This is a genomic window from Actinacidiphila polyblastidii (genome assembly GCF_036353415.1).
GTDB lineage: Bacteria > Actinomycetota > Actinomycetes > Streptomycetales > Streptomycetaceae > Actinacidiphila > Actinacidiphila polyblastidii.
The window spans coordinates 1-115,343 of the sequence record NZ_JAZEWV010000015.1 but is presented as its reverse complement, the minus strand read 5'-3'; the positions used below and the strand labels follow the sequence as shown (position 1 = coordinate 115,343).

Annotated in this window: 92 protein-coding genes and 1 pseudogene (1 of these 93 running past the window's edge); 36 read left to right on the top strand and 57 right to left on the bottom strand. The window is 73.3% G+C overall.

The window, feature by feature from the left end:
* Positions 1-606: the final stretch of a galactose-binding domain-containing protein gene (locus V2S66_RS19795; RefSeq protein ID WP_330797200.1), read on the top strand. The gene continues 1,677 nt to the left of window position 1, outside the view; only the last 606 of its 2,283 coding nucleotides appear in the window; the start codon falls outside the window, past its left edge; its stop codon occupies positions 604-606.
* 38 nt (positions 607-644) lie between these two features.
* Here V2S66_RS19795 and V2S66_RS19790 read toward each other — a convergent pair whose 3' ends face one another.
* Positions 645-1,880: a helix-turn-helix domain-containing protein gene (locus V2S66_RS19790; protein ID WP_330797199.1), complete on the bottom strand. Its 1,236-nt coding sequence runs from the start codon at positions 1,878-1,880 to the stop codon at positions 645-647.
* A gap of 536 nt (positions 1,881-2,416) precedes the next feature.
* On the opposite strand from V2S66_RS19790, the gene V2S66_RS19785 reads away from it, so the two are divergent.
* The 16 genes from V2S66_RS19785 to V2S66_RS19710 all read left to right on the top strand — a co-directional run bounded on the left by V2S66_RS19785 (position 2,417) and on the right by V2S66_RS19710 (position 19,228).
* A complete protein-coding gene (locus tag V2S66_RS19785; protein WP_330797197.1) occupies positions 2,417-3,049 on the top strand; it encodes a hypothetical protein in 633 nt (210 codons plus the stop codon).
* Positions 3,050-3,345: 296 nt separating this feature from the next.
* The gene (locus V2S66_RS19780; RefSeq protein ID WP_330797196.1) at positions 3,346-5,112 is read left to right on the top strand and encodes a DUF6801 domain-containing protein; all 1,767 of its coding nucleotides are present in this window, start codon (positions 3,346-3,348) and stop codon (positions 5,110-5,112) included.
* 55 nt (positions 5,113-5,167) lie between these two features.
* Positions 5,168-6,151 (top strand): ABC transporter ATP-binding protein, encoded by a 984-nt coding sequence (locus V2S66_RS19775; RefSeq protein WP_330797195.1) that lies wholly within the window; start codon positions 5,168-5,170, stop codon positions 6,149-6,151.
* On the top strand, positions 6,148-6,966 hold the full coding sequence (locus V2S66_RS19770; RefSeq protein WP_413966429.1) for an MlaE family ABC transporter permease: 819 nt from the start codon (positions 6,148-6,150) through the stop codon (positions 6,964-6,966). Before V2S66_RS19775 ends, V2S66_RS19770 begins: the two co-directional genes overlap by 4 nt.
* Before the next feature lie 3 nt (positions 6,967-6,969).
* Positions 6,970-7,851 (top strand): MlaE family ABC transporter permease, encoded by an 882-nt coding sequence (locus V2S66_RS19765; RefSeq protein WP_330797194.1) that lies wholly within the window; start codon positions 6,970-6,972, stop codon positions 7,849-7,851.
* Positions 7,848-9,125: an MCE family protein gene (locus tag V2S66_RS19760; RefSeq protein ID WP_330797193.1), complete on the top strand. Its 1,278-nt coding sequence runs from the start codon at positions 7,848-7,850 to the stop codon at positions 9,123-9,125. Before V2S66_RS19765 ends, V2S66_RS19760 begins: the two co-directional genes overlap by 4 nt.
* Complete coding sequence (locus V2S66_RS19755) at positions 9,122-10,153, top strand: MCE family protein (RefSeq protein ID WP_330797192.1); 1,032 nt, start codon at positions 9,122-9,124, stop codon at positions 10,151-10,153. The genes V2S66_RS19760 and V2S66_RS19755 overlap by 4 nt, the downstream gene beginning before the upstream one ends.
* Positions 10,150-11,337, top strand: coding sequence for an MCE family protein (locus V2S66_RS19750; protein WP_330797191.1), 1,188 nt, complete (start codon positions 10,150-10,152; stop codon positions 11,335-11,337). Before V2S66_RS19755 ends, V2S66_RS19750 begins: the two co-directional genes overlap by 4 nt.
* Positions 11,334-12,518, top strand: a complete 1,185-nt coding sequence (locus tag V2S66_RS19745) for an MCE family protein (protein ID WP_330797190.1) — start codon at positions 11,334-11,336, stop codon at positions 12,516-12,518. Before V2S66_RS19750 ends, V2S66_RS19745 begins: the two co-directional genes overlap by 4 nt.
* A complete protein-coding gene (locus V2S66_RS19740; RefSeq protein ID WP_330797189.1) occupies positions 12,515-13,753 on the top strand; it encodes an MCE family protein in 1,239 nt (412 codons plus the stop codon). Before V2S66_RS19745 ends, V2S66_RS19740 begins: the two co-directional genes overlap by 4 nt.
* On the top strand, positions 13,753-15,072 hold the full coding sequence (locus V2S66_RS19735; protein ID WP_330797188.1) for an MlaD family protein: 1,320 nt from the start codon (positions 13,753-13,755) through the stop codon (positions 15,070-15,072). Before V2S66_RS19740 ends, V2S66_RS19735 begins: the two co-directional genes overlap by 1 nt.
* On the top strand, positions 15,069-15,581 hold the full coding sequence (locus tag V2S66_RS19730) for a hypothetical protein (RefSeq protein ID WP_330797187.1): 513 nt from the start codon (positions 15,069-15,071) through the stop codon (positions 15,579-15,581). The genes V2S66_RS19735 and V2S66_RS19730 overlap by 4 nt, the downstream gene beginning before the upstream one ends.
* A gap of 25 nt (positions 15,582-15,606) precedes the next feature.
* Positions 15,607-16,239 (top strand): hypothetical protein, encoded by a 633-nt coding sequence (locus tag V2S66_RS19725; RefSeq protein WP_330797186.1) that lies wholly within the window; start codon positions 15,607-15,609, stop codon positions 16,237-16,239.
* 11 nt (positions 16,240-16,250) lie between these two features.
* Positions 16,251-16,934 carry a hypothetical protein gene (locus V2S66_RS19720; RefSeq protein ID WP_330797185.1) on the top strand — a complete coding sequence of 228 codons (684 nt, stop codon included), beginning with the start codon at positions 16,251-16,253 and terminating at the stop codon, positions 16,932-16,934.
* A 27-nt stretch (positions 16,935-16,961) separates the two neighbouring features.
* Positions 16,962-17,726, top strand: coding sequence for a hypothetical protein (locus V2S66_RS19715; protein ID WP_330797184.1), 765 nt, complete (start codon positions 16,962-16,964; stop codon positions 17,724-17,726).
* Between the two features lie 140 nt (positions 17,727-17,866).
* Complete coding sequence (locus tag V2S66_RS19710; RefSeq protein WP_330797183.1) at positions 17,867-19,228, top strand: glutamine synthetase family protein; 1,362 nt, start codon at positions 17,867-17,869, stop codon at positions 19,226-19,228.
* Between the two features lie 75 nt (positions 19,229-19,303).
* Here the strand turns inward: V2S66_RS19710 and V2S66_RS19705 are convergent, their stop codons facing one another.
* On the bottom strand, positions 19,304-20,575 hold the full coding sequence (locus V2S66_RS19705; RefSeq protein ID WP_330797182.1) for a tyrosine-type recombinase/integrase: 1,272 nt from the start codon (positions 20,573-20,575) through the stop codon (positions 19,304-19,306).
* A 159-nt stretch (positions 20,576-20,734) separates the two neighbouring features.
* Between V2S66_RS19705 and V2S66_RS19700 the strand changes: the two genes are divergently transcribed.
* On the top strand, positions 20,735-21,064 hold the full coding sequence (locus tag V2S66_RS19700; RefSeq protein ID WP_330797181.1) for a hypothetical protein: 330 nt from the start codon (positions 20,735-20,737) through the stop codon (positions 21,062-21,064).
* A 53-nt stretch (positions 21,065-21,117) separates the two neighbouring features.
* Here V2S66_RS19700 and V2S66_RS19695 read toward each other — a convergent pair whose 3' ends face one another.
* The 11 genes from V2S66_RS19695 to V2S66_RS19645 form a co-directional block, all read right to left on the bottom strand.
* A complete protein-coding gene (locus tag V2S66_RS19695; RefSeq protein ID WP_330797180.1) occupies positions 21,118-21,312 on the bottom strand; it encodes a helix-turn-helix transcriptional regulator in 195 nt (64 codons plus the stop codon).
* Positions 21,313-21,474: 162 nt separating this feature from the next.
* Positions 21,475-22,704, bottom strand: coding sequence for a DUF3631 domain-containing protein (locus V2S66_RS19690; protein ID WP_330797179.1), 1,230 nt, complete (start codon positions 22,702-22,704; stop codon positions 21,475-21,477).
* A gap of 206 nt (positions 22,705-22,910) precedes the next feature.
* On the bottom strand, positions 22,911-23,819 hold the full coding sequence (locus V2S66_RS19685; protein WP_330797228.1) for a bifunctional DNA primase/polymerase: 909 nt from the start codon (positions 23,817-23,819) through the stop codon (positions 22,911-22,913).
* 97 nt (positions 23,820-23,916) lie between these two features.
* Positions 23,917-24,225, bottom strand: a complete 309-nt coding sequence (locus V2S66_RS19680) for an RRQRL motif-containing zinc-binding protein (RefSeq protein ID WP_330797178.1) — start codon at positions 24,223-24,225, stop codon at positions 23,917-23,919.
* Positions 24,226-24,434: 209 nt separating this feature from the next.
* A complete protein-coding gene (locus tag V2S66_RS19675; RefSeq protein ID WP_330797176.1) occupies positions 24,435-26,627 on the bottom strand; it encodes an ATP-binding protein in 2,193 nt (730 codons plus the stop codon).
* Positions 26,628-26,713: 86 nt separating this feature from the next.
* Positions 26,714-26,911: a DUF6257 family protein gene (locus V2S66_RS19670; protein WP_330797175.1), complete on the bottom strand. Its 198-nt coding sequence runs from the start codon at positions 26,909-26,911 to the stop codon at positions 26,714-26,716.
* Positions 26,908-27,231, bottom strand: a complete 324-nt coding sequence (locus V2S66_RS19665; RefSeq protein WP_330797174.1) for a hypothetical protein — start codon at positions 27,229-27,231, stop codon at positions 26,908-26,910. Before V2S66_RS19665 ends, V2S66_RS19670 begins: the two co-directional genes overlap by 4 nt.
* Positions 27,232-27,247: 16 nt before the next feature.
* Positions 27,248-28,069, bottom strand: coding sequence for a DUF2637 domain-containing protein (locus V2S66_RS19660; protein WP_330797173.1), 822 nt, complete (start codon positions 28,067-28,069; stop codon positions 27,248-27,250).
* Positions 28,066-28,362, bottom strand: a complete 297-nt coding sequence (locus tag V2S66_RS19655; protein ID WP_330797172.1) for a hypothetical protein — start codon at positions 28,360-28,362, stop codon at positions 28,066-28,068. Before V2S66_RS19655 ends, V2S66_RS19660 begins: the two co-directional genes overlap by 4 nt.
* An 86-nt stretch (positions 28,363-28,448) precedes the next feature.
* Complete coding sequence (locus V2S66_RS19650; protein WP_330797171.1) at positions 28,449-28,925, bottom strand: transcriptional regulator; 477 nt, start codon at positions 28,923-28,925, stop codon at positions 28,449-28,451.
* A gap of 556 nt (positions 28,926-29,481) precedes the next feature.
* Positions 29,482-30,198 (bottom strand): GntR family transcriptional regulator, encoded by a 717-nt coding sequence (locus V2S66_RS19645; protein WP_330797170.1) that lies wholly within the window; start codon positions 30,196-30,198, stop codon positions 29,482-29,484.
* Between the two features lie 59 nt (positions 30,199-30,257).
* Here V2S66_RS19645 and V2S66_RS19640 point away from each other — a divergent pair, with 59 nt between their 5' ends.
* On the top strand, positions 30,258-31,067 hold the full coding sequence (locus tag V2S66_RS19640) for a class I SAM-dependent methyltransferase (protein ID WP_330797169.1): 810 nt from the start codon (positions 30,258-30,260) through the stop codon (positions 31,065-31,067).
* 42 nt (positions 31,068-31,109) lie between these two features.
* Here V2S66_RS19640 and V2S66_RS19635 read toward each other — a convergent pair whose 3' ends face one another.
* Positions 31,110-31,643, bottom strand: a complete 534-nt coding sequence (locus V2S66_RS19635; protein WP_330797168.1) for a hypothetical protein — start codon at positions 31,641-31,643, stop codon at positions 31,110-31,112.
* A 30-nt stretch (positions 31,644-31,673) separates the two neighbouring features.
* The gene (locus V2S66_RS19630) at positions 31,674-32,588 is read right to left on the bottom strand and encodes a hypothetical protein (RefSeq protein WP_330797167.1); all 915 of its coding nucleotides are present in this window, start codon (positions 32,586-32,588) and stop codon (positions 31,674-31,676) included.
* Positions 32,589-32,900: 312 nt separating this feature from the next.
* On the opposite strand from V2S66_RS19630, the pseudogene V2S66_RS34565 reads away from it, so the two are divergent.
* Positions 32,901-32,987 (top strand): annotated as a pseudogene (locus V2S66_RS34565) (glutamine synthetase); the annotation flags it as partial.
* Between the two features lie 55 nt (positions 32,988-33,042).
* Here the strand turns inward: V2S66_RS34565 and V2S66_RS19620 are convergent.
* The gene (locus V2S66_RS19620; protein ID WP_330797165.1) at positions 33,043-33,681 is read right to left on the bottom strand and encodes a hypothetical protein; all 639 of its coding nucleotides are present in this window, start codon (positions 33,679-33,681) and stop codon (positions 33,043-33,045) included.
* A 289-nt stretch (positions 33,682-33,970) separates the two neighbouring features.
* On the opposite strand from V2S66_RS19620, the gene V2S66_RS19615 reads away from it, so the two are divergent.
* Positions 33,971-34,720 carry a GntR family transcriptional regulator gene (locus tag V2S66_RS19615; protein WP_330797164.1) on the top strand — a complete coding sequence of 250 codons (750 nt, stop codon included), beginning with the start codon at positions 33,971-33,973 and terminating at the stop codon, positions 34,718-34,720.
* Between the two features lie 219 nt (positions 34,721-34,939).
* On the opposite strand, the gene V2S66_RS19610 is transcribed toward V2S66_RS19615, so the two are convergent.
* The 6 genes from V2S66_RS19610 to V2S66_RS19585 all read right to left on the bottom strand — a co-directional run bounded on the left by V2S66_RS19610 (position 34,940) and on the right by V2S66_RS19585 (position 42,921).
* The gene (locus V2S66_RS19610) at positions 34,940-37,258 is read right to left on the bottom strand and encodes a hypothetical protein (protein WP_330797162.1); all 2,319 of its coding nucleotides are present in this window, start codon (positions 37,256-37,258) and stop codon (positions 34,940-34,942) included.
* Complete coding sequence (locus V2S66_RS19605) at positions 37,255-38,439, bottom strand: hypothetical protein (RefSeq protein ID WP_330797161.1); 1,185 nt, start codon at positions 38,437-38,439, stop codon at positions 37,255-37,257. The genes V2S66_RS19610 and V2S66_RS19605 overlap by 4 nt, the downstream gene beginning before the upstream one ends.
* 316 nt (positions 38,440-38,755) lie before the next feature.
* The gene (locus V2S66_RS19600) at positions 38,756-39,412 is read right to left on the bottom strand and encodes a Crp/Fnr family transcriptional regulator (RefSeq protein WP_330797159.1); all 657 of its coding nucleotides are present in this window, start codon (positions 39,410-39,412) and stop codon (positions 38,756-38,758) included.
* Between the two features lie 168 nt (positions 39,413-39,580).
* Entirely contained in the window at positions 39,581-40,633 is a 1,053-nt protein-coding gene (locus V2S66_RS19595; protein ID WP_330797227.1) for a TolB family protein, read from the bottom strand.
* A 122-nt stretch (positions 40,634-40,755) separates the two neighbouring features.
* Positions 40,756-42,072: an MFS transporter gene (locus tag V2S66_RS19590; RefSeq protein WP_330797158.1), complete on the bottom strand. Its 1,317-nt coding sequence runs from the start codon at positions 42,070-42,072 to the stop codon at positions 40,756-40,758.
* Between the two features lie 3 nt (positions 42,073-42,075).
* Positions 42,076-42,921, bottom strand: a complete 846-nt coding sequence (locus V2S66_RS19585; protein WP_330797226.1) for an alkaline phosphatase family protein — start codon at positions 42,919-42,921, stop codon at positions 42,076-42,078.
* A gap of 340 nt (positions 42,922-43,261) precedes the next feature.
* Here V2S66_RS19585 and V2S66_RS19580 point away from each other — a divergent pair, with 340 nt between their 5' ends.
* Complete coding sequence (locus V2S66_RS19580) at positions 43,262-46,312, top strand: bifunctional [glutamine synthetase] adenylyltransferase/[glutamine synthetase]-adenylyl-L-tyrosine phosphorylase (RefSeq protein WP_330797157.1); 3,051 nt, start codon at positions 43,262-43,264, stop codon at positions 46,310-46,312.
* Here the strand turns inward: V2S66_RS19580 and V2S66_RS19575 are convergent.
* From V2S66_RS19575 to V2S66_RS19550, 6 genes are all read right to left on the bottom strand, one after another.
* The gene (locus V2S66_RS19575) at positions 46,300-47,211 is read right to left on the bottom strand and encodes a phosphatase PAP2 family protein (protein ID WP_330797156.1); all 912 of its coding nucleotides are present in this window, start codon (positions 47,209-47,211) and stop codon (positions 46,300-46,302) included. The two genes, V2S66_RS19580 and V2S66_RS19575, sit on opposite strands and share 13 nt — an antisense overlap.
* A 37-nt stretch (positions 47,212-47,248) precedes the next feature.
* Positions 47,249-48,361, bottom strand: a complete 1,113-nt coding sequence (locus tag V2S66_RS19570; protein ID WP_330797155.1) for a LacI family DNA-binding transcriptional regulator — start codon at positions 48,359-48,361, stop codon at positions 47,249-47,251.
* Positions 48,362-48,395: 34 nt separating this feature from the next.
* Positions 48,396-50,195: a glycoside hydrolase family 13 protein gene (locus V2S66_RS19565; RefSeq protein WP_330797154.1), complete on the bottom strand. Its 1,800-nt coding sequence runs from the start codon at positions 50,193-50,195 to the stop codon at positions 48,396-48,398.
* Positions 50,196-50,296: 101 nt separating this feature from the next.
* Positions 50,297-51,214 (bottom strand): sugar ABC transporter permease, encoded by a 918-nt coding sequence (locus V2S66_RS19560; RefSeq protein WP_330797153.1) that lies wholly within the window; start codon positions 51,212-51,214, stop codon positions 50,297-50,299.
* Between the two features lie 12 nt (positions 51,215-51,226).
* The gene (locus V2S66_RS19555; protein WP_330797152.1) at positions 51,227-52,234 is read right to left on the bottom strand and encodes a carbohydrate ABC transporter permease; all 1,008 of its coding nucleotides are present in this window, start codon (positions 52,232-52,234) and stop codon (positions 51,227-51,229) included.
* Between the two features lie 144 nt (positions 52,235-52,378).
* A complete protein-coding gene (locus V2S66_RS19550) occupies positions 52,379-53,680 on the bottom strand; it encodes an extracellular solute-binding protein (RefSeq protein WP_330797151.1) in 1,302 nt (433 codons plus the stop codon).
* A 318-nt stretch (positions 53,681-53,998) separates the two neighbouring features.
* Between V2S66_RS19550 and V2S66_RS19545 the strand changes: the two genes are divergently transcribed.
* From V2S66_RS19545 to V2S66_RS19535, 3 genes are all read left to right on the top strand, one after another.
* Positions 53,999-54,454 carry an RpnC/YadD family protein gene (locus V2S66_RS19545; RefSeq protein WP_330797149.1) on the top strand — a complete coding sequence of 152 codons (456 nt, stop codon included), beginning with the start codon at positions 53,999-54,001 and terminating at the stop codon, positions 54,452-54,454.
* 257 nt (positions 54,455-54,711) lie between these two features.
* A complete protein-coding gene (gene pulA, locus V2S66_RS19540) occupies positions 54,712-60,180 on the top strand; it encodes a pullulanase-type alpha-1,6-glucosidase (RefSeq protein WP_413966434.1) in 5,469 nt (1,822 codons plus the stop codon).
* Positions 60,181-60,344: 164 nt separating this feature from the next.
* A complete protein-coding gene (locus V2S66_RS19535; protein ID WP_330797148.1) occupies positions 60,345-60,863 on the top strand; it encodes a GNAT family N-acetyltransferase in 519 nt (172 codons plus the stop codon).
* Positions 60,864-60,910: 47 nt separating this feature from the next.
* Here the strand turns inward: V2S66_RS19535 and V2S66_RS19530 are convergent, their stop codons facing one another.
* Together V2S66_RS19530 and glnII are read right to left on the bottom strand one after the other, a co-directional pair.
* Positions 60,911-62,917 (bottom strand): hypothetical protein, encoded by a 2,007-nt coding sequence (locus tag V2S66_RS19530; RefSeq protein ID WP_330797147.1) that lies wholly within the window; start codon positions 62,915-62,917, stop codon positions 60,911-60,913.
* A gap of 176 nt (positions 62,918-63,093) precedes the next feature.
* Positions 63,094-64,113 (bottom strand): glutamine synthetase, encoded by a 1,020-nt coding sequence (gene glnII, locus V2S66_RS19525; RefSeq protein ID WP_330797145.1) that lies wholly within the window; start codon positions 64,111-64,113, stop codon positions 63,094-63,096.
* A gap of 220 nt (positions 64,114-64,333) precedes the next feature.
* Here glnII and V2S66_RS19520 point away from each other — a divergent pair, with 220 nt between their 5' ends.
* The 3 genes from V2S66_RS19520 to V2S66_RS19510 all read left to right on the top strand — a co-directional run bounded on the left by V2S66_RS19520 (position 64,334) and on the right by V2S66_RS19510 (position 66,066).
* Positions 64,334-64,708, top strand: a complete 375-nt coding sequence (locus tag V2S66_RS19520) for a 5-carboxymethyl-2-hydroxymuconate Delta-isomerase (RefSeq protein WP_330797144.1) — start codon at positions 64,334-64,336, stop codon at positions 64,706-64,708.
* Positions 64,709-64,734: 26 nt separating this feature from the next.
* A complete protein-coding gene (locus V2S66_RS19515; RefSeq protein ID WP_330797224.1) occupies positions 64,735-65,613 on the top strand; it encodes a Gfo/Idh/MocA family protein in 879 nt (292 codons plus the stop codon).
* A gap of 87 nt (positions 65,614-65,700) precedes the next feature.
* Positions 65,701-66,066 (top strand): hypothetical protein, encoded by a 366-nt coding sequence (locus tag V2S66_RS19510; protein ID WP_330797143.1) that lies wholly within the window; start codon positions 65,701-65,703, stop codon positions 66,064-66,066.
* A 74-nt stretch (positions 66,067-66,140) separates the two neighbouring features.
* Here the strand turns inward: V2S66_RS19510 and V2S66_RS19505 are convergent, their stop codons facing one another.
* Together V2S66_RS19505 and V2S66_RS19500 are read right to left on the bottom strand one after the other, a co-directional pair.
* Positions 66,141-66,605 (bottom strand): group II truncated hemoglobin, encoded by a 465-nt coding sequence (locus V2S66_RS19505; RefSeq protein ID WP_330797142.1) that lies wholly within the window; start codon positions 66,603-66,605, stop codon positions 66,141-66,143.
* 212 nt (positions 66,606-66,817) lie between these two features.
* A complete protein-coding gene (locus tag V2S66_RS19500) occupies positions 66,818-69,994 on the bottom strand; it encodes a lectin (RefSeq protein WP_330797141.1) in 3,177 nt (1,058 codons plus the stop codon).
* A gap of 388 nt (positions 69,995-70,382) precedes the next feature.
* Between V2S66_RS19500 and V2S66_RS19495 the strand changes: the two genes are divergently transcribed.
* From V2S66_RS19495 to V2S66_RS19485, 3 genes are all read left to right on the top strand, one after another.
* Positions 70,383-72,269, top strand: a complete 1,887-nt coding sequence (locus V2S66_RS19495) for a glycoside hydrolase family 76 protein (protein ID WP_330797140.1) — start codon at positions 70,383-70,385, stop codon at positions 72,267-72,269.
* 126 nt (positions 72,270-72,395) lie between these two features.
* Positions 72,396-73,406 carry an NADPH:quinone reductase gene (locus V2S66_RS19490; RefSeq protein ID WP_330797138.1) on the top strand — a complete coding sequence of 337 codons (1,011 nt, stop codon included), beginning with the start codon at positions 72,396-72,398 and terminating at the stop codon, positions 73,404-73,406.
* Positions 73,407-73,435: 29 nt separating this feature from the next.
* Entirely contained in the window at positions 73,436-73,933 is a 498-nt protein-coding gene (locus V2S66_RS19485; protein WP_330797137.1) for a DUF5990 family protein, read from the top strand.
* A gap of 39 nt (positions 73,934-73,972) precedes the next feature.
* Here the strand turns inward: V2S66_RS19485 and V2S66_RS19480 are convergent, their stop codons facing one another.
* On the bottom strand, positions 73,973-75,004 hold the full coding sequence (locus V2S66_RS19480; protein WP_330797136.1) for a serine hydrolase: 1,032 nt from the start codon (positions 75,002-75,004) through the stop codon (positions 73,973-73,975).
* Between the two features lie 1,026 nt (positions 75,005-76,030).
* On the opposite strand from V2S66_RS19480, the gene V2S66_RS19475 reads away from it, so the two are divergent.
* On the top strand, positions 76,031-78,010 hold the full coding sequence (locus V2S66_RS19475) for a discoidin domain-containing protein (protein WP_330797135.1): 1,980 nt from the start codon (positions 76,031-76,033) through the stop codon (positions 78,008-78,010).
* A 70-nt stretch (positions 78,011-78,080) separates the two neighbouring features.
* Here V2S66_RS19475 and V2S66_RS19470 read toward each other — a convergent pair whose 3' ends face one another.
* From V2S66_RS19470 to V2S66_RS19455, 4 genes are all read right to left on the bottom strand, one after another.
* Positions 78,081-79,301 (bottom strand): serine hydrolase domain-containing protein, encoded by a 1,221-nt coding sequence (locus V2S66_RS19470; RefSeq protein ID WP_330797134.1) that lies wholly within the window; start codon positions 79,299-79,301, stop codon positions 78,081-78,083.
* 213 nt (positions 79,302-79,514) lie between these two features.
* The gene (locus V2S66_RS19465) at positions 79,515-81,692 is read right to left on the bottom strand and encodes a DEAD/DEAH box helicase (protein ID WP_330797133.1); all 2,178 of its coding nucleotides are present in this window, start codon (positions 81,690-81,692) and stop codon (positions 79,515-79,517) included.
* A 314-nt stretch (positions 81,693-82,006) separates the two neighbouring features.
* Positions 82,007-83,170 (bottom strand): Gfo/Idh/MocA family protein, encoded by a 1,164-nt coding sequence (locus V2S66_RS19460; RefSeq protein WP_330797132.1) that lies wholly within the window; start codon positions 83,168-83,170, stop codon positions 82,007-82,009.
* Between the two features lie 95 nt (positions 83,171-83,265).
* A complete protein-coding gene (locus tag V2S66_RS19455; RefSeq protein WP_330797131.1) occupies positions 83,266-84,135 on the bottom strand; it encodes an Fpg/Nei family DNA glycosylase in 870 nt (289 codons plus the stop codon).
* Between the two features lie 294 nt (positions 84,136-84,429).
* Here V2S66_RS19455 and V2S66_RS19450 point away from each other — a divergent pair, with 294 nt between their 5' ends.
* Positions 84,430-85,890 (top strand): helix-turn-helix transcriptional regulator, encoded by a 1,461-nt coding sequence (locus tag V2S66_RS19450; RefSeq protein ID WP_330797130.1) that lies wholly within the window; start codon positions 84,430-84,432, stop codon positions 85,888-85,890.
* 17 nt (positions 85,891-85,907) lie between these two features.
* On the opposite strand, the gene V2S66_RS19445 is transcribed toward V2S66_RS19450, so the two are convergent.
* The 3 genes from V2S66_RS19445 to glnA form a co-directional block, all read right to left on the bottom strand.
* The gene (locus V2S66_RS19445; protein WP_330797129.1) at positions 85,908-86,957 is read right to left on the bottom strand and encodes a transporter substrate-binding domain-containing protein; all 1,050 of its coding nucleotides are present in this window, start codon (positions 86,955-86,957) and stop codon (positions 85,908-85,910) included.
* A 61-nt stretch (positions 86,958-87,018) separates the two neighbouring features.
* On the bottom strand, positions 87,019-87,987 hold the full coding sequence (locus V2S66_RS19440) for an amino acid ABC transporter permease (RefSeq protein WP_330797128.1): 969 nt from the start codon (positions 87,985-87,987) through the stop codon (positions 87,019-87,021).
* A gap of 199 nt (positions 87,988-88,186) precedes the next feature.
* Positions 88,187-89,596 carry a type I glutamate--ammonia ligase gene (gene glnA, locus V2S66_RS19435; protein ID WP_330797127.1) on the bottom strand — a complete coding sequence of 470 codons (1,410 nt, stop codon included), beginning with the start codon at positions 89,594-89,596 and terminating at the stop codon, positions 88,187-88,189.
* A 196-nt stretch (positions 89,597-89,792) separates the two neighbouring features.
* Here glnA and V2S66_RS19430 point away from each other — a divergent pair, with 196 nt between their 5' ends.
* The gene (locus tag V2S66_RS19430; protein ID WP_330797126.1) at positions 89,793-90,260 is read left to right on the top strand and encodes an RDD family protein; all 468 of its coding nucleotides are present in this window, start codon (positions 89,793-89,795) and stop codon (positions 90,258-90,260) included.
* 144 nt (positions 90,261-90,404) lie between these two features.
* Here V2S66_RS19430 and V2S66_RS19425 read toward each other — a convergent pair whose 3' ends face one another.
* The 4 genes from V2S66_RS19425 to lipB all read right to left on the bottom strand — a co-directional run bounded on the left by V2S66_RS19425 (position 90,405) and on the right by lipB (position 93,432).
* Positions 90,405-91,085, bottom strand: a complete 681-nt coding sequence (locus V2S66_RS19425) for a DUF4191 domain-containing protein (protein WP_330797125.1) — start codon at positions 91,083-91,085, stop codon at positions 90,405-90,407.
* Between the two features lie 33 nt (positions 91,086-91,118).
* Positions 91,119-91,367: a hypothetical protein gene (locus V2S66_RS19420; protein ID WP_330797124.1), complete on the bottom strand. Its 249-nt coding sequence runs from the start codon at positions 91,365-91,367 to the stop codon at positions 91,119-91,121.
* Between the two features lie 235 nt (positions 91,368-91,602).
* Positions 91,603-92,568 carry a lipoyl synthase gene (gene lipA, locus V2S66_RS19415; protein ID WP_330797123.1) on the bottom strand — a complete coding sequence of 322 codons (966 nt, stop codon included), beginning with the start codon at positions 92,566-92,568 and terminating at the stop codon, positions 91,603-91,605.
* Between the two features lie 75 nt (positions 92,569-92,643).
* Entirely contained in the window at positions 92,644-93,432 is a 789-nt protein-coding gene (lipB, locus tag V2S66_RS19410) for a lipoyl(octanoyl) transferase LipB (protein ID WP_330797121.1), read from the bottom strand.
* 300 nt (positions 93,433-93,732) lie between these two features.
* Here lipB and V2S66_RS19405 point away from each other — a divergent pair, with 300 nt between their 5' ends.
* The gene (locus tag V2S66_RS19405) at positions 93,733-95,403 is read left to right on the top strand and encodes a regulator (RefSeq protein ID WP_330797120.1); all 1,671 of its coding nucleotides are present in this window, start codon (positions 93,733-93,735) and stop codon (positions 95,401-95,403) included.
* A gap of 262 nt (positions 95,404-95,665) precedes the next feature.
* Entirely contained in the window at positions 95,666-97,051 is a 1,386-nt protein-coding gene (locus V2S66_RS19400; RefSeq protein WP_330797119.1) for a pyridoxal phosphate-dependent decarboxylase family protein, read from the top strand.
* A 60-nt stretch (positions 97,052-97,111) separates the two neighbouring features.
* On the opposite strand, the gene V2S66_RS19395 is transcribed toward V2S66_RS19400, so the two are convergent.
* The 13 genes from V2S66_RS19395 to cobT all read right to left on the bottom strand — a co-directional run bounded on the left by V2S66_RS19395 (position 97,112) and on the right by cobT (position 115,265).
* Positions 97,112-98,413, bottom strand: a complete 1,302-nt coding sequence (locus V2S66_RS19395) for an NAD(P)/FAD-dependent oxidoreductase (protein WP_330797118.1) — start codon at positions 98,411-98,413, stop codon at positions 97,112-97,114.
* Between the two features lie 326 nt (positions 98,414-98,739).
* Positions 98,740-99,633, bottom strand: a complete 894-nt coding sequence (locus V2S66_RS19390; RefSeq protein WP_330797117.1) for a TIGR01777 family oxidoreductase — start codon at positions 99,631-99,633, stop codon at positions 98,740-98,742.
* 108 nt (positions 99,634-99,741) lie between these two features.
* Positions 99,742-100,254 (bottom strand): DUF4240 domain-containing protein, encoded by a 513-nt coding sequence (locus V2S66_RS19385; protein ID WP_330797223.1) that lies wholly within the window; start codon positions 100,252-100,254, stop codon positions 99,742-99,744.
* A 139-nt stretch (positions 100,255-100,393) separates the two neighbouring features.
* Positions 100,394-101,389: a GNAT family N-acetyltransferase gene (locus tag V2S66_RS19380; protein WP_330797116.1), complete on the bottom strand. Its 996-nt coding sequence runs from the start codon at positions 101,387-101,389 to the stop codon at positions 100,394-100,396.
* A gap of 328 nt (positions 101,390-101,717) precedes the next feature.
* The gene (gene aceE, locus V2S66_RS19375; protein ID WP_330797114.1) at positions 101,718-104,402 is read right to left on the bottom strand and encodes a pyruvate dehydrogenase (acetyl-transferring), homodimeric type; all 2,685 of its coding nucleotides are present in this window, start codon (positions 104,400-104,402) and stop codon (positions 101,718-101,720) included.
* 238 nt (positions 104,403-104,640) lie between these two features.
* On the bottom strand, positions 104,641-105,279 hold the full coding sequence (locus V2S66_RS19370; protein WP_330797113.1) for a GntR family transcriptional regulator: 639 nt from the start codon (positions 105,277-105,279) through the stop codon (positions 104,641-104,643).
* Positions 105,280-105,427: 148 nt separating this feature from the next.
* Positions 105,428-107,245 (bottom strand): 2-oxoglutarate dehydrogenase, E2 component, dihydrolipoamide succinyltransferase, encoded by a 1,818-nt coding sequence (gene sucB, locus V2S66_RS19365; RefSeq protein WP_330797112.1) that lies wholly within the window; start codon positions 107,243-107,245, stop codon positions 105,428-105,430.
* A 51-nt stretch (positions 107,246-107,296) separates the two neighbouring features.
* On the bottom strand, positions 107,297-108,685 hold the full coding sequence (gene lpdA, locus V2S66_RS19360) for a dihydrolipoyl dehydrogenase (protein WP_330797110.1): 1,389 nt from the start codon (positions 108,683-108,685) through the stop codon (positions 107,297-107,299).
* A 231-nt stretch (positions 108,686-108,916) separates the two neighbouring features.
* Positions 108,917-110,434: a leucyl aminopeptidase gene (locus tag V2S66_RS19355; RefSeq protein ID WP_330797109.1), complete on the bottom strand. Its 1,518-nt coding sequence runs from the start codon at positions 110,432-110,434 to the stop codon at positions 108,917-108,919.
* A 502-nt stretch (positions 110,435-110,936) separates the two neighbouring features.
* On the bottom strand, positions 110,937-111,722 hold the full coding sequence (locus tag V2S66_RS19350; protein WP_330797108.1) for an adenosylcobinamide-GDP ribazoletransferase: 786 nt from the start codon (positions 111,720-111,722) through the stop codon (positions 110,937-110,939).
* Positions 111,723-111,731: 9 nt separating this feature from the next.
* Positions 111,732-112,439: a hypothetical protein gene (locus tag V2S66_RS19345; RefSeq protein ID WP_330797107.1), complete on the bottom strand. Its 708-nt coding sequence runs from the start codon at positions 112,437-112,439 to the stop codon at positions 111,732-111,734.
* Positions 112,440-112,467: 28 nt separating this feature from the next.
* Positions 112,468-114,174: a phosphatidylglycerol lysyltransferase domain-containing protein gene (locus V2S66_RS19340; protein ID WP_330797106.1), complete on the bottom strand. Its 1,707-nt coding sequence runs from the start codon at positions 114,172-114,174 to the stop codon at positions 112,468-112,470.
* A 68-nt stretch (positions 114,175-114,242) separates the two neighbouring features.
* Positions 114,243-115,265 carry a nicotinate-nucleotide--dimethylbenzimidazole phosphoribosyltransferase gene (gene cobT / locus V2S66_RS19335; protein ID WP_413966433.1) on the bottom strand — a complete coding sequence of 341 codons (1,023 nt, stop codon included), beginning with the start codon at positions 115,263-115,265 and terminating at the stop codon, positions 114,243-114,245.
* Positions 115,266-115,343: the final 78 nt, after the last annotated feature.

Sequence of the window (115,343 nt, the reverse complement as noted above, 5' to 3'; positions counted from 1 at the left end):
TACAACTGCTCGTACCCGGCGACCCTGCCCGCCTTCACGATCACCAGGGGATCGGGCGACAGCGGGTGGGACGGCCTGTGGGGCAACTGCTCGACCTGGCCGCAGCCCGGCGCCGGCAACCCCAGCGGCGGCACCAGCACCGGCACCACCAACGGCGGCACGAGCGGCGGCACCACCCCGCCGGCCGGCGGCAACCTCGCGCAGGGCCGGCCCGCCTCCGACACCGGGCACGCCGACGTCTACGTCGCCTCCAACGCCGTCGACGGCAACGCCACCACCTACTGGGAGAGCACCAACAACGCCTTCCCGCAGTCGCTGACCGTCGATCTCGGCTCGGCGCAGACCGTCGGACGGCTGGTGCTGAAGCTGCCGCCCGCCGCCGCCTGGTCGACCCGCACCGAGACCCTGTCGGTGCTCGGCTCGACCGACAACGGCACGTACAGCACGCTCAAGGCGTCCGCCGGCTACACCTTCAACCCGTCGTCGGGCAACGCCGTCACGGTCACCCTCACCCCGAAGAGCACCCGCTACCTGCGGCTGACCTTCACCGGCAACACCGGCTGGGCCGCCGCGCAGCTGTCGGAACTGGAGGCGTACGCCTCGTAGTCACCACGCCCGGTCCGGACTTCCGCGGACCGGACGGATCACGGGCGGCGGCTCCCCCCGAGGGGGCCACCGCCCTCGCCGTGCTCGCGCAGGTGCAGCGCGCGCAGGGCGATCTCGGTGGCGAACCGGTCGTCGGGATCGGTGAGCTGGTCGCCGAACGCCCGGTCGAGGATGCGCAGCCGGTAGCGCACCGTCTGCGGGTGCACGCCCAGCAGGTCGGCGACCTGGGCCGCGGTGCCGCGGGTGGTGAGCCGGATGCGCAGGGTGTCGATCAGCCGGCCGCGCTGGGTGGCGGTCAGCCCCACCAGCGGTCCGAGGTACTTCTTGGCGATCTGGTCGGCGAGCGCCGAGTCGCCGAGCAGCCACAGCGGCAGCAGGTGGTCCTCGCTGAGCACCACCGCGCCGTCGTCGACGATCCCCGACTCGGTGAGCGCCAGGGTGTGCCGGGCCCAGCGCAGCGAGTCCGCGGCCTCGCCGAGCGGCGTGGTCAGGCCGACCGCCGCGCGGCAGCCGCCGAGCGCGGCGTCCAGCGCCGCGCGCCGCTGCGGCGTGAAGGGGCCGGGCACCAGCAGGTGCGGCTCGGGGTCGGCGAAGTCCAGCAGGACGTCGCGGTCCAGCGCGGCCCGCGCGGGGTGCGCGTCGGGGGCCAGCGCGACGAGCGTGACCTCCTCGGGCAGCGGCCAGCCGGAGTGCTCGGCCAGTTCGGCGAGCGCGCTGCGGGCGACCGAGGTGCCGCCGAGGATGCGCCGCAGCAGCCGCCGGCGCCGGTTGTCCGGCTCCTCGCCCAGCTCCTCCAGCGCCTGCACGTAGCCCTCGCGGGACAGCTCGGCGAGGTCGCCCATGTAGGCGAAGAGGGCGTCGGCGAAGGTGAGCATGAAGGACGCGGAGAGGCTGTAGCGGCGCCCGACGGTGCGCACCCGGCGCAGCGCGACCTGGCAGCCGATGCGGTACGCGGCCTGCAGGTTGTCCAGACTGCGGCCCTCGTACGCCTCGAAGCGGCCGAACTGCCGGCACAGGTCGTCGCGCAGTGCGGTGGTGGCGGTGGGGGCGGCCACCCGGTCCACGAATGTGGCGATGCTCTGCTCGATCCCGATTTTGATCACCCGGGCGTTGGGGCCTTCGAGCAGCGGCCCGTATTCGGGTATCGCGGTGACGATTTCAGCAGCCATCTCTTTTAATAAACTGGGCAGTTCCGGGCGCATCACCGCGGCGAACTCCCGCGGGATCGGACCCGGAAGTTCCGTCTGATCCGGGGTCTGCCGCATGACGGTCATCCCTCCCCCTCCCCGGCGCCGCGCCGCGCTGGTGTGACCTCGCTGCAAGATAGACCAATCGTGCACGGAGCGCAGCACTCCGAACACGGAAACGTTGCCGGAGGCCCGCTGACTGGCCTGTTCCATCCCCGGGTGACCGGCCGGCGGTGCGCGGACGGCCGGCCCGGGGGGTGCCCCGCGGGCCGTTCGCGCCGCCCGGCGCGGCCCGCCGGGCCGAGCCCGGAGGGTCGTGGCGGGACCGTACCGCGCGCCGGGCGGCGCTGCCGGCGCCCGGCGCGCGATGCTCACTTGTTCACAAAAACGCCGGCCCCGGTGTTGTCCCGGTGACAGAAAAATACCCGGCGGTAAGGTCCGGCCGAGAATCTTGGCCTGGATTATTGCGCCCTCCGGTTACCCGTGCGTAACGTCCAGCTCCGCAAGGGCAACCGACCGGAATCGGTACCCAGCGTTCCAGGCAGTGAGTCGCAACCGAATTCCCGCCCGACGGCGAGAACCGCGGTTATTCAGGCACGCAAAGTCAAGGGAAGGAACAGCCCGTGCGCAAGCTCTCGACCCTCACCAAGAGCAGTCTCGTCACCGGTGCCGCGATCGCCGCGGCGGTGGGCATGGCGGCCTCGCCGGCCACCGCGGCCGGCACGTGGACCGTGGCCGGAGGCGGCACCTTCACCGGCACCTCGACCAACTCGGTGCTGACCGACAGCAAGACCGGCACCCAGCTGAAGTGCACCTCCTCGAAGGCCACCGGCTCCGCCGCCAACGGCACCGGCAAGTCCGGCACCGGCATCGCCTCCATCTCCGCCGTCACGTGGACCACGTGCTCGGGTCCGCTCGGCATCACCTTCAACGTCACCGCCCAGGGCCTGCCGTGGGCGCTCAACGCGGTGAGCTACGCCAGCCCGGTCACCACCGGCACGCTCTCCGGCGTCAAGGCCCACATCAGCGGCGCCGGCTGCACCGCCGACTTCGGCGGCGCGACCAGCGGCAGCGCCGCGACGATCGACGTCAAGTACAACAACTCCACCCACACGCTGTCGGTGCTGGGCACCGGCAACCTGCACGCGTGGAACGTCTCCGGCATCTGCCTGGGCCTGCTCAACTCCGGCGACTCGGTCGGCTACAAGGGCGACTACGCGCTGAGCCCGGCGACCCTGGTGCTCACCTCGCCGTGACCCGGCGATGAGCGCGGCGCACCCCGCCGCGCCCGCACCACAGCACACCGGCAGGGACTCCGGCTCCGTGCACCGCAGCCGGGGTCCCTGCCCGCGTCCGTCACCGAGTGAGTGCTCCCGGTCGCGGCCCGCCGCCCGGCACTCATCGGACGACAAAATTCCGCTTTTCCCTTGTCACCGGATGACAAGAAAACAGGGCTTCGCGAATCCGTCGCAGCTTCGGTTGTTCGCTCACTTGTCTGGGTTATTACCCGCACGTAATGTCCTGCCGCCGAGCCTGCCTTGAGGAGTTGTCGATGAGGGGTGGCGTGGGACCGCGCCGATCGGTGCGGCTCGTGGCCGTAGCCGCGGCCGCGCTGGTGGCGGGGGCGCTGCCCGGCACGAACTCCGCGGCCACCGGGTCGCAGGGCGAGCTGTCGCTCGGCTACACCTGCCGGTTCGTCTCCGGGGCGCAGGACGTGACGATCGCCTTCTCGCAGACCTTCCCGTCCACCGGCGCGGTCGGACAGCCCATCCGGCCGGGCGTGCTGAAGATGACGGTGGCCCTGCCGCGGGCCGGCGTCACCGCGCTGCTGCCGGCGGACACCGGCTCGGTCACCGCGGCCGGCGACCTCACCACACGGGTCGCGCAGGGCAGTTCGACGGCCGAGGCGGACTGGCCGGGGCTGGCCGCCGGCGACACCCCCGTGGCGGGCGCCGACGCCCTGCTGCTGACGTTCGTCGGCCAGGCGCCGGGCGTGAAGGTCACGGCGCCGGGCGACGTCGTCTTCTCCCCGCAGCAGCTGACCCTCGTCCTGCACCCGCTCGCGGCGCGGCCGCCCGCGTCCGGCACGCCCACCGCACCGCCGCCGAGCCCGACCGCCACATCGCCCGCGGGTCCGGCCGGGACGTCCGGCGCGCAGGCCGCCACGCGGGCCGCCGCGAAGACCGGCACCTCCACCGGCACGAAGACCGCGGGCGGCGCCGTGACCAGCACCGGCGCCAGCACCGCGACGACCACCTCGCCCACCGAGCCCGCCGGCGGCCTCACCGGCGACTGCACGCCCAAGGCCGGCCAGGACGCGGTGCTGGCCACCGTGCACGTACCGGCAGAAGCCTCCGGCGCCCCCGGCTCCGGCAGCCCGTCCGCGCCCGGCCCCTCCGCCTCCACCGGCGCGGGCGCCGCCGGCGACGCCACCGGTTCCGGCCCGTCCGCCGCCGCTCCGGGCCGGCGCACCGCGGGCAGCACCGTCGTACCGCTGGAGGCACCCGTCCACTCCGGGCTCACCACCTGCGGCAAGACGCCGCACGGCGACCCCGACCCCAAACGGCTGCCGCCGGTCAGCCCGCAGGCGATCGTGCTCCCCTTCCCCGGCGACCCGCCGTACCCCGACGGCCCGATGTGCGGGTTCGCGGTCGGCTTCGCCAACCAGTACAAGCTGAACGGCGCGATGATCGTCAACGACCCGCACGCCCACCCGGTGATGGCGGAGGTCAACGCCGGCCGCCGCAAGGTGCTGGACTTCACCAACGACTACGTCGAGGTCGACTCCGTGCTGGCGCTGAACCTCCCGCCGTCCTCCGCGACCTTCCTCACCTACGGCTTCATGCCCACCAGCGCGACCGTGCAGTTCGTGCCGCGCGGCCTGATGACCATCGTGCAGAGCGGCGACAGCTTCTTCGACCAGCCGATCCTCACCACCATCGGCGGCTACCAGGACATCCGGGTCCGCGACGTGAGGATCAACGGCACGCCCCTCGACGTCGGCCCGAACTGCCACACCGCCACCCCGATCGACGTGGAGCTCAAGGGCCGTGAGGACGACTACATCCCCGGCGGCGACGGCAAGCCCGACTACGACATCGTCAACGGCGGCCCGCTCGTCGACGACGACCTCGTCATCCCGCCGTTCACCGGCTGCGCGGCGCACGGCGAGAACCTGGACGCGCTCTTCACCTCCGCGCTCTCCGGTCCCGGCAACACCCTCAACCTCTCCCAGGGCAGGCTCTGCGACCCGATCAACATCCCGGAGCAGACCTGCCTGCCGGAGATCCAGATCCCCCCGCTGCCGCACCGGCGATGAGCACCCCGTCCGTACCGCCGCCCCGTCCCACCCACGTCGCCCCCCGGGAGGTGCAATGGGAATCGAAGTGATCGTCGAAGGTCTGACGAAGTCCTTTGGCAAACAGACCGTCTGGCAGGATGTGACGCTCACTCTGCCGCCCGGCGAGGTCAGCGTGATGCTGGGCCCCTCCGGGACCGGCAAGACGGTGTTCCTGAAGTCCGTGATCGGCCTGCTCAAACCCGAGCGCGGCCGGGTGCTGGTCGACGGCGTCGACATGGTCAACAGCCCCGAGCGGGACATCTACGAGGCCCGCAAGCTGTTCGGCCTGATGTTCCAGGACGGCGCGCTCTTCGGCTCGATGAACCTCTTCGACAACATCGCCTTCCCACTGCGCGAGCACACCCGCAAGAAGGAGTCGCAGATCCGCCGCGTCGTCATGGAGCGGATCGAGATGGTCGGCCTGGTCGGCGCGGAGGGCAAGCTGCCCGGCGAGATCTCCGGCGGCATGCGCAAACGCGCCGGGCTGGCCCGCGCCCTGGTCCTCGACCCGCAGATCATCCTGTGCGACGAACCGGACTCCGGCCTGGACCCGGTGCGCACCTCGTACATCTCGCAGCTGCTGATCGACCTCAACGCGCAGATCGACGCGACGATGCTGATCGTCACCCACAACCTCGACATCGCCTCCACCGTGCCCGACAACATGGGCATGCTCTTCCGCCGCGAGCTGGTCGCCTTCGGCCCCCGCGAGCTGCTGCTGACCAGCCAGGAACCGGTCGTACGGCAGTTCCTCAGCGGGCGCAGGGCCGGGCCGATCGGGATGTCGGAGGAGAAGGACGAGGCCACCATCGCCCGCGAGCAGCTCGACGGCGAGGGCATCGGCCCGGCGCTGCCGCCGCGGATCATGCCGCAGCTCGAACCCAGCCCGGGGCTGCCCGCCCGCCGCGCCGTGCAGCGGCACCGGGCCCGCGTCATGTCCATGTGGGACACGCTCCCCGCGGGCGCCCGCGAGGCGATCAGGACCGGGCTGACCCCGGTCCAGGGGGAGCCGGCATGACGGCGCCGCTGCGGGCGCCCGCGCCCCGCCCCGGCGCACGCCGGACCGTGCCCGGCACCGGGGCGCTGCGGCAGACCGGCCAGCTGATGACGCTGGCCGCCACGACCGTGCGCGACACCTTCCGCCGGCCGTTCCAGATGCGCGAGCTGATCGAGCAGTTCTGGTTCGTGGCGAGCGTGACGATCCTGCCCGCCGCGCTGGTGTCGATCCCGTTCGGCGCGGTCATCGCCCTGCAGGTCGGCTCGCTGACCCAGCAGCTCGGCGCGCAGTCCTTCACCGGCGGCGCCAGCGTGCTGGCCGTCATCCAGCAGGCCAGCCCGCTGATCGTGGCGCTGCTCATCGCGGGCGCGGGCGGCAGCGCGATCTGCGCCGACCTCGGGTCGCGCAAGATCCGCGAGGAGCTCGACGCCATGGAGGTCATGGGCGTCTCCCCGGTGCAGCGCCTGATCGTGCCGCGGGTGCTCGCCACCATGCTCGTCGCGGTCTTCCTCAACGGCCTGGTCTCGGTGGTCGGCACCCTCGGCGGCTACTTCTTCAACGTGGTCATGCAGCACGGCACCCCCGGCGCCTACCTGTCCAGCTTCTCCGCGCTGGCCCAGCTGCCGGACCTCTACATCAGCGAGATCAAGGCGCTGATCTTCGGCTTCATCGCCGGGATCGTCGCCGCCTACCGCGGACTGCACCCCAAGGGCGGCCCGAAGGGCGTCGGCGACGCCGTCAACCAGTCCGTCGTCATCACCTTCCTGCTGCTGTTCTTCGTGAACGTCGTGCTCACCGCGATCTACCTGCAACTCGTCCCGCAGAAGGGGGCCTGAGCGATGACCCTGATCGACGAGGACGCCCCCCGGGCCGAGCCGCCGCCCCCGCCGCGGCGCGCCCGGCGGCTCCCCTCCGGCAACCGCTGGCTGCGCTGGCTCGACGAGACCGGCGACCACCTCCTCTTCCACGTCGCCGCCGTGCTGTGGATTCCGCGCACCCTGCGCCGCTACCTCAAGGAGGTGCAGCGCCTGCTCGCCGAGGTCGCGTTCGGCAGCGGCGGCCTCAGCGTGATCGGCGGCACCGTCGGCGTGATGATCGGCATGACGCTGGCCACCGGCACCGTCGTCGGCCTCCAGGGCTACGCGGCGATGAACGAACTGGGCACCACCGCCTTCACCGGTTTCATCTCCGCCTACTTCAACACCCGCGAGATCGCGCCGCTGGTCGCCGGGCTCGCGCTGTCCGCGACGGTCGGCGCGGGATTCACCGCCCAGCTCGGCGCGATGCGGATCAACGAGGAGGTCGACGCCCTGGAGGGCATGGGCATCCGCTCCATGCCCTACCTGGTCACCACCCGGATCATCGCCGGGGTGGTGGCGATCGTCCCGCTCTACGGCATCGGGCTGCTCAGCAGCTACGCCGCCTCCCGGCTCGTCACCGTCTGGGTCAACGGCCAGTCGCAGGGCACCTACGACCACTACTTCAACCTCTTCCTCGCCCCCGAGGACGTCCTGCTGTCCACCCTGAAGGTGCTCGTCTTCAGCGTGATCGTGATCCTCGCGCACTGCTACTACGGCTACACCGCCAAGGGCGGGCCGGCCGGCGTGGGCATCGCGGTGGGCCGCTCGGTGCGCAACGCCATCGTGATCATCTCGATCACCGACTTCTTCCTCAGCCTCGCCATCTGGGGCGCCACCACCACCGTGCGAGTCGCCGGATGACCGCCACCGACACCCTTCCGCAGCCGGCCGCCGCGCCACCGCCACCGGCCGGGCCGCGCGGCGAACGCGCCGCCACCACCCGCCGCAGGACCGCCGGCATCGTCTTCCTGCTGGTCCCCGCGCTGCTCGCCTGGCTGGCCGTCGCCGTCTACGACAAGAGCTTCAGCGACGCCGCCACCGTCACCGTCCGCACCGGCAGCGTCGGCAACGAGATGCACCTGGGCGCCGACGTGAAGGTCCGCGGCGTCGTCGTCGGCCGGGTGGAGTCCATCCACGCCGACGGCGCGGGCGCCCGCCTCACCCTGGCCCTCGACCCCGGCCAGCTGCACCGCATCCCGGCCGGCGTCACCGCCCAGATGCTGCCCACCACGCTCTTCGGCGCCCGGTTCGTCGCGCTCGTGCCACCGGCCGGCGCCACCCCCGGCGGGCCCACGCTCGCCGCGCACGCCGTCATCCCGCAGGACCGCTCCGGCGACGCCGTCGAACTGCAGCAGGTCCTCGACCACGTGATGCCGCTGCTGACCGCCGTACAGCCGCAGAAACTCGCCGCCACCCTCGACGCGGTCGCCACCGCCCTCGACGGCCGCGGCACCCAGCTGGGCACCACCCTCGTCCAGCTCGACGGCTACCTGCGCCGGCTCAACCCCGAACTGCCCGCGCTCAACGACGACATCAAGCAGCTCGTCACCGTCAGCCACGTCTACGCCGCCGCCGCGCCCGACATCGTGCAGGCCCTCACCGACTTCACCAGGACCAGCGGCACCCTCGCCCAGGAACAGGCGAACCTCAGCACCCTGTACGGCTCGGCGACCGCCACCGCCCAGGACCTGACGACGTACCTGCGGCAGAACAAGGACACGATCATCCGGCTGTCCGCCGACAGCCGCGGCACCCTCGGCCTGCTCGCCGAGTACGCGCCCGCCTTCCCCTGCACGCTGCGCACCCTCGCCGACTTCGTGCCGGTGATGGACAAGGCGCTGGGCAAGGGCACCGCGCACCCCGGCCTGCACGTCGACGTCACCACCGCGCCCTCGCGCGGCCGGTACGTCGCGGGCCGGGACACCCCGGTGTACGACGCGAGCGGCGGCCCGCGGTGCTACCCCGTCCCGTACACCGGCCGCGGCACCACCCCGCTGGCCAACTCGCCGCAGGAGAACGAACTGGTCGACGAACTGCTGGCGCCGGGCCTCGCCGCCGACCCGCGGTCCCTGCCGGACTGGAGCAGCCTGCTCACCGGACCGGTCTTCCGCGGCACGGAGGTGACCGTCAGGTGAAGCGCCGCAGCCTGACCGGGCCGATCGTCAAGTCGCTGATCTTCGTGCTGGTCACCGCGCTCGCCACCATGGCGCTCGCGATCAGCATCGCCGGCGCCGGAGTCGGCGACACCGCCGGCTACAACGCCCGGTTCACCGACACCACCGGGCTGATCTCCGGCGACAGCGTGCGCATCGCCGGGGTCAGGGTCGGCCAGGTCGACTCCATCAAGGTCGTCGACCGCCGCTACGCCCAGGTGCACTTCTCGGTGCAGAAGGGCCGCACGCTGCCCGCGTCGACCACCGCGACCATCAAGTACCTCAACATGGTCGGCCAGCGGTACGTCGACCTCGCCCAGGGCGCCGGCCCGGTCGGCGGCGTGCTGCACCCCGGCGGCACCATCCCGCTGGACCGCACCACGCCGGCCCTGGACCTGACCCGGCTCTTCGACGGCTTCCAGCCGCTCTTCCAGGGCCTGTCGCCCAAGGACGTCAACCAGCTGGCCGGCGAGATCGTCCAGGTCCTGCAGGGCGAGGGCGGCACCGTCGACAGCCTGATCGGCGACGTCGGCTCGGTCACCACCACCCTGGCCGCCAAGGACCAGGTGATCGGCCAGGTCATCGACAACCTCAACTCGGTGCTCACCACCGTCAACACCCGCGAGAGCGGCTTCAACGACCTGATCACCACCCTCCAGCAGCTCGTCACCGGCTTCTCCCAGGACCGCGAGCCGATCGGCCAGTCGATCTCCGCGATCTCCCGGCTGACCACCAGCACCGCGGGACTGCTCGACGACGGACGGCAGCCGCTGAAGGACTCCATCGCCCAGCTCGGCCGGCTGTCGACCAACCTCGCCGACGGCAGCCCGCAGCTGGAGGACTTCCTGAAGAAGACCCCGCAGAAGTTCCAGGCCGTCGGCCGGCTCGCCTCGTACGGCTCCTGGCTCAACCTCTACCTGTGCCAGGCCACCGTCTCCGGAGTCGCCACCTCCGACGGCAGCAGGCCGCCCACCGGCATAGCCATCACCGAAGCGAGGTGCCGGTCATGACCGCCGAGACCCCGGGCCCGCGCCGCCGGCCGGCCCGCCTGCCGGGGCGGCTGCGCGACCGGCTGCCGGGCCGCCACGGCGCCGGCCCGCGCCGCGGGCGCGCCCCCGGCGCCGGGCCCGCCTCCTGGTTCCGGCTGCGGGACCGCGCGCGGCGCGGCCGCCCGCTCTTCCGCCCGCTGCGCGAACGCAGCCCGGTCGCCGTCGGGACCGTCGGGCTGCTGCTGCTCGCCCTGGTCAGCCTCGCCGTCTACGACGCCGACGCGCTGCCGCTGGTCGGCGGCGGCACCACGTACTCCGCCGACTTCACCGAGGCCGCCGGGCTGCGGCCGGGCAACGAGGTGCGGGTCGCGGGCGTCAAGGTCGGCAAGGTCACCGGCGTCTCCCTGGACGACGACCGCGTCAAGGTCACCTTCCGCGTCGGGCACACCTGGATCGGCGACGCCAGCACCGCCGCCATCGGCATCAAGACGCTGCTCGGCGAGAAGTACCTGGCCGTCGACCCGCTCGGCAGCCGCCCGCAGAACCCCGGCACGCGCATCCCGAAGAGCCGCACCACCTCGCCGTACGACGTCACGCAGGCGTTCGACGGCCTGGGGCAGACGCTCGGTTCGCTCGACACGCAGGCGCTCGCGGCGAGCTTCCGCACCCTGTCCGACACCTTCAAGGACACCCCGTCCTCGGTGCGCAGCGCGGCGACCGGACTGGCGTCGCTGTCGAAGACGATCTCCAGCCGGGACGCGGAACTCGCCGACCTGCTCTCCGGCAGCAAGCAGCTCACCCGGACCCTCGCCGACCAGAACGGCCGCTTCCAGGCGCTGATCTCCGACGGCGACCTGCTGCTCGGCGAGGTCCAGAAGCGGCGGGACGCCATCCACGCGCTGCTCGTCGGCACCCAGGACCTCGGCGTCCAGCTCAACGGGCTGGTCGCCGACAACAACCGGCAGCTCGCGCCCACCCTGGACGCCCTGGACCGGGTCACCACCGTGCTCGACGCCAACCAGTCCAGCCTCGACAAGGCCCTGGCGCTCGCCGGCCCGTACTACCGGCTGGTCGGCAACACCCTCGGCAACGGGCGCTGGTTCGACAGCTACCTGTGCGGCCTGGTGCCGAAGGACTACCTGCCGAAGGGCACCCCGCCGGCCACCGGCTGCATGCCCCCCAAGGCGACGGGAGGCGCGTCATGAGAGCGGCGCTCGGCCGGCTCAGGTCCGGCACGCGGTGGCCGCGCGGCTCGGCCGGCTCCGCGGGCTCCGGCGACCGGCCGCTGCGGCGGGCCCTGGCGCTCGGCACGGTCCTCGCGGTGGTCGCCGCGGCCGCCGTCACCGCCGGCTTCGTGGCCTTCGGCGGCCCCGGCGGCCACCGCGTCACCGCCTACTTCGACCACACCGTCGGCGTCTACCCGGGCTCCGACCTGCGCGTCCTCGGCGTGAAGGTGGGCACCGTGGACAAGATCACCCCGCAGGGGAGACAGGTGAAGGTCACCCTCACGCTCGACCACGGCGTCAAGGTCCCGGCCGGTGCGGGCGCGGTCGTCGTCGCCCCCAGCGTCGTCGCCGACCGCTACATCCAGCTGACCCCCGCCTACACCGGAGGCCCGCAGCTGAAGGACCACGCGGTCATCCCCGCCACCCGCACCGCCACACCGGTCGAGGTCGACCAGCTCTACGACAGCATCACCCAGCTCAGCAAGGCGCTCGGCCCCGACGGCGCCAACGCCACCGGCGCGCTCTCCGACCTGCTCGACACCGGCGCGCGGAACCTCGACGGCAACGGCAAGGCCATCGGGGACAGCATCGCCCAGCTCGGCAGCGCCTCGCGCACCCTCAACGGCCGCAGCAGCGACCTCTTCGCGACGCTCTCCTCCCTCCAGTCCTTCACCGCGATGCTCAAGGCCAACGACGGCAAGGTGAAGGCCGCCACCGACCAGCTGTCCACCGTCACCGGCTTCCTCGCCGACGACAAGGAGAACCTCGGCGGCGCGCTGCGGCAACTGTCCACCGCCCTCGGCCAGGTGAAGACCTTCATCCAGGACAACCGCGGCCGGCTCAAAACGAGCATCGACAAGCTCGAACCGATCACCCAGACCCTCGTCGACCAGCGCGCCTCCCTCGCCGAACTCCTCGACACCGCGCCGCTGGCCGCCGACAACCTGCTCAACGCGTACGACCCGAAGACCGGCACCCTCGAAGGCCGCGCCGACATCAACGAGCTGAGCATGGGCGGCAGCCTCACCCCGACCGCCGCCGCCCCGACGGGCGCCGCCGCCACCGCGAAGCGCGCCGCGCCGCCCGGCCCGCCGCTCCCGCTGCCCGCGGTCGGACCGGTCTACGGCTCGGTGCGCGGCTCGAAGGGAGCGGCCCGATGACCCGCCCGCACGCCGGAACCCGCGGCGCCGCGCTCGGCGCGACCGCGGTCGTCCTCTCCCTCGGCCTCGCCGGATGCGGCTTCGGCGGCGTCCAGGACCTGCCGCTGCCCGGCGGCGCGAACCTCGGCGGCCACCCCTACACCGTCAAGGCCACCTTCGCCGACGTCCTCGACCTGGTGCCGCAGGCGTCGGTGCGGGTCAACGACGTCGCGGTCGGCCGGGTGAGCGGCATCAGCCTCGCCGCCGACGGCTGGCACGCCGTCGTCACCATGAAGGTCAACGGCGAGGTCACCCTCCCCGCCAACGCCTACGCGCACCTGGAGCAGTCGAGCCTGCTCGGCGAGAAGTACGTCGAGCTGTCCGGGCCGCCCGGCAGCGAGCCCGCCACCGGGCGGCTGCGCGGCGGCGCCGTGATCCCGCTCGCCCGCACCAACCGCAACCCCGAGGTCGAGGAGGTCTTCGGCGCACTGTCCATGCTGCTCAACGGCGGCGGCATCCAGCAGCTGAAGACCATCAGCACCGAGCTGAACAAGGCGCTGACCGGGAACGAACCGCAGGTCCGCGACATGCTCACGCAGGTCGGCACGCTCGTCGGCGACCTCGACGCGCACAAGCAGGACATCACCGACGCCCTCGACGGCGTCAACCAGCTGTCCGCCACGCTGGCCGCCCGCGACCAGCAGATCGGCGCCGTGATCACCGGGCTCAGTCCCGGCCTGAAGGTGCTGGAGCAGCAGCGCGGTTCGCTCGTCACCATGCTGCGCTCGCTCGACACCCTGTCCGGAGTCGCGGTGGACACCGTCGACAGGAGCAAGGACGACATGGTCGCCGACCTCAGGGCGCTCGCGCCCACCCTCCAGCGCCTCGCCGACTCCGGCCGGGACCTGCCCGACTCCCTCCAGGTGCTGCTCACCTACCCGTTCACCGACCAGGTGCTCAACGGCGTCAAGGGCGACTACCTCAACGTCTACCTCGACCTGACCGCCGCGCCCGGCACCCGGATCGTCCCGGCGCTGCAACCCGGCGACAGCACGTACCCGGATGTCGGCCCGACCCCGACGCCGACCGACGAGCCCGCGCAGACGCCGGCGCACAGGACGCGGGCGACGCCGTCCGGTGCGGCCGCCAGCGCCGCCGGCAAGGCGGCGGGCGCCTCCGGCGTCACGCGCAGGACCTCCGGCGGGTCGGCGCTGCCGCTGCCGCTGCCCCCGGTGCTCACCGCGGGAGGCCGCTGATGCTGACCAGGGCCACCGTCGCGAAGAACATCGCCTTCCTGCTCGTCGCCGTCCTCGTGCTCGGCTACATCGGCGTGCGGTACGCCGACCTCGGCCGCTACGTCGGACTGCGCGGATACTACGACGTCACCGTCGAACTCCCCGAGGCCGGCGGCCTGTTCGAGCACGCCGACGTCACCTACCGTGGCGTGTCCGTCGGCCGTGTCGGCCACGTCGGCCTCACCGACACCGGCGTCGAGGCCACCTTGCGGATCGACGACTCGGCGCCGCGCATCCCCGACCGCCTCAAAGCCGTCGTCGCGGACCTGTCCGCGGTCGGCGAGGAGTACGTCGACCTGCGGCCCAGCGCCGACGACGGCCCCTACCTGCACGACGGTTCACGGATCGCCGAGGCCGACGCGAGCGTGCCCGCGCCGGTCACCAACCTGCTCACCAGCGTCGACGCGCTCACCGCCTCCGTACCCCTCGACTCCCTGCGGACCGTGGTCGACGAGTTGGGGCAGAGCTTCGGCGGGCAGGCCGACAACCTCCAGTCGCTGCTGGACAACAGCAGCCAGTTCATCTCGGCGGCCGACGCCAACCTGCCCGGCGACACGCAGCTGATGACCGACGCGCGGACCGTGCTGCGCACCCAGGCCGACGAGGGCGACGCCATCAAGTCCTTCGCGTCCAGCGCCGACCAGCTGGCCGCCCGGCTCGACTCCTCCGACACCGACCTGCGCCGGCTGATCACCGCCGCACCCGGCGCGGCCGGACAGGTCACCGCGCTGCTGCGGGACGTCGGACCCGACCTCAGCGTGGTGCTGGCCAACCTGCTGACCACCTCGGACGTGGCCGTCACCCGGCAGAACGGCATCCAGGAGTTCCTGGTCAAGGTGCCCGCCGTGGTCGCGGCCGGCTCCACCGCGGTCACCGCGCACGGCGTGCACCTCGGCATGGCCGTCACCTTCTTCGCCCCGCTGCCCTGCACCTCCGGCTACGGCGGCACCGCCTACCGCAACGGCCTGGACACCAGCGCGCCCGCGACCGCCTTCGACACCGCGGCCCGCTGCACCTCGCCGGCCTCCTCCGGCCGGGACGTCCGCGGCTCGGCGAACGCGCCGGGCGGCGGGGCGGTGCCCGCACCGGTGCAGCCCGGTTCCGTGCTGCCGACGGCCGCCGGCGACTCCGGGGGCTCCGGGGACTCCGCCGCGTACGGTCCCAGCGGCGCGCGCACGTACGCCGCGCCCACCCTGCCCGGCGCGCTGGGCCTCCCCGCACTGCCCGCCACCGGCCCCACCACACTGGCCGGTCTGCTCGGACTGGGGGACCCGCGGTGAAGCGCCCCGACCGCGGACCGCTCGCCTGGGCCGCCGCGTGGACGGCCGCCGCCGTGCTGCTCGCGGTCTCCGGCTGGATCTACGCCGGCACCCGCGGCGACGGCGCGCTGCGGTACGGCAAGGCGCGCGACGCGGTACTCGCCGCGGGGCAGCGGGAGATCGCCCGGCTGAACACGGTGGACGGCGGCCACGTCGACCGCGACCTCGACGGGTGGCTCGACGCGACGACCGGTCCGCTGCACGAGCAGCTGTCCCGCAGCCACACCGCCGACGCCGGCTCGCTGCTGGCGTCCGGCACCTCGACCAGCGGCTCGGTCACCGACGCGGCGGTCACCGAACTCGACACCCGGGCCGGAACCGCGCGGGTCATCGCCACCGTGCAGGTGCGCGTGACCCCGGCGGCAGGGACCGCCACCACCGACCGCAAACGCTTCGAGGCGACCCTGTCCCGTACCGGCGGCGCCTGGAAACTGACCGCGCTCACGGCCGTCCCGGTCGGCACCAGTTGACGCGGGCCAGGGGAGGAGACGGCGCATGAGCACGGCGGAGGAGACCGAGCGCGCGGAGACCGAGCGCGCGGAGCTGGAAGGTGTCGCGGAGCCCGAGGGTGTCGCGGAGCCCGAGGCCGTGGCGGGGGGTGCGGCCGGGCGGCTGCGGCGCGTCGCGGCGTGGCCGCGGCGGCGGCTCGCCGCGGTGGCCGCCCTGGCGGCGGCGGCCCTGCTGTCCGGCGGACTGCTCTACGGGGCCGCCGAGTTGCGGGACCCCGCGGTGAGCGGCAACCACGCGTTGACCGACTCCGCGGCGACCGACCAGGTGGCGGGCGAGGTCAGCAACGCGCTCAGCCGGATCTTCGCCTACACCCCCGACGACACCCAGTCGACCGCCCAGGCCGCCGGCGACGTGCTCGACGGCGCCGCCGCCACGCAGTACCAGGCGCTGTTCGGGCAGATCAGACAGCAGGTCGCGAGCCAGCGACTGACCCTCACCACAAGGGTGGTGCGGGCCGGCGTGGTCTCGCTCACCGCGTCCCGCGCCCGGCTGCTGGTCTTCCTCGACCAGACCGCCCAGCGCGCGGGCGGCGCCCCGACCAGTGCGGCGGCGCAGCTCGCGGTGACCGCCGAGTTCAAGGGCGGGCACTGGCGCATCACCGAACTCACGGCCCGGTAGGGGAGAGGCACATGACACTGCACGAGCGGGTCGCGCCGGAGTCCGGGGCACCTGACGAAGCACCTGACGCGGCGCTCGGGGACGCGCCCGAGGAGACCGCCGGGGCGCCGGCCGCTCCGGCCGCTCCGGGCACGAGGACGGCCGGGCGGCGGCCGGCGCCGCTGCTGCTCGCGGCGCTGGCCCTGGTGCTCGCCGCGGCGGTCGCCGCCGGGCTGACCGGCTGGTCCTGGTACGGCGCCGCGCACGACGGCGACGCGTCCTTCGCCCGCACCCGCGACGCGGCGCTGGCCGCGGGCGAGCAGGCGGTGCAGAACATGAACACCCTCGACCACGACGACCTCGACCACGGCCTGGACGTCTGGGAGTCCAGCACCTCCGGCGACCTGCACACCCAACTCGTCCAGGGCCGGGCCGACTTCGAGAAGCAGGTCCGGCAGGCGCAGACCGTGAGCACCGCGAAGGTGCTGTCCGGCGCGGTCACCGAGCTGGACGCCAGGACGGGCCGGGCGAGCGTGATGATCGCGCTGCGGATCACCGTGGCGGCGCCGAAGAGCGCGCCGTCGGTGAAGGAGAGCCGGCTGCTCGGCGAGCTGACCCGCACCGCGGCCGGCTGGAAGCTCAGCGCCCTCGGCCAGGCGCCGCTCGGCGACAGTGCGACCGCGACCGCCACCCCGCAGCCGTCCGCCGGCCAGTAGCCGCTCCGCGAGAGGACCGTCCGCGCCATGTCGACCACCCGCCACCTGATCAACCGGCAGCGCCGGCTCGCCGCCGTGTCCGCCTCCCCGCGGACCCGCACGGTGCGGACGGCCGCCGGCTCCCGTACCGCCCCCGCGGCGGACCAGGCGACCGCCCCCGCCCCCGTACCCGTGCCCGTGCTCGTGTCGGAGTCCGAGGCCGAGTCGGAGCCCGACCTCGTGACCGCGGCCGGTGAGGCGCCCGCCGCCGTCCGCGCCCGGGTGCGTCCGCGCCGGCCGTCCCGTACGGCGGTCGTGGCCGCGGCGCTCGCGCTGCTGACCGTGCTGCTCGGCGGCTTCGCCGCCTGGGCGGCGGCCAGGGCCTCGGACCTGCGCGACACGGCGGCCACCGGCAACACCGCGCTGACCGACACCGCGCGTACCAGCGAGGTCAAGGGCGCGATCGCCCAGGACGTCGACGCGGTCTTCTCGTACGACTACGCCGACACCGCCCGTACGGACGCCGCCGCCCGGAAGATGCTGACCGGGAAGGCCGTGCAGCAGTACGCCGCGATGCTCGCGCAGGTGCGCGCGCAGGCCCCGGCGCAGAAGCTGGTGCTGACCACGACCGTCACCGACTCCGGGGTGGAGGCCATCGACGGCGACCGCGCCCGGGTGCTGGTCTTCGCCGACCAGCGGAACACCAGCACCGCGGCGGGCGGCGGCAGCACGTACGCGGCGGCGATGTTCGCGGTGGACGCGGTGCGGCAGGGCGGGACCTGGAAGATCGCCTCCCTCGACACCTTCGGCTGAGGCGCGCGAGCAGGCACTATGGGGGCGGAGCGGCACCGCATCCGGCGGCAACACCTGCGAAACGGTGTGGTGCAATGCTCCTGATCCCCCGTCGCGGTCGTCCGCGGGGGAGGTGGCCTGACCGGCAAGGATGGATGGATATGGACAAGCAGCAGGAGTTCGTTCTCCGCACCCTGGAGGAACGGGACATCCGCTTCGTTCGGCTGTGGTTCACCGATGTGCTCGGCTACCTGAAGTCGGTCGCGGTCGCCCCGGCCGAACTAGAACAGGCGTTCGACGAGGGCATCGGTTTCGACGGCTCCGCCATCGAGGGCTTCGCCCGGGTGTACGAGTCCGACATGATCGCCAAGCCGGACCCCGGGACCTTCCAGGTGCTGCCGTGGCGCGCCGAGGCCCCCGGCACCGCCCGGATGTTCTGCGACATCCTGATGCCCGACGGCTCCCCGTCCTACGCCGACCCGCGCTACGTCCTCAAGCGCGCCCTGGCCAAGACCTCCGACCTGGGCTTCACCTTCTACACGCACCCCGAGATCGAGTTCTACCTGCTCAAGGACAAGCCGCTGGACGGCGGCCGGCCGACCCCGGCCGACAACTCCGGCTACTTCGACCACACCCCGCAGAACGTCGGCATGGACTTCCGCCGCCAGGCCATCACCATGCTGGAGTCGATGGGCATCTCGGTGGAGTTCTCCCACCACGAGGGCGCGCCCGGCCAGCAGGAGATCGACCTGCGCTACGCCGACGCGCTGTCCACCGCGGACAACATCATGACCTTCCGCCTGGTGATGAAGCAGGTCGCGCTGGAGCAGGGCGTGCACGCGACCTTCATGCCCAAGCCGTTCTCCGAGTACCCCGGCTCCGGCATGCACTCCCACCTGTCGCTCTTCGAGGGCGACAGGAACGCCTTCTACGAGTCCGGGTCGGAGTTCCAGCTCTCCAAGGTCGGCCGGTCCTTCATCGCCGGCCTGCTCCGGCACGCCGGCGAGATCTCCGCGGTCACCAACCAGTGGGTGAACTCCTACAAGCGGATCTGGGGCGGCTCCCAGCGCACCGCCGGCGCCGGCGGCGAGGCCCCCTCGTACATCTGCTGGGGCCACAACAACCGCTCCGCGCTCATCCGGGTGCCGATGTACAAGCCCGGCAAGACCGGCTCCACCCGCATCGAGGTCCGCTCCCTGGACTCCGGCGCCAACCCCTACCTCTCCTACGCCGTCCTGCTGGCCGCCGGCATGAAGGGCATCCAGGAGGGCTACGAACTCCCGGCCGGCGCCGACGACGACGTCTGGGCCCTCACCGACGCCGAACGCCGCGCCCTCGGCATCGAGCCCCTCCCGCAGAACCTCGGCGAGGCCATCACCCTGATGGAGCGCTCCGAACTCGTCGCCGAGACCCTCGGCGAGCACGTCTTCGACTTCTTCCTGCGCAACAAGAAGCAGGAGTGGGAGGAGTACCGCTCGCAGGTCACGCCCTTCGAGCTGATGAAGAACCTGCCGGTGCTGTAAGCGCAGGTCAGCGGGGTTTTCGCCGCTTCGCGCGCTGCGGGGCGACGGCTGCCGGCCGTCGCCCCGCAGTCGTGTCTAAGCGGCCTGGGCCGTCTGTGGGCCGTGAGGCGTGACGGCGGGGCCCGCCTGGGCCGCGTACATCGCGTCGACGGCCCGCCGCGCCCGCCCGTCGCTGCTCGGCATCAGGTGCGTGTACACACGGAGCGTAAAGCCCGGGTCATCGTGTCCGAGGTAGTGACTCAGGGCCTTGACGTTCTCCCCGGCGGCCAGGAGGACCGACGCGTAGAAGTGGCGCAGCGCGTGCATTCCGTCTTCGCGGGACGCCTCGTGCCGCTTTCCCTTCTCCGGGGCCGGGAGCACGCCGGCCGCGGTGAGCGCGGGCTTCCACACCCGCGTGTTGAAGTCGGTCCGCCGCACGGCGCCGCCCCCGTCCAGCCGAGTGAAGAGCAGCCGTTTCCTCACCAATGGCCCGTCCGGCAGCAGCCACGGGAGTGTGACTTCCACGGGCGGGTACTTCTCGGTGTGCTCTTTGAGGACCTGCGCGACGTGGTCCGACAGGGGCACGTCCCGTTCTTTGCTGCGCTTCGGCAGACCGAAGACCAGGTGGCCATTGGCGACCTTGACTTGGCAACCCACATGCAGCCAGCCCGTGTCGTGGTTCACGGTGTCAACGGCCAGGCCGAAGATTTCGCCCTGCCGCAGACCGCATCCGCCTCCCAGGTCCACCATCGCCCGGTACTGCTCCGGCAGAGCTTGCCGGACGGCGAACACCCGGCCAGCCGTCCACGGTTGTACGCGCGGCGGCACCGACCGCGGAGCCCGCACCGACCGGGCACGGCAGGGATTGGCGGACAGGTGCTTGTCATCCACGGCAGCACTGAACACCGCGGAGACGCTGGAGAAGATGACGCGACGATACGAGGACACAGGCAGCACCTTTTCCAGCGCGCTGGCCCACTCCCGGATGTGCGACGGCTGGAAGGATCCCAGAGGGCGCGAACCGATGTACGGGAAGGCGTGCAACCGGAGTTGAGTGGACACCGACGTCCGCGTCGTGACGTCGGTGGTCTGGCTCGCCAGCCACTTCTCCCCGTACTGCTGGAACGTGGTGCGGCCGGCGGCGGGGTCGATGTACTGCCCGCGCGACATGTCGGCCTCGATCTGCGCGAGCCACTGTTCGGCCAGACGCTTTTGCCGGTCGGGGAAGCTCTTGCTCTTCTCGGTGCCGTCCGGGCCGATATACCGGGCCCGATAGCGCAGGCCGGTGCCGTATCGCTCGCTCTTCACGGGGCGCCCGATGCCGTCCGGGCTGCTCTTGTACCAACGGTCTTGGATGTGGCCTGCCATGTGGGGCGACTCCTTGCAGACGCACCGCGGCCGGTGGCGAGCCTCAACGCTCGCCACCGGCCGCGGTGCGTCGGTGGTGGGTATTGGGTTCTACGGAACTTGTCAGCGGGGAGTCGGTGGACGCGGGTCCAAGTGGTTGGATGCCGCGATAATCCGTCCATGCTGATGATGAGCTACGGGTCGGGGAATGTCTTCAGACGGACGACGAAGCCGAAGGTGGGGCTGGCGATAGCCAACATGCAGCCCGGATGGGCCGTCGTTGTGGAGCGTGCTGAAGACGAGCGACCTGGCGACTGGTACGTGCAGGTGCTCTTGCGCAAGGACAACACGTTCCAGTTGGAGTACCGGGACGGGGAGCCCAGCCAGCACTTCCAGACGCGCACCGTCTCGCGCGAGAAGGTGATCGACGCCGTGGTCGGCTGGGCCAAGAACGACCCAGCCTGGAAGGAAGCCTTCATGTGGAACAACATCGGGGCTGAGTTCGAGTAGCACGTGGCGCCGTGAGCGAAACGCGAGAGGTCGTGCGCTTAGCGCGGTCCGATCTAGGCGGCTTGGATGGTCTGTTCGATGATCCAGGCGCGGACGGCGTCGGGGTCGTAGCGCAGGTGCTTGCCGACGCGGAATCCGGGCGGGCCGGTGCGCTTCTTGCGCCAGGCGTAGAGGGTTTCGACGCTCGGCAGGCGCAGGAGGGTGGCGAGTTCTTCGGGGGTCAGGAAGTGATCGGGGAGTGCGGGCACGCGGGGCTCCTCAGGTCTCCGGTCCTCTTGCCTTCCAGGTCCGCCACATCCGCCACGCCGCCACGCCCCAGGTCAGAGCCTCGGATGTGTGGCGGATAGCGGATGTGTGGCGGATAGGTGCCGCCACACCGGGGGTGTGGCGGCACCGTTGCGGCCGTGCGTTCAAGCAGGGGTGCCGGGGGAGTGCGTGGCGGTTTCCCGCGTCACCGTGGCGGATCCGGGAAGGGTTTCCGCCACGGATTCATGCCCCCTGACCTGCGGCGTGGCGGACGTGGCGGATGTGGCGGATTCCTGGGGGTGGGGGGTGCAGTAGCGCGTCCAGGCGTCGGCGAGGTCTTCGGCGTAGTAGCCCTTGGGAAAGCCTGCCGAGGTGCGGATGCCACGGGGCTTGATGGGCTTGTTGGCTCCGGTGACGTAGAGGCTGAGCATTCTCGACAGCCCCCTGGGGGTGAGGGGCTTGCCCTGGTAGTCGCCCCAGGGGGCGTCGTCCATGGCGTTGAGGATTTCGAGGATGACGGCGGTGGGCATACGTTCGGCTCCGCAGAACACTGCCTCGCGCAGGTCGGTGAGCAGTCGGATTCCGAGCGAGGCTTCGTCGTCTTCCTGGGCGGCGTTGACGAGTTCCAGGCAAGCGGCGCGGGCCCGGACGGGCCAGGTACCGCCGGCCGCGTCAGCGATGGCGAGCAGAGGTTCCCACACGTCCGCGGGCCTGTCGGTGACGCCTTCGGGCAGCTCCGGCCACGTGTTCTCGATCGAGGGCCGGGCGCTCTCCGCCCATCGGGCGAGACGATCGCGAAGCGCGTGACCCTCCGTCTCGTGGATCCGCTGCCGGAACGGCTGCACCCGCTCGTTGGGCGCCCGCCGGCGCATGCGGATGATGACCGAGCGCGTGAGGATGGTGTCCGGGAGCGAGCCGAGTCCGGCCATGGCGACCGCGCAGTACGAAGGGAAGGGCTGAACGGTCTGGTTCGAGCCGTCGCCCACACACCGATAGGTCACCCCGGAGCGTCGGTGACCGGCGTTGAGGAATCCGCGCAGTTCCTCGTTGTCGCCCGCCTTGGGTCCGAAGACGGTGTCGATTTCGTCGAACAGGATGGTGGGGCGGCCTTCGAGCCCGGAGACCGCTCGGAAGAGGGCGGCCGGGGACGCGTTGACGGCGACCATGGGTTGGGGGACGAGGGTCTCCACGATCTCCAGCGCACGGGACTTTCCCGATCCGGGTTCCGGGGACAGGAACGCGAGTCGGGGCGTGGAGTCGAAGCAGTCCAGCAGGTGCGCGTGCGCGTCCCACAGCGTGACGGCGACGTAGGCGGCTTGGCTGGGAAAGATGTTGAACCGGCGGTGGAATGCCTCGACCTCGTTGAGCAGGTCGAAACCGTGGTCGTCGGTCATGCGGCCTGCCTCCTTTCGGCTTCGGGGTGGCGCAACGGGCGTTCGGGACCGACGCGAGGGGTCGGGGCAGAGAGCAGAGGGGACGCCTTCGGCGACGACCTTCGGCGCACCACCCGCCACGGGAGCTTCGGTCGGTTCGGCGTGGCGGGGGCCGTCGGGGGTATCGGTGAGGCTTTTCAGGCGGGGGGATCGACCCCGGGCGCTGGTCATGACGCTGCCTGCCGGGGGCGGGCGGTGCGGATGGCGTAGTCCAGGGCGCTGCGGATCGTGGTGCGGCACTCGGACGCCGGCAGTCCGGCCGACTCGCCCCCCGCCTGAAAAGCCTCCTCGACTGCCGTGCGGTCCAGGTCGCCCCACGCCACGAACCGGCCCACCGCACGCACCGCGCGCAGCAGTTCGGCATTCCGCCCACCCTCGCCGGTCGCGGCGACGGCGGACACCTCTCGCTCGAACACCACAGCGGCAAGACGGGGCGCGTCGCGGGGCGCCGTCGGGCGGATTGGGGTCGTGGCGGGACGCTGAGGGGCCGTCAGGGCGCTTTGGAGCCATTTGGGCAGCTTTGCAACCGGCGCGTCGCACAGGACCGTGTACGGGCCCTGAGGGACGCGACTGCCCGGGGCGACGACCTGTCCGCCCCACGCGCGGGTGTCCACCCGTGGGGCGAGGGTCCCGGCGGTGTTGCCCAGCCGGACCCCAGCCGGGACGGCGAAGTACAGGTGTCGTCCGCCGCGCGCGGTCCGGATCGTACGGGTGGCGGGGACGGGCTTGCCGGCGCGCTCGCAGAGCGCAGAGAAGTTCGTCGCGCCGTCAGGCGTGCCCTTCTCGTCTGTCGCCTTGACCGTGTCCAAGTCGACCACCAGCAGCCCAGCCGGGCCCGTGGCGATACCGACATTGAACGGGCCCGCGGCCCAGCAGCGTTCGATCCGGGCAGGGTCGGTGGTGGCCCGCCGCTCGAACGTCCGGTGCCCGTGCGCGCAGTCCCCGGTACGGGAGCAGGTGCGCTCTCCGTGCAGCGCGGGGACCTTGCTCCCCGGGTGCAGCGGGATCACAGGCCAGCCGCGCCCGGCGGCGCTTAAGGCCGCCGCGAGCAGCGCAGATTGGTCGGGATGGGCCATGCTGGACATCTCCAGTTCCTTTGGTCGGGTGCTGGCGTGGGGCGGTCTGCGGACTTTGGCGAGGCAGCAGACCGCCCCGTTCGTCGGTGAGCGGGGGTCAGGCCGAATGGCAGGGCACGCACGTGCCGAGGGATCGGGGGATGACGTAGCCGCGATCGAGGCGGCATGCCGGGCAGGTGCGGCGGGCCCGCATCGCGGCGTCCAGGGCCCGCCAACGCGCGGCGGTCATCGGGCGGACGGGGCGGGCCCGGGCACGGTCGTAGAGGAGAGCGAAGCGGCGCCCGCGTCGCCACCGGATCTCCGCGACGGGGTCGTTGCCGCCGGGCCGAAGCCCTGCGGCGCGGAGTTGCCGGCGCGTCATGAGTCCGTCGGGGGCGAGGCGGTAGGGGTAGACGGGCAGGGTCACAGCGTCTCCGTTTCTGGACGCCGGGCGGTTACTGTGCGTGCAGGGAGGGAGGCATAGGGATGCCCGGGGGCCCGTGTTTTCGGGGGTTTCCGCAGGTCCGAGAGGCGCGCCTCCCTGACTCCCTGTGTGGGTATCAGTACTGATCAGGTCGGGGAGGAAGGGTCAGGGAGGCGGGTAGGGAGTTCTCCCTGCCTCCCTGACGACCTCCCTTACTCTCCGTCACTCTCGGCGGCATCCTCGGTGCCGCTGTCGCGGCGGTCGATCGCCTCGCGGACGAGGTTCGCGGACACGACCATGACGCCGGACTTGTAGGGCGCGGCGCCCGCGGCGGTGAGTACCGCGGTGAGGTCCTGCGCGGTCCAGCGGGCGTAGACGGCGGGGTTCAGGGTCGCCAGTCCGTGCCGGACCTCGTCGGTCCGCATCCGTGTGGCGTCTCCCATCACGGCGAGGATGTCCGCGAGGTGGTCCACGGTCTCCGTTTCGTCGTCCTGCGCGGTGGTGCGGGTGTCGACGCCGGCGCGCCGGGCCTTGATGCGCTCGGCGAGTTCCTTGGCCTGGTCCTCGTCGATGTAGTGCGTCCGGACCGTGATCGAGGGCTGTCCGGGGGCGAGCTTGATGCCGTCACCGGCGACCACGACGACACCCTTGTCGAGTCCCTGCCGGAGCTTGTGCGGTGCCGCTCCGGCGTCGACGGCGTTGTCTCCCAGCGCCATCCGCGCCTGCGACTCGGTGCCGAGTACCAGCGAGGAACGGATGTGGTTGCCCTCGCGGGAGCGCTTGGGCAGGTTCTCGTTCGTCGGGTCCTGAGTGCCCTCCCAGATGGTGACGTTGACCGCGCGGCCCTGGTCGTGGATCTTCTTCACGGCCTGGAAGTAGCGGCTGGTGGCCTTGCTCCCGCCGTAGGGCGCGCCGTACCGGACGGTGCCGTTGTCCGTGGTGTACGACTCCCGGGCCGCAGACCCGTACGCGACCTGCGCTTCGTCCACGATGATGACCAGCGGCGGGAACGTGTTGCCGGAAGGGGCGAGCAGGCGACGGTTCATCTCCTGCACGCCTGCTTTGACCATCTCGGTCACGTCGATGACGTGGTCATCGGTCGGTCCCTCGATCAGCACTTCCGCGATCCCGGTGAACATCCGCCAGTCCCCGATGCCCTTGAGATCGCCGATCCAGAACCGCACCGCGACATCGTGCGCCAGCCACAGGGCCAGCGCCCGGAGCGAGGCGGTCTTGCCCTGGTTGGACAGGCCCGTGATGAGCATCATCCGCTGATACAGGCTGATCAGCGCGGTGTCTCCGCGCAGGTCGACACCCCAGGGGGCGCGGCCCTTGATGTAGTCGGCGGTGATGTCAGGGTCCATGACCAGCGGCGACGGGCCGATCGGCTCATCCAACGCCCCCGAGTCGGCGATCCACGCGCGGACCGTGCGGGCGGCCGGCGCGATCGACAGATGCACCTCATGCTCATGGCGGCCCAGGTTCTCCGCGAGCTTGCGGCGCCGGTTCAACACTTCCTCCGTGGACGATCCGGAAGGAAGCGTGATGTCCACTTCCACGCCGCATCCGGCGAGCACGATCGGGGAGAGCATGCCCGCGCCGTTGTCCTCCATCGACTTGATGGCGTTCCGCAACGGGGCGATCCCCAGGTCGCGCAGGGCCTTGACGACGATCGAGGGGGTGACCGGTTCGCCGTCGCCCCGCTCCCGGGCGGGAAGCGCCCACTGCGGCGCCGCGCCGCGCAGGCGACCGACGTTCCACAGACCGAGGAAGGCGGCCCAGGGGGCGAGGAACAGGGCCGGACCCCACACGATCGTCACGATCAGCACGGCCCACCGGATCGCGTCGATCGTGACCATGATCGGGGCGAGCACAAGGCCCGGGTCCTTCTCCGCCACCGCCAGCAGCATCCCCAAGCCCAGCAGTCCGCCCGCGGTGGTGGCGGTGCCGACCACCAGGGCTTTCGCCGCGCGGCCCGGCATGGTCAGCATGTCCATCCGCCGCTGGTGACGCGCGGCCCGGAACTGCCGTCCGCGCTCCTCCCATTCCTTCGCCTCTTCACTGTTGCCGGCGGCTTCGGCGATCCGCATCATCCGCTCATACCGCGCGGCGCTGCGGCCATCCCAGGCGCGCTTAGCCAACAGCCCCGCACCACCCGCGACATACGAACCGTGCCGGGCCACCAGTCGGGCACCGGTCTTGGTCCGCTCATGCGTGATGACGTGCCGCGTCACACCCACGGCACGCCGCACCCGCACCCCGTAGTCCGGCCGAACCGGGGTCGGAGTGGGAGTGTCGTTGGGGATGACGACGCCTTCCAGCACCGGGCGCGGCTGGTCGTCGCGCTTGGTGAAGTCGGTTATGGGTCGGGGGCGGTGTGTGTTGATGTCGATGATCTCAGTCATGCTGGGGTCTCCTGCTTCCTGCATGGGGAGCGAAGGGCCCGGGGTGGCCGGTGTCTTGGCGGATGTGCGGCCACCCCGGGGCAGGGTCACGTGCGGGCCGCAGCAGCGGCCTTGTCTGCGCGCTCACGCGCGGCCTTGAGAATGCGGTCCAACTTGCGCTGCAAGTCGGCGAAGTAGACGTCTTCACCGGCGAGGCTGCGCTTGGCCATACGGGCGACCAGCCATGCGACCTTCGCGGCTTCCGCACCGGTCAGGGGCGGGTCGTCGGGGTGGGTGCGGATCATCGGCGGCCACCACCGGAGCGGACGTCGCGCCAGATGCCGTAGACGACCAGGACCACGATCGCGGTGCAGCCCGCGGCGATGGCGAGCGCGACCGCGGCGAACGCGACCGTGATCATGAGCATGGAGCCGCCCGCGCAGATCGCCAGCCACTTGCCGGCCGTGGCGGCCGTCGAGGGCTGGACGATGACGGGCGGGGGCGGGGTGGGCTGCTGGGCCTGAATGATCTGCTGGGCTTGCAGCGCGGCGAGGATCGCGGCGAACTGCTCACCCTGCTTCGCGGCTTCGACGGCTTCGGCCGAAGCTGCGGGGAGGTCGGTCATGGCGGGTCTCCGGTTCTCACAGGGCCGCCGCGCTGGACTGCTGCTGGTCGGTGTCGACCAGGTGCAGCGGCGCGGGGGCGGGAAGCGGATTGAGGGTCAGGCCGTGCGCGTCGAGCAGCGCGCGCAGGCGCGGGACGCCGATACCGAGCGCGGCCAGGACCGCGCGCTGCGACAGCGGCGCGTCCGCGCCGGTGCGCAGCTCTCGCAGGTGCGCCAGCAACTCGTCATCGGTGCGCACCGGGCGGGCGGTCTTGCCCGCGCCCGGGGCTTGCCGGGGGCGTCGCGGTCGCGGTGCGGGCGACGGGTCGACCGGTGCGGCCTGCGGGGTCGCGGGGGTGGGAGCGGTCGCGGGCTGACCAGCCGGAACGGACTCGACCGGCGGGACTGTCCCGCCCGCTTCCGGGGCGGTGACGGGTACGGGGTCGGCGAGCGTGGCGGGTGAGGCGAGCGCGTCGTGTACCTGTCGCATCAGCGCGCCGAACGCCAGCAGCGCAGCGGTGGGCGGTACTGCGGCCACGACGTAGGCCAGGGTGTGCGCGTGCGCACCGACACCGGAGATGTTCAGCGCGATGGAGCCGCCGCTGCCGGTGACGGTCAGGCCGATGGCCCACCAGTCGGTGCGCGCGGTGAGCGAGGCGCGCAGCAGCAGTAACTCACCGGCGACGATGAACAGGTCGAGCGTCGCGGGCCAGGCCCACGCCCGGGCGGGCGAGGTGGCCAGGCCGTGCGTGGCGGCGACCGACTGTAGGTGCGCGTAGGACAGCCAGAACGCGGCGGCGGTCAGGGCGATGATGACCCCGGCGGCGGCCATCGTGAGGATGCGCGGTGCGGTCTTCATGCCGCCACCCCCCGGCGGCGCGGCCGGCGGACCGGCACGGCCGGACGCGGGGTCGGGGCGAGCCGCAGCAGCTCCGGCATGGTCTGGCCGATGGTCTCGACCGCGAGCGCGGTGGTGCGGTCGTACAGGCCCGGGTCGTCCGCGATGATGTCGCGGGCCGCGGCGAGCCGGGCGGCGCGCTCCTGGTTGCTCTCGCCCTCCTGCCCCAGCCACAGGTCCAGCGGGGTGCCGAGGGCCAGTTCGAGGAAGTCGGTGGTGCTGGTGGCCCGGTGGGGGCCGATGAAGTCAGGCATGGGAAGCGTCTCCGAACGGATGCGAAGGGGCCCGGGGTGGCCGGTGTCTTGGCGGATGTGCGGCCGCCCCGGGTGAGGAGGTTGGGTCAGAGCAGGGTGATCAGCAGCGCGGCGACCAGCAGCCACAGGTGGTGGAAGGACCGGTCGAGCGCGTAGGCGCCGGTCCCCAGGTGCGCGGCCGTCGAGCCGTCCCCGGTGACCGGGTGCGCGGGATGCGCCGGCGTGCCGAGGTCGTAGAACTCAGCCTTACCGGTCACCCGGGCCAGGGCAGCCAGGGTGCTGCGGCGGTCGGCCCACCAGTGCGAGAGCGCGTCCACGCCCATCCCGGCCAGCAGACCGAGCAGCGACAGGCGCAGGCCCAGCAGCGCGGCCACGGGCAGCAGCACGATCAGCTTGGTGGCGGTCAGGGTGGCCACGTGCCGGGCGTCGGCGAGGCGGCCCGGCCAGCCAGGGCGGCCCTTGGCAAGCGCCTGAGCGTGCGTCTGCACCCAGTGATCACCCACGGAGTGAGCGACGTACAGCGCGGCGAACACCGCGGCGAACGTGCCTGCGGCGGCGCTCACCTGCCACTCCCGTTCTCGGAGCGCTTGTTGGCGTCGGCGACCTTCCGGGACAGATCGTCCCGTTCGGCCTCTGTCAGACTGACGAACACAGGTCCTCCTAGTCAGGTACCTGTAAGCGGCGTCTGGGGTGCCACCCGGACGCCGCACTCATGAGGGACGCTCCTGCGGCCCCACGCCGACCACCGCCACAACCGGCGCGATGGACGACGTGCAGCACAGGCTGCAAACGCGCAGCTCAACAGCCGCGCAGACCGCCTTTTCGACTCGGGGAGGCGGGGCCCACGTATGGAGTTCTCAAGCAACGAGCGCTTCCTTCGGACCCGTCTCACGGGGCCCTCCGGACGCACCTGCGCATGGCGGTGTGGTTCACCCGGAGAGATCCGGGCGACCCTGCGGCCACAACCAAGAGACTGGACCGGTGGACCGGTCCAGTCAAGTCCCGCGCATCCAACGCCACTCCGCCGAACGGGTGTTAGTGCAGGTGAGAGCGCGTCAGATGGGCAGAAAAAAACCTGGACCGGTGGACTGGTCCAGGTTCACGTGCCGGGCATTGGCTCTACATGGGGTAGGTCTCGACCTGCTCGAAGTACTCGGCAGGAGTCGCGCCTTCCTCGCAGACGAGTGCGCGGTGCTCCGCGTCGTAGGCGATGTGGAGCACGACGGCGACAGCTGTCGGACCGTCAAGTCCCAGGTGTTCCGCCTCGACCTCGGTAGCCAGGCGCACCGTGGTCACATCCTCGCCCTCGACCGGGAAGCGTCCCGTGGAGCGACGGACGTAGCGGGTCGTTCCTTCGGTCAGCGGGGCGGCCTGGCCTAGCCGCGGGGCCTGCTCCGCGATGTCCGGCGGGAACCACGCCTCCGTGTAGCTGTGCGGGGTGCCGTCGGGGAGCTGCTGCACGCGCACCCGGCGGAGCGCCTGCACGCCTTCGTCCAGACCGAGCGCGCCAGCGACGCGTTCCGACGGTGTGGCCCAGTCGGGCGTTCCCACCCGCAGGAAGGGCATGCCGCCGGTGACCCGGGCCGATCCCGCGCGGCGCCCGCCGGCCGGGCGCGCGACGGGAACCTCGGTGACGACGAACCCCGTGCCCTGGCGTGCCTCGACCACCCCATCGGCGCGCAGAACGTCCATGGCTTTGACCGCCGTCGCCCGCGACACCGACCACTGCTCGGACAGCTCACGCGTGGACGGCACCGTGGCGCCAGGGGCAAAGTCGCCCTCAGCGATGCGGGCCCGCAGAGATTCCGCGATCTCTTCGTACTTGAGCGTCGCCATACGCCCTCCCAGGGCTTGCCGTACTGGACTGGTCCACCGGTACACACGATACTGCCACCATGTCGAACCTAGAGCTGGCACCCGAGGTCGAACGCTTCTACTCCGAGACCGTCGACGAGAGCGAGCGTCTGAGCATCGCTGCAGATGGACGACTGGAACTGATCCGCACGCAGGAGCTCCTGCGCCGGTACCTCCCGCCGGCGCCCGCCAAGATCCTGGACGTCGGCGGCGGCCCGGGAGCCCACGCGCGGTGGCTCGTCGAAGACGGCTACGAGGTCGACTTGGTCGACCCGATCGCGCGGCATGTCGAGCAGGCGTCGAGCATCTGCCGCGCCTCGATCGGAGACGCCCGCCACCTGGACGCGGCGGACGACAGCTACGACGTGGTCCTGCTGCTGGGCCCGCTCTACCACCTGCCCGACCCTGCGGACCGCCGGCAGGCACTGGCCGAAGCCCGCCGCGTCGTCCGCCCCGGCGGCCTGGTCGCCGCAGCAGCAATCAACCGCTACGCATCACTCTTCGAGCACGCGGCCCTGGCCCACCTGCACACCGAGCGGATGCAAGCCTCCATCTCCGAAATCCTCCGCACCGCCACCTACGACGGCAACCGCGGCTTCACATTGGCTTACTTCCACCGTGCCGAAGAACTCGCGGACGAGCTTTGTCAATCGGGCCTGAGCGAAGTAGACGTGCTCGGAATCGAGGGGCCAGCGTGGTCGCTGCTCAAGGCTGTCGAGAATTACTCCGAGGGGCTTTCAACTGAATCGCTATTCAATTCAGTACTCGCGGCGGCTCGAATCGCCGAGTCGCATTCGGAACTACTCGCCGCGAGCTCGCATTTGCTCGCAATGGGACGATGTGGAATGTGATAGAGCCGGTTCGCGCGTAGTGCTGGAGGGATCCCCAGGGGCTTATTTCTTCGGGGGAAGTCTTGCAATCTTGCTATGCGCGAACCACAGTCTTTTTAGTGCCATGAAGACGGTCATCACCAAGTGAAGAAAAAGAAACGTGAGAACGCCTGTCCAGGCTGCTCCGACGGGCTGTGTGGACTTATGGGTCACGCTCGCAGCGACCATCGCAACGACTAGAGTAAGTCCCACGATGACGGACCAACTCACATTCGCAAACAGCTCTTTAACCTGTACTACCAACTCGTGATCGCGAGTCAGTCCCTCGTCTCTTTGCACTCTTAGACTCAAGGTGAAAACGTTGGTCAATAGGCCGAACAGTAGGCCCGTAAAGATGCCAATCCCACCTACCAGGCGAGACACATCCAGTAGCTTGAAGTGCTTAAAATGGGCCATAAAGGAACACGTCAAAGCGATGGCCAGTGGCGCAATAACAAAGGCGATATAGTCGGAGACCATCACCTTGTCCGTGGTGTTATTCCGATACGTCCTGAAGTTGGCGCGAATGATGTCACGGACATCCCATTTGGCGCTCATTGTGGCCCTCCCCCACGCGGTGGGTCCGAGTCACCGCTGCCAGGTGTCCCGGGTCACCCCCATGAGGTCTAGTGAAGCACCTGCCTCTGACAGTACCGCCTCACGGAACACGGTGTCGCTGGGTCGTACGCCCCCTGCATCTTCAAGCTGATACATGAAGCGAGGGAAATCTCGACCCACGACGATCCGCCTCGACCGTCCGTCACGTTCAATCTCCAGGTGCACCTCATCGGCTTCGGGTATGCCGGAGATTGAAAATACGGTTGATGCCGGAAGCTCCTTCTTGAGGGCTCCGCCCAGCCACCATTTCGGGAGTCGTGTTCCGCGTCCTGATTTGGAGATGAATTCCTGTGCGCGAACGCCTACGCTGCCATCGGAATCCGAAACGTGTGCCACGAACTTGATTTCTTGTAGTTCGGATTCATCGATGAACGCCTTCCAAGCATCCGTATCCTGCAGTGGGGACCGCTCTAGGGTCAGCCTCTCAGAGTCGTACTTCTCGCGGAACCAGTCATAGAAAGAGTTCCAGAGTGATGTAATGGCCGAGTTGTGCCCTACGACTTCCGTCGCCCATAGGGCCCGATCCCCGGCTGTCGGTACAATAAATGCCTGCCGCATCGGATATGTCGGGGCGTCCGAATCCTTTATGCTATAGGTGTCGTCGCCTGTGTCCTTATCTACCACCTTGCCGGTTGATCCGAATCGGCCTGACTCGACAGTTGGCCAGATGATCCGGTTTTTGGTAGAGGAGCGGCTTAGGCGAATGTAATGCTCGCCCTTGTCGAGGGAAACGCCTTTGGTTCCCATTTGATTTTCAAGGAAATTTTCCAGATCTGCGAGAAGGTCGGCTCGGGACGGCGTAAAGCTCGCAACGTCTCGGAATGCGTCCTTCTTGTTGAGCTGTCGAATCCTGAGCTCGTATATGCAGAACTGGTGGCTGGGCATCGGCGCTTCTCTCCGTGTCAAGTGAGTGCACGGAGTCTACCCACTTGGACGGCTATAGGTGCGAAAACCGCTACATCTGGTGCAGGAAGGGAGTGCGAGCTCTCTGTGCAACCCGGATCACGGGAGCGCGCCAGCGAGGGCGTAAACCTGGAGGGTGGAGCGGCGGTGGCTCTAGCACGCAGGTTGTGGGGCCGTCTGTGGGCCGTGCGAAGGTGGCCAACGTTGACCGATGTCGACCGGTGACGAGTGTTCACTTGCAGGTCAGAGGGGGTCATCGGGCCGAAGGCGCAGGCCGCTTGGCGGGGGTGCAACTTCCTGCGCAACAAGAAGCAGGAGTGGGAGGAGTACCGCTCCGAGGTCACCGCCTTCGAGCTGAGGAAGAACCTGCCGGTGCTGTAGCCGCACCCGCAAACCCCGGGCCGGCGGCCGGCGATGGTGGACCGCCGGCCCGGGGTCAGTTCGGCAGGGCGTCGTACTGCTTCTCGGCCAGGCCGCTGACCTCGGCCCGTTCCGGGGACGTGCGGGCGTAGACGCGGGCATAGAGGAAGACGTCGCCCAGGGACGCGGCGGCCTTCGCCGAGGTGTGGCCGAGATCGTCGACGGCGGGGACGAGTTCCCCGAGGCCGTGGATCGCCGGCAGGGCGAACGTCGTCGTCGGCTTCGCGGCGTCCCGCCAGTTCCCGGTCACGCTGAGGTACTCGCTGCCGGCGCCTTCCGCGGAGGAGAACCTCACCAGCCAGATGTCCTTCTGGGTGCCGTCGGCGTCGAACCAGCCGTGCCGGACCGCGGTGGTGAAGCCGCGGGAGACCAGAAGATCCCGCGTCGACGCGCGGTTCTTGCTGGTGTAGAAGGCGTCGAGGAACTCGTCGAGGTTCATGACCCCGGTCCTGGTCTGGGTCCAGGGCCGTGCGCCCGCCGGATACGGTACGAGCAGCGCCATCAGGTCGGCCCCCGGACCGGACGCGCCTGCCACCCGCGCGTCGGCCGAAGCACCGGCCGCCCGCCCGATCCGCGCGTTGCCGGTGACGGAACACGCCGCGAGAAGTCCGAACAGAGCCGCGAGGGACGCGACGCGGGCAAGCGGGATGCGCATGGGGTGACTCCGAGAGGACGAGACCGGCACACTCGCCCCGAACTCCCGCGCCGGACCACCCCGGGCTCCCGGGGTCTCGGTCGAACACGTGTGGGACGCCGCGATGATCGTAGCGGCCACCGCCCCCGGCGGACCTGGGGGTGGCCCGTCCCCTGTACCCGGAGTCATCCCCTGGCGAGATCGGCGACGAGCGCGAAGCCGCGACCTGACTCGTCGTCTGCGACGTCGGCACGAGCCCGTCCGTCGGCGCCCGCCTAGGATGTCTAGAGATCACCAGGAAGGACGTTCGATGACGACCGCGGGCAGCAACCGGGAGCCGAAGTACCGGCGCATCGCCGGTGCGCTCAAGCAGGGCATCGAGGCGGGGCGGTACGCGCCCGGTGACCGTCTGCCGGGGGAGAACGACCTGATGGCCGAACATGGGGTCGCGCGGATGACCGCGCGTCAGGCGCTCGCCGTGCTGCAGGCCGAGGGCCTGGCCGAGGCGCGCAAGGGCGCCGGGGTGTTCGTGCGCGAGTTCCGTCCGATCAGGCGGCGCGGGATCCAGCGGCTCGCGCGCGAGCGGTGGGGGTCCGGCCGTTCCGTCTGGGGCACGGACGTGGGCGACCGGGACCTCGCCGTCGAGGTCGTCGAGGTCGCGGAGAAGGACGCTCCCGAGGCCGTTGCCGGAGTGCTCGGCGGAGCCAGGACGTGGGTGCGCGACCGCCGGTTCGTGCTCGACGGCAAGCCGGTGCTGCTGTCGGTGTCGTACTACCCGGCCGCGCTCGTCGCGGATTCGGCGATCACCCGGCATGACACCGGCGCCGGCGGCGCCTACGCCCGCCTCGCCGAACTCGGCCACGAACCCGTCCGGTTCCGCGAGGAGATCCGCTCGCGGATGCCCACCGCCGACGAGGCGGACCGGCTGCGCCTGGCGGCGGGCACGCCGGTCGTCCTCGTCTGCCGGACGGCCTTCACCGCGGACGGGCGGGCCGTCGAGGTCAACGAGATGGTTCTTGACGCCGGCTCGTACGTGCTGGAGTACGAGTTCGAGGGTTGACCCGCAGCCGCCGGCGCGGTGTCAGCAGCGGCGCAGGTGGTGGACGACGAGGCGGCCGTCCGTGAGGGCGTCCGCCCGCGCCGGGCCGGCCGCCGCCCGGGTCGTCGGCAGGCACTCCGTCAGCCCGGACCTGCTCATGCCAGGCTCCCGGCGTCCGCCCCGACCGGCCAGGGGACCGGGGCCGGCGGCCCCCCTCGTGCCGCCGGCCCCCGGCGGGGGTTACGCCCCCGCCGCCGGGCCCTCCTGCGCGGTCCCGCCCCCGGACCCGGCCGCGGACCCGCCCGCCGGGGCGCCCGGCTGGCGCGGGACCAGCTGCTTGACCTGCGCGTCCCCGGCCGGCCGCTCCTTGGACTCGGCGAACCGGCGGCTGTTGCGCTGCCGCTGCTCGTCGAACCACTCGCGGCCCTCCGCCGCCACCGCGACGAGGATCCGGGACGCGGTGGAGATGCCGGACGCCTCCTGCGACAGCTGCAGCAGGTGGCGCAGGTCCTCGTACGCGTGGTGCCGGATCGTGGTGAAGTTCTCCACCTTCAGCCGGGTCTCGTGGCTGCTGTCCCGCTCGATGACCAGCTCCTCGCTGAGCATCAGCTCACCCTGCTCCGGGTTGCCGCGGATCGACCCGTCCGGCAGGACCGTGACGGTCTCCCGGTGGCCGGAGCGGCGGTCGGTCAGCTGGATGCTGGCCCGGTCCACCTTCACCGACGAGATCGACTCGTAGCGCTGGGACGTGTCGGACCTGCCGTGGTGGGTGCCCTCGGCGAAGTCCAGCGTCCACGTGGCCAGCCGGATGCCGCGCTCGGTCATCACGTAGAGCCGGACCCGGTAGACGGAGTACCGCATCGGGCCGTTGAACACCCGCGCCCGGCGGGCGTCGTCGCCGGCCTCCAGGACGAAGAAGTCGTAGACGACCTGCTGCGGGCGCAGGTCGTACTGGGCGAGGGCCTCGCCGCGCAGCCACCGCGTGTCGTAGTTGAGCCAGCGGCCCATCTCCCAGTCCTTCGGCTGCTCGGCGTCCAGGAAGGCCCGCCACTCGTCGTACGCGCCGCGCTCGCCCGCCGCGTGGGCGTCGATCTCCTCGCGGTCCACCGTGCGCCGCAGGTGTTCGTGGCGGAACGGCACCGCGCCCTTGGCGCCCAGCCAGCCGCCGCCGGCGCAGAGCACCGCGGCGAGGGCGGTGGCCCCCGCGTCCTGACCACCCGCCGCCGAGCCGACCGCCAGCACGCCGATCGCCAGCAGCAGGAGCCCGCCGAACCACCCGGCATGCATCGCGAGCGACACCCTGCTCCGGGGCCCGTTGCCGAGCCCTCCCTCCCGCCACAGCCGCGCGGCCTCCCGCGCGTAGCCGCGGACCAGCCAGTCGAGACCGTACGGGTCGGCGTCCGGCCCGTACGTGTCGGTGAGCGTCAGCGTCAGGTCGTCACGCGTCACCGCCGACGCGGCCCACCACGCGTTCCGGTCCTCGTTCTGCCGCGGCTGCGCCGCGAAGTGGTCGGTGACGATCTGCCCGACGGCGGCGGCGAACTCCGCCTGCGGCCCGGCCGGGACGCCCGGGTCCCATTCCGGCAGGAACGGCACGTGCCGGCGGCTGATCGGGCCGCCGTGCTCCCGCCAGAAGTCCTCGACCTTCGCGCGCTGCCGCAGCCACGCGCGGTCCGGTCCGAAGCGCAGCGCGCCGGCGCCGCCGGCCGCGCACAGCAGCAGGCCGACGAGCGCGGTGCCGACCGAGCCGCGGAAGGCGGCGGGGACGCCCTCCACCAGGCCCGCCAGCAGCAGCAGTCCGCCGGCCACCGCCATGGCCTTGAACCGCCGCTTCAGCACCACGCCGACCTGCTGGACCCGCACCGGCGGCAGCGGCTCCGGCTCGAAGAACAGGGGCACCCGCTCGCGGCGCCGCCCGTCGAGCCGGTGCTCCTCGATGTCCTGCCGTTCGGCCGCCGCACCGCGCTCCCGGGCGATCTCCGTACCGAAGTGCCGCAGGTGGTCGCGGAGTTCGCGCTGCCGGTCCTCGGTCAGCGCGGCCGCGGCCGTCTCCGCGGTGCCGCCGCGGCGGGAGGACAGCTCGTCTGCCGGGTCCGCGTCGGAGGGGCGCCCGAACGCCTCGTCCAGCATCGTCATGACGACCCGCAGCGCCTGCCCGAACGGGTCCCGGCCGAGGTCGCCGGCGAGGCGCTCGACGGCCCGCAGGCGCTCCATGTCCTCAGGGGAGGCCACGTCCTGCACGGCGCGGCGGCTGACGATCGACAGCGCCCAGTAGTAGAGGACCTCCGGCGTGTCCAGTCCGTGCGCGACCGCCTCGCTGATCAGCTCCTCGGCCCTCACGCGCAGTCCGGCCTCCAGCAGCCGCAGACCCATCGCGTAGCGCTCCTCGGGGGTGGCGTCGGGGTGCACGACGTACTGGTCGCCGCCGATCTGGGTGACCTGGCCGTGGTTGGCGCCGACAGCCTGCTGCACCCCGACGTCGCCGCCGGGTCCGCTGCTCTGGTGGACGCCGGGGCCCTGCTGGGGCGGGCGGCTGTCGCCGCCGTTCATCGTGTTCATGATCCGTTCCCCCTGACTGACGCGATGACGGCGGCCGCGGCCGCCGCGAGGGCGGTCACCGGCTCGACCAGGCCCCGGAAACTGCGCAGGGCCAGCACGAACCTGCTGCGGCCCGCGGGACCCGCGGCCGCCTCCCGGGCGGCCTCGTCGAGCGCGCGCGAGGCGCCCTCGAAGGTGTCCGCGTCCACCTCGCTGTGCTGCCGGGCGTCGCGCAGCGCCCGGCGCAGCGTGGTGATGTGCGCGAGGAGGACGGGGTCGGGCGCGGGACCGGCGGAGCCGGCGCCGCTCTGGCTGACATAGCCGTGGTTGATGCCGACGGCCTGCTGGGTGCCCCCGCCGGTCTGCGACACGGACACGGAGTACGGCTCGTCGGGTGAGTCGGGTGAGGCTGTGGGCATCTCCGGCCTCCAGGACGGGTGCTGTGCTGCGGTGGTGGGTGCTGCGGTGGTGGGCGGTGCGGTGGTGGGCGGTGCGGTGGTGGGTGGCGCGGCGGCAGGCGGCGCCGCACCGTTCGCGGAGCGTGCGGCGGCCGCGTGCCGTACGGGGTGGCCGGCGGCCGCCGGCTCCGCGGTCCCGGCGTGCTCCAGGCCCGGCGGCGCGGGGTAGCCCGGCACCAGGACCCAGACGGTCTCGTCCTGGATCTCCTTGGCGTCGAACCGCACCGGCCGGAACGCGGCCGTGTCCAGCTGCGGGTAGTCGTGCCGGAGCACGCTGCGGTGCCAGCCGTCGGAGATCCCCAGCACCAGCTGCGCGTCGCCGGCCGCGGCCAGCGTGTCGCGCAGCGGCTGGTGGTCGACCATCCGGCAGGCGGTGTTGAGGTCCTCGCCGACCCAGCCGCGGCCGTCCCAGGCGACCTCGCCCGAGTGCAGGACGACGCGCAGCCGCAGGGCCGCGGCGTCGCTGCTGGTCTGGGCGTGCGCCCGCAGCCCGGTCCGCAGCCGGGCGACGAACAGACCGACCAGGTCGGTCTTGGGGACGGACCCCGGCAGCAGCAGGAACAGGCCGTCCCCGCGGTCGACCGGCCGGGCGCCGCCGCGGTGGTCGATCCCGGCCTCCTCGAGCGCCGATTCGAGCAGCTCGTACAGGCTGCGGCGCAGGAAGGTCTGGACGGGATTCGGCCGGGCGCCGAACCGCTCGATGTCGACGACCAGAATGACGAAATACTGTGGTGTGACTGCCACGTGTTGTCAGCCTCTTCTCCCCGGTACCCGGCGCGTTCTCGCGGAGCCGGTGCGCGCGGTGCGCCCCCTGCCGGTCCCGCGACCGCCGGTGGTGTGACCTGCATATCGAGTGCGCGGCGCCGTCCGCAGCGTCAGATGACGCACTGCGCGGGACCGTTCTCCGGTCGTTGCCGTCGGTTCCGCGGTGCCGCCGTACCGCCGTTGCGCCCCGACGCCGTACCGCCGTTCTTCGGCCACCGCCGCGGCCGGCCGACGTCCGCCGCCGACGGCCGTGCGGTGTCGTCGAACGGCAGGCGCGCTGCCGGCCCGTGCGGGGTCAGCCGGCGCCCCAGCGCGCCAGCCGTTCGGGGTCGGTGACCAGCAGCCGGCCGCGGGCGACCAGGACGAGTTCGTCCTGCTGGAGCACCCGCAGGGTGCGCACCACCGACTCCCGCGAGGTGCCGGCCGCGCCCGCCAGCTCGTGCTGGTTGACGACGACGGCGAGCGCGCCGGGGCGGTCCGCGACGGGCACGCCGTGCGCGAGGGCCATGTCGAGCAGCACCCGGGCGACGCGGATGCCGGAGCCGTACGCGCCCTGGTCCGCCCGCAGCCGGTCGGAGTCGCGCAGCCGCGCCGCGACGCTGCGCAGCACCGCGAGCGCGAGCGCGCCGTGCTCCTCCAGCAGCCGCAGGAACCGCCCCGCGGGCACCGACACCCCGGTCACCGGACGCATGGCGACGGCGGTGGCCGAGCGCGGCCTGCCGTCCAGGCAGGACAGCTCGCCGAGCAGGTCGCCCGGCCCGCGGACGGCGAGCACGCTGGTGTAGCCGTTCGGCGCCTGCCGGGCGACCTTGACCAGTCCGGTCTCGACGAGGATGACCTCGTCGGGCAGTGAGCCCTCGGGCAGCAGCGTCTCGCCGCGGTCCCAGGTCCGCTCCCGGCCGGCGTGGTGGACGAGCATCAACTCGACGTTTGTGAACGGATGTTGTGGCATCCCGGGCCCCCACCCCTGTGCCCGGTGCGCGGGCACGCCTGACTGACTATCAGACCCGAGGGGCGGTATTCGGCCGGATGTCGGAAGATGCACTCATTCCGATGAACTTCGACTGTTGTGTTCCCGGGTCGGTGCGAAGTGTGGGTGGGCCCCGGAGGGGTGGAGCCGTCAGCGGATCCAGGCGGGGGAGAGCGCGGAGGCGGTCAGCAGGCGGGGCGCGCCGCTGCCGTCGGCGGGCACGGTGTAGAGGTCGGAGCCGTAGTCGCCGGGCAGCGCGTACGCCAGCGTGTGGCCGTCCGACCAGACCGCCTGGTCGTCGACGTCGCGGGTCTCGGCGGTGGGGTGGTCGCGCAGGGTCGCCAGGTCCAGCACGTACAGCCGCCAGGGGGCGTCGGAGGACAGTCCCGGCACCCGCTTCTTGAAGGCGATGCGGGTGCCGTCGGGGGAGAGCGACGGGCACTCCACGTTGGTGCGCAGCGTCACGGCGGTCCTGGTGGTGGTGTCGCCGTGGATCAGGTAGGTGTGACCGCCGGTGGCCAGCGTCGCGTAGAAGTGCGTGTCGTCGGCGAAGGTGACGCCCCAGAAGTTGACGTCGGCGGCCCGCACCCGGTGGCCGTCGCGGGTCACGTCGTAGTCCTCCAGGGTGGACTGCAGGACGCCGGTCCTGGTGTCGAGGATCGAGGTGCGCGTGGAGAAGGCGCCGACCGCGTACGAGTCGCCGCCCACGAAGACCGTCCAGGCGACCATCCGCCCGCTGGGCGAGACCCGGGCCCGGGTGGGGATGCCGGCCAGCGCGACGGTGCGGACCGTGCGCAGCCGCGCGTCCAGGACGACCGCGCGGTACGAGTCGTCGACCGCGCCGCGCACCGCCTGCAGGCAGATGCCGGTGCCGCCGGCGGCGTAGAAGCGCAGGCACTTGACGCCGGAGGCGGTGCGCGGCCCGTTCGGCGCGCCGGCCGGGACGCCGGTCAGCTCGTCGCGGTGCGGCCCCCAGGCCATCGAACGGAACACCAGCGTGCCGGCCGCCGGGGCAGCCGCGCCCGCCGCCGGGGCGGCCGCGGGCGCGAGCGAGACCGGCCCGGCGTGCACCACCGGGCCTCCCGCCTGCACCTGATTCCTGCGGTCCGCCCTGGCCGAGGCGTGCCAGACGGCCGCGCCCGCCACGCACGCCAGCACCGCCACGCACGCCACGAGCACGAGCAGCCTGCCGCGTACGCCCATCGGCGCCTCGCCGGCCGCCGTCGCGCCGCCGTCCCCAGCGCCGGCCGCGGAACCGGCGGCGGAACCGTCCGTGCCCGGCGTGCCGTCCGGCCCCCCGACGCCCTGGCCGTCCTCGGTCACCGTCATCGCGTCTCCTGTCCGCGCGGCCGCAGCGCCAGCGCCATCGCCATGCTCACCGTCAGGGCCACCGCCGCGCCGCCGAGCGCCGAGCGGTCGCCCCAGGCGGTCCAGGCGGCGCCGAAGGCGATCGAGCAGACGAAGCGGGCCGCGGCCTGCCCGGTCTGCACGAGGGCCAGGCCGCTGGAGCGCAGCCCGGCCGGTACGGAGCCGGCCGCCGCGGCCATCAGCACCCCGTCGGTGGCGGCGTAGAACGCGCCGTGCAGCCCCAGCACGGCGTACGGCAGCGCGCCCGCGCGCGAGCCGCCGAGCAGCAGCCCGTAGGCCAGCAGCAGCGCCAGGTGGCCGCCGACGAAGACCCGCCAGCGGCCCACCCGGTCGGCCCAGCGGCCGAGCGGCACCGCGAGCAGCAGGAAGGCCGCGGCGGTGCCCAGCGGGAGCAGCGCGAACCACCGGTCCGGCACGCCGAGCCGGCGCTGCAGCAGCAGGTAGACGAAGGAGTCGCTCACCGTGGCGAGGCCCAGCGCGACCGCGCACAGCGTGAGTCCGCGCAGCTCGCGCCGGTTGAGCAGCGCCAACGCGGCGCGCAGCGTGGGGCGTTCGGCTTGTGGTTCGCCCGCGCCGCCGGCGGCCGGCGCCGACCGCCCGGCGGGCAGGCCGAGTCCGGGCGCCCGCGACGGCACGAAGAGCAGCAGCACCACCACGCCGAAGGCCGCCACGCAGAAGCTCACCGTGAACACCGCGTCGTAGCCGTCCGCGGCCTGACGCAGAATCAGGAAGGCGGCCAGCGGCCCGAGCAGCGCGCCGGTGGTGTCCATCGCGCGGTGCACGCCGAAGGCACGGCCGCGCACCTCCGGCGCGGCGGACAGCGAGATCATCGCGTCGCGCGGCGCGGTCCGCAGGCCCTTGCCGGTGCGGTCGGCGGCGAGCACCGCGCCGATCAGCGGCAGGGTGTGCGCGGCGAGCAGCAGCGGCTTGCACAGCGCGGACAGACCGTAGCCGACGACGGCCACCGCCTTGTGGCGGCCGCCGCGGTCGGCGAGATGGCCGCCGACCAGCCGGACCAGCGCGCTGAAACCGTTGTAGACGCCGTCCAGCAGCCCGAAGCCGAGCGGGGACAGGCCGAGTCCGGTGACCAGGTAGAGCGGCAGCACCGCGGTGACCATCTCCGACGAGACGTCGGTGATCAGGCTGACCGTGCCGAGCGCGAGCACCGTGGCGCTCACGGCGGACCGCCCGGGGAACAGGCCCCGGGCGGTCGGGCGCGCGGTCGGCGAGGCGGTCGCCGCGGGAGTGCTGCCGCGGCTCTCGCTGACGTACATCCGTCAGCCGGCCCAGATCCCGGTGATGTCGGACGCGGAGGCGGCCTGCCCGGCGTGCGAGGAGGTGCCCGCCAGGTCCTCCAGCGTGCGCAGCAGGTTGTAGTGGTTGTACGTGGTGGCGGACGAGCTGCCCGCGGTGACCGGCTGGCCGTAGAACACGGTCGGGATGCGGTTGCCGCTCAGCGAGTTGTCCTCGTCGAAGGTGACGACGAGCACGCTGTTGTGGGTCTTGGCCCATGTGGCGTACGCACCCAGGTTGTTCTTGATCCAGGTGTCGCCGGTGGAGACCGAGCAGTCGTGCATGTCGCTGCACAGGTTCGGCGTGACGAAGGACATCTTCGGCAGCGTCGAGTAGTCCGTGGGGAACTGCGCGAAGGTCTTCGCGGTGGAGGTCGGCACGTTGCTGAAGCCGAACCACGGGTTGTGCTTCTGCGCGTAGTTGCCGCTCTTGCAGGTGGTCGAACCCTGGCTGGGGAGCGTCTCGTTGTAGCTGCCCCAGCTCTTGCCCGCGGCGATCACCTCGGAGCCGAGGTTGGCGGCGGAGCTGAAGCCGGGCGTGACGCAGCTGTCGTCGGTGACGCCCTGCGTCGAACCGGAGAACAGCGCGTAGTAGTTGGGCTGGCTGGGGTGGGTGATGGCGTGGCTCTGGGAGATGTTCGCGCCGCCGGACTTCAGCGAGTTGATGTACGGGGCGCTGGAGCTGCCGATCACCTGGCTGTACGCGTGGTTCTCCATCACGACCACCACGGTGTGGTCGGGGGTCGGTACCGCTCCGGCGGCCTGGGCGGCGCCGCCCAGGCCGGCCCACAGGCCGGCGGAGGCGGCGGCGAGGCCGCCGGCGGTGAGCATTGCGGTACGACTGCGGCTGCGCACGGGTTACCTCCGGTATGGGGGTACGAATGTGGTGTGCGATGTGCATGCCAAAGCTAGGGCTCCCGTTACCGATGAGGTACCTGTACCCAGGTGAACTTTCGCAGAACGGCCGGAACCCGCCGTGTGGGAGTCCGCGCCCGGGGCGGTTACGCTCGGAGGGCGCCTTGATCAACGGCCGGGCGCACGGCGTGCCGCGGTGGCGGCGGCCGGTGGTCAGGTGCGGCGGTGGCGTGCCGTGGTGGGACGCCGCGGTGACGCGCCGTGGTGGCGTGCAGTGGTGTGGGCTGACTGGTTGTGGTGACCCGCGGGAGGGCCGATGCAGGGGCGACGCAGCAGCACCTTCTCCCGGCTGCTGCGCCACGGCTTCACCGACCCGGGCACCGCCGAGCGGCTGCTGAACGGCGACGCGCTCAGCGCCGTGCGCAGCGACCCCGTCCTGCTGGACGCGCTGGGCGCCACCGCCGACCCCGACCAGGCGCTGCTGGGCCTGGTCCGGCTCGCCGAGGCGCTCGCCGACGGCGAGCGCCGCACCCTGCTGGACACCCTCACCGCCGCCAAACCGCTCCGCGACCGCCTGCTCGGCGTCCTCGGCGCGTCCGAGGCGCTCGGCGACCACCTGGCCCGGCACCCCGGCGACTGGCACGCCCTGGTCACGTACGAGGCCGCCGACCTGCACCCCGGCGTCGACGACTTCGAGCGCGTGCTCACCGCCGCCGCCGATCCGGACGCGCTGCGCCGCGGCTACCGCCGCTGCCTGCTCGGCATAGCGGCCCGCGACGTGTGCGGCACCGGCGACCTGGTCCGTATCGCCGCCGAACTCGCCGACCTCGCCACCGCCACGCTGCGCGCCGCCCTCGCCATGGCCGCCGCCGAGCAGCCGCAGGACGCCGCCGCCTGCCGGCTCTCCGTCATCGGCATGGGCAAGTGCGGCGGGCACGAGCTGAACTACGTCTCCGACGTCGACGTCATCTTCGTCGCGGAGCCCCCCGGCGGCGACCAGGCGCCCGCATCGCCGGCCGGCGACCCGGGCGCGCCCTTCGACGAGGGCCGGGCCGTCCAGGCCGCCACCCGGCTGGCCGCCCGCATGATGCGGATCTGCTCCGACACCACGGCCGAGGGCACCATCTGGCCTGTCGACGCCAACCTGCGCCCCGAGGGCAAGAACGGCCCGCTGGTCCGCACCCTCTCCTCGCACCTCGCCTACTACAAGCGATGGGCCAAGACCTGGGAGTTCCAGGCGCTGCTCAAGGCCCGCCCGGTGGCCGGCGACGCGGCGCTCGGCGCCGCGTACATGGACGCGATCCGCCCCATGGTGTGGCAGGCCGCCGACCGCGAGCACTTCGTCACCGACGTGCAGCAGATGCGCCGCCGCGTCGTCGACAACATCCCCGCCGCCCAGGTCGAGCGGGAGCTGAAGCTCGGGCCCGGCGGCCTGCGCGACGTCGAGTTCGCGGTGCAGCTGCTCCAGCTCGTGCACGGCCGCACCGACACCTCGCTGCGCAGCGGCACCACCCTCACCGCGCTGGCCGACCTCGCCGCCGGCGGCTACGTGGGCCGCGCCGACGCCGCCTCCCTCGACGACGCCTACCGCTTCCTGCGGCTGATGGAGCACCGCATCCAGCTGCAGAAACTGCGCCGCACCCACCTGGTCCCCGACACCGAGGCCGACCTGCGCAGGCTCGGCCGCGGCCTGGGCTTCCGCGCCGACCCGCTGGCCGGCCTGAACGGCGAGTGGAAGCGGCACGCCAGGGAGGTGCGGCGGCTCCACGAGAAGCTCTTCTACCGGCCGCTGCTCGACGCCGTCGCCCAGCTCGGCCCCGACGACACCCGGCTGCGCCCCGGCGCCGCCCGCGAGCGGCTGCAGGCACTCGGCTATGCCGACCCCGCCGCCGCGATCCGCCACCTGGAGGCGCTGGCCAGCGGCGTCAGCCGCAAGGCGGCGATCCAGCGGACGCTGCTGCCGGTGCTGCTCGCCTGGTTCGCCGACTCCGCCGACCCCGACGCCGGACTGCTCGGCTTCCGCAAGGTCTCCGACGCCCTCGGCCGCACCCCCTGGTACCTGCGGCTGCTGCGCGACGAGGGCGCCGCCGCCCAGCGGCTGGCCCGGGTGCTGTCCTCCGGCCGGCTCGCCCCCGACCTGCTGATGCGCGCCCCCGAGGCGGTCGCGCTGCTGGGCACGCCCGACGGCCTGCGGCCACCCGGGCACGCCGCGCTCGAACAGGAGGTGCTCGCCGCGGTCGGCCGCGCCGACACCCCCGAGCAGGGCGCCGCCGCGGTCCGCGGAATCCGCAGACGCGAGCTGTTCCGCACCGCCGCCGCCGACCTGATCGACACCTACGGCGACGACGTCGAGCACGACGAGCCGACCGCGCCCGCCGAGTGGGACCCGGGCGCGCTGGTCGACCGGGTCGCCGCCGCCGTCTACGGGCTGACGTCGGCGACGCTGTCCGGCGCGCTGCGGGCGGCGGTGCGCAGCGTGACCGACGGCGACGCCCAGCCGCTGCCCAGCCGCTTCGCGGTCATCGCGATGGGCCGCTTCGGCGGCCGCGAACTGGGCTACGGCTCCGACGCGGACGTGCTCTTCGTGCACGAGCCGCGGGAGGGCGTCGACCAGACCGAGGCGGCGCGCGCGGCCGGCGCGGTCGCGGACGAGCTGCGCCGCCTGCTCCAGGTGCCCACCGCCGACCCGCCGCTGATCATCGACGCCGACCTGCGCCCCGAGGGCAAGAGCGGCCCGCTGGTCCGCAGCCTCGCCTCCTACCAGGCGTACTACCGCCGGTGGTCGCTGGTGTGGGAGCGGCACGCCCTGCTGCGGGCCGCGCCGGTGGCCGGCGATCCGGGGCTCGGCGAGCGCTTCGTGGCGCTCATCGACCCCTACCGCTATCCCGAGGCCGGGCTCGACGACGAGGCGGTCCGCGAGATCCGCCGGCTCAAGGCCCGGATGGAGTCCGAGCGGATGCCGCGCGGCTCCGACCCCACCACGCACGCCAAGCTGGGCCGCGGCGGCCTGTCCGACGTGGAGTGGACCGTCCAGCTGCTGCAGCTCGAACACGCCGCGCGGCTGCCCTCGCTGCGCACCACCGGCACCCGCCGGGCGCTGGCCGCGGCGACCGCCGAGGGCCTGGTGGACGCCGCCGACGCCGCCGTGCTGGACGACGCCTGGGTGCTCGCCACCCGGGTGCGCAACGCGGTGATGCTGGTACGCGGCAGGCCGGGCGACACCTTCCCCGGTGACTCCCGCGAGCTGGCCGCGGTCGCCCGCTACCTCGGGTACCCGCCCGGCCACGTCGGGGACATGCTGGAGGACTACCGCCGCCGCACCCGGCGGGCCCGCGCGGTGGTGGAGCGGCTGTTCTACGAGGGCTGAGCGTCCGGCCGCACCCGGCTTCCGGCGGCCGGCCGGGCCGGCACCCGCGGCAGCCGGTAGACCCAGCGCCCGTACACGGCGTAGGCCACGCCGTAGCCGACCGCCAGGCACAGCGCGCCGCCGGCCGCGTCGAGCCAGAAGTGGTTGCCGGTGGAGATGATCACGGTGAGCGTGAACACCGGGTAGAGCGCGCCCACCAGCTTCGCCCACAGCGGCTTGGCGAGGGTCGCGATGGTGATCCCGCACCACAGCGACCAGCCGATGTGCATCGACGGCATCGCCGCGTACTGGTTCGACACGTGCGCCAGGCTGCCCTGGGACATGGAGCCCCAGGTGTGGTGCACCTCGACGGTGTCGACGAAGCCGCCGCCGGTCATCAGCCGCGGCGGCGCCAGCGGGAACGCCCAGAACCCCACCAGCGCCAGCCACGTGGTCAGGAAGAGCACCATCCGGGCCGGGCCGTACCGCCCGGGGTGGTACACGTACAGCCACACCAGCACACCGATGGTGATGACGAAGTGCAGGGTGGCGTAGTAGTAGTTCATGCCGACGATCAGCCAGGTCACCGAGTTCACCGAGTGATTGACCGAGTGCTCCACGGCCAGTCCCAGATGGTGCTCGAACGACCACACCCAGTCGGCGTGCCGCATCGCGAGCGTGCGCTTCTCCGGCACCGCGTTCCTGACCAGCGAGTACAGCCAGTAGCTGACGCCGATCAGCAGCACCTCGAACCACAGCCGCGGACTGCGAGGGGTGCGCAGCCGCGCGAGCAGGGTGTTCCGGGGCGCCGTACGGGCGACTCCGGTGGCTCCTGCGACGGGAATCGACACGGTGGAGCCCTGTGAGTCGGCGGTACGGCCGTTCAGCGAGTCGGCAGTCTTCGCGGTCGGTTCCCCCATAGGACACCAGTCTGCCAGATCCGACCGCCCGAGCAGGTCATACACCGGTCGAATCGGACACTCCGCGCGTCGCCCCGGACACCCCGCGCGCCGAGCCGCCCTGCGCCTGCTGCGACGGCAGGGCGCCGCCCCGGTCGGCGGGACCCGCCGCGGTCGAGCCGCGCACCACCAGCTCGGGCAGGAAGACGAACTCGCTGTGCGGCGCCGGAGTGCCGGCTATCTCCTCCAGCAGCGCGTTCACCGCGGCCTGGCTCATCGCGGCCACCGGCTGCCGGATGGTGGTCAGCGGCGGATCGGTGAAGGCGATCAGCGGCGAGTCGTCGTAGCCGACCACCGAGACGTCGTCCGGCACCGAGAGGCCCTGCTGGCGCGCCGCCCGGACGGCGCCGAGCGCCATCATGTCCGACGCGCAGACGATCGCGGTGCAGCCCGCGCCGATCAGCGCGGTCGCCGCGGCCTGACCGCCCTCCAGCGTGTACAGGGAGTGCTGGACCAGTGACCGCGCCTCCCCCTCCGGCAGCCCCAGCACGTCGCCCATGGACGCCACGAAGCCCTCGATCTTGCGCTGGACCGGCACGTAGCGCTGCTGGCCCACCGCGAGGCCGATCCTGCGGTGGCCGAGCGCCGCGAGGTGGGTGACCGCCAGCCGGACCGCGGCCCGGTCGTCGGGCGACACGAACGGCGCGTCGATCTTCTCCGAGAAGCCGTTGATCAGCACGAACGGCACGCCCTGCCCGTGCAGCCGGGCGTAGCGCTCCATGTCGGCGGTGGAGTCGGCGTGCAGCCCGGAGGCGAAGATGATGCCCGCCACCCCGCGCTCGACCAGCATCTCCACCAGCTCGTCCTCGGTGGAGCCGCCGGGCGTCTGGGTGGCCAGCACCGGGGTGTAGCCCTGCCGGGTCAGTGCCTGGCCGATGATCTGGGCGAAGGCCGGGAAGATCGGGTTCAGCAGCTCGGGCGTGATCAGGCCGACCAGGCCGGCGCTGCGCTGCCGCAGCCGGACCGGCCGCTCGTACCCGAGCAGGTCGAGTGCGGCGAGGACGGATTCGCGGGTGGCAGCGGAGACGCCCGGTTTGCCGTTGAGCACCCGGCTGACCGTCGCCTCACTGACCCCCGCCTGGGCTGCGATGTCAGCGAGCCGTGCGGTCACACCACCGGATGCTAGGGGACGGAACGCCACCACGTCAGATCGCCCACCAAATTGCCGTGTCCGCGGCGATCGTGACGCGGACGGCCGAATCGCCATCAACCGGCTGCGCGGCGCCGCCGGCCGCGCTGGACAGCAGCGGCCGGCCGGGCGCGGCCAGCTCGACCGGGGCGCCGGTCGTGTTCACCGTGCAGACGAAACCGCTTCCGGCGCCGTCCGCCGCCTCGGTGGCGTTGCCGGTCCCCGCGGCGCCTTCCGGCGCGTCGCGTCGGAAGGCCAGGACGCCCTGCGGCGCGTCCAGCCAGGTCACCGCCGCGCCCGCGCCGAGCGCCGGCAGCTCGCGGCGCAGCCGCAGCGCCGCCCGGTACAGCTCCAGCGTGGAGCCGGGGTCGCCCTGCTGCGCCTCGACGCTCAGGCCCGCCCACTCCGGCGGCTGCGGCAGCCAGCTCGGGCCGCCCGGCACCGGGCCGAAGCCGTACGGCGCCTCGGTGCCCGACCACGGGATCGGCACCCGGCAGCCGTCGCGGAAGCCGTCCTGGCCGGCGGCGCGGAAGAACGACGGGTCCTGCCGCACCTCGTCCGGCAGGTCGGTGACGTCCGGCAGGCCCAGCTCCTCGCCCTGGTAGAGGTACGCGGAGCCCGGCAGCGCCAGCATCAGCAGCGCCGCCGCGCGGGCCCGGCGCAGGCCCAGCTCGCGGTCGCCCGGCTCCCGCAGCTGGGTGCCGCCGCCCGGCGGGTTGGCGAAGCGGGTGGCGTGCCGGGTCACGTCGTGGTTCGACAGCACCCACGTCGCGGGAGCGCCCACCGCGCCCATCGCGGACAGCGACCGCTCGACCACCGCGCGCAGCTCGGCCGCGTCCCAGCCGGCCGACAGGTACTCGAAGTTGAACGCCTGGTGCAGCTCGTCGGGGCGCAGGTACAGCGCGGCGCGCTCGATCGTCGGCGTCCACGCCTCGGCGACCGCGATGCGGTCGCTGGGGGCGGCCCCCGGGCGCAGCCGCGGCGCGTACTCGTCCAGGATCTGCCGCCAGTCGCGGTAGATCTCGTGCACGCCGTCCTGGTCGAAGTACGGCATCGTCGCGGTGCCCAGCAGCGCCAGCTGCTCGGAGTGCCCGATGTCGGGCAGGCCGTCGGCCTTCACCAGGCCGTGCGCCACGTCGACCCGGAAGCCGTCGACGCCCAGGTCGAGCCAGAAGCGCAGCACCGAGCGGAACTCGTCGTGCACCGCCGGGTGCTTCCAGTTGAAGTCGGGCTGCTCCGGCGCGAACAGGTGCAGGTACCACTCGCCCGGTCTGCCGTCGCCGTCGACCGTGCGGGTCCAGGCCGGGCCACCGAAGATGGACTCCCAGTCGTTGGGCGGCAGTTCGCCGTGCGCGCCCTTGCCGGGCCGGAAGTGGAAGCGGTCCCGCAGCGGCGAGCCCGCGCCCTCGCGCAGCGCCTGCTTGAACCACTCGTGCTGGTCGGAGCAGTGGTTCGGCACCACGTCCACGATCACCCGCAGGCCCAGCGCGTGCGCCGCCCGCACCAGGTCGTCGGCGTCGTTGAGGGTGCCGAACACGGGGTCCACCGCGCGGTAGTCCGCGACGTCGTAGCCGGCGTCGGCCTGCGGCGAGGCGTAGAACGGCGACAGCCACACGGCGTCCACGCCGAGGTCCCGCAGATACGGCAGCCGGGCCGTGACGCCCGGCAGGTCGCCCATGCCGTCGCCGTTCGCGTCGGCGAAACTGCGCGGGTAGACCTGGTAGATGACCGCGTCGCGCCACCAGTCTCTGCGCTCGGCGTCGTCGGCAGCGGGAGCGGCGGCGGAGCTGGGCGCGTCGGTGAGGTGCTGGCTCATGGATTCCCTTATGGGGTGCGGGGGTGGTGGTGCCCCCGGCCGAAGGCGGTTGGCGTACGTGTGCGGGGTCCGGCGGGGCGGCCCCTGGTGTGCGGGCGGGCTCAGCCCTTGGTGCCGCCGGCCGTCAGACCGGTCACCAGGTGCTTCTGGACGAGCAGGAAGACGATCGCCGCGGGTATCGCGATGACCACGGAAGCCGCGGTCATCGCGCCCCAGTTGGCGCGCTGGTCGGAGGCGAAGGTGCGGATGCCGGCCGCCAGCGTGTAGTGGTTCTCGCTCATGAACTGGCTGGAGTAGGCCACTTCGCCCCACGCGGTGAGGAAGCTGTAGAAGGCGGTCACGGCCAGGCCGGGCCGGGCGAGCGGCAGGATCAGCCGCCAGAAGGTGCCGATCGGGGTCAGCCCGTCGACCCGGCCCGCCTCGTCGATCTCGCGCGGGATGGTGTCGAAGTAGCCCTTCAGCATCCAGGCGCAGAACGGCACCGCGATCGTGCAGTACACCAGGATCAGGCCCGCGTAGCTGTCGATCAGGCCGAGCCGGCCCAGCAGGTTGTACAGCGGCACGATCAAGACCGCGACCGGGAACATCTGGGTGAGCAGGAAGGTCCACATCAGCGGCCGGTGGCCGGGGAACCTCATCCGGGAGATCGCGTACCCGGCGCTGGAGGCGATCAGCACGCCCAGCGCGGTGGTGGCCGCGGCCACGATCACCGAGTTGAGCATCCAGTGGGGGAAGTGGCTGTGCAGCAGCACGTAGCGGTAGTTCGACAGGCCCAGGTGGTGGACCACCTCGCCGGGCTGCTGCCAGGCGGTGTCGGGGCCCAGCGAGATGAAGACGATCCACAGCACGGGGAACACCGCGACGGCGCTCGCCGCCAGCAGTGTGGCGTGCAGCGCGATCGACGCGCCGGTGCCGCGCTCGCCGCGGCCGCGGACCGTGCGGCCGGGCGCGGCGGCGGTGCGGGCGGGACGGTGCGGTGCGGGGGCGGCGGCGGAGCCGCGCTCGGTGGTGGCGCTCATGGCGGCGGGCTCCTAGTCCTGCGCGGTCTTGATCTGGCGGCGGTAGAAGGTGGAGAAGGCCACCAGGATCAGGAGGATGACGATGCCGTAGGTGGCGGCCCCCGAGTAGTCGGAGATCCCCGTGAACGCCTTCTGGTAGGCGTAGGTCACCAGGATGTCCGTGTCGCCCGTGGTGTTGTTGCCGAGCAGCAGGTAGATGATCGGGAACATGTTGAACGTCCACACGGTGCTCAGCAGGATCACCGTGCTGGTCACCGGACGCAGCCCCGGGAGCGTGACGTTGAGGAACCGCTGCAGCGGCGTCGCGCCGTCCATCTCGGCGGCCTCGTACAGCTCGCCGGGGATGGACTGGAGACCGCCGAGGATCGCGACCATCATGAACGGCACGCCGCACCAGATGTTCACCATGATGACGGCGACCTTCTGCGCGAAGGGCGTGCCCAGCCAGTCCTGGGACGGCAGGCCGACGCCGTTGATGATGTCGTTGAAGACGCCGTACTGCGAGTTGAACATCAGCCGCCAGGCGAACACGCCGATGAAGGCGGGCACCGCCCACGGCAGGATCAGCGCCAGCCGGTAGAACAGCCGGAACCGCACCGGCCGGTTGAGCAGCATCGCCATGGCGAGCCCGACGGCGTACGTGACGGCCACGCAGGAGACCGTCCACAGCACGGTCCACTCCAGCCGCGGATAGAAGTCGCCGTCCTTGCCGGAGATGATCTGCCAGTAGTTGTGCAGCCCGACGAAGTGGTAGGTCGCGCCCTGGTGGAAGGCGCCGATGTCCTTGGCGACGTTCGACTCGTTGGCGTTGGTGAACGACAGGTACAGGCCGTAGCACAGCGGGTACATCACCAGGACGCCGATCACCGCGACGACCGGGGCGACCATCGCCCACGCGTACCAGTGCCGGTCCCACGACCGCTTGAGCGCCTGCAGCGGCGTCGTCCCGCCGCGCTTGGGCGCGCGCGGCGCAGGGGCCTTCGCGCCCCGGGCGGGTTCGTCCATCGTGGCGGTGGTCATCGCTCCTCGGCTTCTCGTCAGGTCGGTGGGTCGGCAGGTCGGCAGGTCGGTACAGGGGGGACCGGACCGGCCGGCCGGGCGCGTGAGCCCCTCCCCCCGAGGGGGGCGGGGCCCCGGCCGGCCGGTCCGGAGTCGCGGCCGCCGCTACTGGACGGTGTAGCCCGGCAGGAGCTTGCCGAACTCCTTCGCGGCGGCGTCCAGGCCGGCCTGCACCGACACCTGGCCCTGGAGGATCTTGATGTACTGCTGCTGCAGCGGCGTGAACAGGCTGCCGACCTGCGGCAGCGCGACGCGCGGCCGGGCGGTGTCCATGATCGGCTTGAACCCGGCGATCTCCGGGTCCTTCAGCACGTCGGCGGTGTAGGCGGAGGTACGGGTCGGCAGCGTGCCGTTCTTCAGCGCGATCTGCTGCTGGGACGCCGAGGACGTCATGAACTGGGTGAACAGGTACGACGCGGTCAGGTTCCGGGAGCCCTGGTAGACCGCGAGGTCGTGGCCGCCGGTCGGCGCGAGCGCCTTGCCGGTGGAGCCGGCGGGCACCGGCGCGTAGCCGAGGTTGGCCTCCTTGCCCTTGAACGCCGAGCCGGTCAGGTCGTCGCTCACCGACCAGGGGCCCTGCACCAGCATCGCGACCTTGCCGGTCCTGAAGGAGGTCTGCATGTTGTCGTACGCGCTGGCGAAGTCGACCTTCAGCGACGACGTGTCGTAGATCTTCTTCGCCTCGGTGACCGCCTTGACGGCCTCCGGCGAGTTGACCGTGACCTTCTTCGCGGCCGGGTCGGCCAGGTCCGCGCCCTCACCGAAGAGCAGCGGGAAGAGGAAGTACGAGTCCGGGTTGACGTAGGTGCCCGCGACGCCCGGCACCTTCTGCTTGATCGTGGCGGAGTCCGCGATCAGCTCGTCCCACGTGGCCGGGGGCGCAGTGATCCCGGCCTTGGCGAAGATGTCCTTGTTGTAGAGCAGGCCCAGCGTGTCGGTGACCGACGGCACGCCGTAGGTCTTGCCGTCGTACTTGGTGGTGTTCATCGGCCCCGCGACGAAGTCCTGCGTGTCCGAGAGCGCGGAGGTGCCGTCCAGCGGGGCGATGTAGTGCAGCGACGCGTACTCGGGGATCAGGCCGACGTCCGTGCGGATGACGTCCGGCGCGCCCTTGCCGCTCTGCGCGGCGGCCTTGAACTTCTGCTCCACGGTCGTGAAGTCCACGTTCTGGTAGTTCACCTTGATCTTCGGGTACTTCGCCTCGAAGTCCTTGATCAGCGCCTCGTAGGCCGGGGCCTCGTTCTTCGCGTCCGAGGTGTCCCAGTACGTGATGCTGCCGGAGACCGAGGCGGGGTCCTTCGCCTTGCCGCCGTCGTTCTTGCTGCCACTGTCGTTGCTGCCGCCACAGGCGGTGGCCCCGAGAACGATGGCCGCGGCCATCGCCACGGTGGATATGCCGCGTCGCATACCTGACTCCTTGATGAGGGAAGTGCCTGATCACCCTGATCCGACAGGAGCCGGCCCCCGTCCTGGGACCGGCTCTCTCCGCTCGGGCTGGACGGGACGTTAACAGGGCTGCAACATGTTGCGAAAGCCTCCGCAAGAAACTTTCTGCAAGATCCTTCATCCGTGGCGCCGCCGTGATCCGAACGCCCGCGCGAGGCGATCTCCCCACCCCCGCCCGGCCCGCGCGCCGCACCGCGCCTCGCGTCAACTCGACGGGACGCGATCCTGGTCGTCTGCCAGGACAGGGCCACCGCCGACTGGGCGGCGGCCCGCCAGGACTTGGCGCTGGCCGCTTTCGCGGCCATGGTCTACGGCCGCAATCCGGACTCTGCCGCCATACCGGAGGCACTCGCCCGTGCCCTCGGGGCAGCGGAGCCGGCGGCGCTGTCGTACTACTCGGAAATGCTGGAGATCGGCCTGGGGGACACCCCGGCGCGAGACATGTGGAGGAAGCTGATGAAGAACGGGAGCTACTTCCCCGGTCGAGGCACTCTCGTCGAGGAGTCATTCCTCGAAGGGAAGGCGGAGGGCATGGTCGAAGGGCTGGCCGAGGGGAAGGTGGCGGGGCTTGTGGAAGCGCTGCTGCTCGTCCTGCGGCACCGGCGGATCGCCCTGTCCGACGAGGGTCGCGAGCGCCTGACCGGGTGCCACGACGTGGACACGCTGGAGGGCTGGATGGACCGGGCCTTCCACGTCACCACCGTCGAGGAGCTCTTCGCGGAGCAGCCGAGCTGAGCGACACCCGTCGGACCTGACACGCACGCGCACGCCCACCCGTATCCGCGGGTGGGCGTGCGCGTCGGCGTGCGGGGCGCGGTCGCCGGGATGGAAATGCTTTCAGACCCTTGCTGCAAGCCGTCCGGAGGGATACCGTCCCGGACAGCTTCGGCACCGACGCCGGGGCGGCTCCCGGATTCCGGCGCGTGGGCCCGGGCGCGAGGCCGTTCTCGTCCTCCCGGGACGGGGAAACACAAGGAGAACCGCCCGTGGCCCTGACGTTCAGGCTGCCCGCATTCGCGACGGCGCGCAGACGTGTGCGGCGGACCGCCGTCGCCACCGCCTTCAGCGCGGTGGTCGCGCTGGCCGTGCCGAGCGCGTACGCGCACGCCGATCCCGCGCCGCCGCGCCCCCCTTCGGACACGGCGCTCGCCGCGCAGCCGGCCCGGCACGCCGACACGCGTGAGCAGTTCTACTTCGTGATGCCGGACCGGTTCGCGAACGGGGACCCCGGCAACGACCGGGGCGGCCTGCCGGGCGGGTCGACGACCACCGGGTTCGACCCGACGGACAAGGGCTTCTACCAGGGCGGCGACCTCAAGGGCCTGACCCGGCGGCTGGACTACATCAAGGGCCTCGGCACGACGGCGATCTGGATGGCGCCGATCTTCAAGAACCGGCCGGTGCAGGGCACGGGGAAGGACGCCAGCGCCGGCTACCACGGCTACTGGATCACCGACTTCACGCAGGTCGACCCGCACTTCGGCACCAACGACGACCTGCGCACGCTGATAGCCGCCGCCCACGCCAAGGGCATGAAGATCTTCTTCGACGTCATCACCAACCACACCGCCGACGTCGTCGGCAACACCGAGAACACCTACGGCTACCTGTCCAAGGGCGCGTTCCCGTACCTGGCCGCGGACGGCACGCCGTTCGACGACGACACGTACGCCGCCGGCGGCCAGGGCTTCCCGAAGGTGACCGCCGCGTCGTTCCCGCGCACCCCGGCGGTGCCGGCGGACCAGGCGCGGGCGAAGGTCCCGGCGTGGCTCAACGACCCGACGATGTACCACAACCGGGGCGACTCGACCTTCGCCGGCGAGAGCGCCGACCAGGGGGACTTCTCCGGCCTGGACGACCTGTGGACGCAGCGGCCCGAGGTCGTGCACGGGATGGAGCGGATCTACGAGAAGTGGGTCGGGGACTTCGCGATCGACGGCTTCCGGATCGACACGGTGAAGAACGTCGACATGCCGTTCTGGACGCAGTGGGCGACCGCCCTCGACGCGTACGCGGCGCGGCACGGCCGTAAGGACTTCTTCCTCTTCGGCGAGACCTACGACGCCGACCCGGCGGTGACCTCCCCGTACGTCACGCAGGGGCGGCTGGACGCCACGCTGGACTTCCCGTTCCAGGACGCCGCACGCGCCTACGCCTCGCAGGGCGCGGCGCCGGGCCGGCTCGCGTCGGTGTACGCGCAGGACTACCGCTACACCACCGACAAGGCCAACGCGTACGAGGAGGTCACCTTCCTCGGCAACCACGACATGGGCCGCATCGGCGCCTTCCTGAAGCAGGACAACCCGCAGGCGGGCGACGCCGAGCTGCTGAAGCGGGACGAGCTGGCCGACCAGGTGATGTTCCTGGGCCGCGGCAACCCCGTGGTGTACTACGGCGACGAGCAGGGCTTCACCGGTTCCGGCGGCGACAAGGACGCCCGCCAGCCGATGTTCGCCTCGAAGGTCGCGGACTACCTCGACGACGACGAGATCGGCACCGACCGCACCGCGGCGAGCGACGCGTACGACCCGTCCCACCCGCTCTACCGGGCGATCGCCGCGCTGTCGAAGCTCACCAGGGACCACCCGGCGCTGCGCGACGGCGTGCAGACCGAGCGCTACGCCGACACCGGCTCAGGCCCCGGCGTCTACGCGTACTCGCGCACCGACGCCGCCCGGCGCGACGACTACCTGGTCGCGGTGAACAACGCCACCACCGCCCGGACGGTGACGGTGCCCACCGGCAGCACCGCGGGCGCCGCCTACCGCGGCATCTACGGAACGGACGCCGCGGTCACGGCCGGCGGCGGCGCTGCCGCCGTCACGATCACCGTGCCGCCGCTGCAGGCCGTGGTGCTGCGCGCCGCCGCGCCGCTCGCGAAGGCCGCCGCGAAGCCCGCGGTGACGCTCGGCGCGCCCGCACCCGGCGCGACCGGCACCGTCGAGGTGTCCGCGGACGTCACCGGAGGCGGGCTGAACCGCGTGGTGTTCGCCGCGCAGGTCGGCAACGCCCCCTGGAAGGTGCTGGGTTCGGCCGACCACGCCCCCTACCGGGTCACGCAGCTGCTGGACAAGGACGTGCCGGCGGGAACGGCCGTACGGTACAAGGCCGTCGCCGTCGACGACGCGGGACGCACCGCCGACGCCACCGCCACGACGGTGACCGGCGCGGTCGCCGCGCCCACGCCGCCGAGCGCGGTCAGCCGGGACTACGCGATCGTGCACTACCAGCGCGCCGACAAGGACTACGCCGACTGGAGCCTGTACGCCTGGGGCGACCTCGCCGACGGCGAGGCGACCACTTGGCCGGCCGGCCACCCCTTCACCGGCCAGGACGCCTACGGCGCCTTCGCCTACGTCAGGCTCAAGCCGGGCGCGAGCAGCGTCGGCTTCGTCGTGGTGGACAAGGACGGCGTGAAGGACACCGACGGCGACCGGACCGTCGACCTGGCCACGACCGGCGAGGTGTGGGTCAGGCAGGGCAGCCCGGACGTGTCGACGACCGCCCCGGCCGGCGCGTACCCGCCGCAGGACACCACGAAGGCGGTGATCCACTACCACCGGGCGGACGGCGACTACACCGGCTGGGGCCTGCACGACTGGACCGGCGCGGCGAACCCGACGGACTGGACGGCCCCGCTGCGGCCGGCCCGGATCGACTCCTACGGCGCGGTGTTCGAGGTGCCGCTCGCGGCGGGGGCGACCTCGCTGAGCTACATCATCCACAACGGCGACACCAAGGACCTGCCGAGCGACCAGTCCCTCGACCTCGCCTCCTCGGGCCACGAGGTGTGGCTGCTCGGCGGCGCCCCCGCCTACCTGCTGCCGCAGCCCAAGGGGTCGAGTGCCGACCTGGACCTCGGCCGGTCCGAGGCGCAGTGGATCGACGCCGGCACCGTCGCCTGGCAGACCGACGCGCCGTCCCTGTCCCAGCAGTTGGTCTACGCGCCGGACGGCGGGATCACGCTGGAGGACGGCGCCCTGTCCAGTGAGGGCCGCTGGCTGCGGCTGAACCGGGTGCCGACCGGCCTGACCGCCGCGCAGCTCGCCGAGTTCCCGCAGCTGAAGGGGTACGCGGCCTTCAGCGTCGACCCGCGCGACCGCGGCAGGATCACCGAGGCGCTGCGCGGCCAGCTCATCGCCACCCAGCGGGCCGGCAACGGCGCCCTGCTGGCCGCCACGGGCGTGCAGACGCAGGGCGTGCTCGACGACCTCTACGCCGCCAAGGCCCGGCAGGCCGTCCTCGGGCCGGTGTTCGACCGGCACGGCACACCGGCCCTGTCGGTCTGGGCGCCCACCGCGCACAAGGTCGCGGTGGAGATCGGCGGCCGGACCGTGCCGATGCGGCAGGACCCGGCCAGCGGCGTCTGGTCGGTGCGCGGCGAGCGGTCCTGGACCGGCAGGGCGTACCGCTACGACGTCACCGTGTGGGCGCCCAGCGTGCGCAGACTCGTGGTCAACGAGGTCACCGACCCGTACTCGGTGGCGCTGACCGCCGACTCGAAGCAGAGCCTGCTGGTGGACCTGGACGACCCCGGGCTCGCGCCCAGGGGGTGGGCGCGGCAGAAGAAGCCCGCCGCCGTGCCGATGAGCCGCGCGCAGATCCAGGAGCTGCACATCCGGGACTTCTCGGTCGCCGACACCACGGTGCCGGCGAAGGACCGCGGGAAGTACACCGCCTTCACCGACGCCGGCTCGGCCGGGATGACCCATCTGAAGGCGCTGGCGAAGGCGGGCATCACCCACGTCCACCTGCTGCCCGCCTTCGACTTCGCGACGGTGCCCGAGAAGGCCGCCGACCGGACCGAGCCGGACTGCGACCTGGCCTCGTACGGGCCGGCCGGCGAGCAGCAGCAGGCGTGCGTCACCGCCCAGCAGGCCACCGACGCGTACAACTGGGGCTACGACCCGCTGCACTACACGGTGCCGGAGGGCTCCTACGCCACCGACCCTGACGGTCCGTTACGCACCGTGCAGTTCCGGCAGATGGTGCAGGGCCTCAACGACGCCGGGCTGCGGGTCGTGATGGACGTGGCCTACAACCACACCTCCGCGGCCGGGCAGGCCGACACCTCGGTGCTCGACAAGATCGTGCCCGGCTACTACCAGCGGCTGATGCCCGACGGCTCGGTGGCGAACTCCACCTGCTGCGCCGACACCGCGCCCGAGAACGCCATGATGGGCAAGCTCGTCGTCGACTCGATCGTCACCTGGGCGAAGGAGTACAAGGTCGACGGCTTCCGCTTCGACCTCATGGGCCACCACCCCAAGGCGAACATCCTCGCCGTCCGCAAGGCGCTCGACGCGCTGACGCCCGCGAAGGACGGCGTCGACGGAAAGAGCGTCATCCTCTACGGCGAGGGCTGGAACTTCGGCGAGGTCGCCAACAACGCCCGCTTCGTGCAGGCCACCCAGGCGAACATGGCCGGCACCGGCATCGCCACCTTCTCCGACCGGGCCCGCGACGCGGTGCGCGGCGGCAGTCCCTTCGACGCCGACCCCGGTGTCCAGGGCTTCGCCTCCGGTCTCTTCACCGACCCCAACTCCTCGACCGACCAGGGCAGTCCGGCCGAACAGAAGGCCCGGCTGCTGCACTACCAGGACCTCATCCAGGTCGGACTGACCGGCAACCTGAAGGAGTTCGCGTTCACCGACTCCGCCGGCCGGCAGACCACCGGCGGGGAGATCGACTACAACGGCGCACCGGCCGGGTACGCCGACGCGCCGGGCGACGCGCTCGCCTACGTCGACGCCCACGACAACGAGACCCTCTACGACGCCCTCGCCTACAAGCTCCCGGCCGGCACGTCCGCCGCCGACCGGGCCCGTATGCAGGTGCTCGCCGAGGCCACCTCGGCGCTGTCCCAGGGTCCCGCGCTCTACCAGGCGGGCTCCGACCTGCTGCGGTCGAAGTCGCTCGACCGCAACTCCTTCGACTCGGGGGACTGGTTCAACGCCATCCACTGGAGCTGCCAGGACGGCGCGGGCACCGCGGGCAGCGGCAACGGATTCGGGCGCGGCCTTCCGCCGGCCGCCGACAACCAGGCAAAGTGGCCCTACGCCACACCCCTGTTGACGAATCCCGACGTCAGCCAGGACTGCGCGGGCAGCGCCGCGGCCTCGGCCGCGTACCAGGACCTGCTGCGGGTCCGCACAGCGGAGCCGGCCTTCCACCTCGCCACCGCGGCGCAGGTGCGGCAGCAGGTGTCCTTCCCGCTGTCCGGCGCGGACGAGACGCCCGGCGTGATCACCATGAAGGCCGGCGGCCTCGTCGTGGTGTTCAACGCCACCCCGCAGCAGCGGTCCCAGCGGGTCGGCGCGCTCGCCGGCACGCGCTACGTCCTGCACCCGATCCAGGCCGCCGGCGCCGACCAGGTCGTGAAGACCTCGTCCTACGCGCCCGCGACCGGCACCTTCACCGTGCCCGCACGCACGGTGGCGGTGTTCACGACGGCCGGCTGACACCGGCCGCCCGCGCGGCGGGCCGTCCGGGGCCTGACCCCCGGGCGGCCCGCCGTGGCACGTCCGCGCCGCGGCACGTCCGCGCGACGACCGCGCCGCCGTGACCGTGCCGCCGCGCCCCCGGGGAGGGAACCGGCGGCGCCCTCCCCGCAGTCCCTGCCGGCATGAGCACTCCGCACACCCTGATCCGTCCCGCCGGGACGGCGGACCTCGACGCGATCTGCGACGTCCACGCCCGCGCCCGCGCCACCTACTACGCCGGCCACCTGCCGCCCGAGGCGTACAGCGGCCCGGCCGAACTGGACCGGCAGCGGACCGGCACGGCCCGCGCGATCGCGTCACCCGAGCGGATCGTGCTGTGCGCCGAACGGGACGGGCGGATCGTCGGTTTCGCGGCGCTCGCCGCACGGTTCGACGGCGACAGGCTCTTCCACTTCCACGTCGACCCCGAGGTGTGGCGCACCGGCGCGGGCGCCGCGCTGCACCGCGCGTGCGTCGGGGCGTGGCAGGCGGCCGGCCTCGCCACCGCCAGGCTGGAGGTCTTCGCGCCCAACGCCCGCGCCCGTGCCTTCTACGCCGCCCAGGGCTGGGTGGAGCACTCCTGCGAGGGCGACCATGTGGTGATGGAGCTGGCACTGCGGGCCGATGCGCCCGCGGCCGAGGAGCCCGGCTCCCGGCGGTAGCCGGCGCGCCCCTCCTGCCCGAGGGGCTCCTGCCGCCCGACGGGCTCCTACCGCCCGTCGAGCGGTGACAGGGTCCCGCCCGAGCCCAGTTCGCCCCTGAGGGTGGCGCGGGTGCCGCGCGGGGCGCGCACCGCGAGGTACGGGCCGTCGGCGTGCGCGTCGATGCCGTGCGTGGCGCTGATCCGGGTGACGTTCCTGCTGCCCGCGGCCAGCAGGTACCACTCGGCCGAGGGGGACTTCCACATCACGCCTGCCATCACGTTCTGGCCGAACCGGCTGCACGCGCTGCCGTCCGACTGCTGCCCGACCACGGAACCGGGCGCCGCCGCCGCGGCGTCCGGCGGCACGAAGCGCACGGTGGCCAGGCCGGGGCCGCGCCAGGTGTCGGCGCGCTCGCAGGTCCAGGACGCCGTCCCGGCGCCCTGCGGCAGCGGGGTGCGGGCGAACTCCCAGTCGTCGACGGCCCGCACGCTCTGCCCGCGCAGCACCGTGAGCCCGCACGCGTCGTGCGCCCAGCTCTCCAGCGCGGGGCCGCCGGTGGCCTCCCGCGGCGGCCCCGGCCGGCTGCTCGCGCCGGCCGCCGTGTGCGGCGGCGCGGTGTACGTCAGGTGCGTCGGCAGGATGTCGCCGAGGTCGCTGAGCAGGAAGGAGTGGTGCTCGGCGATCGTCGCCGAGGACCTGAGCTGCAGCACCGGCCAGGACGACCCGCAGGTCCCGCCGGCCACCGCGTCGGGCGTCCGCACCGGGTCGGTCACGCCGTCCGCCGAGCGGTGCAGCGCCGAACCGGGCCGGTCGGGCCGCAGCAGGTCGCGGGTCTGCGCCGCCGCCACCCAAGGGGCGGTCAGGAAACGGGCGTTGCCGTCCACCCGGTCCACCAGCACAGCCGCGGACGTGGTCAGGTCGGCGTTCTCGGCCTGCGCGAAGTCCAGCGCGGCCCGGCCGCCGCCGCGCCGGGGCTCGGCGTAGCGCACCACCCGCAGCCCGTCGTAGAAGAGCACCACCGCGGCGTCGTCGGCGTCGCCCGCGAAGAGCAGTTGCGGGGGCTGGGCGGGGCCGGAGCGCGGGGTGCCGGGGGTGGCGCTGACGTCGACCGCGGCGCCCGGATGCGCCCAGACGGCCAGCGCCCGGCGCAGCAGCCCGCCGTCGGAGGCGCGGTCGCCGCGCGCGGGCCAGGCGGAGAAGTCCATCCGCGCGGTGCCGCGCCAGGTCTGCGCGGGGACCCGTACCAGCGCGGCCGGGTCGGCCGCGCTCGGGTCGCCGGCCGGGGAGCCGGGCGCCGCGTACGGCCGGGACGCGGCGCCCGCGCCGCCGAGCGCGAGCACCAGCGCGCCGACGCCCACCACGGCCGCGGCGACCAGCGCCACCCGGGAGCGCTGGCGCCGCCGCAGCAGGTCGGTCGGCCGGGTCTGCACCGTGCACGGGTCGAACTCGCCCGCGCCGAAGGCCGACTCGGCGGTGAGGCCGCCGGCCGCCGGCGTTCCGGTCGCGGCGCGGGTCGCGAGCCCGAGGGCGGCTGCCGCCCGGAGCGCCTCCGCGGGGTCGGCCACCCCGGCGGCCGCCAGCACCGTGTGCGCGCCGCGCTCGCCCAGCCCGTCCAGGGTGCGCAGCGCGAACGCCGCCCGGCCCGCCGCGGGCAGCACCGACAGGGCGCGCTCCAGGGCGAGTTCGTCGCCGCCGCCGGCCCGGGGGTGCACCCGCAGGCCGAGCACCGCGGGCGGCCGCAGCACCTCCAGCGCCTTGCGCGCCGTCACGCGCACCCGCCCGCCGCCGCCGAACGCCAGCGCCTCGCGCAGCACTTCCCCGCGCAGCAGCCCGTACGCCCCACCGCGCGCCCTGCGTTCGGAGCGCGGCAGTGAGCGCTGGACGAGCCGGTGCGCGGTGAGCACCCTGCGGTGCTTGCCGAGTCCGGTGGGCAGGGTGAGGTAGGCCAGTGCGACCAGCCGCGGGTAGTGCTCGACGAGGGCGGCCTCCGCCTCCTCCACCGCGACCGGGGCGGCCTTCCTCCCGGCCGGCGGGGCCGTGGCGGAAGTGGCGGACTGCGCGCGCGTGTTCACGCCGTGTCAAACGACGCGTTGGTGCGATGGTCACTCCGGGCGCGCGCGGCGGGCACCGGGAGCGCCGACGTCCCGGGCATGCGGAAGGGCGCCCGTCGCGAGGACGGGCGCCCTTCTCGGGGAGGCGCCGCCGGAACCCGGCGGGCAGGGCCGGGTTCCGGCGGCTCGGCCCGGGATCAGACCAGGCCGGCCTTCTCCAGGGCGCTGCCGCAGGTGTCCACGATCAGCCGGGTCACCACGTACGGGTCCACGTTGGCGTTCGGGCGGCGGTCCTCGATGTAGCCCTTCTGGTCCACCTCGACCTGCCACGGGATGCGCACCGACGCGCCGCGGTTGGACACCCCGTAGCTGTACTCGTTCCAGGGGGCGGTCTCGTGCGCGCCGGTGAGGCGGCTCTCGACGCCGGCGCCGTAGTGCTTGATGTGCTCGAGCGGCTTGTCCTCGCGGCCGAGCGACTCGGCGGCCTCGATGATCGCGTCGTAGCTCTCGCGCATCTTCCTGGTGGAGAAGTTGGTGTGCGCGCCCGCGCCGTTCCAGTCGCCCTTGGCGGGCTTGGCGTCGAGCGTCGCGGAGATGCCGAAGTCCTCGGCGGTGCGGTAGAGCAGCCAGCGGGCCACCCACAGGTGGTCGGAGACCTCCAGCGGGCTGAGCGGACCGACCTGGAACTCCCACTGGCCGGGCATCACCTCGGCGTTGATGCCGGAGATGCCGATGCCGGCGGCCAGGCAGTTCTCCAGGTGCTTCTCGACGACCGGGCGGCCGAAGATCTCGTCGGCGCCGACGCCGCAGTAGTAGCCGCCCTGCGGCGCGGGGTAGCCGCCCTCGGGGAAGCCGAGGGGCCGCGAGCCCTGGAAGAAGGTGTACTCCTGCTCGATGCCGAACAGCGACTCCTGCGCCGCGAAGCGCTCGGCGACCTCGCGCAGCGGGGCGCGGGTGTTGGACTCGTGCGCGGAGCCGTCGATGTTGAAGACCTCGCACATGACGAGGACGTCGTCGCCACCGCGGATCGGGTCGGGGAAGGAGGCGACCGGCTTGAGTACGCGGTCCGAGGCGTGGCCCTCGGCCTGGTTCGTGCTGGAGCCGTCGAAGCCCCAGATCGGCAGTTCGGCGCCGTCCGCGAGGATGCGGGTCTTGGAGCGCAGCTTCGCCGTCGGCGTGGTGCCGTCTATCCAGATGTACTCAGCCTTGTAGGTCACGGTGACGCCATCCTTAACGAACGTGATCGCGGGTACCGGCGCCGAGCCGCGCTGATCGGGCCGGGTGCAGCGTCGCAAGAACGTTTTTCCCGACCGTTGCACCCGTGTTAACCACGTGTGAACGGCCCGTCGTGACCAGCGGGTACGGCACACCCGCCACGCCTGTCGCAGGGCTGACACGGTACGGCGCGCGCGGGGAGCGGAGGCTAGGCTCGGGGGCATGCCGCACACCATCGTTGAATACTCCGCGTCGGTGGCCGACGCCTTCGACCGGCCCGCCTTCGGCAAGGGACTCCACGACGCCCTGGTCCGGATCGCGGGCGCGCGGGCCGGCGGGTGCAAGACGCGCTTCGTCCGGCTCGACGACACCTGGATCGCCGACGGCTCGCCGCACTACGCGCTGCTCCACGTCGAGATCGGCGTGCTCTCCGGCCGCCCGCCGGAGATCAAGCGGGAGCTGAACGAGGCGGTGCTCGCCCAGCTGCGGGAGCACACCGCGCCGCTGCCGCACCTGGAGGTGCAGTTCTCGGTGAACCTGCACGACCTGGACAGCGAGAGCTACGTCCGCCACCAAGAGTCCAGGACCGAGGCGTGACCCAGCCGGCCGCGCCGCCCGCCCGGCTGCGCGTCGGCCTGCTCGGCACCGGCCCGTGGGCGCGCCGCACCCACGGGCCCGCCCTGGCCGCGCACCCGGCAGTGGACTTCGCCGGCGTCTGGGGGCGCAGGCCCGAGGCCGCCGCCGAGGTGGCGGCGCTCTTCGGGGTCCGGGCCTACGAGGACGCGGACGCGCTGATCGCCGACGTCGACGCGGTGGCGGTGGCGCTGCCGCCCGGCCCGCAGGCGCGGTTCGCGATACGGGCCGCGGAGGCCGGCCGGCACCTGCTGCTCGACAAGCCGCTGGCGGCGACCGCCGCCGAGGCGCGGTCGGTGGCCGACGCGGTCGAGCGGGCCGGGGTGCGCAGCGTGGTCTTCTTCACCCTGCGCTTCGACACCGGCGCCGCCGGCTGGATCGCCGAACAGGCCGCCGCCGGCGGCTGGTTCACCGCGCGCGCGGACTGGTTCGGAGCGGTCTTCGCGCCGGACGAGAGCCCGTCCACCAGCCCTTACGCCGACTCGCCGTGGCGCAAGGAGAAGGGCGGCCTGTGGGACGTCGGACCGCACGCGCTGTCCGTGCTGCTGCCGCTGCTCGGCGACGTGACCTCGGTGCACGCCGCCCAAGGGCCGCGCGACACCGTGCACCTGACGCTGCGTCATGACAGTGGCGCGTCCAGCACCTCGGTGCTGACGCTGTCCGCGCCGCCCGCCGCGGCCGGCGTCGCCATCGAACTGCGCGGCGCGCGGGGCGTGGCGAGCTATCCGCAGGATCTGACCGGCCCTTCGACGCAGGCCATGGCGAACGCCCTGGACGTGCTGACCTCGGGCGCCACGCACGCCTGCGACGCGCGCTTCGGGGCGCGCGTCACGGAGATCCTCGCCGCCGCACAGGACGCGCTGGGCTGAGCCGCCGGCGTTACCGGGACAAAGGATCACGGCTCAGACATGCCATGGCTCTTCCGGCCTCGATGGCCGGTGTCTATGGTCGATGGCATGAGTGCAGCGGACTGGTGGTCGATCGAGATCCTGGACGCCGAGCACGCGGAGATCTCCGCCGCGTCATGGCGTGACGCGTACGCGCAGACCCTCGCCGAGTCGCTGATCACCAACGGCGCCTCGTCGTGGGAGTGGTTCGCGTACAGCTGGGGCATCGTCCTCGAGGTGTCCTTCGCCGACGAGCGCGGCTGGGCGGCCTGGCGGGCGCTGCCCGGCACCCGGGCCGCGCTGGACGCGGTGCCCGATCCGGTGAGCGGGCTGCTCGTGCACCGCGGCCACGGCGGCGCGTCCGGCAGCTACGTGCCGCGGCTGCCGCAGGTCGATCCGGCGGCCGACCGGGTCGCGCTGCCCGAGCCCGCCTGAGCCCGAGCCCGCCCGAGCCGGGGCCCGCACCCGCCTGAGCCTCGGCCCGGGTCGGCGCGCGGCCGGGCCCGCGGTCAGTCCTGCGCCAGGCCGTCCCAGCCCCAGTGCGGTACCGGACCGGGGTCGCCGACCTCCGCGCCGGGCTGCGAGACGGCCAGCGCGATACGGGTGCCCCACTCGATGTACTCGCCGAACCGCTGCTGGAGCAGGGCGTCGTCCGGCAGCTCCTTGCGGGCCGTGGTCACCATCAACTCCGCCCAGCGGGCGCGCTGCTCCTCGGTGATCGCCAGCCCGGCGTGGTGGCCGAGCAGGGCGTGGTGGCCGCCGAGCCGCTCGGAGTAGGCGGCCGGGCCGCCGAAGACCTCGGTCAGCCAGACCACCACGTGGTCGACGTGCGTCGGGGTGAAGTGCGCGAACACCGGGGACAGCAGGGGGTCCGCGAGCACCTGGTCGTAGAAGGTGTCGATCAGCCGGCGCAGCGCCTCCTCGCCGCCGACCGCATCGTAGAAGCTCCGGCCGTGCTCGGGCTGCTCGGTCATGGTGTCTCCCCGTCCGTGGTCCGCTTCGCGCCCGGTCGCTTCCGAATCGCTCCCGCCAGGATCACCCGCGCGGCCCGCGGGCGGGCGGCCGACGGCCGGATTTCGCCCGGAGCGGACCGAACGGAGCACCGGACTCCGGAAAGCGCCCGCGGCCCGGCCACCGAAGTGGCCGGGCCGCGGACGTCGTGCGGGCGATCGCCGGTGCCGGAGCGCTAGGGGAGCACCCAGCGCTGGGCCGCCGAACCGTTGCAGGTGTAGATCTGCAGCTGCGTGCTCGGCGTCGTCGAGGCTCCGGGGTCGTCCAGGCACTTGCCGGACTGCGGGTTGACCAGCGAGCCGGAGGCGCCGGGCTGCCAGACCTGCGCGCCGGAGCCGTTGCAGGTGTACCACTGCACCTTGGTGCTGTCCGCGGTGCCGCTGCTGGTGACGTCCAGGCAGCCGCCGAGGACGCGCAGCGTCCCGTCGGTGCCGACCGTCCACACCTGGGCGCTGCTGCCGTTGCAGCCGTAGATCTGGATCGGGTTGTTGTTCGCCGCGGTGCTGTGGTCGTCGTCGACGCAGAGCGACGCGTCGACGCCGGAGACGATCGGTCCGGTCACCGAGCCGCTGCCGCCGCCGCTGCCGAAGCCGATCGAGAAGACGTGCAGCCCGCCGGTGCTGGTGTCCGACGGCAGCCGCACCGAGGTGACGGTCTTGCCGGAGGGCAGCGCGACGGGTGCGCTGGCGAACAGGTAGGACTTGACGGAGTCCGAGGCCGCCCCCGCGTGGTTGCGGTAGGCCGCGGTCGCCGCGATCGTGTTGCCGGCCGACACCGTGGCGCTGCCGCCGCCCAGCGTCCAGTCGGAGAAGGTCAGCTGGACGTTCTGCGAGGTGCCGTCACCGAAGTTCACCGTGGCGGTGCCGGTCGACGGGCCGTGGTTGGCGGCGCCCAGGAAGGAGATCGTGCCGGAGCCGCTCGCCGGCACGGTCTGACCGTTCGCCTCGTAGTCGTCCGGCTTGCCCGCTGCCGGGCTCGGCAGGGTGAAGGTCACGCCGGCCGCGGTGACCTTGCCGCCCGGGGTGACACCCGCGGCGGCCAGCGCCTGCGCCGAGTAGCTGTAGCCGACGCCGTCGAAGTTCGCCGAGGAGGACGAACTGTCGTCCGAGATGCCGACGTTGGTGTACGTGGGCGCCCCCGGGTAGGACGGCGGCGCCGCGTCGGCGCTGCTCGCCCACGAGGTGTTGGCCGAGGTGCCCAGGGTGAAGCCCAGCGTGCCGCCCGAGGTGAGCCCGCCGGCCGGCACGTACGCCTTGTTGTAGGCGGCCCCGTTCCAGGTCGCCGACTGCACGTACGGGGCGTTGTCGGCGGCTCCGTTGCCGTTGACGGTGAGCGTGTTCCCGGACGGCAGCGTGACCACCGCCTGGGTGAACATCGGGCTGCCCAGGGCGAGATCGGAGGTGCCGGGCGTCTCGGGGTACATGCCGAGCGCCGACCACACGTACCAGGAGCTCATCTCGCCCAGGTCGTCGTTGCCCGCCAGCCCGGACGCCTTGTTGGTCCAGATCTGGTCCTGGACCTTCCGCACCACCGACTGCGTCTTGTACGGCTGGCCGATGTAGTCGTACTCCCAGGGGATGTTGAGGCTGGGCTCGTTGCCGAGGTCGGTGTAGCCGTTGCCGCCGGTCAGCGAGGACAGGTCGGTGTCGAGGAAGGTCGACAGCTTGGCGTTGCCGCCCATGGCGGTGGCCAGGCCGTGCACGTTGAACGGCACCATCGGGGTGTACTGCCAGGAGTCGCCCTCGACGAAGTTGTTGCCGGAGGTCGGCGAGAAGCCGCCGGTCCAGTTGCCGGAGGCGTCACGCGGCTGGATGAAGCCGCTGCTGTGGTTCAGCAGGTTGGCCCAGCCCTGCGCGCGGTTGGCCAGGGTCTGCTGGTCCGCGGTGTCGCCGAGCGAGCCGGCCAGCGCCGAGACGGCGAAGTCGGCGGAGTTGTACTCCAGGGTCGTCGAGGCCGGCCCGTAGAAGTTGCAGCAGCCGTAACTGCCGTCGCTGGGCAGCCAGCCGAGCTGTTCGAGGTAGTTCAGCCCCGGCCGGTTGTTGTTGGTGGCGGTGGCCTCCTTCACCATGTCGGCGAGCGCCGCCGAGGTGTCGAAGTTCCGCGCGCCGAAGGCGTAGTAGTCGGCGAGGATCTCGTCCGCCGGGTCGCCGACCATCACGTACGACTCGCCGTTGTTCTCCGACCACTTGGGGAACTGCCCGGTCTGGGCGTAGTCGTCGACCATCGACTGGGCGGTGTCCGAGGCGACCTGCGGCGCGACCAGTGCCTCCAGCTGCGCCTGGGAGCGGTAGATGTCCCAGCCGGAGTAGTTGGCGTAGGCCGCCGAGTGCCCGGAGTCCACGGTGTGGGTCTTGGCGTCGAAGCCGACGTACTGCCCGTTGGTGTCGCTGATCACGTTCGGGTGCAGCAGCGAGTGGTAGAGCGCGGTGTAGAAGACGGTCTGCTGGTCCGCGGTCCCGCCGCCGATCTGCACCTTGCCGAGCTGGTTGTTCCATTTGCTCTGCGCCGCGTTGCGGGTGCCGTCGAAGTCCCAGCCGCCGTTCTCCGCGGTCCGGTTGGCGACCGCGTTGGCCACCGACACGTAGGACACGCCGACCTTGGCCTGCACCACCCGGTTGGAGGTGGTGTCGAAGGTGACGTAGCCGGTGGAGCCGGAGGCGGTGCCCTGCCCGGTGAAGGGGCGGTCGAAGAGCATGTCGAAGTAGACGGTGTACGCGTTGCCCGCGCCGCAGAACTTGCCGCTGGTCACCTGCCCGCTGACCTCGGAGCCGGAGACCTTGGTGAACTGCACGGCGGAGCCGCCGTTCTGGCTTTTCGTCAGCTTGAGCACCAGGTTGGCCTGGGTGGAGGAGGGGAAGGTGAACCGGCCCATGCCGCTGCGGGTGGTGGTGGTCAGCTCGGTGGTCACCTGGTTGTTGAGCGTCACCTTGTACGAGCCGGGGGTGGCGGACTCGTTGGCGTGCGAGAAGGCGTCGTTGGCGTTGCCGTCCACCGCGCCGACGGTGGGCAGGACCGGCACGTCGCCGCCGGCGCCGCAGCCGGGTCCGGCGATGTGCGTGAGGCTGAATCCGGTGATGGAGGAGTCGTTGTACTCGTAGCCGCCGCCGTCGGGGCGCGAGGGCGTGTCGGGACTCCACTGCACCATCCCGAACGGGACGTCGGCGCCGGGGAAGTCGTCGGCGGCGTTCGACGTGCCGATGAGCGGGTTGACCAGCGACGCCGGGGAGGTGACCAGGGCGGCGGCTCTCGTCGCCGCCTGCGCCGGGACCGCGGCGAGGCCGAGGGTGGCCAGCGCCGCGGCGGTCAGCGCGCCGAGGGCGCCGGCCGCGGTGCGTCGTGCGGATCGTGCCATAGCGGACCTGCCTCTGAAAGGTGGGTGGGGGAAGCGGTCTCTGACAACGTTGTCGGCTCGGACGTCCGGTGGAACTGTCGTGCGAGCGCCCCGGGGTGTCAAGGGGGCGCGGTCCGCGGGCCGTCCGCTGCGCGGCGTCCACCGGACATTACAACGTTATAAGCATGCGGGCCGACAATCTGTGAAGCCGCGGACGGGGTGGCGGAGTTGCTGGTCAGCGGACTGCCGGTGCTTGACTGGGGCCCAACTCGGCTGCCGAGGGCGAATGTTCACTTCCCGAAGACTCCGATGTGGCTATGGACATGACATTGCTGACGTGCTGTCATGCCGCTGGACGCCCACCGCTTTTTCCCACGTTGGAGAGACCAGGACCCGGAAGGGGCCACCTGTGCGCAAAGCGTTCTCCCAGCCGGCGCGGACCGCCGTGCTGCTGCTCGTCCTGGTCCTGATCGCAGGCATGCGCGCCGCGACCGGCGCGGGTGCGGCGACGGCTCCCGCGGTCCGCCCCGCCGCCGTCCCCGCCGCGAGCGGCGCCGTGTGCGCGCTGTACTGCGACACCCTCGACCCCTCGCGCGCCGCGCAGGAGACCTTCCCGGTGCCGGACGTGACCGACAACGGCAGGCTGCTGCGGCTGCACGTGGACGACGCCGACGGCATGGCCTGGGCCAGCATCGACCACGGCGTGCTCAACGACTCGGTGTGGCTGGACCGTTCATGGGACGGCGGCGCCACCTGGGACGGGCTGCTCGGCAAGGCGTCGATCCCCTCGGCGTGGACCGGCACGCGCACCCTGATGTACAACCTCTACGACCCGGTGAAGCACCGCCGTGCGGTGCTCCGCGCCTGCGGCGACGCGCAGGGCGTGGCCTGCACCTCCTGGGCGCGCCTGGCGGTCTGCGCGGCGTCCTGCGACGGCGCGGCGCCCGGCGCGGGAGACGTCCAGCCGGTCGCTCCGACGACGCTCTCCGGCCGGACGATCGCGCTGCACACCGACTCCGCCGGGATGGCCTGGGCGGTCCTGTCCGCCGGCCGGGCGGGCGACGAGATCTGGCTGGACCGCTCCTGGGACTCCGGCGCGAGCTGGCCCGACGGCTCCTCCAAGGGCCGCACCAGCGTGCCGTCCGGCGCCACCGGGACGCGTACCGCCGCCTTCAACACCAGCGACCCGCTGGGCCGGCTCTACGGCGGGGCGGTCCGCGCCTGCGGGCGCGCGGTCGAGGGGCAGAACGGCAGCTGCACGGCGTGGGCCAGGCCCGCGCCCTCCCGCGCCGCGGCCGCCGCCGACGCGCTGATGTACTCCTACGATCCGAACACCGCTTACTGGCCGTCGAGTTGGTGGAACTCCGCGGTCGCCCTCGCCACCGTGATCGACTACATGCGGCAGACCGGCGACACCCGGTACCGGTGGATCGTCGATCGCACCTTCCAGATCGACAAGGCCGCCTTCCCGGCCGGCGCGCGCAGCTCCGACGCCATCGACGGCGACTTCATCAGCCGCGCCACCGACGACTCCGAGTGGTGGGCGCTGGCCTGGATCGACGCCTACGACCTGACCGGCGACACGAAGTACCTCAACGAGGCCGTCACCATCGCCACCTACGTCAACGGCCTGTGGGACACCGGCACCTGCGGCGGCGGCGTGTGGTGGGACCGCGAACGCACGTACAAGAACGCGGTCACCAACGGCCTGTGGGTGACGATCACCGCGCAGCTGCACACCCGGCTGGCCGGCGACACCCTGTGGCTGGGCCGGGCCACCACCGCCTGGCACTGGTTCACCGCCTCCGGCCTGATCAACTCCTCCGGCCTGGTCAACGACGGCCTCACCGCCGGCTGCGCCAACAACGGCCAGACGGTGTGGAGCTACAACCAGGGCCTGGCCATCGGCGCGGGTGTGGAGATCTGGCGCGCCACCGGCGACTCCTCGGCGCTCGCCACCGCCCGCCGGTTCGCGGACGCCGCCGTCGCCTCCCCGGCGCTGACCTCGGGCGGCATCCTCACCGAGTCCTGCGACGCGCCGGCCGCCGACTGCGACGACAACGGCAAGCAGTTCAAGGGCGTCTTCATGCGCTACCTCCAGGACCTGAACTCCGCGACCGGCGGCGCGTACGCCTCCTTCGCGCGGACCCAGGGGGACAGCGTGTGGAACCGCGACCGCGACAGCCTCGACCGGCTCGGCGAGCGCTGGGCGGGCGGCGGCACCACCGCCCATCCCAACGTCGCCGACTGGCGGACCCAGGCGTCCGCGCTCAGCGCGCTGCTCGCGGCGGGGTGAGCGGCGGCCCACGCGAGCCGGCCGGCCGGGCCGGTGCCGGCCCGGCCGACCGGGCCGCGGGGGCCTTCCGGGTGACGTCAGGCCGCGGCGGGAAGAAACCCCGCGCGGCCGCGGCTTGTAGGGAACATGAAGGCGATCACGTACACCACCAGCGGCAGCCCCGACGTCCTGACCCTCACCGACCGGCCCGTGCCGGAACCCGGCACCGGCGAAGTGCGGGTCAGGGTCGCGGTGTCGGGAGTGAACCCCACGGACTGGAAGGCGCGGACCGCCACCAGCCCGGACGGTGCGCAGGTGCCGAACCAGGACGGCGCGGGCACGGTCGACGCCGTCGGCCACGGGGTGCCGGCGGACCGGATCGGCGAGCGGGTCTGGCTGTGGGAGGCCGCCTGGCAGCGGGCCGACGGCACCGCGCAGGAGTACGTCACGCTGCCCGCGCGGCAGGCCGTGGCGCTGCCCGCGCACGCCGGCTTCGACCTCGGCGCGAGCCTGGGCATCCCCGCGCTCACCGCGCACCGCGCGCTGACGGTGGCCGACGGCGGACCCCAGCGGCTCGCCCCCGGCGCGCTCGCCGGGCGGACGGTGCTGGTCGCCGGCGGCGCGGGCGCGGTCGGCAACGCGGCGATCCAGCTGGCCCGCTGGGCCGGCGCGACGGTCGTCACCACGGTCAGCGGCGCGCGGAAGGCGGAGCTGGCGACCCGCGCCGGCGCCCACCACGTGGTCAACTACCGCGAGCAGGACGCGGCCGCCGAGATCCGCCGGATCGCCCCCGGCGGCGTGCACATCGTGGTCGAGGTGGCCCCTGCCGCCAACGCCGCCCTGGACGTCGCGGTCACCGCCCCCGACGCCGTCGTCGCCTTCTACGCCGACGACGGCGAGGCGCTGTCGGTCCCGGTGCGCCCCTCGATGTTCACCAACCTGCGCTGGCAGGGCGTCCTCGTCTACACGGTGCCGGCGGCCGCCAAGGACCACGCCGTCGCCGCGGTGTCCGCCGCCGTCGCGGACGGCGCGCTCCACGCCGGCGAGGACGCGGGCCTGCCCTTCCACCGCTTCCCGCTGGAGCGCGCCGCCGACGCGCACGCGGCGGTCCAGGACGGCGCGGTCGGCAAGGTCCTGATCGACGTCTCCACCGCCTGAGTGTCACAGGGCGGGCGCACCATGGCGGCATGAACCGTGGCGGCCTGAACCGTGGTGGCGGCTCGCCCGTCGTCCTGACGCTGGAGGGCACCGGGCTGCCCGGGTCGAGCTGCGCGGGCGCGGCCGGGTTCCCCGGCTACGAGGGGATCCACGTCGCGGTGCAGCGGCGCGGGCGGCCGCAGGAACTGCTCGGGGTGACGCCCGGCGACGCGCCCGGTGCGCGGTGGACCCTGGAGTGCCTGGCGCGGCCGTCCGCCGACGGGCTCGCCGAGCTGACCGGGCCGTACGTGCAGGGCGGCCCCGGCGGCCGGTTCGTGTACCTGTCCTGGGGCACGGTCGGGCCCGGCGGGCAGGGGTTCGCGATGTTCCGCCGCGCCAAGCTGGTGCTGGGCGCGATCCCGCCGGAGGTGGCCGCCGCGGCCGTGCGCACCGGGCGGCTGACCGGCCGGCTGGGCCTGACCGACGCCCACGGCAGGCCGCTGTGCGCCCGCGTGGTGCCGCCGGCGATCAGCTGGACGGCGCGGTGAGCCGCGGTGAGCCGCGGCGCGGCGCGGGGGCGGTGCGCGTCAGCGCGCGTACGCCTTCGCCACCGCCCGCGCCGCGTCCTCGACCAGGTCGATGCCGCCGGCCTCCGACCGCTGGCCGGATGAGAGCACCGCGATGAGCAGCCGGTGCCCGTGGTATGTGACCTCGCCGATGCTGTTGATGTCCCACAGACCGGTCGCGCTGCGCTGCAGCCAGCCGTTCTTCAGCGCGTAGCCGCCGTGGTCGGAGTCCGCCGCCGACACGCCCCAGCGCTGGCCCGCGGTGACCGAGGCCATCAGCCCTGTGATGTAGGAGCGGGACGCGGCGGACAGCGGCGAGTCCCCGCCGTCGCCGAACACCGCCCGCAGAAGCCTGAGTTGGTCGCCCGGCGTGGTCTGCGTCAGCCCCCACAGGTCGCTCGGGCCGCCCTCGGTGCCGCGCAGGCCGAGCGTGCGGTTGGCGGCGCCGAGCCCGTACGCACGGCCGATGGTGTCCCACAGCGCCTCTGCCGCCTCGTTGTCGCTGCGCTCGATCATCGCGGTGGCCAGGCTCCGCTGGTACGCGCTCAGGCGGGTTCCGGCGTGCTGGTGCTGCAGCAGCAGCGTGGCCAGGATGTCGACCTTGACGATGCTCGCGGTGTCGTACGTGTTGTCCGCGTCGTCGCTGGTGTCGTACGCGGTCGCGGCGCCCGTGCCGTCCGCGGCGCCGTCGAGGTCGACGACCGCGACCGCCAGGTCGCCGGCGCCGGGCAGCGCGTCGACCGCGGCACGCACGGCCTTCGCCGCCATGGCGGCGGATACGCCGGTGGGAGTGGGAGTGGGAGTGGGAGTGGGGGTGGGCGTGGGGGTCGACGTCGGCGCGGAGGTGGCGGGGGCGGGCGTGGCCGCCGTCGTGGCCGGTGAGGTGTCCGCGGCCGGCACCGCGCCCGAACCGGCCTTGGCGTCCGGCGACTGCGCGATCGTGGCCACGGTGAGCACCGCCATCGCGGCCAGCGCCGTCACCGACACGGCAAGCGGCTTCGCCCACCAGCGCATCCCCCGCTCGCCGGGCGCGTCATCCCCGCCGAACGTCACCACCGCCTCCGCCGGCACCTCCGTGCCGCCCTCGGCTGTACACCGCTCCGACGAGCCCCCGGCTTCAGCGCCGGCCCCCGCCCGAGCCCCCGCGTCCGCGCCGGCAGGCACCGCAGGTGCCAGGCCGCCCGGGTCCGCAGGTATCTCCGCGGACACCTCAGCGCGCGGCGCCGCAGACGCCGCGCCACCCGCGCCCGCAGGTGCGTCCGCCGTGTCACCGGTGCGTGCCGCGGCGGTCAGCGCGGCCCCGTCTTCCGCGCCCGGCGCGGCAGGCGCGTCCGCGCCCGCAGACATCTCAGCGGGTGACGCCGCAGGAGCCGCGTCGCACAGGCCGGCAGGCACCGTCGCCCCGGGCGCGTCAGCGCCGGCAGGCGCACCTAGCCCCGGCGTCGCAGGCGCCGCGCCACTCGCGCCGGCAGGCGTGTCCGCCGTGTCACCGGTGCGTGCCGCGGCGGTCAGCTCGGCCCCGTCTTCCGCGCCCGGCGCGGCAGGGGCGTCCGCGCCCGCAGACATCTCAGCGGGTGACGCCGCAGGAGCCGCGTCGCACAGGCCGGCAGGCACCGTCGCCCCGGGCGCGTCAGCGCCGGCAGGCGCACCTAGCCCCGGCGTCGCAGGCGCCGCGCCACCCGCGCCGGCAGGCGCGTCCGCACCCGCCGCCGGAGGCATCTCCGCGCCGGCAGGCGCCACCTCGCCCGGCGCCGAAGGCGCCACCCCACCGGAAACCGGCGCCGAAGGCGCCCCCATGTGATCCATGGCGGCGACCGTAGGCGCCGACTCTGGGGGTCCGCTGAGAGCGGGACGCCAATCGTCTGAGATCCGGATGAAAGTGCACACGGACTCGGCCCGCCCCCTGCCTGTTGCGCCGCGGCCGCACCCCTGTAGCCGCCGCGGCGCGTCACCCGGAGCGAACTGGGTGTTTCTTGCGGCTTGCCTGTAAATTATTTCACCTTACGCGCGAACTATTGCGCCGAAGTAACCCGGTCGTTACGATCCCCGGCACCCCCACACCGACCGGAGGAGAACCCCATGGGTGTCACGCGCCGGACATTCCTGCAGGCCGCCGTAGCGGCCACCGCGGCGGGCTCGTTAGGAGCCGTCGCCGAGACCGCCCTCGCCGGACCCGCGTCGGCCGCCGGCAGCCCTGCGGGCGACGTGGTCGGCAAGGTCACTGTCGGCTACCAGGGCTGGTTCGCCTGCGTCGGCGACGGCGCCCCGATCAACGGCTGGTGGCACTGGACGCAGAACTGGGGCCAGTCGCCTTCCCCTTCGAACACCGGCATCAAGTGCTGGCCCGACATGCGCGAGTACACGCACGGCTACCAGACCGCGTACGCGAACCTCGGCAACGGGCAGCCGGCCACCCTGTTCTCCTCCTACGACCAGCAGACCGTGGACACCCACTTCCAGTGGATGAAGACCTACGGGATCGACACCGCCGCCCTCCAGCGGTTCAACCCCACCGGCGGCGAGGGCCCGACCCGCGACGCGATGGCGCAGAAGGTGCGCAACTCGGCGGAGGCGAAGGGCGTCAAGTTCCACGTCATGTACGACGTCACCGGCTGGACGGGCATGCAGTCGGAGATCAAGGCCGACTGGACGAACAAGATGAAGGCGCACACCGCCTCCTCCGCGTACGCCGTGCAGAACGGCAAGCCGGTGGTGTGCATCTGGGGCTTCGGCTTCAACGACGACAACCACCCGTTCTCCACCGACGCGTGCCTGGACGTCATCAACTGGTTCAAGTCCCAGGGCTGTTACGTCATCGGCGGGGTGCCGCGCGAATGGCGGACCGGCGGCGCGGGCACCCGGACCGGGTACTCCGACGTCTACCACGCGTTCCACATGCTCTCGCCGTGGATGGTCGGCGCGATCGGCAACGCGGGCGACTCCGACAACGCCTACACCACGTACACCGTCGGCGACGAGGCGGACTGCGCGGCGCACGGCATCGACTACCAGCCGTGCGTGCTGCCCGGCGACGTCTCGGGCCGCCAGCGCGCCCACGGCGACTTCATGTGGCGGCAGTTCTACAACGTGGTGCGGGCCGGCGCACAGGGCGTCTACATCTCGATGTTCGACGAGTTCAACGAGGGCAACCAGATCGCCAAGACCGCCGAGTCGCAGGCGTGGACGCCCACCAACTCCGGTTTCCTGGCGCTGGACGAGGACGGCACCGCCTGCTCCTCCGACTACTACCTGCGGCTGACCGGCGACGGCGGCAGGATGCTCAAGGGCCAGATCGCGCTGACCGCCACCCGCCCCACCCAGCCGGTCGTCTCCGGCGGTGGCGACACCACCCCGCCGACCGCGCCCGCGAACCTGCACGCCACCGCGCACACCAGCAGCTCCGTCTCGCTGGCCTGGAACGCGGCGACCGACAACGTGGGCGTCACCGGCTACCGGGTGCTGCGGGTCGACGGCTCCACCAGCACCCAGGCCGGCACCGCGACCGGAACCTCCCTCACCGTCACGGGACTCGCCCCCTCCACCGCGTACACCTTCGACGTGGTCGCCCTCGACGCGGCCGGCGGTGTCTCGCAGCCCTCCAACCAGGTCTCCGTCACCACCGACGCGGCCTCCTCCACCACCGACCTCGCCCTGCACAAGGCGACGTCCGAGAGCAGCCACACCCAGGTCTACGGCTCGGGCAACGCGGTCGACGGCGACCCCAACAGCTACTGGGAGTCGGCCAACAACGCCTTCCCGCAGTGGCTCCAGGTCGACCTCGGCGCGGCCACCGCCGTCCGGCGCATCGTGCTCACCCTGCCGCCGTCCACCGCGTGGGGCGCGCGCACCCAGACGCTGTCGGTGCAGGGCAGCACCGACGGCTCGGGCTTCACCCAGCTGCTCGCCCCGGCGGGCCGCACCTTCGACCCGGCGTCCGGCAACTCCGTGACCCTGACCCTGCCGTCCACCGTGACCACCCGTTACGTGCGGCTGAACATCACCGCCAACACGGGCTGGCCGGCCGGCCAGATCTCGCAGTTCCAGGTCTACGCCGCATGAGCCGCGGGCCGCGGGGCGCGGTACGCGCGTCCTGCCCCCGCGGCCCGCACCCACCCGCACGCCGCGCGTCTCAGGCGTCGCGGTCGCACAGCGCATGGTCGATGAGGACCTGCGCCGCGCGGTTCACCGCGTCCTGGTCGACCAGCGCGGTGGTGGTGGTCAGCGCCACCGTCACCGCGCGCCGGCCGTCCGCCGACACCGCGGGACGCCCGTACGCGCCGAGGCCGTCGCCCTCGTGCAGGTACGCGACGCCGCCGCAGGTCAGCGGCATGGCCCGCAGCCCCAGGCCGTAACCGCCCTGACGGCCCGCGGGCGGGACCGGCAGGTCGTCGTACGGCACGGTGCGCCGCATCTCGGCCCACTGCGCGGCGGGCAGCAGCCGTCCGCCGGCCAGCGCGCGGAAGAAGACGTCGAGGTCCGCGGGGGTGCTCACCACACCGGAGTCGGCGGTGTGCTGGACGCTCTGCTCGGTGAGGTCCTCCACCGCGCCGCCCGGTCCGGCGACCGTCACCCGCTCGTGCGGGCCGACCAGGAACGGGTTCAGACCGGGGATGTACGTGTGGCGCAGCCCGAGCGGCGCGATCACCCGGTGCTCCACCAGCTGCTCCCAGCTCCGCCCGCCCGCGGCCCGCTGCGCGATCATCGCGGCCAGCAGGTAGTTGGTGTTGGAGTACGCCCAGCCGCGGCCCGCGGCGAACAGCGGCGGGTGCGCCACCGCGAGGGCGACGAGCTGCGCGGCGGGCGTGTCGTCGTAGCGGTTCTCGTCGAAGTGGTGCTGCAACCGGTCCTGCACGGACGGGTCCTGGACGTAGTCGAAGAGGCCGCTGGTCTGCTGGAGCAGGTTCCGCACGGTGATCCGCGCGCCGTCGTTGCCGTGGCCCGACACCACGCCGGGCAGCCAGTGTTCGACGGTGTCGTCCAGCGACAGCCGCCCCTCGGAGACGAGTTGGAGCACCACCACCGCGGTGAACGTCTTCGTGGTGCTGGCGGTCCTGAACTCCGGGTCCCACGGCACCGGGGCGGTCGAGCCGAGGCCCGCGGTGCCCAGCCGGGCCAGCAGCGGGCCGCCGCGCGGGCGGTCGACGCGGGCGACCACGTTCACGTCGCCGCCGCCCGCGGCGCGCACCGCGGCGAGGTCCGCCCGCAGCCCGGCCGCCGTGTAACCGCCGCCGCGGCCTCCGTGGGCTCCACCCGGGCGCCGCCCGCCGTGCGCTCCGGCCGGTACCGCCGCCAGCGCCGAGACGGCCAGCGCCACCGCCCACGCCGCCACGACCGTACGCTTCCCCGTCACCGCTGCCCGCATCGCCCGCACACATCCCCGTCGTCCGGTCCCGCCCCGGCGCCGCGGGGCGCCGGGCTGACCCGGCCCAGTCAACCGGCCGGGCGGGAGCGGATCGATGGAGCTGCCCACCCGCCGCGAGGTGGGGTCAGCCCCCCGGCCGCATGCCCCGGCCGCACGCCACGCGCGGCCCCGCCGGGCAGGACCCCGCCGGGCAGGCCGGTTTCAGGCCGCGCCGAGGCGCTTCTGCTCCTCCGCCACGATGCGCCGGGCCAGCGACTGCTCCGAGACGTCCAACGCCTCCGGCGCGGACTCCGCGGTGTCGCTGCGCCGCGCATAGGCGTCGAACGAGCGGGACTTGCCGGCCAGGATCTCCAGCAGCCGCTGGTCGACGCTGTCGGCGGCCAGCAGCCGGTGCACCTGGACGCGCCGGATCTGGCCCATCCGGTGCGCCCTGGCGATGGCCTGCTCCTCCATCGTCGGCTTGATCTGCGGCTCGCACAGCACCACCACCGAGGCCGCCTGGAGGTTCAGCCCGACTCCGCCCGCCTGGACCTGCGCCAGCAGCACGGTGTGGCCGCGGTGGGCGGTGAACTCGTCGGCCAGGCGCTGGCGTTCGGTCGGGGAGGTGCTGCCGGTCAGCACGCCCGCGAGCCCGCCGTGTGCGGCCGGCAGCGCGGCGGCCACCGTGGTCAGCACCTCGCGGAAGTAGGAGAACACCACGACCTTCAGCTCGTTCTCCGCGGCCTCGCGGACGATCTCGCGCAGCCGCTGCAACTTCGCCGAGCGGGCGGGATCGGCGTACGCGGCCCGGCGCATCGCCATGAAGTTCCCCGCGCCGACCGCCGACCGGTACGCGCCGAGGTCCGCCCCGGACAGCTCCTCCCACTCGTCCACCCGTACCAGCTCCGGCAGTTCGGTCAGCACGTCGGCCTGATTGCGCCGCAGGTAGGCGGGGCCGACCGCGCGGCGGAACGCCTGCGATCCGGCGACGGTCAGGCTGCGCCGGATGCCCGGCAGCAGTTCGGGGCGGACGTACCCGACGAGGTTGCGGAACTCCTCGACGCGGTTCTCCATCGGCGTGCCGGTGAGCAGCAGCACGTGCTCGGCCCGCTCCGTCCAGGACGCCAGGGCGCGGGAGCGGGCCGCCTCCGGGTTCTTGACGTAGTGCGCCTCGTCGGCGACCAGCATCGCGACCCGGGTGTCCGGCGGGGCGTCGAGGCCGCGCAGCCCCTCGTACGTGGTCACCGCGACGTCGCCGCCGGCCAGCCACTCCTTCACCGCCTGCCGGCGGTCGGGGCCGTGCAGCCGCAGCGCCCGCAGCGTGCTGTGCGTCTCGATCTCGCGCAGCCAGTTGACCAGCACGCTCGCCGGGCACACCACCAGGAAGTGGGTGCGGCCCGTGGCCTTGAGGTGCGCCATGGCCGCTATCGCCTGGACCGTCTTGCCCAGGCCCATCTCGTCGCCGAGCAGCACCCGGCGCTGCGCCAGCGCGAACCGCGCGCCGAACTCCTGGTAGCCGCGCAGCGACACGCGGCGGTGCGTGCCGTCCAGCGGCTGGGCGCGCACCCGTTCGACGACGTCGCCCGGCAGGAAGCCGCGCGCCGCCGCGGCGTCCGGCGCGGGCCCGCCGAACTCCCCGAGCAGGCCGTGGAATTCGGCCGCCCGCAGCTCGAAGTCGATCCACGCCTCGTCGTCCCCGGCGAGCGGGCGCAGCAGATCCACCGAGGTCTGGCCGAAGAGCAGCCCGGTCTCCTGCTTCGCGGCCTCGCCCAGCGCCTGCTCCAGCCGGTCCACCGCTTCCCGTGCGGCCTCACGGCGTCGGCTCGCGAACAGCAGGCCGAAGGGGCCGCGGGCCGGCCGGGCGGCCGCGAGCAGTTCGGCCAGGTCCCGCCCGGTCCGCTCGGCGAGCGCCCGCGCCCGCGGCACCTGCGGGCCCGCGAGCACCAGCCGGTGCAGCGCCACGACCAGGGCGGTCGCCTCGGGATCGGTGCGCTGCTCGGCGGTCAGCGGCACCATGACCGCGTCGGCGACGGCGTCCGCGAGCTGCCCGGCCGCGGCCTGCGCCTGCGCGGCGGTCGTGCGGCCCACGCCCGGCACCTGCCGCAGCTCGTACGCAGTCGCCGCCCGTACCCGCTGCACGGTGGAGAACGCGGACCCGGTCAGCGCGGACGCCACGCGCAGCCGGCCGCCGGTCGCCTCGGCCAGCCGCGCCACCGGCATCGCCTCCAGCTCGCGCCGCACCAGCTCCTCGCGCAGCGGCGCGAGCGCCGTCTCCACCGCCGCGCGCGCCGCGTCGTGGTCCGCGACCACCGCGCCCGCCGCGGCCTGCAGCGCACGCGCCCTGCGCAGCACCGACCTCCTGCGCAGCCGGCCGCGCAGCCCGCCTTCCCCAGCCGCCATCTCCCCGCCGCCTCCCCGCGCTCGCCTCAGCCGTCTGCCCGCCCGCCGGGCGCGGCGAACCTGGACCCGCGCACCCGGACCGGACCCGGCGGACCGGCCGCCGTGGACCCGGCTTCCCCAGGCCGCACCGCCGTAGGCCGCACCTCGGTGAACCCCGGGTCCGCCGCGGACCGGGACCCAGCGTAGGGCCCGGCCCCGACACCGCCCCGGCGCCCTCCGCACGCCCTCGACGCCTGCCGAACCACCCTCGGGAGCGCGGGAGTCCGGGTCGAGCCGCCCGGCGAACGCGCGAACGCGCCGCGGTGCGGCGGTGGTCAGGCGGACCAGGGCTCGTCGCCGGTGGCCACCGCCTCACCGGTGCGGGCCGACTCCTCGACGGCCAGCGCGATCAGATGGTCCTGGCACCCCTGCGCCAGCGGATACGGCTCGGGCGCGGCGCCGCGCGCCCACGCCCCGGTGCGGCACAGCAGCTCGACCACCGCGAGGTCGTCCTCGGAGAAGTGCGCGCCGGTGTGGTCGTTGCGCCACACCACCCGTCCGTCGAAGGTGATGTGGCGTACCTCGCTGCCTTCGAGGTTGAGGTCCAGGCCGGTGCGGCGGCGCACCAGCGGGGTCTCGTACGGGGTGCGCGGGTCGGCCATCCGCACCACCGTCTCGTCGACGATCTCGCCGAGCGAACCGCGGATCACCATGCGCCGCGACCGCAGCGGGTTCCACCACTGGTTGTCGGTGAAGTCGTAGAGGGCGGAGCGGCCGCCGCCGAAGTCGAGCAGCGCGAGCGTCGTGCGCGCGTCCTTCGGCGTGAGGTCGTCCGACCAGCCCTTCGGGGACAGCGGGTCGGCGAGCGGCGCGGTGAACGCGCGCGCCGTCACCGTCACCGGCTCGAAGCCGACGCCCAGCGTGTGCCGGATCAGCGACACCGCGTGGTACATGTGCGTGGACGACACCTGCACGGACGTCGGCGTGCCGATCACGCCCTCACGCACCAGTGCGATCCGTGCGGCGTGCCCCGGCATCAGCGGGTACTGCTCGGCCACCTGCACCAGGCCGCTGGCGCCGACCTGCTCCCACAGCGCCCGCAACCCCGCCGCGTCGGGTGCGGGAGGCGTCTCCGCGAGCACCGGGACGCCCGCCGCGACCAACTCCCCGGTGACCTCGGGCGTCACCTCCCACGGCACCGACGGGATGACGAACTCCGGCTCCGCGGCGAGCAGTTCGGCGACGCTGAGGAAGGCCGGGACCCCCCACTCGCGGCGTACCCGCGCGGCCCGCTCGGCGGACCTGGTCACCACGCCCGCGAGCTCCAGCCGGTCCGGCAGGCCGCGCGCCAGCCGGGCGAAGAACTCCGAGCGCCAGCCGGTGCCGACCACCCCGAACCGTATCGGTCCGGTGCCTTCCGCGCCCTCGGCGCGCTCAGCGCCCTGGGCGTCTTCCGCTCCCTCGGGCCGCCCCGCCGGTTCCGCCGTCGCCGTGCTCATGCGCTCCACCCTTCGACCTCCGCCGATCCGGCGCTCCGCCGGTTCGCCGGGCCGCCGGTGGCCATCCTCGCACCGCCCGGCGGCGCGGCGGGAGGTCACTTGAGCAGGCGCGACATCCGCCGGTCGGCGAGCGGCCTGCCGCCGGTCTGGCAGGTGGGGCAGTACTGCAGCGCCGAGTCGCTGAAGGAGACCTCGCGGATGGTGTCGCCGCACACCGGGCACGGCTCGCCCTTGCGGCCGTGCACCCGCAGGCCCGACTTCTTCTCCGCCTTCAGCTCGCGCACCGGCAGGCCGCGGGAGCGTTCGACCGCCTCGGTCAGGGTGCCGCCGACCGCCTCGTACAGCCGGGTCACCTCCTCCTCGGAGAGCGAGGCGGCCAGCTTGAACGGCGACATCCTCGCGGCGTGCAGGATCTCGTCGGAGTACGCGTTGCCGATGCCGGCCAGCACACCCTGGTCGCGCAGCACGCCCTTGAGCTGCCGGCGCTCGCCGCCCAGCAGCGCGGCGAAGGCGTCCCGGGTGAAGGCGGGGTCCAGCGGATCGGGCCCCAGCCGGGCGATGCCGGGCACCGCCGCGGGGTCGGCGACCACGTACACCGCCAGCCGCTTCTGCGTCCCCGCCTCCGTCACGTCGAACCCGGCGCCGTCGTCCGGCTCGCCCAGCCGTACCCGCAGCGCCAGCGGCCCCTTGCCCGGCTTGGGCGGCAGCGCCGGCACCTTGTCGCTCCACCGGACCCACCCGGCCCGCGCCAGGTGGAGCACCAGGTGCACCTCGCCGACGGCCACGTCCAGGAACTTCCCGTGCCGGGCGACCGCCCCGAAGGGCTGCCCGACGAGCGCGGTCACCGGCGGGTCGTACGTCTTGAGCGCGTGTACGGCGACCGGGTGCACCGCCCCGACGGTCCGGCCGGCCAGGTGCACGGCGAGGAACTGGCGCAGCGCCTCGACTTCGGGCATTTCAGGCATGCCGCCAGTGTCGCCGAAGCGGCCGGGAAACGGGAGCCGGGCGCTCCGGCGGCCGCCGGGAGCCGCCAGGAGCCGGCGCGGAGAGGCCCGCCCCCGGTTCGCGGCCGGCCCGGAAAGGGGCGCGCGAGAAGCGTTCCGCGTGGGGTCCGGGCGCGGTGCCGGGGCCGGTGCGGGCGGTGTTGACCGGGGCGCGGGTGGGGCCTAGATTCGGCGCCGGGCAAGGTGTTGACGTGTTGTTGACGAGTTCATGACCAGAGTCGGCCCGGGTGCGGGCCGCGTCCGGAGAGGACCGCGATGACCGAACCGCCCGGTGCCCCCCTCGCACGCCCCGCGCTCCTCGCCGCCGTCCGCGCCCAGCTCGCGCACGGCGGCAGCGCCCTGCTCAGCGGCCCGCCCGGCATCGGCAGGAGCACCCTGCTCGGCCGGCTCGCCGCCGGGTACGAGCAGGACCCCGGCCACCGGGTCCTGCACTGCGCGCCGTCGGCCGCCGACCGCGACAGCCCCTTCCTCGGCCTGATCGACCTGCTCGCGCCGGTCGGCGACGAGACGACCGCCGCGCTCGCCCCGCACGAACGGGCCGTGCTCGGCGCGGCCCTGCTCCGCACCCCGCCGCCCCCCGGCGTCGATCCGGCGCGCGGCCGCGACCGGCTGGTCCTGCACCTGGCGGTCCGCAACACGCTGGCCCTGCTCTCCCGCGGCGGCCGCACCCGGGTCCTGCTCGTCGTCGACGACCTCCAGTGGCTCGACCCGGCGACCGCCGCCGTCCTCGCCTTCCTCGCCCGGCGCCCGCCGGGGCCGCCGCCCGAGGGGCCGCCGTCCGCGCCGCGGCCCGATCCGCGGCCGGCGCCGCAGCCCGCGCTGCTGGGCGCGGTACGCCTCGCCCAGCGCCCGGGCCGGTTCCCGCACCCCCGCGACGGCACGCCGTACGAGACGATGTGCCCGGGGCCCGTGCGGACCTTCGCGGTCCCGGCGATGACGCCGCGGGAGACCGCGCGGCTGCTGGCCCGCCAGGACGGCCCGCGGCTGCCGGGCCCGGTCGTCGCCCGGCTGCACCAGGCGGGCGGCGGCAACCCCCGGGCGGTGCGGGAGCTGGCCAGGGCGCTGGGCGAGCGGGTCCGCGCGGCAGGCGGCGCGGCGCCGGCCCCGCACGAGCCGCTGCCCGTCCCCGACAGCCTGCGCGCGCCCGTACTGGCCCGGCTGGCGCCGCTGCCCGCGGGCGTCGTGCGCACCCTGCTCATCGCGAGCGCGGCGGCGCGGCCCACCGTCGGACTGCTGCTGCGGGCCGGCTGCCCGACCGCGCCCGCCGACCTGGACACCGCCGTCCGGCACGGCCTCGTCGCCCCCGCGGGGCAGGCCGGCGGCCGGGCGTCCGCACTGCCGCCCGGCCAGTGGCCGGTGCGGTTCACCGACCCGCTGATCCCGCTGGTGCTGTGCGCCGAGGCCGGATACGAGGCGAGGATCGCGGTCCACCGCGCGCTCGCGGAGGCGGCCCCCGCCTCCGCCCCGGCGCCCGCCACCGCACCGGCCCTGGCGCCCGCCGCCACCGTCCGGGCGCACCACCTCCCGCTCACCGCCACCGAACGCAGCGTCCTGGCGCGGGTCGCCGACGGCGCGAGCAACCGCGAGATCGCCGCGGGCCTGGTCGTCAGCGTCAAGACCGTCGAGGCCGCGCTCACCCGCGCCTACCGCAAACTCGGCGCCCGCTCCCGGGTCGAGGCGACGCGCCTGCTGATGACGCAGCGGCTCACGCCGTGACGTGAGCCGCGCGCCGGTCAGAGCGCGGAGTCCGGCAGGCCCGGCGCGTTGATCCGCGAGGTCGGCACCGCCTCGTCCTGAAGGTGCCAGGCGGCCAGCCAGCGGGCGTAGGTGCCGTCCTGGATCAGCTGGTTGATCGCGTCGGCGACCGGCTTCACCAGGCCGTCGCCCTTCTTGGTGGTCGCGCAGATCAGCCCCTGCAACGTCGTCCCCGCGCCGGAGAAGACCCCGGCGACGCGGGTGGCCTGCGGGGTGCCCGCGGTCTTCGCCACGTGGTAGGCGATGGCGGGGTTCGACTCCAGGTAGGCGTCGACGCGCCCCGAGGAGAGCGCCAGGTAGGTGCTGTTCGGGTCCTGGTAGTACTTCACGGTGAGCGTGCTGCCCTGCGCCTTCAGCTTGCGCTGCCAGTCCAGGGCGATCCGCTGCAGGCTGGTCCCCGGGCGCACCGCGACGGTCCGGCCGGCCAGCGCGTGGTAGTCGCCGTCGAAGGTCAGCGGGTCGTTCTTGCGCACCTCGACGCCGAGGTTGTCCTCACGGTAGGAGGCGAAATCGTACTTCTGCTGGCGCTGCTGGGTGTCGGTGACGTTGGAGAAGGCGACGTCGGTGCGGCCGCTGTCGATCCCGACGAAGAGGTTCTGGAAGGTCGCGCCGGTCACCACCGGCTTGAGCCCCAGCACCGCGGCGACCAGCCGGCCGAGGTCGGGCTCCGAACCGGTCAGGGTCTTCTGGTCGCTGCCCAGGAAGGCGATCGGCGCCGCGCCCCCCGGCAGGTAGCCGACACCGATGGTGAGCTTCCCGCTGTCGCGCACCCGCGCGGGCAGCTCCGCCCTGATCCGGGCGACCTCGGAGACCGGCAGCGAGACCTGGCGGGCGGCGCCGTTCGACGCCGCGCCGATCACGACGGTGCCGCCACCGGAAGCCGGGGCGGCGGCCGGCGACCCGCCGCCGTCGTCGCCGCAGGCCGCGAGGCCCAGCGCGAGGGCGGCGAGCACGGCCGCCGACAGGACGGTTCTGGAGCGGACACCGGTACCTCGGAGACGGGTACCTCGGATACGGGCACGGGGCATGGCGGTTCCTCTTCCTCGCGGTGATCGGGGGGACGGACGGCGGGGCGGCGGATCGGGTCGGTCAGCGGGCGGTCTCCAGCGCGATACGGGCCTGAAGCGCCCGCAGCGTGGTCCGCGCGCGGTGCAGCGCGGAGGGCGGCGCCGCGCCGCCGGCGGCGCCGCGGGAGTAGCGGCGCTCGATCCCGTACTGGAGTGCGGAGATGACGCTGGTGAGGATCACGTACCAGGCGGTGGCGGTGAGCAGCAGCGGGACGACGTCGCCCGGGTAGGTGCTGCCGAGCGTCTCCACCGAGCCGAACAGGTCGAGCAGGGAGACGTAGAAGACCAGCGAGGTGGCCTTGACCAGGCCGATCAGCTGGTTGACGTACGCGGGGACGATGCTGCGCAGCGCCTGCGGGAGGACGATGCGGGTGAACTGCCGGTAGCGGGTCATGCCGAGCGCGGCGGCGGCCTCGTGCTGGCCGCGGTCGACCGAGAGCAGCCCGCCGCGGACCACTTCGGCGGCGTAGGCGGCCTCGTTGAGGCTGAGGCCGACGACGGCGACGGTGGTGTCGGTCGCCAGCCGCGCCTCGTCGAAGCGGAACAGTCCCGGGCCGAACGGGACGCCGACGCTGACGGTGGCGTACAGCGCGCTGAAGTTGTACAGGAACAGCAGCAGCACGATCAGCGGGACGGAGCGCAGCAGCCACACGTAGGTCCAGCTGAGCACGCGCAGCACCGGGTTGGGGGAGAGCCGCGCCAGCGCCAGCAGGACGCCGCCGGCCAGGCCGCACACCGCGCTGAGGGCGGCGACCTTGAGCGTGATCAGGAGCCCGTCGAGGACGACCGGGCGGGCGAACCAGTAGCCGAAGCGCCGCCACTGGAAGAACGGGTTGGTGACCAGGCCGTGCACCACCTGGGCGAGCAGCACCAGCACGGCCGCGGCCGCGCCCAGCCGCCAGGGATGCCGCTGCGGCACCACCCGCGGGCTCCGCGGGCGCTCGCCGGGCGGCGGGGACGAATCGAAACCACGCTCGGCGGGACGCTGCATGGGAGTGATCGTCGTGGCCCCCGCGGGCGGGCGGCAATCGCGATATTGCCCTGACTGTACGTCACCCATGCCACCTGTGCGTCACCGCCGGGCGCCGGAGAACGGCGGCGGCCGCGCTCCTCCCGGGAGGGAGGGCGCGGCCGGCGGCGCGCGGAGGGCCCGGGGGAGCGGGGGAACCGCTCCGGCCCCGGGGGGCTTCCTAGATGTCGAAGTAGAGCTCGAACTCGTGCGGGTGCGGGCGCAGCTGGATCGGGGCGATCTCGCTGGTCCGCTTGTAGTCGATCCACGTCTCGATCAGGTCGGCGGTGAAGACGCCGCCGGCCTGCAGGTACTCGTTGTCCGCCTCCAGGGCGTCCAGGACGGCCGGCAGCGAGGTCGGGACCTGGGGGACGCCGGCGTGCTCCTCGGGGGCCAGCTCGTAGAGGTCCTTGTCGATCGGCTCGGCCGGCTCGATCTTGTTCTTGACGCCGTCCAGGCCCGCGAGCAGCAGCGCGGAGAACGCCAGGTACGGGTTGGAGGACGGGTCGGGCGCGCGGAACTCGACGCGCTTGGCCTTCGGGTTGGACCCGGTGATCGGGATGCGCATCGCCGCCGAGCGGTTGCGCTGCGAGTAGACCAGGTTGACCGGGGCCTCGAAGCCGGGGACCAGGCGGTGGTAGGAGTTCACCGTCGGGTTGGTGAAGGCCAGCAGCGACGGCGCGTGCTTGAGGATGCCGCCGATGTAGTAGCGGGCGGTGTCGGACAGGCCCGCGTAGCCCTGCTCGTCGTAGAAGAGCGGCGTGCCGCCCTGCCACAGCGACTGGTGGACGTGCATGCCGGAGCCGTTGTCACCGAAGATCGGCTTGGGCATGAAGGTCGCGGTCTTGCCGTTGCGCCAGGCGACGTTCTTCACGATGTACTTGAAGAGCATCAGGTCGTCGGCCGCGGCGAGCAGCGTGTTGAACTTGTAGTTGATCTCCGCCTGGCCGGCCGTGCCGACCTCGTGGTGCTGACGCTCGACCTGCAGGCCGGACGCCTCCAGCTCCAGGGAGATCTCGGCGCGCAGGTCGGCGAAGTGGTCGACCGGCGGGGCCGGGAAGTAGCCGCCCTTGTAGCGGACCTTGTAGCCACGGTTGTCCGCGGTGGCGCCGGTGTTCCAGGCGGCCGCCTCGGAGTCGATGTGGTAGAAGGACTCGTTCGCGGAGGTCTGGAAGCGGACGCTGTCGAAGACGTAGAACTCCGCCTCCGGGCCGAAGTACGCGGTGTCGGCGATGCCGGTGGACGCCAGGTACGCCTCGGCCTTCTTCGCCACGTTCCGCGGGTCACGGCTGTACTGCTCGCCGGTGATCGGGTCGTGGATGAAGAAGTTGATGTTGAGCGTCTTGTCCTTGCGGAAGGGGTCGACGCGCGAGGTGGACAGGTCGGCGCGCAGCGCCATGTCCGACTCGTGGATGGCCTGGAAGCCGCGGATGGACGAGCCGTCGAAGGCCAGCTCCTCGCTCGGGTCGAACGTCGAGACCGGCACCGTGAAGTGCTGCATCACTCCGGGCAGGTCACAGAAGCGGACATCGACGAACTTGACGTCCTCGTCCGCGATGAACCTCTTGACGTCGTCGGCGTTCTGGAACATCCAACTCCTCCTAGGCCCGGCCGTCAGGTCGGGTTGGCGATCGAGGTGCGGCCAGTGCGGTGGCGCACACTGCCCAGACCTTAGGGATCAGGGATTACTCCAGCATGACCCATTTGTTTCGTCGACGTTAACCGCGACGCCGGGTGAGTTGCCCCCGGGCGGCGGGCGGCCTCCCGGCCGGGGTTACCGTGGACGGGTGGACAACAGGGATGCCATCGGATCGTGGCTTTCGGGGCCGCGTGCGGCCGCCGAGCAGATGGGCGTGGAGTTCGGCTACCGGGGTGAACGCCTCGGGCTCCCCGAGCACGGGCCCGGCTCCGTCGCCTCGATCGGCCGCCGGGTGGCGGCCCTCTTCGTGGACTGGATTCTCTGCGTGGTGATCGCATACGGCCTGATCGCGGACCGTGACGTGCACCTCGCCGACAACTGGGCGCTCGCCGTCTTCGGCGCGGTCAGCCTGATCGGCCTGGCGCTGGTCGGCAGCACCCCGGGCAAGATGCTGCTGCGGCTGCGCGTCGTCGGCGTCGACGGCACCCGGCTCAGCCCGCTCGGCGCGCTGATCCGCACCGTGCTGCTGCTGCTCGTCATCCCCGCCGTCGTCTGGGACCGCGACACCCGCGGCCTGCACGACAAGGCGGCCAAGGCGGTCCAGATCCGCGTCTGACCGCGGTCCGCGTCTGACCGCGGTGGGCGCTGGGGCGGCGGGCGCGGGAGACCGCGGGCCGGCACGACGAAGGGGCGCCGGGGACCCTGCGGTCCCGGCGCCCCTTCGTCGTCCGCGTCACGCGCGTGTCGGTGGGGGAGGTGCTCAGCGGCCCTTCGGCATCCGCATGCCGCGAGGCATCGGGCCCTTCGGGATCGGCATGTTCGACATCAGGTCGCCGAGCGCCCTCAGCCGGTCGTTCACCTCGGTGGTCTTCGACCCGCTCAGCGCCCGCGGCAGCCGCAGCAGCGTGGTACGGATCTTCTTCAGCGGCAGCTGGCCCTCGCCGTCACCGACGATGAAGTCGTGGACCGGCACGTCGTACACGACCCGGCCGACCTTCTTCTTCTCGCCGGCGATGAGGGCCTTGACGCGGTTCGGGTTTCCCTCGCCGATCAGCACGACGCCGGCCTTGCCGACCGCGCGGTGCACCACGTCCTGGCTCTTGTTCATCGCCACCGCGGGGGTGACCGTCCAGCCGCGCCCCACGTTCTCCAGGACCGCCGCGGCCGCGCCCGGCTTGCCCTCGAGCTGTCCGAAAGCCGCCCGCTCGGCGCGGCGGCCGAAGACGACCGCCATCGCGAGGAAGGCGAGCAGGACGCCCAGGATGCCCGCGTAGATGGGGTGACCGATCAAGAAGCCGAGGGCGAGGATGACACCGAAGGTGACGATTCCCACAGCCGCAATGACAAGACCGATCGTGGAGTCGGCCTGCCTGGTCATCTTGTAGGTCTGGACGATCTGCGCCAGTCGTCCAGGGTTCTCGGATGTTTCCTTCCTCGCCATGCGGCAAAGGATACGTGGCCTGTCGGGACGCCGTCACCGCGGCAGGGGTGACGGCCCCCGCTCGCCGAACGTCCGGCCGCCCGCCAGGGCCGCCATCTCGTGCTCGGCCTCCCGCCGGTCCCTGGCGCGCTGCCGGTCCGCCACGACGGCGGCCCAGGCGTTCCTGCGGGCGGTCTGCTGGCCGCCGCTCAGCAGAAAGGTTTCGACAGCACGCAGCGCGCCCGCCACGGGGGCGTACGGAAGCGGCCGGCGGGCGTGCAACTGCTCGGACTCGGACGGCATGGCGGCCCCCTCATAAGGCATCTGAAACGTCTGTATGACGACAGCCTGACCACACCGTGTTACCAGCCGGTGACCAGTCGGTCAATCTCGGATGAAAGCCGCACCCGCCACCCGGGGTACGGGCGGCGGATGCGGCTTTCGCGCCGCTTCACGCGCGGACGGCGGCGGACCGCAGCGGATCGCCGCCGGACGGCAGCCGGACCCGGGCGGGACGGCGGGCGGTGTCGGTGCGCGGTCAGCGCGCGGCGGCGGCCTCGACCTGCCGGCGGCGGTCGACGGCCTGCTGGAACAGCCGGCCCGCGCGGTAGGACGAGCGGACCAGCGGGCCGGACATGACACCGGCGTAGCCGATCTCCTCGGCCTCCTCCTTCAGCTCCACGAACTCCGCGGGCTTCACCCACCGCTCCACCGGGTGGTGGCGCACCGAGGGCCGCAGGTACTGGGTGATGGTGATCAGCTCGCACCCCGCGTCGTGCAGGTCCTGCAGCGCCTGGCTGATCTCCTCGCGCTCCTCGCCCATGCCCAGGATCAGGTTGGACTTGGTCACCAGGCCGGCCTCGCGGGCGCGCGTGAGGACTTCGAGCGAGCGCTCGTAGCGGAAGCCGGGACGGATCCGCTTGAAGATCCGCGGCACCGTCTCGACGTTGTGCGCGAGCACCTCGGGGCGGGCGCCGAAGACCTCGGCGAGCTGCGCGGGCTCGGCGTTGAAGTCGGGGATCAGCAGCTCGACCTTGGTACGGCCGGCCGCGCGGTCCGCGGTCATCGCGTGGATCCGGCGGACCGTCTCGGCGTACAGCCAGGCGCCGCCGTCCTCCAGGTCGTCGCGGGCGACACCGGTGATGGTGGCGTAGTTCAGGTCCATGGTGAGCACGGACTCGCCGACCCGGCGGGGCTCGTCGCGGTCCAGCGCCTGCGGCTTGCCGGTGTCGATCTGGCAGAAGTCGCAGCGCCGGGTGCACTGGTCGCCGCCGATGAGGAAGGTGGCCTCGCGGTCCTCCCAGCACTCGTAGATGTTGGGACAGCCGGCTTCCTGGCAGACCGTGTGCAGGCCCTCGCTCTTGACGAGTTTCTGCATCTGCGTGTACTCGGGGCCCATCTTCGCCCGGGTCTTGATCCACTCGGGCTTGCGCTCGATGGGGGTCTGGCTGTTGCGGACCTCCAGGCGCAGCATCTTGCGTCCGTCGGGTGCGACTGCGGACACGACCGGCTCCCTAAAGCTGAGATTCTGCCTGTGGCTTTGATTCTTATGCGAACGCCAGGGTACGCCCCGGAATTCCTAGACGGCGCGGGGCAGGGGCGCCGCGGTGGTGAGGACGGCGGTCAGATGCTTCTCGACCACCGGCAGCACCTCGGCGACCGGTACCTCGCGGCCCAGCTCGGCCGAGAGCGAGGTCACGCCCGCGTCGCGGATGCCGCACGGCACGATCCGGTCGAACCAGGTGTTGTCGGGGTCGCAGTTCATCGCGAACCCGTGCATCGTCACGCCCTTGGCGACGCGGATGCCGATCGCGGCGAGCTTGCGGTCCTCGCGGCGCTGGCCGGCGTTGGACGGCGCGTACTCCGGGCCGTTCAGCCGGGGGTCGAACTCGCCGTCGGCGGCGGCCAGCCGCGGGTCGAAGTCCAGCGTCAGACCGCCGGCCGCGCCCCGGCTCTCCACCGCGTCGCCCAGCACCCACACCCCCGAGCGGCCCTCCACCCGGGTGGTCTCCAGGCCGAAGTCCGCCGCGGTGCGGATCAGCGCCTCCTCCAGCCGGCGGACGTGGGCGACCACGTCGACCGGGCGGGGCAGCTTGAGGATCGGGTAGCCCACCAGCTGGCCGGGGCCGTGCCAGGTGATCTTCCCGCCGCGGTCCACGTCCACCACCGGCGTGCCGTCCAGCGGGCGTTCGCTGGGGTCGGTGCGCCGGCCCGCGGTGTAGACCGGCGGGTGCTCCAGCAGCAGGCAGGTGTCCTCGATCTCGTCGGCGAAGCGTGCCGCGTGCACCCTGCGCTGCTCCTGCCACGCCTCGGTGTACTCGACGGCGCCGGCCCCGAACCCCAGGTGCACGAAGTGCAGCTCACTCACGACGACTCCCTCCTGCTGTCCTCACGCCGCGCGCCTCGCACGCCGCGCCGGTGGGCGGATGTGGATCGCACTCCGCGCCACTCTCACTGTACGGCGGCGCGGCCGGTGCTCGGCGGGGTGGTCGGCGGCGGCCATAGCAGGCCGGTTCCGGCGGAGTCGGGGTGTTTACCCGGAAATGGGCGGAGCGGTCGTCCGTTCGGGGGAATACCCGATTCTTACGGTGAGCTTCCCGGCACCGGCCGTTACATTCGCGCCGACCTCCGAGACGAGTTCCCCCAGCGGAAGTGGACCGCCCTGCCGATGACGGACCGTGCCCCTCAGCGAGACCCCGACCGCCCGAACCGCCCGGCGCGTGCGGCAGCCGCCATCGCCGCGAGAGCCGCGGCGGAACACGGCGCCGAGGCGGAGCACCCCGGCCCGCCGGGACAGCGGGGCGCCGCGGAAACGCGGGCCGGAGCGGCCCCGGGCGGCCACCCGCCCCGTACCGCCGCGGCCGGCCGCCGCCCGCGCGCCGGCCGTGCCACCCAGCCGAACGGCAGGCTCGCCGAACTCATCGCGGAGGCCGGCTTCTCGCACGCCGGGCTGGCCCGCCGGGTCGACCAGCTCGGCCTGGAGCACGGCCTCGACCTGCGCTACGACAAGACGTCCGTGACCCGCTGGCTGCGCGGCCAGCAGCCGCGCGGCACCACCCCCGCGCTCATCGCGGAGGTCTTCACCCAGCGCCTCGGCCGCCGGCTCTCCGCGCTCGACCTGGGACTCGACGCGAGCGCCCCGGTCTACGCCGGGCTGGAGTACGCCGCGACGCCCGGCGAGGCGGTGGACATCGTCAGCGGGCTGTGGCGCAAGGACACCGGCAACCAGGCCGACCTGCGCAAGATCGCCTTCACCCCCGCGGGGCTCGTGGTGCCCAGCAGGGACTGGCTGATCGGGCGGCCCGACGACACCGTCGCGGTGCTCGCGCAGAGCGGCGGGGCCGACCGGGACCCGGCGGCGGAGCGCCCGGCCCGGGTACCGCCGCAGCGCCGGGGATGGGCCGCCGCGCAGCCCGCGGCGAGGCACCGGCACGGCATCGGGGCGGGCGACATCGCCGCGGTCCGCGCGGTCGGCGACCTGTTCCGCAGCCTCGACCACGCCTACGGCGGCGGCCACGCCCGCCAGGCCCTGGTCCGCTACCTGGAGCACGAGGCGGAGCCGATGCTGCGCGGCTCCTACGGCGAGGCGCTCGGCCGCCGGCTCTTCTCGTCCGTCGCCGACCTGACCCGGCTGGCCGGCTGGACCTCGTACGACATCGGGGCGCACGGCCTCGCGCAGCGGTACTTCGTGCAGGCGCTCCGGCTCTCCCAGGCCGCAGGCGACCGCGTCTACGGCGGCTACGTGCTGGTCACCATGAGCCGCCAGGCGGTCTACCTCGGGCACGGCCGCGAGGCCGTGCAGCTGGCCAGGGTCGCCCAGCAGGGCGTCGGCACCGCCGCGCCCGCCGTCGTCCAGGCGCTGCTGCACGCCGCCGAGGCGCGCGGCCACGGGCTGCTCGGCGAGGCCCGCGCCTGCGCGGCCGCGCTGGCCCGCGCCGAGCGGGCGCTGGCCGCCGCGCGCGGCGGTGACGAGGTGCCCGGCTGGGCGCGCTTCTTCGACGAGGCGCAGCTGGCCGACGAGTTCGGGCACTGCCACCGCGACCTGCAGCAGTGGCGCGTGGCCGCGCAGTACGCCGAACGCTCCCTGGCGCTGCGCGCCGCCGGCTACGCCCGCAGCCGGCTCTTCTGCCGCACCGTCCTGGCCGCCTCGCGGCTCGGCCTCGGCGAGGTCGAAGCGGCCTGCGCGCTCGGCTACGACGTCGTCCGCGCCGCCTCCGACATGCGCTCGGCGCGCGCCGCGGAGTACGTCCGCGACTTCGCCCGCCGCCTCGACCCCTACCGGGACACTGTGGCCGTTCGGGCCTTTCGGGAGCGGCTCGCCGCTCTCCCGCACCCCTGACGGTGCCGTGCCGGCCCGGGGGCCGGGAGTGCAGGCCGCGGCTGCACGTGGGCGCGCCCCACACGGCGCCTCCTGTCGCCCCGGCCCCGGTCCAGGCGTCGCCGGGGCATCCGCCCCCGCGCGGCCGGGAGGGTGCGCACCGGCCTGGCGGCTGGGCTTGTTGCCCGGCCTGGGGGGCGGGCGGGTGCCTGTCGGCCTGGCGGCCGAAGGGCGTTCGACCGGCCCGGCGGCCGGGGGCGCGGGGGCGGCCTAGGGTCGGGGGATGGAACCGTTGCTCGCGGCCGATCTGGCCGCTCTGTCAGGGCTGTTGACGTCGACGAAAGACCATGCCGACCGGTTTCTGAACGGGATCGGGGAGCGTCGGGTGGCGGCCGCGGGGGCGCCGCCCGTGCGGGCGGAGGGAGCGCCGGCGCGCGGGGTGGGGCTGGAGGGCGCGCTGGCGCGGTTCGCGGGGCGGTGGGAGGCCGGGGTGTCGGGCAGCGCGGGCCCGCGCTATCTGGGGTTCGTCACCGGCGGGGCCACGCCGGCCGCGCTGGCCGGCGACTGGCTGACCGCCGCGTACGACCAGAACGGGTCGAGCGGCGGCGGCTCGTGGGCCGCGCAGCTCGAAGAGGAGACGCTCGGCTGGCTGCGCGAGCTGTTCGGGCTGGGGGAGGCGCACCAGGGCGCCTTCGTCAGCGGGGCGACCGCCTCCAACACGGTGGGCCTGGCGATCGCCAGGGAGTGGCTCGGCGAACGCCTCGGGGTGCGGGTCTCGCAGCAGGGGGTCGCCGCCCTCGGCCCGGTCGAGGTGCTGTCCGGCTCCCCGCACTCCAGCGTCGGCAAGGCGCTCTCGGTGCTGGGGATCGGGCGCGGCAGCCTGCGCCGCGTCCCGGTGCTGCCCGGACGCGAGGCGGTCGACGCGGCCGCGCTGGAGGAGTCGCTGGCCGCGCTCGGCGGCCGCCCCGCGATCGTCGTCGCCAACGCCGGCACCGTGAACACGGTGGACTTCGACGACCTCGCGGCGATCGCCGCGCTGCGCGAGCGCCACCCGTTCTGGCTCCACGTGGACGCCGCCTTCGGCGGCTTCGCCGGGCTCTCCCCGGCGCACGCCCACCTCGTACGGGGCCTGGACCTCGCCGACTCGGTCTGCGTCGACCTGCACAAGTGGCTCAACGTGCCCTACGACTCCGCGGTGCAGTTCACCCGGCGCCGGGACCTGCAGACGGCGGTCTTCCACAACGCCTCGCCCTACCTCGGCGAACCCACCGCGGCGCACCCGGACTTCCTGCACCTGACGCCGGAGAACTCGCGCCGGCTGCGCGCGCTGGCCGCGTGGTTCGCGCTGACCGCGTACGGGGTGGCCGGGCACGCCGAGATCGTGGTGCGCACCGCGCACTGCGCGGAGCTGCTCGGCGCGGGCCTCGACGCGCACCCCGCGTTCCGGCTGCTCGCCCCCGTGCGGCTGAACGTCGTCTGCTTCACCCTGGCCGACGACCCGTCCCGGGTCCCGGAGTTCCTCGACGCGGTCGCCGCCGCGGGGGAGACCTACCTGACCGCGACGGTGCTGGACGGCGTGTCCGCGGTGCGCGCCGCCTTCTCCAACTGGCGCACGACACCCGAGGACGCGGCCCGCGTGCTGGCCGCCCTCACCGCCGCGGTGCGCTGAGCGCCGCCCCCCCGTCGTGGGGACGGCGGCGCGGCGCCCAGCGGGCGACCTGTGCGGTGGTCAGGCGGCGTTGTCGCGACGCCCGGGGTGCCCCGCGGGCGCGAGGTCGCGCAGGGCGGCCGCGGCGGCGCGGCCGGCCGAGTGCAGCGCGCCCTGGACCGTGCTGGTGCCGCGGTGTCCGCCGCAGACGTACAGCCCGGACAGCAGCCGTACCGGCCGGCGCAGGTCGTGCGGCGCGGGCATGGCCGGCACCGCCTGCGCGTCGGTGTGCAGCGCCAGCAGCTCCCAGCCGTCCGTCGAGGTGTCGTACAGCTCCGCCAGATGCGCCCGGATCGCCTTGTCGTCGTCGCCGTCCGGCGGCGGGCCGAGCACCACCGAGGTGACCAGTGCGAGGCCCGCCGGCGCTCGCGTCGGATCGACGGCACTGGCCGGCAGGGTGTGCGAGACCGGTCCCGTCCGGTCCGCGTCGAGCACCAGCGCGGGCTCGCGCAACGGCGGCGCCGACGGCGCCGCGTGGTGAATGACCGTCACCTGGTGGAAGGCCGGTATCCGCAGCCCCGGCAGCAGTGCCGCCGCGGAGCGCGCGTCGGTGGCCACCAGCACGCCGCGGCAGGGCAGTTCGGTGCCGTCCTCGGTGAGCACCGCGTTCACCGCGACGCGCGCGGCGCGGGTGCCCAGCCGCACGGTGCCGGGCGGCAGCGCGGACGCCAGCGCCCGCGGCAGGCTCGCGGCGCCACCCGCGGGCAGACAGGTGCGGCCGCGGGCGAAGCCGCGCAGCACCAGGTCCGCGACCCGGCTCGACGTGACCAGCTCCGGATCGCACAGCAGCGCGGCGAGCAGCGGCCGCAGGAAGCCCTCCACGGTACGCGGCGCGAAGCCCCGCAGGCCGAGCGCCAGCGCCGCGGTCGTCTCCGGCCTGGCGACCAGCCGCGGCACCGGAGTGGCGGCCAGCCGGCTGAGCGTCGCGCCGAGCCGGGCCCGCTCCAGCGTGGAGCCGATCGGCGCCCGTACCGGACTGAACGCGGCCCGCGCGCCGCGCGGATCGCCCACCCGGTAGCCGCGGCCGGCGGCGCGAACCACCGCGCCCGGCGCGACGGGCGCGAGCGGCAGCCCGCGCAGCGCCGAGCAGTGCCCGAGCGCGGGGTACGAGGTGTTGAGCAGAGCCGGGCTGCGGTCCAGCCGGAAACCGGCCACCGAGTCGGTGGCCATCCGGCCGCCCACCCGGTCCGCGCCCTCCAGAACGGTGACCCTGAGGCCGCCGTCGATGAGATGGTGCGCCGCGGCGAGACCGGCGAGTCCCGCCCCTATCACGATCACGTCCGCCGCTGCGGCTGCCCCTTGCCGGCGTGCTGGTGCGAGCACGATGCCCCTCCCGGAGATCGGGTCCGTTCCCCGCTGCGTACGACGACGGGCCGGGCACACCGAGGCGCCGGGCACACGGGGTCCCGCCCCCGCGCCCCGTGACGGGGATGGCCGCATTCGCGCACGTTGCGCGAATCATGCCCTTGTCGACCCCGGTCGAAGCGGATTGCCCACGCTCTTTCCAGGGCCGCACCCCCACCCCCACCACGCAGACCTGAGGGCCACCTCCCCCCACCCCGCGCCCCCACCCCGGAGGCCCCGGCCCCCGCCCCAGGACCACCCGGCCCCGCACCCACCCCAGCCCCCACCCGCCGCCGCCGGCAGGCTCAGCGCTGGATCGCCGCCCGCAGGGCCTGCTCGATGGTGGGGAAGGCGAAGGTGAAGCCGGAGCCGAGAAGCGCGGCGGGGCGGACGCGCTGGCTGGCGAGGATGTCGCCGGCGAACTCGCCGAGGGCGAGGCGCAGCGCGGGGGCGGGAACGGTGGCGAGGGTGGGGCGGCGCAGGACGCGTCCCATCGCCGCGGTGACCTCGCGGTTGGTCAGCGGCTCGGGGGCGGTGAGGTTGACCGGGCCGGACAGCGACGGCGTGTCCACCAAGTGGCGGAGCGCCGCGACCTCGTCGTGGAGCGCGATGAAGCTCCAGAACTGGCGGCCGCTGCCGAGGCGGCCGCCGAGGCCGGCGCGGAAGAGCGGGAACAGCCGCCCCCACGCACCACCACCGGTGGAGACCACGAGACCCGTACGCGCGTGCACGGTCCGGATGCCGGCGTCGCGTGCGGGCCCGGCGGCGCCCTCCCAGTCGCGGACCAGGTCGGCGAGGAACCCGGTGCCCGCCGGGCTCTCCTCGTCGACCCAGGAGTCGCCGGTGTCGCCGTAGTAGCCGATGGCGCTGCCGCAGACGAGGACCTCGGGTGGGGTGTCCATGGCGGCGACCGCGCGGGCGATCGCGGCGGTGCCGAGCACCCGGCTGTCGCGCAGTTCCTTCTTGCGCTGGTCGGTCCACCGGCGGGTGCCGATCGGCGCTCCGGCGAGGTGGACGACGGCCTGGCAGCCGTTGAGGCCCGCGGCGTCGACGGTCCCGGCGGCCGGGTCCCAGTGGGCCTCGCCCGCGGTGCGCGGCCGGTGCCTCACCAGGCGGACGACGTCGTGGGAGTCGGCGGCCAGGCTCGCGGCGAGTGCGGAGCCGATCAGACCGGACGCGCCGGTCACAGCGATACGCATGGCGCCATCCTGCACCCTGGGCCGGTGCCGGCGGCGTAAGGACGCCGCGCCGCACCCGCGCGGCGCCCGCACCGAACCCCGGCGTCAGCCGACGCCTCAGCCTCGGTCTCAGCCGAAGCGCGCCCAGAGCTGGGGGAAGCGGGACCCCATCGCGGACTCGTCGTCGAAGTCGATCGGTTCGCCCTCGGGGGCGTCCTGGACGGGCAGTTCGAGGTCGGGCAGGCGTACCGCGGTGAGCTGCTCGTACGCCTCGTCGGCGGCGTAGCCGAGATCCTCCGCGTCGCCGTCGGTCTCCGCGTCGAACTCCGCGACGAGGAAGGCGAGGTCGTCCGGCGCGTGCAGGGCGCCCTCGAAGACGTGCCGGCCCTGGCCGATCAGCCAGCAGCGGAAGTAGTCGAAGGACTCGTCGTCCGCGCCGCCGAGCATGATGTCGGCGGCGGCCCACAGGTCCCACCGGAAGGCGCGGGCGAATCTGGTCTCGAAGTGCCGGGCGAAGTCCAGCACGGCGTCCGGGTCGAGTTGTGCGAGCCGCTCGACCAGCAGGTCGGCGTGCTCCTCCGGATCGCCGTCGGCCGCCTCGCGCGTACTGTCGACGATCTCCCAGAACTCCGTCTCGTCCATCACGCGTACAGCTTCCCGGTAACGGCCCCCGCACGCACGCTCAGTGCCCCGGATGGCAGCCGTGTCGTGACGTAGCCGGGCCCACGATCCGGTGGTACGACCGGCTCTGCCGTCCGGCGTATGCCCCTCGGAGCCGCGGTCAGCGGCGCCGCAGCGTCATCTGGTAGGCGACGGTGCGCCGGTGCGGGCGGAAGCCGAAGGCGCTGTTGATCGCCAGCATGTGGCGGTTGTCGTCCGCGTTGTTCGTGTCGATCTCGGTGACCTCGGGGTGCTCGGCCTGGAGCAGGCGCAGCATCTCGGCCTTCACCCACCGGCCGAGCCCGTTGCCGCGGTGCCCGGGGAGCACCGCGGTGTCGTGCTGCCGGGCCGGTTCCGCGGCGTCGGGGCTCACCACGAGCTGGGTGAAGCCGGCGACCGAGCCGTCGCTCTCGCTGACCGCGGCGACGGTCAGCAGCCGCTCGCCGCGCCGCGCGATCACCTCGGCGGTCTCGCGGACGCGCGCCTCGTCCCACGTCACCTGCCCGCGGTCGGGGCCGGCGGCCGGCAGCCCGGCCATCGTGGCGCGGGCGCGGGCGAAGGGCGCGGCCATCTCGTCGGGGGCGACGCCGGGCCAGAAGGCGAGCCGGTAGCCGGGGTGCGGCACCTCGGGCAGCTTGCGGATGCGGTCGGGCACCTCGGCGAGGGGCAGCCGCAGGTGCGTCTGGCGGAGCACCGGTTTGAAGTCGCGGGTGCCGAGGAAGCCCTCGCCGGGCGTCCCGGCAGGCACCGTGGTGAGCACGACCCGGCAGCCCGCGGCGGCGGCCGCCTCGGTGACGGTCGCCAGCAGCCGCGATCCCGCGCCCATCCTGCGGTGCGCGGGGTGGACCGTCATGTCGACGTCGGCGCGGTGGCTGCGGCCCGGGTCGTCGAAGAGGCGCAGCAGGGCGATCGCCACCGCGTCGTCGCCCTTGCCGCGCACCAGCCAGAGCACCTGGCGGATGCCGCTGCTCACGGTGGTCAGCCTCGCCCGCACCGCGTCCTGGGTGGGGATCGGTTCGCCGGGCCGGTCGTGCGCGAGCGCGGCGGCCTGCACGCGGTGCCAGGCGCGGAAGTCATCGGCGGTGGGAGCCGTCAACGGGCTGGGATTGGCAGGCATCCGGGGGACCGTAGCCGTCCGGTGTAGACGCCCGCAATCCCTTTCCGGCCGCCGGTGCGGCGCTGCGCGGCCGGAACAGGTGCTTCTCCAGGTGACAAGGGTGCCACCGGGCGCCTGTGCCCCCGGCGCTACGCGCGTCTCCCAGGTCGCGTTCGGTGCGTCGAGAGGCGGCACCCGTTGCCGTACGCCAGGACGGGGCGTCGTCCTGCCGACGCCGGGTCCGCGCGCGTACGCACCGGATACGCCGAGCGTGCCGTGGCCGGCTACGGCGGGCGGCGCAGACCGGCCCGCCTGACGGAGGACGCTCCGGGGGCCGGTCTGCGTGCGCTCACAGGCCGTAGCGCGCCACCGCCTCCTTGACCTTCGCCGGCGGTATGTCGCCGCGCCTGGCGAGTGCGCCCAGCGCCTGCACGACCAGCGACTGGGGGTCCACCCCGAAGTGGCGGCGGGCCGCGTCGCGGGTGTCGGACAGGCCGAACCCGTCGGTGCCCACCGACGTCCAGTCCTGCTCCACCCACGGGGCTATCTGGTCGGGCACCGCCCGCATCCAGTCGCTGACCGCGACCACCGGGCCGGCCGCGCCCTCGAGCGCGCGGGTCACGTACGGCACCCGCTCCTCGCCGCGCAGCCGCGCCGCGTCGCACTCCAGCGCCTCGCGGCGCAGCTCGGTCCAGGACGGCGCGGACCACACGTCGGCGGCGACGCCCCAGTCCTCGGCGAGCATCCGCTGCGCGTCGAGCGCCCAGTGGATGGCGGTGCCGGAGGCGAGCAGCTGGAGCCGGGGGGCGTCCGCGGCCGGGGGCTGCGCCTCGCGGTAGCGGTAGAGGCCCTTGAGGATGCCCTCCTCCACGCCCGCGGGCATGGCGGGCTGCACCTTCGGCTCGTTGTAGACCGTCAGGTAGTAGAAGACGTTCGGGTCCTCGTCGGCGCTGCCGGGGCCGTACATCCGGCGCAGGCCCTCGCGCACGATCACCGCGACCTCGTAGGCGAACGCCGGGTCGTACGAGATCGCCGCCGGGTTGGTGGAGGCGATCAGGTGCGAGTGGCCGTCGGCGTGCTGGAGGCCCTCGCCGGTCATCGTGGTGCGTCCCGCGGTCGCGCCGATCACGAAGCCGCGGCCCAACTGGTCGGCGAGCGCCCAGAACTGGTCCGCGGTGCGCTGCCAGCCGAACATCGAGTAGAAGATGTAGAACGGGATCATCGGCTCGCCGTGCGTGGCGTACGAGGTGGCGGCCGCGGTGAAGTCGGCGAGCGAGCCGGCCTCGGTGATCCCCTCGTTGAGGATCTGGCCGTTCTTCGCCTCCTTGTAGTACAGGAGCTGGTCGCGGTCGACCGGGTCGTACGTCTGGCCCTTGGGCGAGTAGAGGCCGGCGGACGGGAAGAGCGACTCCATGCCGAAGGTGCGGGCCTCGTCGGGGACGATCGGCACCCAGCGGCGGCCGGTCTCCTTCTCCCGCATCAGGTCCTTCACCAGCCGGACGAAGGCCATGGTGGTGGCGATCTCCTGGGTGCCGGAGCCCTGCTCCACCGCCTTGTACGCCTTGTCGGACGGCAGCGGCAGCGGCCGCGCGGTGACCTTGCGGGCCGGCGCGGGACCGCCGAGCGCGGCGCGCCGCTCGCGCAGGTAGCGCAGCTCCGGGGAGTTCTCGCCGGGGTGCCAGTACGGGACGACGTCGGCGTCCAGCGCGCTGTCCGGGATCGGCAGCTCCAGCAGGTCGCGCATGGTGCGGAACTGCGCGCCGGTGAGCTTCTTCATCTGGTGGTTGGCGTTGCGGGACTCGAAGCCCGCGCCGAGCGTCCAGCCCTTGACGGTCTGCGCGAGGATCACCGTCGGCGCGCCCTTGTGCTCGACGGCGGCGCGGTAGGCCGCGTACACCTTGCGCGGCTCGTGTCCGGCGCGCGAGGTCTGGAACAGCTCGACGACCTTCGCGTCGGTGAGCCCGGCGCCGATCGCCCGCAGCGAGGCGTCCGCGCCGAAGAAGTGCTCGCGCACGTAGGCCGCGTCGCGGGTCGCGTACGTCTGGAACTGCGCGTCCGGGACCTCCCGCAGGCGCCGCAGCAGGGCGCCGTCGGTGTCGAGGGCGAGCACCTCGTCCCAGGCCGCGCCCCACAGCGACTTGACCACGTTCCAGCCGGCGGCGCGGAACTGCGCCTCCAGCTCCTGCACGATCTTGAAGTTGGGGCGGACCGGGCCGTCGAGGCGCTGCAGGTTGCAGTTGATCACGAAGGTCAGGTTGTCCAGGCCCTCACGGCCGGCCAGCGCCAGGGCGGCGGTCGACTCCGGCTCGTCCATCTCGCCGTCGCCGAGGAACGCCCACACGCGGGAGTCCGAGGTGTCCTTGATGCCGCGGTGCTCCAGGTACCGGTTGAAGCGGGCCTGGTAGATCGCGGACAGCGGGCCGATGCCCATGGAGACGGTGGGGAACTCCCACAGCCAGGGCAGCCGGCGCGGGTGCGGGTACGAGGGCAGGCCGTCACCGCCGGTCTCCTGCCGGAAGCGGTCCAGATGCGCCTCGGTGAGGCGGCCGTCGAGGAACGCGCGGGCGTAGACGCCCGGCGAGGCGTGGCCCTGGAGGTACAGCTGGTCGCCTGACCCGGGGCCCTCCTTGCCGCGGAAGAAGTGCTGGAAGCCGGTCTCGTAGAGCCAGGCGGCCGAGGCGAAGGTGGCGATGTGGCCGCCGAGCCCCTGCCGGCTGCCGCGGGTGACCATCGCGGCGGCGTTCCAGCGGTTCCAGGCGGTGATCCTGGCCTCGATCGCCTCGTCGCCCGGATAGGCGGGCTCGGCGGAGGTCGGGATGGTGTTGATGTACTCGGTCTCCAGCAGGGAGGGCAGCGCGATGCCGTCGCCGGCGGCGCTCTCCAGGGTGCGGCGCATCAGGTACGCGGCACGGTGGGGGCCGGCGGCGCGCGCGACGGCGTCGAGGGACGCGCGCCATTCCGCGGTCTCTTCGGAGTCCCGGTCGGGGATCTGGTCGAGCTGGCTCAGCCGCGGCTGACGTACGGCGTCGGGCATGGGTGGCCGCCTTCCGAACGGAGGGAGGGTCGTGTGGGTGCGAGTGCGTGTCGGCACGACAGGGCTTCGCTCCCCGCACTCGACGATACGCCTGCGATCGATGATCGATCAATGATTCCCGGTCGGGTTTTCCAAGTCGGCACGGGGTGCCAGCCTTGCAGGCACCCCGTGCCTGACCTGGTCTTCCTTGGAAACAGTGGTGAGCGCGCCTCGTGCGCGGCGGGCGGCGGCCCGCTCGTCAGACCTGGGGGGCGCAGCTCAGCACATGGGACTTGATGAGCGCGCAGATGTCCGGGTCGCGGCGCGCGAAGGCGTCCACCAGCTCCTGGTGCTCGGTCGCGTACGCGCGGGGCGCCGGGCTCAGCCAGCGGATCGACAGCGTCGTCCAGACCTCGATGCCGAGCGTCTCCCACGCGTGCAGCAGCACCGCGTTCCCGGCCGCCCTGACCAGCTCGTGGTGGAAGGCGACGGTGTGCCGCACCTGCGCCTCGCCGTCCAGCTCCGCGTCCGCCTCGCGCAGCGCGGCGACCTCGCGCTCCAGCGCCGAGTGGTCGTCGGCCAGCCGGCCGGCCGCCAGCTCCGCCGCGACCTGCTCGAGACCGGCCCGCACCGGATAGCTCTCCTTGAGGTCGGCCGCCGTCAGGTTGCGCACCCGCACACCCTTGTTCGGCTCCGCCTCGATCAGCCGCAGCGACTCCAGCTCGCGCAGCGCCTCCCGTACGGGCGTCTGGCTGACCTGCAGCTCCACCGCGATCCTGCGCTCCACGATGCGCTCGCCCGGCTGCCACCGGCCGCTGACGATGCCTTCGAGGATGTGCTCGCGGATCTGCTCGCGGAGGCTGTGCACGATCAGGTGGGGGGCTGCGGCAGAGGCCATCGGGCGCACTCCTTCACACGTTGCGTGCCATAGACGATACGGGCACGGCGCAACCGTGCCTCCCCCGTCGCACGTGCGGCGCCCCCGTACCCCGGCAGGGTACGGGGGCGCCGCGCGTGTCGGTGCTCGCCGGTGCGCTAGACCCGGCTCACAGGCCCAGCTCGACCTCGAACTCGCCCGCCTCCAGGATCTCCTTGACCGCGGTCAGGTAGCGGGCCGCGTCGGCGCCGTCCACCAGCCGGTGGTCGTAGGACAGCGACAGGTACGTCATGTCCCGCACGCCGATGACCGTGCCCTCGGCGGTCTCCACGACCACCGGGCGCTTGACGGTCGCGCCGATGCCCAGGATGGCGGCCTGGTTCGGCGGCACGATGACCGTGTCGAACAGCGCACCGCGCGAGCCGGTGTTGCTGATCGTGAAGGTCGCGCCGGCCAGGTCGTCCGGGGTGATCTTGTTCGACCGGACGTTCCCGGCCAGCTCCGCGGTCTTCTTGGCGATGCCGGCGATGTTCAGGTCGCCCGCGCCCTTGATGACCGGGGTCATCAGACCCTTCTCGGAGTCCACCGCGATCCCGATGTTCTCGGAGTCGAAGTAGGTGATCGTGCCCTCGTCCCCGTTGATCCGCGCGTTGATCACCGGGTGCGCCTTGAGCGCCTGGGCGGCGGCCTTGACGAAGAACGGCATCGGGGAGAGCTTCACGCCCTCACGGGCGGCGAAGGACTCCTTGGCCAGGCCGCGCAGCCGCATGACCCGGGTGACGTCCACCTCGACCACGCTGGTCAGCTGCGCCTGCGAGTGCAGGGCCTTCATCATGTTGTCGCCGATGACCTTGCGCATCCGGGTCATCTTGACGGTCTGGCCGCGCAGCGGGGACACCGCGGCCGGGGCCTTCGCGGCGGCCGGAGCAGCCGCGGGGGCGGCGGCTGCCGCCTTCGCGGCCTCGGCGGCCGCGAGCACGTCCTGCTTGCGGATCCGGCCACCGACGCCGGTGCCGCGCACCGAGCCGAGGCTGACGCCGTTCTCGGCGGCGAGCTTGCGGACCAGCGGCGTGACGTACGCGCTGTCGTCGCCCGCGCCGGCGGGGGCCGCGGGGGCGGCAGCCGGAGCGGCCTGAGCCGGAGCCGGAGCCTGGGGCTGGGGCTGGGCCTGTGCGGCCGGTGCGGGAGCGGCCGGTGCGGGCGCCGGGGCCGGTGCGGCGGCCGGGGCCGGAGCCGCGGGCGCAGGTGCGGGGGCCTGGGCGGCGGGCGCCGGAGCCGCGGCGGGGGCGGGCGCGGCAGGCGCCGGAGCCGCCGCGGGGGCCGCGCCCGCCGCGCCGACGACGGCCAGCCGCGCGCCGACCTCGGCCGTCTCGTCCTCCTGGACCAGGATCTCCAGGACGGTGCCGGCGACCGGCGACGGGATCTCGGTGTCGACCTTGTCGGTCGAGACCTCGAGCAGCGGCTCGTCGGCCTCGACGCTCTCGCCGACCGCCTTCAGCCAGCGGGTGACGGTGCCCTCGGTGACGCTCTCGCCGAGCGCCGGCAGCACCACGTCGGTGCCCTGGGCGCCGCTCGCGCCCGCGGCCGCCTCGGCGGTCGGGGCGGGGGAGGGCGCGGCCTGCTCGGTCGACGGAGCGGCCGCGGCGGGCTGCTCGGCCGCCGGAGCGGGCTGCTCCGCGGGCTGTGCGGGCTGCTCCGCGGGCTGTGCGGGCGCGGCCTCGGCGGCCGGGGCCGCGGCCGGCGCGCCGGAGCCGTCGTCGATGACGGCCAGCTCGGCGCCGACCTCGACGGTCTCGTCCTCGGCGACCTTGATGGACGACAGCACGCCGGAGACCGGCGACGGGATCTCGGTGTCGACCTTGTCGGTCGAGACCTCGAGCAGCGGCTCGTCGGCCTCGACGTGCTCACCCTCGGCCTTCAGCCAGCGGGTGACGGTGCCCTCGGTCACGCTCTCGCCGAGCGCCGGCAGGGTTACGGAAACCGCCATGGTTGCGGTTGCTCCTAACGGATCTGTGCGGATGGGGTGGCGGGTGGAGGGTCAGTCGTGGGCGTGCAGCGGCTTGCCGGCCAGAGCCAGGTGGGCCTCGCCCAGCGCCTCGCTCTGCGTCGGGTGCGCGTGGATGAGCTGCGCGACCTCGGCGGGCAGCGCCTCCCAGTTGTAGATGAGCTGCGCCTCCCCGACCTGCTCGCCCATCCGGTCGCCGACCATGTGGACGCCCACGACGGCGCCGTCGCGGACCTGGACGAGCTTGACCTCGCCCTGGGTCTTGAGGATCTTGCTCTTGCCGTTGCCGGCCAGGCTGTACTTGAGCGTGACCACCTTGTCCGCGCCGTAGACCTCCTTGGCCTTCGCCTCGGTGATGCCCACGGAGGCGACCTCGGGGTGGCAGTACGTCACCCGCGGCACGCCGTCGTAGTCGATCGGCACGCCCTTCAGGCCGGCCAGCCGCTCCGCCACCAGGATCCCCTCGGCGAAGCCGACGTGCGCGAGCTGGAGGGTGGGCACCAGGTCGCCGACCGCCGAGACGGTCGGCACGTTGGTGCGCATGTACTCGTCCACCAGCACGTAGCCGCGGTCCATCGCGATGCCCTGCTCCTCGTAGCCGAGGCCCTGCGAGACCGGGCCGCGGCCGATCGCGACCAGCAGCACCTCCGCCTCGAAGGTCTTGCCGTCGGCGAGGGTGACCTTCACACCGCTGTCGGTGTACTCCGCACTCTGGAAGAAGGTGCCCAGGTTGAACTTGATGCCGCGGCGGCGGAACGCCCGCTCCAGCAGCTTCGAGCTGTTCTCGTCCTCCACCGGCACCAGGTGCGGCAGGCCCTCGACGACCGTCACGTCGGTGCCGAAGGACTTCCACGCCGAGGCGAACTCCACGCCGATCACGCCGCCGCCGAGGATCACCGCGGACTGCGGGACCCGGTCGATCACCAGCGCGTGGTCGGAGGAGATGATCCGGTTGCCGTCGATGGTCAGACCCGGCAGCGAGCGCGGCACCGAGCCGGTCGCCAGCAGGACGTGCCGGCCCTCGATCCGCTGCCCGTTGACGTCCACCGAGGTGGGGGAGGACAGCCGGCCCTCGCCCTCGATGTACGTCACCTTCCGCGAGGCCACCAGGCCCTGCAGGCCCTTGTAGAGGCCCGAGATCACGTCGTCCTTGTACTTGTGGACGGCCGCGATGTCGATGCCCTCGAAGGTGGCCTTCACCCCGAACTGCTCGCTCTCGCGAGCCTGGTCCGCGATCTCACCGGCGTGCAGCAGCGCCTTGGTGGGAATGCAGCCGTTGTGCAGACAGGTGCCCCCGAGCTTGTTCTTCTCGATCAGGGCGACGTCGAGCCCCAGCTGCGCGGCACGCAGAGCGGCTGCGTAACCGCCGCTGCCGCCGCCGAGGATCACTAGGTCGAAAACAGTGCTGGCGTCGTTCGCCACGTCACGTCCTCCATGCATGTACGCCGGATCCGGCCTCCATGACCGGTCGGCGGCTTTGGTTCGGCCGCTTTGTCTCAAAGGGGGGCCCTGTCGTGCCGAGACAACATCCTCGCACTTCTTGACGCCGGGCGGGCCACCGGGCCGCCTGGGTGAGACGAACGAGATACGGCCCCGGTCCGTGAGCCCGGGGCCGTAGTGACGGATCTCACGCGGTCCTGCCGCCGGCCAGGGCTAGAGCAGGTCGCCCGCGGCGGTCTGGCGGGCCAGGCTCACCAGGGTGCGCACGCCGGTGCCGGTGCCGCCCTTCGGGGTGTAGCCGAACGGCGCGCCCTCGTGGAAGGCCGGCCCCGCGATGTCCAGGTGCGCCCAGGTGATGCCCTCGCCGACGAACTCGCGCAGGAACAGGCCGGCGATCAGGCCGCCGCCCATCCGCACGCCGATGTTCGCGATGTCCGCGGTGGGGGAGTCGAAGGTCTTGCGCAGCTGCTGCGGCAGCGGCATCGGCCAGGAGTCCTCGCCGGCCGCCAGCGCGGTGGTGTGCACCGCGGTGCGGAACGCGTCGTCGTTCGCCATGATGCCGAACCGGCCCTCGCCCAGCGCCAGCACCATCGCGCCGGTCAGCGTGGCCACGTCGACGATCGCGTCCGGCGCCTCCTCGGAGGCGCGGGCCAGCGCGTCGGCCAGCACCAGGCGGCCCTCGGCGTCGGTGTTGAGCACCTCGACGGTCCTGCCGCTGTACATCCTCAGCACGTCACCCGGCCGGGTGGCCGCGCCGCCGGGCATGTTCTCGGCGAGGGCGAGCCAGCCCGTCACGTTGACCTTCAGGCCGAGCTTGGCGACCGCCACGATCGCCGCGAACACCGCGGCCGCGCCGCTCATGTCGCACTTCATCGTCTCGTTGTGCCCGGCCGGCTTCAGCGAGATGCCGCCCGAGTCGTACGTGATGCCCTTGCCGACGAAGGCCAGCGTGCGCTCCGCCTTGGGGTGTGCGTACGCCACCCGGACCAGCCGCGGCGGCGTCGCGGAACCCTGGCCGACGCCGAGGATGCCGCCGTAGCCGCCCTTGGCGAGCGCCTTCTCGTCCAGCACCTCGACCTTCAGGCCGAACTCCTTGCCGGCGGCCTGCACGGCGGCGGCGAACGCCTTCGGGTCCAGGTCGTTGGACGGCATGTTGATCAGGTCGCGCGCGCGGTTGACCTCCTCGGCCACCGCGACGGCACGCTCGGCGGCCGCCTTGTGCGCCTTGTCGCGCGGCTTCGCGCCGACCACCGCGACCTCGCCGAGCGGGCCCCTGGCCGGGCCCGAGCCGTTCTGCGACTGGTACGCGGTGAAGGCGTACGCGCCCAGCAGCGCGCCGGTCGCCACCGCCTCGACGTCGGCCGGGTCGCCCGCGGGCAGCGCGAACGCGGCCTTCTTGGCGCCCGCCAGGGTGCGGGCCGCCACGCCGGCCGCCTTGCGCAGTGCCTCCGGGTCGTACGCCACCCCGTCGTCGGGGGCCTCGCCCAGGCCGACCGCCAGCACGACCGCGGACTTCACGCCGGACGGCGCGGGCAGCTTGGTCGCCTCACCCTCGGTGCCCGAGGCGCCCAGCGTCTCCAGCAGGCCGGCGAGCTTGCCGTCGAAGGCGGCATCCACGGTTTCCGCTCCCGGAGCGAGACGGGGGCCCTTCGGGCCCTTCGTCACGCCCACGACGACGGCGTCCGCGCGCAACGCCGCGGCGGAGGAGGTACTGAGTGTCAGAGCAGTCACGGTGGATGAGGTCCTATTCGGTCGAGGTCCTTGTGCGTGCGGGCCGGTGGGATGGGCCGGCCCGGCCCCTCGCATCGTATTCCGCCCCGGCGCTGTCCGCGTCGCGGACGCCCCCCGCTCCCCCCGACGCCCCACCCCGCCCCACCTGGTCAGCGCCCAGATCGCGCCGTGCTCCCGCCCTGTCCGCGGGCTCGCGCCCGGACGGCGGTGGGGGTTGCGCCCTGCCAGGGGCGCGGGCAACCGGCCACCGGGCGGTGGTCCGGGGACGGCGGGAATTGCCCCTTCGGGGCGGTGCCGACGTACAGCCTCGTCGGGGTCGCTGGTCGCGCGGTTCCCCGCGCCCCTGAAAGGCCCCGGGCTGCGCCCGGACGGCGGTGGGGGCTGCGCCCCGCCAGGGGCGCCGGGCGGTGGTCCGGGGACGGCAGCAACAGCCCACCGGGCCGGTGGCGGTGTACCGCCCTCGCCCGCGCCTCAGGGAAGGACGGGCGCGGAGGGGGCGAGGTCAGTGGAGGGTGAGCGCCACGTACGTGGCAGTGGTGGCGGCCTCGCACAGGGCGCCGAAGACGTCGCCGGTGACGCCGCCGAGGCGGCGGACGCAGCGCCGCAGGAGGAGTTCGGCGCACAGGAGCGCGAGTACGGCGGCGAGGGCGCCGCGCCATGAGGCGACGGCGGCGGCGGCGAGGGCGGCGCACAGGAGGGCGACGCAGGCCGCCGTGGCGCGCGGCACCGCGGAGGCGACGGCGGCGCCGAGCCCGTCGGCGCGCGCCGCGGGCACCCCGCCGCGGCAGCCGAGCGTCATCGCGCCGCGCCCGGCGACCGCCGCGGCCACCACGGCGCCGCCCCCGCGCAGCGCCCCCTGCCCGTAGCCGTCCGCGGCCGCGGCGACCTGCGCGAGCAGGACGAGGACCAGCACGAGCACCCCGAACGGACCGATGTCCGACTGCTTCATGACGCGCAGCGCGTCCTGCGCGGGCTTGCCGCTGCCGAGCCCGTCGGCGGTGTCGGCGAGCCCGTCGAGGTGCAGCCCGCGGGTGAGCGCGGCGGGTACCGCGACCGCCGCGACGGCGGCCACCAGCGGGCTCGCACCGAGCCGTAGCAGCGCCGCGCCGGCAACGGCCGCGCACAGTCCGACCACGACGCCGACGAGCGGGGCGGCGATCATGCCGCCGCGGGCGGCCGCGCGGTCCCAGCGGCTCACCCGCACCGGCAGCACGGTGAGCGTGCCGAAGGCGAAGCGGAGCGCGTCCAGCGGGGACGCCGGGCCGGAGGCCGACGGGGTTGCGGTCACCGCGCGAGGCTATCGCGGCAGTTCGGCCGGGGTTCCGCGGCGGCCGAGACCCGTCTCCGCCGCGGCCAGCACGAGCACCGCGGCGACGCCGGTCAGATGTTCGTACCCGGCGAGGTTGGTCACCCAGACCACCTCGACGACCATCGCGACGGCGATGGCCGCCGCGGTGCACCAGGCCCGGTAGCGGCAGGCGGTGTACACGCCGAGCGCCACGACGGCCGCCGAGGGCCCGGTGTCGCGCACGTGCAGGGCGCGCGGCGTCAGGCCGAGGAAGGGGAACGGGTCGGGCCCCGCCCACAGCGTCCAGCGGGCGCACCATGTGCCGGCCACCGTGGCCAGCAGCGCGACCGCCAGCGTGCGCCGCGCGCCCAGCGTGGTCTCGGCGATCCCGAACACCACCACGACCTGGAGGAGCAGCCCCCAGATGGGCAGCGAGGGGTCGGGCACGAAGAGCGAGAGGGGCGTGCGCAGTATGGCCGTCCACCAGGGGAGGGTGGCGTAGACGCCGCCGAGCCGTTCGACCCAGTCGCTCAGTGCGTCGTCGCGCTGGACGAGTTGGAGCGCGAGGATGCCCGCGCAGGAGGCCGCGGTCAGCGGCACCGCCCGCAGCCGCGCGGTGCGCAGCGCCCGCCACACGTCCGGGAAGACGCCGCCCCACTCGGCCCGTACGAAGCCGTGTGCGCGGCCTGGTACGGAGCCGCGGACGCGGCCGCGCACGGGGGCTCGCCGTGCGGGCGGCGGGAGTTCAGCCGCTGCGCCGCCGTCGCAGCGGTGTGGGCAGCCGGGGCACTCCGAGGAAGCCTTCGGCACGGGCTCCGGCGAGCCCGATCCTGGGCAGTTCGCTCGACTTGCCGAAGAGCACATAGCGGGGCTCCCAGATCGGGCGGAACTTGGCGTTGGCGCGGTACAGCGACTCGATCTGCCACCAGCGCGAGAAGAACGTGAGCAGCGAGTGCCACAGCCGCAGCACCGGTCCTGCGCCGAGCCGCGAACCGCGCTCGAACACCGAGCGGAACATGGCGAAGTTCAGCGAGACCTGCTGGACGGTCACCTCGTCGGCGCGCTGGATCAGCTCGATCACCATGAACTCGATCAGGCCGTTGTCCGCGCCGCGGTCACGCCGCATCAGGTCGAGGGAGAGCCCGTGCGGCCCCCACGGCACGAAGCTGAGCAGCGCCCGGGGTGTGCCGTCGCCGTCCTGGCACTCCACCATCACGCACTCGCCGTCCGCGGGGTCGCCGAGCCGGCCGAGGGCCATCGAGAAGCCGCGTTCCGTGCCGCCGTCCCGCCAGTGGTCGGCGCGCTCCACCAGCACGTCCATCTCGTCCGGCGGGATGGCGGCGTGCCGCCGGATGCGGACGGTGCAGCCGGACCGCTTCACCCGGTTGTACGCCTGCCGGACGGTGCGCATCGCACGGCCGTCGAGGGTGAAGTCGGTGGTCTCCACGACGGCCTCGTCGCCGAGTTCGAGGGCGTCCAGGCCGTGCCGGGCGTAGACCGTGCCGGCCTCCTCGCTGGCGCCCATCACCGCCGGCACCCAGGCGTGCTGCTTCGCCTCGGCGAGCCAGGCGTCGATCGCGCCCGGCCACGCCTCGGGGTCGCCGATCGGGTCGCCCGAGGCGAGGGTGACGCCGCCGAGCACCCGGTAAGCGATCGCGGACTTGCCGGTGGGCGACCAGATGACGCTCTTGTCGCGGCGCAGCGCGAAGTAGCCGAGGGAGTCGCGCTCGCCGTAGCGGCCGAGCAGGCCGCGCAGCCGCTCCTCGTCCTCGGCGCCGAGCAGTTCGCGGCCGCGCGGGGAGCGGAAGGCGACGAAGAGCACCAGCAGGAAGAGCAGGGTGCTCATGATGTTGATCACGACGTCGACCCAGCCCGGGGTGACGATGGTCATGAACCCGGCGTCGCTGGGGACCAGCGAGACCAGCCGGACCAGGGCGTAGCCGAAGGTGTCGCCGAACCCGGCGCCGTTCTCCGAGTTGGTGACGGCGACCAGCGCGGTGCCGACCAGCGCGGCCAGCACCAGGCCGACCACGGCGGCGACGGCGGCCTGCCAGGGGTTGGCCCGGTCGCCCTTCGCCCGGAACTCGCGCCGGCCCAGCAGCAGCGCGACGAGGAACGCGGTGGTCAGCCCGAGGGACACCCAGTTCTGCGCGTGCCGGTGGATCTCCGGCCACACCATGCTGAGCGCGAGCGCGGCGAAGAACAGCCCGCACAGGATCAGGTTGAGGATCCAGGCCGCGCGCTTGCGCCGCCGCATCGTGACGGCGAGGAACAGCGCGAAGGCGGCGGAGGTGAAGCCGGCGGTCAGCAGATAGGGCGTGAAGTAGTTCTGGGCGTTGTGGCGGCGGATGTCGGTGCCGAAGCTGACCCAGACGGCGCCCAGCAGGTTCACCGCGGTCACGATGCGGAGGTACCACACCGTGAAGGCGGCAGCGCGCCGGGCGGTTCCCATGAACGGGAAGCCTATTCCGAAATGACCGGATTATCCGGTATGCCCCGCGCGGTACGGCGGTCGCGCTGTCAGCCGGCCAGCTCCGCCGACAGCGCGGCGGCGGCCTGGAGCAGCGGCAGGGCCAGTACGGCGCCGGTGCCGCCGCCCGCCGAGACGCCGCGGTCCAGCAGCGGCTCCAGCGAGATCCGGTCCAGCGCCTTGTCCTGGCCGGCCTCGCCGGTCGCGCCGCCCGCCACCCACCAGTCCGGGGCCCGGAAGGCCACCCGCTGCGCGACCAGCGCGCACGCCGCGCTGACCACGCCGTCGAGCACGACCGGCATCTTGCGGACCGCGGCCTGCAGCAGGAAGCCGGTGATCGCGGCGAAGTCGGCGCCGCCGACCGCGGCGAGCAGCGCCAGCTGGTCGCCCAGCACCGGGCGGGCGCGGCGCAGCCCGTCGCGGATCGCCGCGCACTTGCGCATCCACGTGAGGTCGTCGATGCCGGAGCCGCGGCCGGTGACCACCGAGGCGTCGGTGCCGCACAGCGCGGCGATCAGCACGCCGGCGACGGTGGTGCCGCCGACGCTCAGGTCACCCAGCAGCACCAGGTCGGTGCCGGAGTCGGCCTCCTCGTCGGCCAGCGCCATCCCGGTGCGGAACGCCTGCTCCGCCTCCTCGGCGGTCAGCGCGTCCTCGACGTCGATCCGGCCGGAGCCGCGGCGGACCCGGTGCGCGGTCACCTCGTCGGGCAGCTCCGCCGGGTCGCAGTCCAGCGCCATGTCGATCACGCGGACGCCGGCGCCGTACTGGCGGGCGAGGACGGTGACCGGCGCGCTGCCGTCGATCGCGGCGCGGGCCAGCGCGGCCGCGGTGCCCGCGGGGCGGGCGGACACGTCCAGAGCGGCGACGCCGTGGTCGGCGGCGAAGATCAGCACGCGCGGGCGCGTGATCGGCTTCACCGGCACGTGGCCCTGCACGGCGGCCAGCCAGTCCGCCAGCTCGGCGGGCTTGCCCAGCCCGTCCGCCGGCCGCACCAGCTTCTGCCACCGCTCCTGCGAGTCCCGCCGCGAGTCCGCGTCGGGGCGCTCCACCAGGGACCCGAACTCATCCATCTCGATGCCGCTCACCCCGGAACCCTATCGCCCCCGCCCCCCACCCCCGCACGGGCTGTACGTCATCTCCGGCCCGGA

Bases quoted from the DNA above. Each gene is read 5' to 3' on its own strand.
- V2S66_RS19790 (WP_330797199.1), bottom strand. From the start codon at position 1,880: ATGACCGTCATGCGGCAGACCCCGGATCAGACGGAACTTCCGGGTCCG.
- V2S66_RS19780 (WP_330797196.1), top strand. From the start codon at position 3,346: ATGAGGGGTGGCGTGGGACCGCGCCGATCGGTGCGGCTCGTGGCCGTA.
- V2S66_RS19775 (WP_330797195.1), top strand. From the start codon at position 5,168: ATGGGAATCGAAGTGATCGTCGAAGGTCTGACGAAGTCCTTTGGCAAA.
- V2S66_RS19770 (WP_413966429.1), top strand. From the start codon at position 6,148: ATGACGGCGCCGCTGCGGGCGCCCGCGCCCCGCCCCGGCGCACGCCGG.
- V2S66_RS19765 (WP_330797194.1), top strand. From the start codon at position 6,970: ATGACCCTGATCGACGAGGACGCCCCCCGGGCCGAGCCGCCGCCCCCG.
- V2S66_RS19760 (WP_330797193.1), top strand. From the start codon at position 7,848: ATGACCGCCACCGACACCCTTCCGCAGCCGGCCGCCGCGCCACCGCCA.
- V2S66_RS19750 (WP_330797191.1), top strand. From the start codon at position 10,150: ATGACCGCCGAGACCCCGGGCCCGCGCCGCCGGCCGGCCCGCCTGCCG.
- V2S66_RS19745 (WP_330797190.1), top strand. From the start codon at position 11,334: ATGAGAGCGGCGCTCGGCCGGCTCAGGTCCGGCACGCGGTGGCCGCGC.
- V2S66_RS19740 (WP_330797189.1), top strand. From the start codon at position 12,515: ATGACCCGCCCGCACGCCGGAACCCGCGGCGCCGCGCTCGGCGCGACC.
- V2S66_RS19735 (WP_330797188.1), top strand. From the start codon at position 13,753: ATGCTGACCAGGGCCACCGTCGCGAAGAACATCGCCTTCCTGCTCGTC.
- V2S66_RS19725 (WP_330797186.1), top strand. From the start codon at position 15,607: ATGAGCACGGCGGAGGAGACCGAGCGCGCGGAGACCGAGCGCGCGGAG.
- V2S66_RS19720 (WP_330797185.1), top strand. From the start codon at position 16,251: ATGACACTGCACGAGCGGGTCGCGCCGGAGTCCGGGGCACCTGACGAA.
- V2S66_RS19715 (WP_330797184.1), top strand. From the start codon at position 16,962: ATGTCGACCACCCGCCACCTGATCAACCGGCAGCGCCGGCTCGCCGCC.
- V2S66_RS19710 (WP_330797183.1), top strand. From the start codon at position 17,867: ATGGACAAGCAGCAGGAGTTCGTTCTCCGCACCCTGGAGGAACGGGAC.
- V2S66_RS19705 (WP_330797182.1), bottom strand. From the start codon at position 20,575: ATGGCAGGCCACATCCAAGACCGTTGGTACAAGAGCAGCCCGGACGGC.
- V2S66_RS19700 (WP_330797181.1), top strand. From the start codon at position 20,735: ATGCTGATGATGAGCTACGGGTCGGGGAATGTCTTCAGACGGACGACG.
- V2S66_RS19690 (WP_330797179.1), bottom strand. From the start codon at position 22,704: ATGACCGACGACCACGGTTTCGACCTGCTCAACGAGGTCGAGGCATTC.
- V2S66_RS19685 (WP_330797228.1), bottom strand. From the start codon at position 23,819: ATGGCCCATCCCGACCAATCTGCGCTGCTCGCGGCGGCCTTAAGCGCC.
- V2S66_RS19675 (WP_330797176.1), bottom strand. From the start codon at position 26,627: ATGACTGAGATCATCGACATCAACACACACCGCCCCCGACCCATAACC.
- V2S66_RS19670 (WP_330797175.1), bottom strand. From the start codon at position 26,911: ATGATCCGCACCCACCCCGACGACCCGCCCCTGACCGGTGCGGAAGCC.
- V2S66_RS19665 (WP_330797174.1), bottom strand. From the start codon at position 27,231: ATGACCGACCTCCCCGCAGCTTCGGCCGAAGCCGTCGAAGCCGCGAAG.
- V2S66_RS19660 (WP_330797173.1), bottom strand. From the start codon at position 28,069: ATGAAGACCGCACCGCGCATCCTCACGATGGCCGCCGCCGGGGTCATC.
- V2S66_RS19655 (WP_330797172.1), bottom strand. From the start codon at position 28,362: ATGCCTGACTTCATCGGCCCCCACCGGGCCACCAGCACCACCGACTTC.
- V2S66_RS19645 (WP_330797170.1), bottom strand. From the start codon at position 30,198: ATGGCGACGCTCAAGTACGAAGAGATCGCGGAATCTCTGCGGGCCCGC.
- V2S66_RS19640 (WP_330797169.1), top strand. From the start codon at position 30,258: ATGTCGAACCTAGAGCTGGCACCCGAGGTCGAACGCTTCTACTCCGAG.
- V2S66_RS19635 (WP_330797168.1), bottom strand. From the start codon at position 31,643: ATGAGCGCCAAATGGGATGTCCGTGACATCATTCGCGCCAACTTCAGG.
- V2S66_RS19630 (WP_330797167.1), bottom strand. From the start codon at position 32,588: ATGCCCAGCCACCAGTTCTGCATATACGAGCTCAGGATTCGACAGCTC.
- V2S66_RS19620 (WP_330797165.1), bottom strand. From the start codon at position 33,681: ATGCGCATCCCGCTTGCCCGCGTCGCGTCCCTCGCGGCTCTGTTCGGA.
- V2S66_RS19615 (WP_330797164.1), top strand. From the start codon at position 33,971: ATGACGACCGCGGGCAGCAACCGGGAGCCGAAGTACCGGCGCATCGCC.
- V2S66_RS19610 (WP_330797162.1), bottom strand. From the start codon at position 37,258: ATGAACACGATGAACGGCGGCGACAGCCGCCCGCCCCAGCAGGGCCCC.
- V2S66_RS19600 (WP_330797159.1), bottom strand. From the start codon at position 39,412: ATGCCACAACATCCGTTCACAAACGTCGAGTTGATGCTCGTCCACCAC.
- V2S66_RS19595 (WP_330797227.1), bottom strand. From the start codon at position 40,633: ATGGGCGTACGCGGCAGGCTGCTCGTGCTCGTGGCGTGCGTGGCGGTG.
- V2S66_RS19590 (WP_330797158.1), bottom strand. From the start codon at position 42,072: ATGTACGTCAGCGAGAGCCGCGGCAGCACTCCCGCGGCGACCGCCTCG.
- V2S66_RS19585 (WP_330797226.1), bottom strand. From the start codon at position 42,921: ATGCTCACCGCCGGCGGCCTCGCCGCCGCCTCCGCCGGCCTGTGGGCC.
- V2S66_RS19580 (WP_330797157.1), top strand. From the start codon at position 43,262: ATGCAGGGGCGACGCAGCAGCACCTTCTCCCGGCTGCTGCGCCACGGC.
- V2S66_RS19575 (WP_330797156.1), bottom strand. From the start codon at position 47,211: ATGGGGGAACCGACCGCGAAGACTGCCGACTCGCTGAACGGCCGTACC.
- V2S66_RS19565 (WP_330797154.1), bottom strand. From the start codon at position 50,195: ATGAGCCAGCACCTCACCGACGCGCCCAGCTCCGCCGCCGCTCCCGCT.
- V2S66_RS19560 (WP_330797153.1), bottom strand. From the start codon at position 51,214: ATGAGCGCCACCACCGAGCGCGGCTCCGCCGCCGCCCCCGCACCGCAC.
- V2S66_RS19555 (WP_330797152.1), bottom strand. From the start codon at position 52,234: ATGACCACCGCCACGATGGACGAACCCGCCCGGGGCGCGAAGGCCCCT.
- V2S66_RS19550 (WP_330797151.1), bottom strand. From the start codon at position 53,680: ATGCGACGCGGCATATCCACCGTGGCGATGGCCGCGGCCATCGTTCTC.
- V2S66_RS19535 (WP_330797148.1), top strand. From the start codon at position 60,345: ATGAGCACTCCGCACACCCTGATCCGTCCCGCCGGGACGGCGGACCTC.
- V2S66_RS19520 (WP_330797144.1), top strand. From the start codon at position 64,334: ATGCCGCACACCATCGTTGAATACTCCGCGTCGGTGGCCGACGCCTTC.
- V2S66_RS19510 (WP_330797143.1), top strand. From the start codon at position 65,701: ATGAGTGCAGCGGACTGGTGGTCGATCGAGATCCTGGACGCCGAGCAC.
- V2S66_RS19505 (WP_330797142.1), bottom strand. From the start codon at position 66,605: ATGACCGAGCAGCCCGAGCACGGCCGGAGCTTCTACGATGCGGTCGGC.
- V2S66_RS19500 (WP_330797141.1), bottom strand. From the start codon at position 69,994: ATGGCACGATCCGCACGACGCACCGCGGCCGGCGCCCTCGGCGCGCTG.
- V2S66_RS19490 (WP_330797138.1), top strand. From the start codon at position 72,396: ATGAAGGCGATCACGTACACCACCAGCGGCAGCCCCGACGTCCTGACC.
- V2S66_RS19485 (WP_330797137.1), top strand. From the start codon at position 73,436: ATGAACCGTGGCGGCCTGAACCGTGGTGGCGGCTCGCCCGTCGTCCTG.
- V2S66_RS19475 (WP_330797135.1), top strand. From the start codon at position 76,031: ATGGGTGTCACGCGCCGGACATTCCTGCAGGCCGCCGTAGCGGCCACC.
- V2S66_RS19465 (WP_330797133.1), bottom strand. From the start codon at position 81,692: ATGGCGGCTGGGGAAGGCGGGCTGCGCGGCCGGCTGCGCAGGAGGTCG.
- V2S66_RS19460 (WP_330797132.1), bottom strand. From the start codon at position 83,170: ATGAGCACGGCGACGGCGGAACCGGCGGGGCGGCCCGAGGGAGCGGAA.
- V2S66_RS19455 (WP_330797131.1), bottom strand. From the start codon at position 84,135: ATGCCTGAAATGCCCGAAGTCGAGGCGCTGCGCCAGTTCCTCGCCGTG.
- V2S66_RS19450 (WP_330797130.1), top strand. From the start codon at position 84,430: ATGACCGAACCGCCCGGTGCCCCCCTCGCACGCCCCGCGCTCCTCGCC.
- V2S66_RS19445 (WP_330797129.1), bottom strand. From the start codon at position 86,957: ATGCCCCGTGCCCGTATCCGAGGTACCCGTCTCCGAGGTACCGGTGTC.
- V2S66_RS19440 (WP_330797128.1), bottom strand. From the start codon at position 87,987: ATGCAGCGTCCCGCCGAGCGTGGTTTCGATTCGTCCCCGCCGCCCGGC.
- glnA (WP_330797127.1), bottom strand. From the start codon at position 89,596: ATGTTCCAGAACGCCGACGACGTCAAGAGGTTCATCGCGGACGAGGAC.
- V2S66_RS19425 (WP_330797125.1), bottom strand. From the start codon at position 91,085: ATGGCGAGGAAGGAAACATCCGAGAACCCTGGACGACTGGCGCAGATC.
- V2S66_RS19420 (WP_330797124.1), bottom strand. From the start codon at position 91,367: ATGCCGTCCGAGTCCGAGCAGTTGCACGCCCGCCGGCCGCTTCCGTAC.
- V2S66_RS19405 (WP_330797120.1), top strand. From the start codon at position 93,733: ATGACGGACCGTGCCCCTCAGCGAGACCCCGACCGCCCGAACCGCCCG.
- V2S66_RS19400 (WP_330797119.1), top strand. From the start codon at position 95,666: ATGGAACCGTTGCTCGCGGCCGATCTGGCCGCTCTGTCAGGGCTGTTG.
- V2S66_RS19390 (WP_330797117.1), bottom strand. From the start codon at position 99,633: ATGCGTATCGCTGTGACCGGCGCGTCCGGTCTGATCGGCTCCGCACTC.
- V2S66_RS19385 (WP_330797223.1), bottom strand. From the start codon at position 100,254: ATGGACGAGACGGAGTTCTGGGAGATCGTCGACAGTACGCGCGAGGCG.
- V2S66_RS19380 (WP_330797116.1), bottom strand. From the start codon at position 101,389: ATGCCTGCCAATCCCAGCCCGTTGACGGCTCCCACCGCCGATGACTTC.
- aceE (WP_330797114.1), bottom strand. From the start codon at position 104,402: ATGCCCGACGCCGTACGTCAGCCGCGGCTGAGCCAGCTCGACCAGATC.
- V2S66_RS19370 (WP_330797113.1), bottom strand. From the start codon at position 105,279: ATGGCCTCTGCCGCAGCCCCCCACCTGATCGTGCACAGCCTCCGCGAG.
- sucB (WP_330797112.1), bottom strand. From the start codon at position 107,245: ATGGCGGTTTCCGTAACCCTGCCGGCGCTCGGCGAGAGCGTGACCGAG.
- V2S66_RS19340 (WP_330797106.1), bottom strand. From the start codon at position 114,174: ATGGGAACCGCCCGGCGCGCTGCCGCCTTCACGGTGTGGTACCTCCGC.
- cobT (WP_413966433.1), bottom strand. From the start codon at position 115,265: ATGGATGAGTTCGGGTCCCTGGTGGAGCGCCCCGACGCGGACTCGCGG.